Origin of the sequence: Cryobacterium sp. Hh11, assembly GCF_004404045.1 — a bacterium.
In the GTDB taxonomy this organism is placed as follows: domain Bacteria; phylum Actinomycetota; class Actinomycetes; order Actinomycetales; family Microbacteriaceae; genus Cryobacterium; species Cryobacterium levicorallinum.
Genome location: NZ_SOHF01000015.1, coordinates 1 through 112328 on the forward strand (window position 1 = coordinate 1; position 112328 = coordinate 112328).

General features: G+C 62.8%; 114 protein-coding genes and 1 pseudogene (1 of these 115 running past the window's edge). 65 read left to right on the forward strand and 50 right to left on the reverse strand.

Annotation, left to right across the window (positions count from 1 at the left end):
* From E3T46_RS05415 to E3T46_RS05495, 17 genes are all read right to left on the reverse strand, one after another.
* The coding region (locus tag E3T46_RS05415) for a multicopper oxidase domain-containing protein (RefSeq protein ID WP_241980477.1) at positions 1–989 on the reverse strand (989 nt) is incomplete at its 3' end.
* Positions 990–1246: 257 nt separating this feature from the next.
* Positions 1247–1498: an SHOCT domain-containing protein gene (locus tag E3T46_RS05420; RefSeq protein WP_134577752.1), complete on the reverse strand. Its 252-nt coding sequence runs from the start codon at positions 1496–1498 to the stop codon at positions 1247–1249.
* Positions 1499–1617: 119 nt separating this feature from the next.
* Positions 1618–3117: a multicopper oxidase family protein gene (locus E3T46_RS05425; RefSeq protein WP_134577753.1), complete on the reverse strand. Its 1500-nt coding sequence runs from the start codon at positions 3115–3117 to the stop codon at positions 1618–1620.
* Positions 3118–3262: 145 nt separating this feature from the next.
* Entirely contained in the window at positions 3263–3703 is a 441-nt protein-coding gene (locus E3T46_RS05430; RefSeq protein WP_134577754.1) for a hypothetical protein, read from the reverse strand.
* A 123-nt stretch (positions 3704–3826) separates the two neighbouring features.
* Positions 3827–5338: a multicopper oxidase family protein gene (locus E3T46_RS05435; protein ID WP_134577755.1), complete on the reverse strand. Its 1512-nt coding sequence runs from the start codon at positions 5336–5338 to the stop codon at positions 3827–3829.
* On the reverse strand, positions 5335–5718 hold the full coding sequence (locus tag E3T46_RS05440; protein ID WP_134577756.1) for a DUF6804 family protein: 384 nt from the start codon (positions 5716–5718) through the stop codon (positions 5335–5337). The genes E3T46_RS05435 and E3T46_RS05440 overlap by 4 nt, the downstream gene beginning before the upstream one ends.
* An 811-nt stretch (positions 5719–6529) precedes the next feature.
* Entirely contained in the window at positions 6530–7768 is a 1239-nt protein-coding gene (locus E3T46_RS05445; protein ID WP_134577757.1) for an MFS transporter, read from the reverse strand.
* Entirely contained in the window at positions 7761–9731 is a 1971-nt protein-coding gene (locus E3T46_RS05450; protein ID WP_134577758.1) for a heavy metal translocating P-type ATPase, read from the reverse strand. The genes E3T46_RS05445 and E3T46_RS05450 overlap by 8 nt, the downstream gene beginning before the upstream one ends.
* Positions 9728–10114: a metalloregulator ArsR/SmtB family transcription factor gene (locus tag E3T46_RS05455; protein WP_134577759.1), complete on the reverse strand. Its 387-nt coding sequence runs from the start codon at positions 10112–10114 to the stop codon at positions 9728–9730. The genes E3T46_RS05450 and E3T46_RS05455 overlap by 4 nt, the downstream gene beginning before the upstream one ends.
* A gap of 142 nt (positions 10115–10256) precedes the next feature.
* A complete protein-coding gene (locus E3T46_RS05460; protein ID WP_241980478.1) occupies positions 10257–11702 on the reverse strand; it encodes an NADH-quinone oxidoreductase subunit N in 1446 nt (481 codons plus the stop codon).
* Positions 11703–11708: 6 nt separating this feature from the next.
* Positions 11709–13199 carry an NADH-quinone oxidoreductase subunit M gene (locus E3T46_RS05465; RefSeq protein WP_134577760.1) on the reverse strand — a complete coding sequence of 497 codons (1491 nt, stop codon included), beginning with the start codon at positions 13197–13199 and terminating at the stop codon, positions 11709–11711.
* A gap of 3 nt (positions 13200–13202) precedes the next feature.
* A complete protein-coding gene (locus tag E3T46_RS05470) occupies positions 13203–15164 on the reverse strand; it encodes a proton-conducting transporter membrane subunit (RefSeq protein WP_134577761.1) in 1962 nt (653 codons plus the stop codon).
* Positions 15161–15463, reverse strand: coding sequence for an NADH-quinone oxidoreductase subunit NuoK (gene nuoK / locus E3T46_RS05475; RefSeq protein ID WP_104131416.1), 303 nt, complete (start codon positions 15461–15463; stop codon positions 15161–15163). Before nuoK ends, E3T46_RS05470 begins: the two co-directional genes overlap by 4 nt.
* Positions 15460–16023 carry an NADH-quinone oxidoreductase subunit J gene (locus E3T46_RS05480; protein WP_134577762.1) on the reverse strand — a complete coding sequence of 188 codons (564 nt, stop codon included), beginning with the start codon at positions 16021–16023 and terminating at the stop codon, positions 15460–15462. Before E3T46_RS05480 ends, nuoK begins: the two co-directional genes overlap by 4 nt.
* Positions 16024–16025: 2 nt before the next feature.
* Positions 16026–16961 (reverse strand): complex I subunit 1 family protein, encoded by a 936-nt coding sequence (locus E3T46_RS05485; RefSeq protein ID WP_134577763.1) that lies wholly within the window; start codon positions 16959–16961, stop codon positions 16026–16028.
* Between the two features lie 6 nt (positions 16962–16967).
* Positions 16968–17912: a hypothetical protein gene (locus E3T46_RS05490; protein WP_134577764.1), complete on the reverse strand. Its 945-nt coding sequence runs from the start codon at positions 17910–17912 to the stop codon at positions 16968–16970.
* Positions 17913–18148: 236 nt separating this feature from the next.
* Complete coding sequence (locus E3T46_RS05495; protein WP_241980479.1) at positions 18149–18499, reverse strand: NADH-quinone oxidoreductase subunit A; 351 nt, start codon at positions 18497–18499, stop codon at positions 18149–18151.
* 247 nt (positions 18500–18746) lie between these two features.
* Between E3T46_RS05495 and E3T46_RS05500 the strand changes: the two genes are divergently transcribed.
* Complete coding sequence (locus E3T46_RS05500) at positions 18747–19763, forward strand: MMPL family transporter (RefSeq protein WP_277870923.1); 1017 nt, start codon at positions 18747–18749, stop codon at positions 19761–19763.
* A gap of 391 nt (positions 19764–20154) precedes the next feature.
* Here the strand turns inward: E3T46_RS05500 and E3T46_RS05505 are convergent, their stop codons facing one another.
* Together E3T46_RS05505 and E3T46_RS05510 are read right to left on the reverse strand one after the other, a co-directional pair.
* Entirely contained in the window at positions 20155–21342 is a 1188-nt protein-coding gene (locus E3T46_RS05505) for an MFS transporter (protein ID WP_134577985.1), read from the reverse strand.
* An 83-nt stretch (positions 21343–21425) separates the two neighbouring features.
* Positions 21426–22793 carry an MBL fold metallo-hydrolase gene (locus tag E3T46_RS05510; protein ID WP_134577766.1) on the reverse strand — a complete coding sequence of 456 codons (1368 nt, stop codon included), beginning with the start codon at positions 22791–22793 and terminating at the stop codon, positions 21426–21428.
* Between the two features lie 108 nt (positions 22794–22901).
* On the opposite strand from E3T46_RS05510, the gene E3T46_RS05515 reads away from it, so the two are divergent.
* A complete protein-coding gene (locus tag E3T46_RS05515; protein ID WP_134577767.1) occupies positions 22902–23591 on the forward strand; it encodes a metalloregulator ArsR/SmtB family transcription factor in 690 nt (229 codons plus the stop codon).
* Positions 23592–24301: 710 nt separating this feature from the next.
* Here E3T46_RS05515 and E3T46_RS05520 read toward each other — a convergent pair.
* A complete protein-coding gene (locus E3T46_RS05520; RefSeq protein ID WP_134577768.1) occupies positions 24302–25717 on the reverse strand; it encodes an MBL fold metallo-hydrolase in 1416 nt (471 codons plus the stop codon).
* A 316-nt stretch (positions 25718–26033) separates the two neighbouring features.
* Between E3T46_RS05520 and E3T46_RS05525 the strand changes: the two genes are divergently transcribed.
* The 5 genes from E3T46_RS05525 to E3T46_RS05545 all read left to right on the forward strand — a co-directional run bounded on the left by E3T46_RS05525 (position 26034) and on the right by E3T46_RS05545 (position 29750).
* On the forward strand, positions 26034–26588 hold the full coding sequence (locus E3T46_RS05525) for an alpha/beta hydrolase (RefSeq protein WP_166790174.1): 555 nt from the start codon (positions 26034–26036) through the stop codon (positions 26586–26588).
* Positions 26589–27006: 418 nt separating this feature from the next.
* The gene (locus E3T46_RS05530; RefSeq protein WP_134577770.1) at positions 27007–27534 is read left to right on the forward strand and encodes a hypothetical protein; all 528 of its coding nucleotides are present in this window, start codon (positions 27007–27009) and stop codon (positions 27532–27534) included.
* Positions 27535–27592: 58 nt separating this feature from the next.
* Positions 27593–27853: an SHOCT domain-containing protein gene (locus E3T46_RS05535; protein ID WP_134577771.1), complete on the forward strand. Its 261-nt coding sequence runs from the start codon at positions 27593–27595 to the stop codon at positions 27851–27853.
* A gap of 86 nt (positions 27854–27939) precedes the next feature.
* On the forward strand, positions 27940–28632 hold the full coding sequence (locus tag E3T46_RS05540; RefSeq protein ID WP_134577772.1) for a response regulator transcription factor: 693 nt from the start codon (positions 27940–27942) through the stop codon (positions 28630–28632).
* Entirely contained in the window at positions 28629–29750 is a 1122-nt protein-coding gene (locus tag E3T46_RS05545; RefSeq protein WP_134577773.1) for a HAMP domain-containing sensor histidine kinase, read from the forward strand. The genes E3T46_RS05540 and E3T46_RS05545 overlap by 4 nt, the downstream gene beginning before the upstream one ends.
* A 564-nt stretch (positions 29751–30314) precedes the next feature.
* On the opposite strand, the gene E3T46_RS05555 is transcribed toward E3T46_RS05545, so the two are convergent.
* The 3 genes from E3T46_RS05555 to E3T46_RS05565 are packed head-to-tail and all read right to left on the reverse strand — an operon-like array spanning position 30315 to position 31766.
* Positions 30315–30800, reverse strand: coding sequence for a Dps family protein (locus E3T46_RS05555; RefSeq protein ID WP_134577775.1), 486 nt, complete (start codon positions 30798–30800; stop codon positions 30315–30317).
* A complete protein-coding gene (locus E3T46_RS05560; protein ID WP_134577776.1) occupies positions 30784–31395 on the reverse strand; it encodes a DUF4395 domain-containing protein in 612 nt (203 codons plus the stop codon). Before E3T46_RS05560 ends, E3T46_RS05555 begins: the two co-directional genes overlap by 17 nt.
* A gap of 14 nt (positions 31396–31409) precedes the next feature.
* The gene (locus E3T46_RS05565; protein WP_134577777.1) at positions 31410–31766 is read right to left on the reverse strand and encodes a thioredoxin domain-containing protein; all 357 of its coding nucleotides are present in this window, start codon (positions 31764–31766) and stop codon (positions 31410–31412) included.
* Between the two features lie 125 nt (positions 31767–31891).
* Between E3T46_RS05565 and E3T46_RS05570 the strand changes: the two genes are divergently transcribed.
* From E3T46_RS05570 to E3T46_RS05585, 4 genes are read left to right on the forward strand one after another with little or no spacing between them, the layout of a single operon-like run.
* Positions 31892–33271 carry an MBL fold metallo-hydrolase gene (locus E3T46_RS05570; RefSeq protein WP_134577778.1) on the forward strand — a complete coding sequence of 460 codons (1380 nt, stop codon included), beginning with the start codon at positions 31892–31894 and terminating at the stop codon, positions 33269–33271.
* A complete protein-coding gene (locus E3T46_RS05575; protein ID WP_134577779.1) occupies positions 33271–33585 on the forward strand; it encodes a rhodanese-like domain-containing protein in 315 nt (104 codons plus the stop codon). The genes E3T46_RS05570 and E3T46_RS05575 overlap by 1 nt, the downstream gene beginning before the upstream one ends.
* Positions 33586–33639: 54 nt before the next feature.
* Positions 33640–34200 carry a rhodanese-like domain-containing protein gene (locus tag E3T46_RS05580; RefSeq protein ID WP_347232611.1) on the forward strand — a complete coding sequence of 187 codons (561 nt, stop codon included), beginning with the start codon at positions 33640–33642 and terminating at the stop codon, positions 34198–34200.
* On the forward strand, positions 34197–34961 hold the full coding sequence (locus E3T46_RS05585) for a sulfite exporter TauE/SafE family protein (RefSeq protein ID WP_134577781.1): 765 nt from the start codon (positions 34197–34199) through the stop codon (positions 34959–34961). Before E3T46_RS05580 ends, E3T46_RS05585 begins: the two co-directional genes overlap by 4 nt.
* 7 nt (positions 34962–34968) lie before the next feature.
* Here the strand turns inward: E3T46_RS05585 and E3T46_RS05590 are convergent, their stop codons facing one another.
* Together E3T46_RS05590 and E3T46_RS05600 are read right to left on the reverse strand one after the other, a co-directional pair.
* Positions 34969–36246, reverse strand: coding sequence for an MFS transporter (locus E3T46_RS05590; protein ID WP_347232607.1), 1278 nt, complete (start codon positions 36244–36246; stop codon positions 34969–34971).
* Between the two features lie 305 nt (positions 36247–36551).
* Positions 36552–36803 carry a metal-sensitive transcriptional regulator gene (locus E3T46_RS05600; protein WP_134577784.1) on the reverse strand — a complete coding sequence of 84 codons (252 nt, stop codon included), beginning with the start codon at positions 36801–36803 and terminating at the stop codon, positions 36552–36554.
* Between the two features lie 288 nt (positions 36804–37091).
* Here E3T46_RS05600 and E3T46_RS05605 point away from each other — a divergent pair, with 288 nt between their 5' ends.
* The 3 genes from E3T46_RS05605 to E3T46_RS05615 are packed head-to-tail and all read left to right on the forward strand — an operon-like array spanning position 37092 to position 38414.
* Positions 37092–37535, forward strand: a complete 444-nt coding sequence (locus E3T46_RS05605) for a hypothetical protein (RefSeq protein ID WP_241980480.1) — start codon at positions 37092–37094, stop codon at positions 37533–37535.
* A complete protein-coding gene (locus E3T46_RS05610) occupies positions 37519–38046 on the forward strand; it encodes a hypothetical protein (protein ID WP_134577785.1) in 528 nt (175 codons plus the stop codon). The genes E3T46_RS05605 and E3T46_RS05610 overlap by 17 nt, the downstream gene beginning before the upstream one ends.
* The gene (locus E3T46_RS05615; RefSeq protein WP_134577786.1) at positions 38043–38414 is read left to right on the forward strand and encodes a rhodanese-like domain-containing protein; all 372 of its coding nucleotides are present in this window, start codon (positions 38043–38045) and stop codon (positions 38412–38414) included. Before E3T46_RS05610 ends, E3T46_RS05615 begins: the two co-directional genes overlap by 4 nt.
* Positions 38415–39041: 627 nt before the next feature.
* Here E3T46_RS05615 and E3T46_RS05620 read toward each other — a convergent pair.
* Together E3T46_RS05620 and E3T46_RS05625 are read right to left on the reverse strand one after the other, a co-directional pair.
* The gene (locus tag E3T46_RS05620) at positions 39042–39422 is read right to left on the reverse strand and encodes a hypothetical protein (protein WP_134577787.1); all 381 of its coding nucleotides are present in this window, start codon (positions 39420–39422) and stop codon (positions 39042–39044) included.
* The gene (locus E3T46_RS05625) at positions 39419–39697 is read right to left on the reverse strand and encodes a hypothetical protein (RefSeq protein WP_134577788.1); all 279 of its coding nucleotides are present in this window, start codon (positions 39695–39697) and stop codon (positions 39419–39421) included. The genes E3T46_RS05620 and E3T46_RS05625 overlap by 4 nt, the downstream gene beginning before the upstream one ends.
* A gap of 190 nt (positions 39698–39887) precedes the next feature.
* Between E3T46_RS05625 and E3T46_RS05630 the strand changes: the two genes are divergently transcribed.
* Positions 39888–40547 (forward strand): DsbA family protein, encoded by a 660-nt coding sequence (locus E3T46_RS05630; protein ID WP_241980481.1) that lies wholly within the window; start codon positions 39888–39890, stop codon positions 40545–40547.
* Between the two features lie 2 nt (positions 40548–40549).
* The gene (locus E3T46_RS05635; RefSeq protein ID WP_134577790.1) at positions 40550–41389 is read left to right on the forward strand and encodes a cytochrome c biogenesis CcdA family protein; all 840 of its coding nucleotides are present in this window, start codon (positions 40550–40552) and stop codon (positions 41387–41389) included.
* A 527-nt stretch (positions 41390–41916) separates the two neighbouring features.
* On the opposite strand, the gene E3T46_RS05640 is transcribed toward E3T46_RS05635, so the two are convergent.
* Positions 41917–42603 carry a GntR family transcriptional regulator gene (locus tag E3T46_RS05640; protein WP_206751478.1) on the reverse strand — a complete coding sequence of 229 codons (687 nt, stop codon included), beginning with the start codon at positions 42601–42603 and terminating at the stop codon, positions 41917–41919.
* Between the two features lie 145 nt (positions 42604–42748).
* Between E3T46_RS05640 and E3T46_RS05645 the strand changes: the two genes are divergently transcribed.
* Positions 42749–43504, forward strand: coding sequence for a HEPN domain-containing protein (locus tag E3T46_RS05645; protein ID WP_134577792.1), 756 nt, complete (start codon positions 42749–42751; stop codon positions 43502–43504).
* 211 nt (positions 43505–43715) lie between these two features.
* On the opposite strand, the gene E3T46_RS05650 is transcribed toward E3T46_RS05645, so the two are convergent.
* Positions 43716–44339: a recombinase family protein gene (locus E3T46_RS05650; protein WP_241980482.1), complete on the reverse strand. Its 624-nt coding sequence runs from the start codon at positions 44337–44339 to the stop codon at positions 43716–43718.
* Positions 44340–44807: 468 nt separating this feature from the next.
* On the opposite strand from E3T46_RS05650, the gene E3T46_RS05655 reads away from it, so the two are divergent.
* The 5 genes from E3T46_RS05655 to E3T46_RS05675 all read left to right on the forward strand — a co-directional run bounded on the left by E3T46_RS05655 (position 44808) and on the right by E3T46_RS05675 (position 53692).
* Entirely contained in the window at positions 44808–46304 is a 1497-nt protein-coding gene (locus E3T46_RS05655) for a hypothetical protein (protein ID WP_134577793.1), read from the forward strand.
* 137 nt (positions 46305–46441) lie between these two features.
* Positions 46442–47038: a hypothetical protein gene (locus tag E3T46_RS05660; RefSeq protein ID WP_134577794.1), complete on the forward strand. Its 597-nt coding sequence runs from the start codon at positions 46442–46444 to the stop codon at positions 47036–47038.
* Positions 47039–47268: 230 nt separating this feature from the next.
* Positions 47269–50097 carry a DNA methyltransferase gene (locus tag E3T46_RS05665; RefSeq protein ID WP_134577795.1) on the forward strand — a complete coding sequence of 943 codons (2829 nt, stop codon included), beginning with the start codon at positions 47269–47271 and terminating at the stop codon, positions 50095–50097.
* Positions 50098–50131: 34 nt separating this feature from the next.
* Positions 50132–52648 carry a helicase C-terminal domain-containing protein gene (locus E3T46_RS05670; protein WP_166790175.1) on the forward strand — a complete coding sequence of 839 codons (2517 nt, stop codon included), beginning with the start codon at positions 50132–50134 and terminating at the stop codon, positions 52646–52648.
* Between the two features lie 864 nt (positions 52649–53512).
* Positions 53513–53692, forward strand: a complete 180-nt coding sequence (locus E3T46_RS05675) for a DUF262 domain-containing protein (protein ID WP_198419118.1) — start codon at positions 53513–53515, stop codon at positions 53690–53692.
* A 469-nt stretch (positions 53693–54161) separates the two neighbouring features.
* Here E3T46_RS05675 and E3T46_RS05680 read toward each other — a convergent pair whose 3' ends face one another.
* Positions 54162–55100: a hypothetical protein gene (locus E3T46_RS05680; RefSeq protein WP_134577797.1), complete on the reverse strand. Its 939-nt coding sequence runs from the start codon at positions 55098–55100 to the stop codon at positions 54162–54164.
* A gap of 2695 nt (positions 55101–57795) precedes the next feature.
* Here E3T46_RS05680 and E3T46_RS05685 point away from each other — a divergent pair.
* Complete coding sequence (locus tag E3T46_RS05685) at positions 57796–59433, forward strand: competence protein CoiA family protein (RefSeq protein WP_134577798.1); 1638 nt, start codon at positions 57796–57798, stop codon at positions 59431–59433.
* Positions 59434–59732: 299 nt separating this feature from the next.
* Here the strand turns inward: E3T46_RS05685 and E3T46_RS05690 are convergent, their stop codons facing one another.
* Complete coding sequence (locus tag E3T46_RS05690; protein ID WP_134577799.1) at positions 59733–60125, reverse strand: XRE family transcriptional regulator; 393 nt, start codon at positions 60123–60125, stop codon at positions 59733–59735.
* A 666-nt stretch (positions 60126–60791) separates the two neighbouring features.
* Between E3T46_RS05690 and E3T46_RS05695 the strand changes: the two genes are divergently transcribed.
* Positions 60792–62033, forward strand: coding sequence for an IS110 family transposase (locus tag E3T46_RS05695; RefSeq protein ID WP_134577800.1), 1242 nt, complete (start codon positions 60792–60794; stop codon positions 62031–62033).
* 79 nt (positions 62034–62112) lie between these two features.
* Here the strand turns inward: E3T46_RS05695 and E3T46_RS05700 are convergent, their stop codons facing one another.
* From E3T46_RS05700 to E3T46_RS05710, 4 genes are all read right to left on the reverse strand, one after another.
* Positions 62113–62706: a hypothetical protein gene (locus tag E3T46_RS05700; protein ID WP_134577801.1), complete on the reverse strand. Its 594-nt coding sequence runs from the start codon at positions 62704–62706 to the stop codon at positions 62113–62115.
* 16 nt (positions 62707–62722) lie between these two features.
* Complete coding sequence (locus E3T46_RS17770) at positions 62723–62872, reverse strand: hypothetical protein (protein WP_166790176.1); 150 nt, start codon at positions 62870–62872, stop codon at positions 62723–62725.
* 195 nt (positions 62873–63067) lie between these two features.
* Complete coding sequence (locus E3T46_RS05705) at positions 63068–63415, reverse strand: helix-turn-helix domain-containing protein (protein WP_241980483.1); 348 nt, start codon at positions 63413–63415, stop codon at positions 63068–63070.
* 2 nt (positions 63416–63417) lie between these two features.
* A complete protein-coding gene (locus E3T46_RS05710) occupies positions 63418–63807 on the reverse strand; it encodes a hypothetical protein (RefSeq protein ID WP_134577802.1) in 390 nt (129 codons plus the stop codon).
* A gap of 871 nt (positions 63808–64678) precedes the next feature.
* On the opposite strand from E3T46_RS05710, the gene E3T46_RS05715 reads away from it, so the two are divergent.
* The 3 genes from E3T46_RS05715 (at position 64679) to E3T46_RS05725 (ending at position 65745) form a co-directional block, all read left to right on the forward strand.
* Complete coding sequence (locus E3T46_RS05715; protein WP_134577803.1) at positions 64679–64900, forward strand: type II toxin-antitoxin system VapB family antitoxin; 222 nt, start codon at positions 64679–64681, stop codon at positions 64898–64900.
* The gene (locus E3T46_RS05720; protein ID WP_134577804.1) at positions 64897–65301 is read left to right on the forward strand and encodes a PIN domain-containing protein; all 405 of its coding nucleotides are present in this window, start codon (positions 64897–64899) and stop codon (positions 65299–65301) included. The genes E3T46_RS05715 and E3T46_RS05720 overlap by 4 nt, the downstream gene beginning before the upstream one ends.
* Positions 65302–65547: 246 nt before the next feature.
* Positions 65548–65745 carry a hypothetical protein gene (locus E3T46_RS05725; protein WP_134577805.1) on the forward strand — a complete coding sequence of 66 codons (198 nt, stop codon included), beginning with the start codon at positions 65548–65550 and terminating at the stop codon, positions 65743–65745.
* Here E3T46_RS05725 and E3T46_RS05730 read toward each other — a convergent pair.
* The 4 genes from E3T46_RS05730 to E3T46_RS05740 all read right to left on the reverse strand — a co-directional run bounded on the left by E3T46_RS05730 (position 65727) and on the right by E3T46_RS05740 (position 67763).
* Complete coding sequence (locus E3T46_RS05730; RefSeq protein WP_347232608.1) at positions 65727–66350, reverse strand: SRPBCC family protein; 624 nt, start codon at positions 66348–66350, stop codon at positions 65727–65729. The genes E3T46_RS05725 and E3T46_RS05730 overlap by 19 nt on opposite strands.
* 57 nt (positions 66351–66407) lie before the next feature.
* Positions 66408–66863, reverse strand: a complete 456-nt coding sequence (locus E3T46_RS05735) for a hypothetical protein (RefSeq protein WP_134577807.1) — start codon at positions 66861–66863, stop codon at positions 66408–66410.
* Positions 66864–67141: 278 nt separating this feature from the next.
* On the reverse strand, positions 67142–67303 hold the full coding sequence (locus tag E3T46_RS17775; RefSeq protein WP_166790177.1) for a hypothetical protein: 162 nt from the start codon (positions 67301–67303) through the stop codon (positions 67142–67144).
* A gap of 25 nt (positions 67304–67328) precedes the next feature.
* Positions 67329–67763, reverse strand: coding sequence for a hypothetical protein (locus tag E3T46_RS05740; protein WP_134577808.1), 435 nt, complete (start codon positions 67761–67763; stop codon positions 67329–67331).
* A gap of 420 nt (positions 67764–68183) precedes the next feature.
* On the opposite strand from E3T46_RS05740, the gene E3T46_RS05745 reads away from it, so the two are divergent.
* The 10 genes from E3T46_RS05745 to E3T46_RS05790 all read left to right on the forward strand — a co-directional run bounded on the left by E3T46_RS05745 (position 68184) and on the right by E3T46_RS05790 (position 73227).
* On the forward strand, positions 68184–68711 hold the full coding sequence (locus tag E3T46_RS05745) for a nucleotidyltransferase domain-containing protein (RefSeq protein ID WP_166790178.1): 528 nt from the start codon (positions 68184–68186) through the stop codon (positions 68709–68711).
* A 92-nt stretch (positions 68712–68803) separates the two neighbouring features.
* Positions 68804–69133 (forward strand): hypothetical protein, encoded by a 330-nt coding sequence (locus E3T46_RS05750; RefSeq protein WP_198419120.1) that lies wholly within the window; start codon positions 68804–68806, stop codon positions 69131–69133.
* A 125-nt stretch (positions 69134–69258) separates the two neighbouring features.
* Positions 69259–69834, forward strand: coding sequence for a hypothetical protein (locus E3T46_RS05755; protein WP_134577810.1), 576 nt, complete (start codon positions 69259–69261; stop codon positions 69832–69834).
* A complete protein-coding gene (locus tag E3T46_RS05760) occupies positions 69831–70259 on the forward strand; it encodes a hypothetical protein (RefSeq protein WP_134577811.1) in 429 nt (142 codons plus the stop codon). The genes E3T46_RS05755 and E3T46_RS05760 overlap by 4 nt, the downstream gene beginning before the upstream one ends.
* A 158-nt stretch (positions 70260–70417) precedes the next feature.
* Positions 70418–70687 (forward strand): type II toxin-antitoxin system Phd/YefM family antitoxin, encoded by a 270-nt coding sequence (locus E3T46_RS05765; protein WP_134577812.1) that lies wholly within the window; start codon positions 70418–70420, stop codon positions 70685–70687.
* 5 nt (positions 70688–70692) lie between these two features.
* Positions 70693–70959, forward strand: coding sequence for a type II toxin-antitoxin system RelE/ParE family toxin (locus E3T46_RS05770; RefSeq protein WP_134577813.1), 267 nt, complete (start codon positions 70693–70695; stop codon positions 70957–70959).
* A gap of 47 nt (positions 70960–71006) precedes the next feature.
* On the forward strand, positions 71007–71465 hold the full coding sequence (locus tag E3T46_RS05775) for a prevent-host-death protein (RefSeq protein ID WP_134577814.1): 459 nt from the start codon (positions 71007–71009) through the stop codon (positions 71463–71465).
* A gap of 2 nt (positions 71466–71467) precedes the next feature.
* Positions 71468–71809, forward strand: a complete 342-nt coding sequence (locus E3T46_RS05780) for a hypothetical protein (RefSeq protein ID WP_134577815.1) — start codon at positions 71468–71470, stop codon at positions 71807–71809.
* A 178-nt stretch (positions 71810–71987) separates the two neighbouring features.
* Positions 71988–72242 carry a hypothetical protein gene (locus E3T46_RS05785; protein WP_206751479.1) on the forward strand — a complete coding sequence of 85 codons (255 nt, stop codon included), beginning with the start codon at positions 71988–71990 and terminating at the stop codon, positions 72240–72242.
* 328 nt (positions 72243–72570) lie between these two features.
* The gene (locus E3T46_RS05790; RefSeq protein WP_134577817.1) at positions 72571–73227 is read left to right on the forward strand and encodes a hypothetical protein; all 657 of its coding nucleotides are present in this window, start codon (positions 72571–72573) and stop codon (positions 73225–73227) included.
* Positions 73228–73353: 126 nt separating this feature from the next.
* Here the strand turns inward: E3T46_RS05790 and E3T46_RS05795 are convergent, their stop codons facing one another.
* Positions 73354–74331, reverse strand: coding sequence for a hypothetical protein (locus E3T46_RS05795; RefSeq protein ID WP_134577818.1), 978 nt, complete (start codon positions 74329–74331; stop codon positions 73354–73356).
* Between the two features lie 82 nt (positions 74332–74413).
* Positions 74414–74722 carry a hypothetical protein gene (locus E3T46_RS05800; RefSeq protein WP_134577819.1) on the reverse strand — a complete coding sequence of 103 codons (309 nt, stop codon included), beginning with the start codon at positions 74720–74722 and terminating at the stop codon, positions 74414–74416.
* Between the two features lie 250 nt (positions 74723–74972).
* On the opposite strand from E3T46_RS05800, the gene E3T46_RS05805 reads away from it, so the two are divergent.
* Entirely contained in the window at positions 74973–76061 is a 1089-nt protein-coding gene (locus tag E3T46_RS05805; RefSeq protein WP_134577820.1) for a hypothetical protein, read from the forward strand.
* 116 nt (positions 76062–76177) lie between these two features.
* Here E3T46_RS05805 and E3T46_RS05810 read toward each other — a convergent pair whose 3' ends face one another.
* From E3T46_RS05810 to E3T46_RS05825, 4 genes are all read right to left on the reverse strand, one after another.
* Positions 76178–76522 carry a hypothetical protein gene (locus E3T46_RS05810; protein WP_134577821.1) on the reverse strand — a complete coding sequence of 115 codons (345 nt, stop codon included), beginning with the start codon at positions 76520–76522 and terminating at the stop codon, positions 76178–76180.
* Between the two features lie 191 nt (positions 76523–76713).
* Positions 76714–78528, reverse strand: a complete 1815-nt coding sequence (locus E3T46_RS05815; RefSeq protein WP_166790179.1) for a phage/plasmid primase, P4 family — start codon at positions 78526–78528, stop codon at positions 76714–76716.
* Between the two features lie 4 nt (positions 78529–78532).
* Positions 78533–78838 (reverse strand): helix-turn-helix domain-containing protein, encoded by a 306-nt coding sequence (locus tag E3T46_RS05820; RefSeq protein WP_134577823.1) that lies wholly within the window; start codon positions 78836–78838, stop codon positions 78533–78535.
* Between the two features lie 1068 nt (positions 78839–79906).
* Positions 79907–81439 carry a recombinase family protein gene (locus tag E3T46_RS05825; RefSeq protein ID WP_134577824.1) on the reverse strand — a complete coding sequence of 511 codons (1533 nt, stop codon included), beginning with the start codon at positions 81437–81439 and terminating at the stop codon, positions 79907–79909.
* On the opposite strand from E3T46_RS05825, the gene E3T46_RS05830 reads away from it, so the two are divergent.
* Positions 81400–83109: a ComEC/Rec2 family competence protein gene (locus E3T46_RS05830; protein WP_166790180.1), complete on the forward strand. Its 1710-nt coding sequence runs from the start codon at positions 81400–81402 to the stop codon at positions 83107–83109. The two genes, E3T46_RS05825 and E3T46_RS05830, sit on opposite strands and share 40 nt — an antisense overlap.
* Before the next feature lie 39 nt (positions 83110–83148).
* Complete coding sequence (holA, locus tag E3T46_RS05835) at positions 83149–84204, forward strand: DNA polymerase III subunit delta (RefSeq protein WP_241978839.1); 1056 nt, start codon at positions 83149–83151, stop codon at positions 84202–84204.
* 280 nt (positions 84205–84484) lie between these two features.
* Here the strand turns inward: holA and rpsT are convergent, their stop codons facing one another.
* Together rpsT and E3T46_RS05845 are read right to left on the reverse strand one after the other, a co-directional pair.
* A complete protein-coding gene (gene rpsT, locus E3T46_RS05840) occupies positions 84485–84748 on the reverse strand; it encodes a 30S ribosomal protein S20 (protein WP_092448491.1) in 264 nt (87 codons plus the stop codon).
* A gap of 379 nt (positions 84749–85127) precedes the next feature.
* A complete protein-coding gene (locus tag E3T46_RS05845) occupies positions 85128–85865 on the reverse strand; it encodes an alpha/beta fold hydrolase (RefSeq protein WP_134577826.1) in 738 nt (245 codons plus the stop codon).
* 98 nt (positions 85866–85963) lie between these two features.
* Here E3T46_RS05845 and E3T46_RS05850 point away from each other — a divergent pair.
* The 4 genes and pseudogenes from E3T46_RS05850 to hemW all read left to right on the forward strand — a co-directional run.
* A pseudogene (locus E3T46_RS05850) lies at positions 85964–86107 on the forward strand (amidohydrolase); the annotation flags it as partial.
* 100 nt (positions 86108–86207) lie between these two features.
* Positions 86208–88058, forward strand: a complete 1851-nt coding sequence (lepA, locus tag E3T46_RS05855; protein WP_134443084.1) for a translation elongation factor 4 — start codon at positions 86208–86210, stop codon at positions 88056–88058.
* 5 nt (positions 88059–88063) lie between these two features.
* Entirely contained in the window at positions 88064–88714 is a 651-nt protein-coding gene (locus E3T46_RS05860; protein WP_134577827.1) for a DUF1990 domain-containing protein, read from the forward strand.
* A 20-nt stretch (positions 88715–88734) separates the two neighbouring features.
* A complete protein-coding gene (gene hemW / locus E3T46_RS05865; protein ID WP_134577828.1) occupies positions 88735–89958 on the forward strand; it encodes a radical SAM family heme chaperone HemW in 1224 nt (407 codons plus the stop codon).
* A gap of 9 nt (positions 89959–89967) precedes the next feature.
* Here the strand turns inward: hemW and E3T46_RS05870 are convergent, their stop codons facing one another.
* Both E3T46_RS05870 and E3T46_RS05875 read right to left on the reverse strand, forming a co-directional pair.
* Positions 89968–90375: a DUF4870 domain-containing protein gene (locus E3T46_RS05870; protein ID WP_241980484.1), complete on the reverse strand. Its 408-nt coding sequence runs from the start codon at positions 90373–90375 to the stop codon at positions 89968–89970.
* 171 nt (positions 90376–90546) lie between these two features.
* Complete coding sequence (locus E3T46_RS05875) at positions 90547–91020, reverse strand: DUF4870 domain-containing protein (protein WP_134577829.1); 474 nt, start codon at positions 91018–91020, stop codon at positions 90547–90549.
* A 237-nt stretch (positions 91021–91257) separates the two neighbouring features.
* Between E3T46_RS05875 and hrcA the strand changes: the two genes are divergently transcribed.
* The 11 genes from hrcA to leuA all read left to right on the forward strand — a co-directional run bounded on the left by hrcA (position 91258) and on the right by leuA (position 103819).
* Positions 91258–92277 (forward strand): heat-inducible transcriptional repressor HrcA, encoded by a 1020-nt coding sequence (gene hrcA / locus E3T46_RS05880; RefSeq protein ID WP_134469355.1) that lies wholly within the window; start codon positions 91258–91260, stop codon positions 92275–92277.
* 115 nt (positions 92278–92392) lie between these two features.
* The gene (dnaJ, locus tag E3T46_RS05885; protein WP_134443079.1) at positions 92393–93496 is read left to right on the forward strand and encodes a molecular chaperone DnaJ; all 1104 of its coding nucleotides are present in this window, start codon (positions 92393–92395) and stop codon (positions 93494–93496) included.
* 1 nt (position 93497) lies between these two features.
* On the forward strand, positions 93498–94238 hold the full coding sequence (locus E3T46_RS05890) for a 16S rRNA (uracil(1498)-N(3))-methyltransferase (protein WP_134577830.1): 741 nt from the start codon (positions 93498–93500) through the stop codon (positions 94236–94238).
* 51 nt (positions 94239–94289) lie between these two features.
* The gene (locus E3T46_RS05895; protein WP_134577831.1) at positions 94290–94667 is read left to right on the forward strand and encodes an HIT domain-containing protein; all 378 of its coding nucleotides are present in this window, start codon (positions 94290–94292) and stop codon (positions 94665–94667) included.
* A gap of 55 nt (positions 94668–94722) precedes the next feature.
* Complete coding sequence (locus tag E3T46_RS05900) at positions 94723–95739, forward strand: PhoH family protein (protein WP_134577990.1); 1017 nt, start codon at positions 94723–94725, stop codon at positions 95737–95739.
* Entirely contained in the window at positions 95736–96200 is a 465-nt protein-coding gene (ybeY, locus tag E3T46_RS05905; RefSeq protein ID WP_134577832.1) for an rRNA maturation RNase YbeY, read from the forward strand. Before E3T46_RS05900 ends, ybeY begins: the two co-directional genes overlap by 4 nt.
* Entirely contained in the window at positions 96200–97531 is a 1332-nt protein-coding gene (locus E3T46_RS05910; RefSeq protein ID WP_174845378.1) for a hemolysin family protein, read from the forward strand. The genes ybeY and E3T46_RS05910 overlap by 1 nt, the downstream gene beginning before the upstream one ends.
* Positions 97528–98445: a GTPase Era gene (gene era, locus E3T46_RS05915; RefSeq protein WP_092448506.1), complete on the forward strand. Its 918-nt coding sequence runs from the start codon at positions 97528–97530 to the stop codon at positions 98443–98445. The genes E3T46_RS05910 and era overlap by 4 nt, the downstream gene beginning before the upstream one ends.
* A 344-nt stretch (positions 98446–98789) precedes the next feature.
* Positions 98790–99239: a hypothetical protein gene (locus E3T46_RS05920; protein ID WP_134577834.1), complete on the forward strand. Its 450-nt coding sequence runs from the start codon at positions 98790–98792 to the stop codon at positions 99237–99239.
* A 273-nt stretch (positions 99240–99512) separates the two neighbouring features.
* The gene (locus E3T46_RS05925; RefSeq protein ID WP_134577835.1) at positions 99513–101342 is read left to right on the forward strand and encodes an HNH endonuclease signature motif containing protein; all 1830 of its coding nucleotides are present in this window, start codon (positions 99513–99515) and stop codon (positions 101340–101342) included.
* A 710-nt stretch (positions 101343–102052) separates the two neighbouring features.
* Positions 102053–103819: a 2-isopropylmalate synthase gene (gene leuA / locus E3T46_RS05930; protein ID WP_134577836.1), complete on the forward strand. Its 1767-nt coding sequence runs from the start codon at positions 102053–102055 to the stop codon at positions 103817–103819.
* Positions 103820–103925: 106 nt separating this feature from the next.
* Here leuA and E3T46_RS05935 read toward each other — a convergent pair whose 3' ends face one another.
* Positions 103926–104615: a hypothetical protein gene (locus E3T46_RS05935; protein WP_198419122.1), complete on the reverse strand. Its 690-nt coding sequence runs from the start codon at positions 104613–104615 to the stop codon at positions 103926–103928.
* 169 nt (positions 104616–104784) lie between these two features.
* Between E3T46_RS05935 and recO the strand changes: the two genes are divergently transcribed.
* The 10 genes from recO to hisF form a co-directional block, all read left to right on the forward strand.
* Entirely contained in the window at positions 104785–105522 is a 738-nt protein-coding gene (recO, locus tag E3T46_RS05940; RefSeq protein WP_134577837.1) for a DNA repair protein RecO, read from the forward strand.
* Positions 105519–106337 carry an isoprenyl transferase gene (locus E3T46_RS05945; protein WP_241980487.1) on the forward strand — a complete coding sequence of 273 codons (819 nt, stop codon included), beginning with the start codon at positions 105519–105521 and terminating at the stop codon, positions 106335–106337. The genes recO and E3T46_RS05945 overlap by 4 nt, the downstream gene beginning before the upstream one ends.
* Positions 106338–106385: 48 nt before the next feature.
* On the forward strand, positions 106386–107099 hold the full coding sequence (locus E3T46_RS05950) for a DsbA family oxidoreductase (RefSeq protein ID WP_198419123.1): 714 nt from the start codon (positions 106386–106388) through the stop codon (positions 107097–107099).
* A gap of 96 nt (positions 107100–107195) precedes the next feature.
* Positions 107196–107327, forward strand: coding sequence for a hypothetical protein (locus E3T46_RS18675; RefSeq protein ID WP_255452953.1), 132 nt, complete (start codon positions 107196–107198; stop codon positions 107325–107327).
* 135 nt (positions 107328–107462) lie between these two features.
* Complete coding sequence (gene dusB, locus E3T46_RS05955) at positions 107463–108650, forward strand: tRNA dihydrouridine synthase DusB (RefSeq protein ID WP_134577838.1); 1188 nt, start codon at positions 107463–107465, stop codon at positions 108648–108650.
* Positions 108643–109893, forward strand: coding sequence for a deoxyguanosinetriphosphate triphosphohydrolase (locus tag E3T46_RS05960; RefSeq protein WP_134577839.1), 1251 nt, complete (start codon positions 108643–108645; stop codon positions 109891–109893). The genes dusB and E3T46_RS05960 overlap by 8 nt, the downstream gene beginning before the upstream one ends.
* 64 nt (positions 109894–109957) lie before the next feature.
* A complete protein-coding gene (rpe, locus tag E3T46_RS05965) occupies positions 109958–110632 on the forward strand; it encodes a ribulose-phosphate 3-epimerase (protein WP_134442167.1) in 675 nt (224 codons plus the stop codon).
* 4 nt (positions 110633–110636) lie between these two features.
* Positions 110637–110900: a phosphoribosyl-ATP diphosphatase gene (locus tag E3T46_RS05970; RefSeq protein WP_092107778.1), complete on the forward strand. Its 264-nt coding sequence runs from the start codon at positions 110637–110639 to the stop codon at positions 110898–110900.
* 71 nt (positions 110901–110971) lie between these two features.
* Positions 110972–111811 carry an ATP phosphoribosyltransferase gene (gene hisG, locus E3T46_RS05975; protein ID WP_092448520.1) on the forward strand — a complete coding sequence of 280 codons (840 nt, stop codon included), beginning with the start codon at positions 110972–110974 and terminating at the stop codon, positions 111809–111811.
* Positions 111812–111835: 24 nt separating this feature from the next.
* A protein-coding gene (hisF, locus tag E3T46_RS05980; protein ID WP_134577840.1) for an imidazole glycerol phosphate synthase subunit HisF crosses the window boundary here: on the forward strand, positions 111836–112328 show its 5' portion. Its footprint extends 269 nt past the window's final position; only the first 493 of its 762 coding nucleotides appear in the window; its start codon is at positions 111836–111838; its stop codon lies beyond the right edge, outside the window.

A 112328-nucleotide genomic window follows, 5' to 3' on the forward strand; every position in this document is an offset into this window, starting at 1 on the left:
ACCCGGGTGGCATCGAATACCTGGCCGTTGATCGTGGCTGACATCATGCCCCCACCCACTCCTCCGCCCATGCCGCCATCCATGTTTCCACCCATGCCACTGCCCGTGTCCCCGCCCATATCCCCGCCCATTCCCATCGCGAAGATCAACTCGCGTCGAGCGGTTACGGTAGCCGTGCGAAGGTCTCGTGGAACGGGCTGGCCGGGTATAGCGGCGACTGTCGTGACGTCGTCACCGGTCACGATAAAGGAGGCCAGCGCGACGTCGTCGGCTCCAGCGGAGCTTCCGCCTCCCATCATCATTCCGCCGGACATACCTCGGTCATAGGTGTGGGTACGCAGCACGGAGGTGCCGGCCGTGCCGGTGACGAGAAGATCGGCCCGGTTCCCCGGGGCCAGCACGACCTCGTCGACGTCGTGCGCGGCTTCGAACCGTCCGGAGTCAATTCCGAGGAGGGACAGCTGCTGCCCGTCGAGGCGCAGCCGCAGGTAGCGGGACACGCAGGCGTTTACGATGCGCCATCGTTCCCGCTCACCAGGGCGGGAAGTCATACTGGGGGTGAGTTGACCGTTGACCAGGACGAGGTCTCCCTCGCGTCCGGACATTTTCTCCATCGCTGTGGCCGCTGGAATTGTTCCCGCGGAATCGAGGGTGATGTCGGAGATAACGAGGACGCGTTCCCGGCTGGCCGGGATGGGGTCGGGGTCTTCGACAATAATGGCGCCGTAAAGCCCGCCGAATACCTGATCGGCCACGAAACCATGGTGGTGCGGGTGATACCAGTACACGCCCGGCGGGTGATTGGCGGGCAATTCGTACTGGTAATCAAAGGAGTCGCCGGCTGCGACGGTGACGAACATATTGTCGCTGTTGTTCTCGGGCGAAACGTGGAGGCCGTGCACGTGCAGGTTGCTCGGATCTGCCAGCCCATTGCGCAGGCTGACGCTGAGGGTGTCTCCCGCGCGAACGCGCAGTGTGGGGCCGGGCACGCCACCGTTGTAACTCAGCGCACGCACATCACGACCAGCAATGGTCACCTGCTGGGGGGAAGACTCGAGATCAACGGTGAGAGTACCGCTGACGCTTCGTAGCTCCGGGGGCTCGACGAGGTCACTCCCGGACGGTATAGCCGGTGACGTCGTCGAGGAGTTCCGTTGATTGACAAAGAAACCCGTTCCGCCCACAGCCGTGGCCGCAATCCCGACCCCGCCGAGGATCAGGGCGCTACGGCGACTAAGACCGGGCACTACCGGCCCTCCTCGAGCACCCGCAGCTGATCACGCAACTGCTCCGCAGTGAGCTCCCCCCGAGCGAACCGCTCCTCAAGAATCTGCCTGGCACCGGCCGAATTAGCTTGCCTCGGAGCAGATCGCGTGTCATCGCTTCCGGATTTGTTCGACAAAAAACGAACAATGACATAAATAAGCACGGCGACACCGGCAATAGCTAGCAGGCCGAACCCCCAGGACCATCCCATCGTTCCGTTGTCCCACATCATGATGTGATTCCTCTCGTTATTCCTAACCACTCCAGTATACCTCTAGGGGTATCTGTTCTAGCTGGATGTCAGTCGAACACATTCAGATCGAATTGACGACCGGCGTTGGGGTCGCCACGCTAACGCACGTAGGAGAACAGTCCGATCATGCCGCGTTCAGCGTGGTAGGCGTTGTGGCAGTGGGCGATCCACTGTCCGGGGTTGTCGGCGTCAAATTCAAACGTGACGGTCTCTTTTGGACGGACGATCACGGTGTCTTTGCGTGCGCCGTTGTTGCTCAATTGGAAGCTGTGTCCGTGCAGGTGCATGGGGTGCCACATGCCGGTGTCATTCACCATCTTGACCTGAACGCGTTCATCCAGACCGATATCAAAGGCGCCCGCAAACGGCTTCTTCATGTCGAAGCGTCGCCCATTAATGCTCCAGTCATACTTCCCCATACTGCCGGTTAGACGCATGGTGTGGATGCGGTCGGGTTTCGTGGCGGTGAGGAGAACGGATTCGTCTGCGGTGAGACGCCCTCCGTCGGTGACTGTGCCGTCCAGGGTTGACGGAAGTGTGGCGGCGTCTGGGGCGGTGCCGCTGCCGGTGCTGATGAGGCCGTAGGCGCGGCCATCTTTCCCCTCCGGGATGGCCAGAAGTGGTGTGTATCCGTCCTGAACGGTGAGGATCGCATCGATGCGTTCGCCCATGCCGAGCACGACCGCGTCGACATCCTCGTGTTGCACGGGGAATCCGTCCGTGTGCGTCAGGGTTATCCTCTGCCCCGGCACACCCACCCGGTAGGCGGTGTCTCCGGCGGCGTTAATGATCCGCAGACGTATGCGGTTGCCCGGTCGGCTCTGGAATACCTCCGCATCCTGCGTGGCTTTTCCGTTGAAGAGGTGGGCTGGCATGCTCACATCTCCGGCGTCTCCGCCGAGGTAGGAGCTGGTGGCGCCCATCAGCATGTGCGTCATGGGCATATCCATTCCGGACATGTCCATACCCATGGATAGTTCGTCCAGAGCGTCTTCGGGGGTGCCGGTGATGCCGTCGAGCCAGTCGTCGAGCATGATGACCCATTCCTGGTCATACAGCAGAGGCTCTCGCGGGTCCTCGATGATAAGCGCGCCCGAGAGGCCACGTTCGCGTTGCATATCCACGTGCGAGTGATACCAATAGGTGCCGGGGTGGTTAAGTCGAAACGTATACTCAAAGTTGGCGCCAAATTTGATCGCCGGTTGGGTCACAACCGGCACCCCATCGGCGTCATTGCGCAAAGCCAAACCGTGCCAGTGCACACTCGTCGATTCCGCGAGCGCATTGGCGACCTGGGCGTTGAGCGTATCCCCCGTTTTCGCGCGGATAACGGGCCCGTTGACCGCTCCGTTGTATCCCCAGGTGCTCAATGCGATGCCAGCGACGGTCGTGTCGAATACCCCGGCGCTGAGCTTCTGCGTGACCGTTGTTCCGTTCGAGGAGCGAGAATCTTCGTACTGTGAAACCAGCCGATCCGTTGGCAGGATGCGATCGACCGTCTTCGCCGCCGGTGATGGTGAGCAGGATGCCAGTGCTGCTGTGGCCGCTGTGGCCAGGGAAGCGCCGAGAAATGTGCGACGCGTAAGAGATGAGTTCATTATGTTTCCTTCAATCGATAATCGGGACGCCGAAGTCTTGACCAGCTCAGATGAGCGACATGGCGGCATTACGGCGGAGCGGCAATGCGGCCGATGGCGAGGCAAAGTTCCACTGCCAGGTACTGGCTCGGAACTCCATAACGGTCTAAACGCGACTGATCGACAGAAGGGTGAGGCTGGGACGGTGAATCGGTAAGCCAACGCTGCGCCATGATCCCAGAGTGACGCCACCGGTATCGAGCAGACGCCGACGCATGGCCGGAAGCCGAGTCACGAAAAGCATGATGACGAGGGTGAGCAGCAGCATGCACGTCATCACGAACAGCGCGCAATCGAGCGTTCCATCACGGCTACCGGAGGCGATCGCATCAACAACGGATGTGGCGGCGACAGCCGCCACGCCCATAACGTTTGCCTGTTGGCTGGCCGCTGCCGACGCAGCGGGAACCGCTTGCATGGCATGCCCAGTGGCCTCGGAATGGAACGCGAAAACAGCAAAAAGCAGGGCGGCAAGGGCCAGCAGCGAAACGAAAGGCGACAGAGAGACGGGTGCGACTATCCGTCGTACCGCGCGAACCAGCGTCATGTTACCTTCTGCTTTGTTCTCAGCCCAAGAGTGGACTGCCCATGTCAACTCTCACGGTATCGCATGGCCAGCTGGGAATCCTGAATGTAGGTTCAGCGGGACCGATGAATAGTGGATCACGCACTATTTTTCGTAGGCGACCGTCGTCATCATTCCTGATTCGGAGTGATAGACGTTGTGGCAGTGCAGCATCCACTGTCCCGGGTTGTTCGCGTCGAAAATGACGGAGAGTGTTTGCCCGGGAACCACAATGGAGGTGTCCTTGCGGGGACCGCCGCCCAGATGCTGATAGGTGTGTCCGTGTAAATGCATCGGGTGCCACATTGTTGTTGTGTTCACGAAATCGATCCCGACGCGTTCACCGGCACGGATGATTCGAGCGTTGTCGAGTGGCTTGTCCATATTGAATGGGCGTTTGTCGAGCGCCCAGTCGTAGCTTGCCATGCCGCCCGTGAGACGCACGGTCAGTTGTCGGTCGATATCTTTGATGGGCAGCGCGAACTCCGCGTCGGCGACGAGCTGATCGGCTGTTCCGACCTGTCCGGTGAGTTCGGACACCGTGACGTTTGAGGAGGGTGCCGTGGCCAACGACGCGGTTCGAACAACTGCAAACCCACGGGCCCTTTTTCCCTCTGCCTCGGCGACGAAGGGAAAGGCACCGTCGCCGAGCGTGACGAGCACGTCGTAGCGTTCGCCCATTCCGAGCAGGATGCTGTTGACGTCAACGTGCTCGACCGGGTATCCATCGGTGTGAGTGATGGTCATCCGGTGTGACCCGAGGGCAACGCGAAAGGCGGTGTCACCGCCAGCATTTATCAACCGGATGCGAATGCGCGCCCCCGGACGCGAACGGAAAGTCTCCGGATCGGCGGCAGGCCGACCGTTGACGAGGTAGTGCGGATATTTCACATCACCGGCGTGCCCGCGGAGCAGAGAGGATCTCGCATTCTGCATTATGTTGCTCTGGCTGTTCGATGCGCCGCGCATGCCTTGGGAGAGCTCGGCAAGTATTTCGGGAGGTGTGGCGTTCACCCCATCGATCCAGTCATCGAGAATGACGACCCATTCGTCGTCATAGACCAACGGTTCGTGCGGGTCTTCGATGATGAATGCGCCCAAGAGGCCCCGGTCGCGCTGGGTTCCAACGTGCGGGTGAAACCAGTACGTGCCGGCATTGGGCGCCAAAAATTGATAGTTGAACTCGGACTGTGGAGGGATCGGATCTTGGGTGAGATGGGGTGCACCGTCCATGTCGTTTCGTAGTGCGATGCCGTGCCAGTGCACCGTCGTCGCTTCGGGCAGCTCGTTCACGACGCGGGCCGTGATCAGATCACCCTGGGTGGCACGAATCGTTGCGGCCGGAAGTGCGCCGTAACTCCAGGTCGTGGCGAGGGTGCCGGCCAGATCGACGGTGGTCTCGCTGGCTCGAAGCTCGACCTTGACTGAATTCCCCGACGAGAGCCTACGTTTCTCCGCAGCCCGAACGGCAGCGGACTGCGGCGATAGCAATTGTGGCTGCGGGCTGCACGCGGCAAGAGCAAGAAGCGCCGCGGCGGAGAGCCCGGCTCCGACCACCGTTCGCCTGGTTAGTGTGGCCGGTGAGAACAAATTGATAATGGCTGGCACACGGGTCATTCGCGACGAACCGGGACCTTGTTGCGAATGCCGACGACGACGAAAGTCAGGGCTGCGATGAACTGGGCTGCGAGCCAGCCCCTGCCTTCGAGCGGTATCACCACGACCGGGTTCCAGAGCACCGCAATGGGTACCAGAAGCACCAGCCACCACCACGTTTTGGCTTGAATAACAAAGACGCAGAGGATGAGCGCGAGAATACTGACGGCGTATCGGATGATGGTGAAGCCTTCCCCATCGATGAGCACGAACCCGGCCAAGAGCACCAACGCTCCCAACAAGCCCGGTGCAAGCCCAGAGCGCACGAAAGTTGGTGCGGCTGGGGTGCCAGAGGTACGTTTCTTGGTGCTTTTGGTTCTTTTATTGCTCTTGGTGCTCATATTTTTCAGCCTATCGAGAAGGGAAAATGGGAAAATCGAACGGTGATCACCGTTGAAATCACGTGATGGTGACGCGGTGAGATTACGGCGATGCGCCCGGTCGAATCGAACAAGGTGGCAGGAATTTAGCCCAGGGTGACTGCTCGAGCGCTCATGAAGGGTTGAGAATCCACGCGTGCACCTGATTAGAAACCGAGTGGACGGGTCACCGCCAACGCAGGAGCCATTTCATGGCTCGGGCGCAAAATCGGGTCTAGACGCGACTGACTGAAAGCAGAGTGAGGCTAGGGCTGGGAACCGGCGAAGCGATGGCGTGCGCGGTAATGCGAGTTACGACTGCGGCGGGGAAGAGTTGCCGAGTTAGCGTCGATATCGCGGTCCAGAAGACCAATGCAACAAGACCAAGGAGAAGAACGCAGGTTAGGGTGAGCCACGTGCCATCGCTTGTCCCATAGTGGGCGCTCGACGATACCAGAACGGACTCCGGAGCGGCCTCGACGAGACCAATCGTGCCCACTGCGAGGTCACCGGCTGACACCGACCATGCTGATGACAGCAGCGGCGTCGGAAGATCACGACCGGTGGCCGCTGAATGAACGGCGAATAGGCCGGCCACTAGCGCCGCCAACGCGAGGAGCGTTATGAAGAAGGAGAAAGGAACGGCGGGGACGATCGTGCGCGCACTGCGATTCAGCGGCATGCCACCTCCATTCTCGTCATTAGCTCACAGTCGATTGATTGGTTGCACTAGTCGCAGAGTACCTCACCGTGAGTTTGGCAACTTGAATACCCATGTTGGTCGACCGTCGCGTCAGGCTGTCACGGCCGGTGATTTGGTGTCGCGAATGGGTGCTGATGGGGTCCAGACGCGGGCGGCAGTGACCGCTGCTGCCGTTCCCAGCGCGGCCAGCAGAAGGGCTGTTGGGGCGAGGCCGAGCAGGGCGCCGAGTACTCCGGCTAGGGGATAGGTCACGATGAAGCAGGCGTGGGACAGCGAGAACTGTGCGGCAAAGACCGCGGGCCGAGTGGTCTCGTCGGAGGAACGGCGCAGCAAGCGGGCCGATGGGGTGAGGATCAGCGCGGTGGCGGCGCCAAGTGCGAACCAGATCACGAGCAGACCAGACCAAGTCACGGCTGTCGCCGGAGCGAGAACAACGAGGGCCAGGGCGATGAGTCCGATAGGTAGAACGGCGCAGCCGAGCAGCATGACGCGGCGGTCGGTGAAGCGGTCGAGTACCCGTGGTAACGCCAGTGCGACCAGCATCGACCCGAATCCGTAACACGCCAGGGCGATCGCAAAGTCGGACTGGGCGCGACCAAAGTGGCTCTGCACGAGCACGACGGTGTTCACGATGACCATGCCGGTCGAGGCGGCGACGACCATATTCATCGCGAGCAGGGCCCGCAGTTCCGGCGTGCGCCCAAAGACGCGGACGCCTCGGGTGAGGCGCTCCCAAAAGGGCGCCGGAACGGATGCTCGGTGGGCCGGCAATGTGGCCGAGAGCACGAGCAGGGCGGAGCCGACGAATCCGACCACGGTTCCCACGAATAGGGAATGGTAGCTGATCACGGTCAACAGCGCGGCGGCCAGAATCGGGCTCAGCAGCGACTCGAGGTCATATGCCAGTCGGGAGAGCGACAAGGCCCGGGTGTACTCACTTTCCTCCGGCAGAACCTCCGGAATCAGAGCTTGAAATGCCGGGGTGAAGGTTGCCGAGGCAGCCTGAAGCACGAAGATGAGTACATAAATCTGCCAGGCCTCGGTGACGAATGGTAGCGAAAGTGCGACGATCGCGCGGAGCACATCCGCTGAAACGAGCAGGGTCTTTCGCGGGACGTGGGCGGTGAGCGCGGAGATCACCGGGGCGATGCCGACATAGGCGAGCATCTTGATGGTCAGCGCGATGCCGAGCACGATGCCGGCGTCGCCGCCGGCCAGGTCGAACGCGAGCAGGCCCAGGGCCACGGTGAGCAGTCCGGTGCCGATGAGCGCCACGATCTGCGCGCTGAACAGTCGGCGATAGGTTCGGTTGCGCAGGACCTCAAGCATGAGGGGTGTCCTCCGGGGCAGTGACCATCTGTTCCAGCGGGCGGCTTGGAGTCGGAGCTTGGCGCCAGGCTTTTGTGCCAAGGAGTCGCAGACCGTTGAGGGCCACGATCACGGTGGAACCTTCGTGGCCGGCCACGGCTAGGGGGAGGGGCAGCGTCGAGATGAGGTCCCAGGTGACGAGTACGGCTATGAAAGTCCCCGCGATGACGAGGTTGGCCACGACAAACCGGTGCGCCTTCCGCGAGAGTTCGATGACGCTCGGAATCGCAGCGAGTTCGTCACGAATGATTACGGCGTCGGCGGTCTCCAGCGCGAGGTCAGAGCCGTGGCGTCCCATCGCGATGCCTACGCTGGCCGACGCGAGGGCGGGGGCGTCGTTTACGCCGTCACCGATGATCAGCACCGGGATACCATCGCCCTCGAGCCTCCGCACTATGGCCGCTTTGTCTTCGGGGATCAGGCGGGAGCGCACTTCGGTAATGCCAGTGCGAGCCGCGATATCGGCCGCGGTGCGCTGGTTATCGCCGGTGAGTAGGTGAACCGGGTGTTGGGTTATGGCTGCCGTTCGAGCGACCGCTATTGCGGCGTCCGGGCGGAGCGCGTCCTCCAAGGTCAGGGTTCCGGCGAGTTGGCCGTCGACCATTACTTCGACGACCGTACCGATCGTGCCGGTGCGTTCGCCACGCGCTTGCACGACACGCACGACTTGTCCGTCGACACTGCCTTGGACACCTTGTCCGGGAATGGCCCGAAAATCACTCGCCGGGGTCACCGTTGTTTCGGCAGCGCGCACGACTGCGCGACCGAGGGGATGCTCGCTGTGGTGCTCGACCGCAGCGGCGAGATTTAAGACCGCCTGCGCGCTGCGCTCAGTGGCGGGGCTGACCTCGACGAGGATAGGAGCACCTTCGGTGAGGGTTCCGGTCTTGTCGAAGGCCACCAGCTGAGTACGCCCTATCGCCTCCATTACGGTGGCGGACTTGACGAGGATGCCGTGGCGAGCGGCGTTGGCGATCGCAGCCAGCAGCGGAGGCATCGTTGACAGGACAACCGCGCACGGGGACGCAACGATCATAAAAGTAATCGCGCGCAGGAGGGCGCCGCGAAAATCCTCGCCGAACAGCAGCGGCAGCGCAAACACGACGAGGGTCGCGATGACCACGCCGAGGGAGTAGCGCTGCTCGACCTTCTCTACGAAAAGCGCACGGGTCGACTTCGTCTCGGATGCTTCGGCGACGAGGGACACCATGCGGGCAATGACCGACTCGCTTGCCGGGCTCGTGATCTGCACGGTCAGGGCTCCAGTGCCGTTGACAGTGCCGGAGAGCACGTTGTGACCGGGCCCGCGGCGCACGGGAACTGACTCTCCCGTCATGGCGGCCTGGTCGACCTCGCTGATGCCCTCGATGACGATGCCGTCGCCTCCGATCCGCTCGCCGGGACGGACGAGGATGAGGTCCCCGATACGGAGGTCTGCCGTGTCGACGATGACGAGGTCGTTACCGGTCGCCGATCGGGTGAGGCGGCTGGCTTGTTCGGGCGCCAGGGAGAGCAGGCTGCTGACTGAGTCGGCGGTCCTCTGGGTGACGAGGGCTTCGATCGCTCCGCTCGTGGCGAAGATGACGATGAGGAGAGCGCCGTCGAAAACCTGGCCGATGGATGCTGAGGCGATCGCGGCGACGATCATCAGTAGATCCACGTCGAGGACCTTGGCGCGCAGGGCTGAGATCCCGGCCCATGCCGGCTCCCACCCGCCGGCGAGGTAGCACGCGAGATAGATCGTCCACCATACGGGTGCGGGTGCGCCAGCGAGTTGCAGGGGCCAGGCGATGAGAAACAGCAGCAGCGCGAGGCCGGCCCAGCGCACCTCGGGTAGGCAGCTGCCCGTGCGGAAGATCGATGGTGGCTTCGCGAGTACGCGGCCGCCCGTTCGGATTGGCGCGTCCAATAGCGTGTTCGTCATGCGCTGGTAGCCTCTCCGCCTGTCGTTGCGAGGTCGGGGTGGTGGTGGCGAGGCGTGCCTCCGAGGCTATGCTCGGCCTGGAAGATCGCGTCGCGCACCAGCTGCGCGGCATGCTCGTTTTCGAGGCGATAAAAGATGCGCGTGCCCTCTTGACGCGTCGAGACGATGCGCGCCAGGCGCATTTTCGCCAGGTGCTGCGACACCGACGCGGGAGTCTTGTCGACGATATCGGCAAGATGATTCACCGACAGCTCTCCCGCGTCTCGAAGCGCGACAATCATACGTACCCGGGTGGCATCCGCCAGCATCGAGAAGATCTCTACGGCCAGTTCTACGAAGTCACTCTCGGGAAGACGACCACATATCTGCTTATCTGCATCCATACGCAAATAGTAGCAGACACGCATCTTGGCGTTTTGAAACTATGCACCGGGACAGTTTCTGAATCCAGATTCAATGCGCGGGGGCCTCGTCAAGCCTCGCAGGGGGGCCTGGATCTCGCGTGACATGCAGAGACTGTCGCATTCAGTGGGCAAGGGGAGAGCCGGCAATTGAGAGGATGCCGCCGGCGACGATGCCGAGAATGAGTACGGATGCTGCTCCCGTGACGGCGGAGCCAGCTGCCCAGCGGCGTCGCACACGTGCTGTGGCAGCGGCCGGTGACGCAGCCGACGAGGAAAGTGGAAGTGCAACAGCGCGGGAGAACATCGGTGCCAGCCAGCGCAGGTAATAGAACAGGCTCGCCACGCTATTGATCACGGCGATGACCACGAGCCAGACGAGGCCTCCGTCCCAAGCGGCGGCGAGCGTGGTGAGTTTGCCGATGAACACGATGGTCGGGGGTGTTCCGACAAGGCCGAGCAGGCTCACGATGAGGGCGCCGGCAAGCCAGGGGTGGGTCCTGGCTGCCCCGCGATAGTCGGTGAGGGTGCGGCGAGTGGGAAGTGCCGCGACCACCGCGAAGGCGGTGAGGTTGGTGGCGGCGTAGCCTGCGAGATAGAGCAGCAGCGATGGCAGGGCGAGGTCGCTGCGCCCGGCGACCGCGAGCGGCAGCATGAGGTAGCCGACCTGGCTCACGGTTGACCAGCCGAGCAGCCGGCGAACGTCGTCTTGCCAGAATGCGGCAAAGTTTCCGAGCGTCATGCTGGCAGCGGCGAGAAGGCCGACCAACAGCGGCCAGTCGATGCTTCCCGGAATGATATCGAGCAGCCGGTAGGCCGCAATGAGAGCGCCGATCTTCGGAACGGTGGTGAGGAAGGCTGCGACAGCCGTGCCGGACGCCTGCGTCGCGTCCGGAATCCAGAAGTGTCCCGGCACACCGCCAGCCTTGAACATCAGGGCGCCGAGCACCCCGACGACCCCCATGGCCACGGCGGCAGCCGGAGCATCGACCAGAGCAAGCGCCAGCTGACGGTACGAGGTACCTCCGCCGACTCCGAACAGCACGCTGACGCCCAGCATCATCATGATTCCGAGCAAGGCTCCGAGCAGATACGTTTTCATCGCCGCCTCGGCGGCACCAGGAGAACGACTCATTCCGATCAGGGCATATAACGGGATCGAGGTGAGTAGGTATCCGGTCACGAGGATGAGGAGGTCGCTCGCGCCGCACAGGAGCATGGCACCGAGGGCGGCGAGCAGCAGCAGGGCGTAGGTCTCGCTTTCCCGGCGCGCACCACTGAGCTCCTCGATTCCGAGCACGATAACGAAAATCGTTGCTAGGGCAATGATGATTCGACCGAAACCGGAGCCGATGTCCACGGCGAAGCTCGCTTCGAAGATCGTCGTCGACGGCTGCATCATCCCGACTGCCGCCGCGACCACACTCGCCATCAGCGCCAGAATGGCGATCCACCGGGTCGCGACTTGGCGGTTCCGGGGGAGGAACGACCCGGCGAGGAGCGCGACGATCGCCCCGGCGAGAACGAAAACTTCCGGCAAAAGGGCGAGAGTGTCCAGTGCTACGTTCACGGGCAACTAACGGCTGACCAGGTTGACGACGACGGATGCTGCGGGTTCGATGATGTCGAGTAGGAATCGCGGGAACACCCCGATGACTACCGAGAGAACCAGCAGCGAGCCGATGGAGAGTGTCTCGTTTGAGTTCAGGTCGCTAAACCCGGTAGATAACCCGCGCGTTTTGCCCGTGAGCAGGCGCTGCGACGCGAGGAGAAACAGCGCCGCGGTAATCAGGATGCCGGGGAGTGCGAGCAGGCTCAGCGGTACGGTTCCAATACTGCCGGCGAAAATCTGGAATTCGGCGATGAATCCGCTGAAGCCGGGCAGTCCGAGGGACGCGAATGCGGCGACGGCGAAGAATGCCGCGTACCTGGGTGCCGGTGCCGCGAGCCCGCCGAAAGCGTTGAGATCGTAGCTCTTTCGTCGTTCGTACAGCACGCCAGCGAGGAGGAAAAGCGCGCTGGTGATCAGTCCGTGGCTGACCATCTGCACGACAGCACCGGTGACGGCGAGCTGTTGCGCCTCGGCAGAGCTGTCGCTGACGACGCCAGCGGCGCCGACGGCCAGAACGATGTAGCCCATGTGGTTGACCGACGTGTAGGCAATCATCCGTTTAACGTCGGTCTGGGCCAGGGCAACGAGCGCGCCATAGAGCACCGACACGATGCCGACGACGACGATGATCCAGGCCCAGGATCGCCACGCGTCGGGAAGCAGGGGCATGGCGATGCGCACGAAACCGTAGGTGCCCATTTTCAGCAGCACGCCGGCCAGCACGGCAGAGCCGATGGCGGGGGCATCGGTGTGAGCCGGTGGTAGCCAGGTGTGGAACGGAAACGTGGGTGTCTTGATCGCGAGGCCGATGAGGATGGCGGCGAGCACGAAGCCCCCCGCAACGGGGTTGTTCTGGAAGGGGGGAGACTGGGCGAGCTCGACCATATCGAAGGTGTGCGGGTCGGCGCCGAGGTACAAGCCGATGAAACCGAGCAGCAGGGCCAGAGACCCAAGGAACGTGTACAGGAAGAACTTCAGCGCCGAGCGCGCGGCGTTACCATGGCCCCAACCGGCGATGACGAAGTACATGCCGACCAGTGACAGGTCGAAGAAGACGAAGAACAAGATCAGGTCCTGCGCGGCGAACACACCGAGGCAGGCCGACTGGAGAAACAGAAAGAGAGCGGCCTGCGGCCTGGGCCGGTCGCTCTCCCTGAGGGCGTAGACCGCGCAGGCGGCGAAGATCACGGCGGTGAGAGTGAGCAACGGCAGGGACAGGCCGTCCACTCCGAGGTGGTAACTACTGCCAACACTCGGCATCCACTGCAGCCGTTCCTCGTACGCGAGTGCACCCGGTTTCGGGCTGTCAAAGCCGATCCACATTCCCACCAGTAGCGCCAGATCGGCAAGAGCGATTCCCAGCCAGGCCCACCGGGCGGCCCGGTCCGGAACCCGGGGCACGACAACGAGAATCACCGCGGCCAGTACCGGCAGAAAGACGACAAGACTGAGCATGGACTACCTCATAACAGGAAGAAGGAGAACGAGAAGAAGGATGACGGCGGCAGCGAGAACGACGGTGATTTGCGCGTAATACTGATGCAGTTGGCCCGTTTGGGGACGCCGGGCGATCATGCCGAACCGGCGCGCGGTACCGGCGATAGCCTCAACTGCCGCATCCACACCGTCGGTGTCTGCCCAGGCAGCAGCGGAACCGGTGACGATACTGCCGCGCGCCGCCGCAGTCACTGCCGCATCGAGCCCGTGGTCATCGAACCAGCCGAGTCGACGGGCGCCGCGCAGCGCTGTACGCGCCGCTGTGTGGATTCCGCGATCAAGCACTGCGTCATCGAAATGGGCGAGTCGTTGGCTCACAAGAAGCACCGGGTCAACGAACACGACCCGGGTCGCCCGCTCGAGCCCCAACCAGTTCGCGGCCCAGGAAGGCCGAGGCGTCCGCTTCCAGGCCACCAAACCGAGCACGAGAAGTGCCAGTATGGCCGAGCCGACCAGTTCGAACCCGCCGGGCCGCGGATCTGATTCTGCTCCGAGCACACCCCGTACCCAGTCGCCGACCGGCGGCAGGGCGAGCACCCCCAAGAGCGCCGCGCCCGCCGCCAGGACGGTAAGCGGTACCCGTTCCCAGGCGCCGATGTGCCGCGTGCCGCGCTGCTCGGTGTCGTACTCGTCGCGAGCATTCGCCAGCGGGTGGCTCCAGACGATGATGAGAGCCTTGCCAGCATATGCCGCGGCGAGTGCGGCGGCTGCCAAGCCCACGACATACAGGGCCGTACTGGTTTCCAAGGCACCGGCCAGGAGCTGATCCTTCGTCGCCCACAGGGCCAGAGGGGCTATTCCGGCCAGGGACAGGGCGCCGACGGCGAACGTCACTCCGACCAGCGGCCATCGGCGAGCGGCGCCCCGGAGCGCTGGCAGTTGCTTGGTACCGAGCGCCGCGAGCCAGGCGCCCGCCGCGAGGAACAGGAGCGCTTTCGTTGAAGCGTGAGCGATGAGGTGGGTCGTCCCGCCCGCCGCGGAACCGACGCCGGCAGCCAGCACCACGAAACCGAGCTGCGCTGCAGTGGATGCCGCGAGGAGCTGTTTCAGGTCCTGCTGGGCGACGGCGACCGCGCCGAGCAGCAGAGCGGTCAGGGCCCCCACCCACGCTGTGGTCGTCGCAGCCCAGCCGGTGACCTCCAGCAGCGGAGCGAGTCGCAGCAGGAGGTAGCCGCCCATCGCCACCATCGCCGCCGAATGCAGGAGGGCGCTGACCGGGCTTGGGCCTTCCATCGCCCGGGAGAGCCAGAAGCTGAAGGGCAGTTGGGCTGCCTTGCCGAATGCGGCCATCAGAATTCCCGCGGCGATGATGTGACGCCAGGGAGAGGGAGCCGCAGCCAGGTCAGCGAGTCCCAACCCGGCGCCGCCCGCCAAGGCGGCTCCGGCCGCAAGGTAGAGGCCGAGGTCGCCGAACCTGGTCGTGATGAACGCGGTCAGTCCGGCACCGACCCGGTGGTCCTCCCGCCAGCGGAAGCCAATCAGCGCGTAAGACATAGCGCCCATGATCTCCCAAGCGAACAACAGAGCGGGAATCGTGGTGGCGGTCGCCGTCACCGCAACGGCCGCCGCAAAGATGAGCATCAGCCCGTGGAAGCGCGCCGGCGATTCCGTTCCCTCAGCGGCTGCAAAGACCAGAACCATGAGGGTGATAACCGCGACCGTCGGCACAATGCCTGCCGACAGCCCGTCGACGGCGAGTCCGAACCGAGCTCCGGCCACGAATGGGACTTCGACGGACGGGCGGACGGAAGCTACGACGAACGCCATCGCGACGGTGAGACCAGCGGTGCCAAGCGACACCGGAACTGCGGCCAGGTTTGCTCGCCGCCCCGTGACGCAGAGCGCGATTCCCGCCAGAGCGGGCAGACTGACCAGAAGCCACAGCGCCGTAACGCCCAATGCGCTTACTGCTGCGGCGCTCATCCGGCGAGGTCCGTTGCCGAGTCGGTCATGTCTGATCCCCGGGAACGATGCAGGAGAGTGGCAACGGCGAACCCCATCGCCATTTCCACGGTCATCGCCGCGATCACCACGAGCAGGAGAACCTGCCCGTCCGGGACCGGTGTCAAAAACCACCAGAATGCGGCGACCGCGAGGATAACGCCGTTGAGCATGAGTTCCAACCCCATCATCACCATGACAACGACTTGCTGGGAGAGCGCGCCGTAGAGCCCGACGCAGAACAGTGCCGCGGCAGCGATAAGGACGAGCTGCAGGGTCATCGCCCCAACCCGCCCTGCTGTGGGTCGTCAGGAGTGGGAAGATCCAGATTGTCGCCCCACCGGTCGTAGCGGCCCCTAGGGCTTGCGAGCACGAGGGCAGCGACGATCGTGGCGAACAGAATCGGACTCACGGTAAGCATCACGAGCATCTTGGATCCCATGATTGCCTCGCCGAGGGATGCGGTCAGGTCGGCGGCCGGCGAACCGTTGTGTGCCGGCCAAGGTATGAGCAGTGCGCCACCGGCCAGCAGGAGGAAGGTGCCAACGGCGAGGATCGCCGACCACCGTTTGTTATGCACCATGCTCATGGGCATGAGAGCAGGGTTCATCCCCATGAACATGATCATGTAGATCGCCATGATGGCCATCTCCATCACCATCATGAGAATCGTGATGACGCCGATGTAGTCGAGATCAAACATCAGCAACATCACGCCGACGGCGACGAAGGACACAGCCAGGGCGTAGGTTGCCCGCGCCATGGAGTCGACGCGGAAGACGGCGATTCCCGAGGCGAGCGCGATGACCGCCAGTGCCGAGAAAACAATGATCGACAGCATGCTCAGCCTCTTACCGCGACGATGACGGAGACAATGAGCGTCTGCAGCAGAACGGCCGGCAGCACGATTATCCAGGCGACTTCAGCGAGGCGCTCGGGACGCACAGCTGGCATACGATGCCGCAGGGTGACGAACGCTGCAAGCAACAGCAGGGTTTTCACCAGCGTCCACAGCCAGCCGGGCAATAGCGGTCCGGCCCCACCGCCGAGAAAGAGGGCAACGGCGAAAGCCGCGCCTGTCGTGAGCAGGGTGTAGCGTCCGGCGAGAATCAGCAGGCGGTCCACGCCGGATACCTCGGTCAGGATCCCGCCAGCGATGTCTCCGCTCGCGGATGTCGCAAAGGGCCCCCAGTTGGAAAAGGCGACGACGCTTAGGCAGAAGACGACGAAGGCGATGGGCATCCAGACGATGAACCACAGATTCTGTTGCGCGGCAACTACATCGCTCACGCGCAGGCTATGCGCTGCGACGGCGGGGGTCACCAGTGCGAACATCAGTGGCAACTCATAGGAGACGGCTTGAGCGAGAAATCGGTAGCCGCCCACCAGCGCGTGGGCGCTGTTGGCACCCCAGCCGATCAGCCACATGAGTGCCCACACGAAGACGTCCATCGTGTTGAACCAGACGACCCCGACCGGTATATCGGCCAAAACCCACGGACCCACCGGGATCACCGCCGTCTTCAGCACCGCGATCACCACGAGGCCGGCGCAACCAATGCGCCAGAGCAGAACATCAGCCGCGACGGTCGTGCGACGTCGCTGCCGCATCAGACGGGCGATCTCGAACACCGGGATGGCCACTCCAGAACGGAAAGACCGGCCCTCGGCCCGGGCAACGAGGATCCCATTGAGCGCGGCTCCAGCCAGGGCAAGCAGGCCGAGCACGACCGGAGCAAGCAGCGCCCAGGCAGGATTCACCTCGACGATGTCACTCATGTTGCGTCACTCATGTGCGCGGCTTCGGAATCTAGGTGACGGGTCCGTCTCGATTGCCAGAGCGGCAATGATGAGCCGCGCGGTTGCGACATCCGCGCCGTTGAGCAGTCGCGGAATCTCGCTCAGCAGGCTGCGCTGCAACGCCAGGGCGTCCTGCAGCTCGTACGCTCCTTCAGCCGTGTCGTCTCGGGCAATGCGTCGCGCCTCGTCGAGCCAGCCGACAAGGCGGCCGCGCACCGTCTCGGATCCGCTCTGCCCCATCCCGTCATCCGCGTGGGCGAGTGCGTCGCCGACGCGGATACCTTTCAGCGTCCAGCGCAGAGTCCAGGAACGACCAACGCTCTGCGCCAGCTTGTCGAGGTCGGCTGCAGCGTCGACCAGTGCTGTGCCCGACGCCACGGCGTCGCGAATCCTTCGTGCGCGGTCTGCCGCGAACGACCATCCGGCCAGAGCGAGCACCTGCACCGCGGCATCAGAACGACGGATGACCGCCAGCCGTCGCTCGTCGTCCGCCAACCGGCGGCTATCGTCCGGGACAAGGCCGTCACCGCTCGGTTGCGCCGCGGGAAGGATTTCTGCCTGGGTGCTGACGATCACATCACCTTGGAGCACGCAGCGCACAACGAGACCGGCTGGCCAGTGGGGGAGTACCGGGCCAAGGGGAACGTGAAGCACGTCCATTTCGAGGCCGTCGCGATCGGGTGCGCCATTGGCCAGAGGAATCCCTCCCGGCATCGGCATGTCCATGTCCATGTCCATGTCCATGTCCATGTCAGGCTCGGTCGATTCGCCGCTGCTACCGTGCGCTGCGTGCTCGGTGTGCGCGATCTCGTCACGTGGTTCTGCCGGCCGGCGCGAGCGGGCTCGCGCATCGCTTTGTTGACTGGCCTCATCGAGGAGCTCATCCACGGCACGGTCTAGAGTCGCGGCGATATCGCTTGCGGTGATCACCGCCGCGCGTACCCGTGGACCGGGAAGCTGTGACCAAAGGCGGGCGCACACGGACTCGAGTTCCTGTCCAGGTTCCCCGCAGACCAGCAGAACGTCGGCATCCGCTGGCGATATCGCCGGCGCCCAGCCCCGACGGGCTAGTTCCGCCTCAACGCGCATTCGAGTCTCACCCCAGCCGGGAACTTCCAGCACCAGCACGTGCACTCTGCGAGTGGCGCGTCCCGCCACGCTGCTTCTTAGACCCACCGCAACGCACCCTCTCGCCAGGCCCAGACGACACCGACCATGAGCACACCGAGAAAGACGAACATCTCCACGACGGCGCCGATTCCATCCTTCGAGACGACCAGTGCCCAGGGATACATAAAGAGCATCTCCACGTCAAAGGCCAAAAAAAGCAGGGTCAACGGGTACCACCTGGCGTGGTAGCGGGACAGAGCATGTTCCTCCGGCTCCCAGCCGGAAAGGAACGGCAACCGCTCAAGTGGGTCGCGGGCCACCGCGGTATACCGCGCCACCAGGTAGAGGCCGCCCACTGTCAGCAGCGCGACTGCGAGAAGGACGGCAATGCTGATGTAGGTGGACACGCGCCTTCCTCTCACCACTCCTGGGCCTCATAGCCTTTTTAGATCGATGTGTTCTCAACCTAGTCCGAGTGAGCTGAAGCGGATATTTCGGACAGTAATCCATCCAAAAATACGAAGGGTGAAGCATGGAGCCCGTTATCGGGACTTCGATGCTCTGTACCTTCCACAATGCCGAAAGCGGGTTGCTGTTCATTATTGAACCGGCCGCCACGGAAGAGCGCTGTTAGTCGTAGGGGCTGCAGGAGGAGTGGCCGCCGTCGAAAGCACCGTTCTTGTCGAACAGGCCGATCGTGGAGCCGAGGACGTCGAGGAAGGCTTACGACCTCATCGTCGATGGTTTCGGTGCCGTCTGGGCTGGCCCGCTCTTGGTCACGGTCGACTTCGGCGCAGACTCTACCCTGGCCGAGAACCAGGTCGCGAGCACGGCAGTTCACACGCAATTGGCGGCAACGGACGGCGTCAGCGCTGTCACACCCCACGGCTGGCCGAGAATGGGACGACCGTGCTGTACACGGTGATCCCAACCAGCTCGCCGGATGACGCCGCCACCGAAACGCTGGTGCACGACCTGCGCGAGACCGTGCTGCCGGACGCGGTCTCCCACGTAGGCGGGGCAACAGCCACGAGCATAGACCTGGCCGACACGCTTCTGGCCCAGATCGGCTGGTTCGTCCTGATCGTGGTCGTGCTGGCCTTCATCGTTCTTTTGATCGAGTTCCGGGCGCCGTTCATCGCGGCCATGGCTGTCATCATGAACCTGTTCGCTGTCGGCGCCGCCTACGGACCCGTCGTCGCTGTGTTCCAATGGGGGTGGTGGCCCGCCGGCCTGCTCGGGGTGTCCTCCGGCCCGGTGGAATCGTTCGTGCCGGTGATGCTCTTCGCTGTGCTGTTCGGGCTGTCCACCGATTACACAGTGTTCCTACTTAGCCGCGTCAAGGAGGAGCTCGCCCGCACGGGAGATCCCGACCGGGCAGTCCAAAACGGCCTGGCAGCGACGGCCAGGGTCATCCTGGCTGCGGCATCCGTCATGGTCGTCGTCTTCGGGAGCTTCATTCTCAACGACCAGCGCACCGTGACGATGTTCGGCTTCGGCCTGGCGATGTCCGTCGCCGTGTACGCCCTCGTAGTGATGCTGGTGCTCGTGCCCGCGCTGCTCGCAATCGCGGGCCGCGGTGCATGGGGGCGCACCAAACGTCATCTGTCAGCCGAGTCCGAGTCCAGCCCCGATCTCGAACCCCTCCTTGCAACGCTCGGACGGGGTTGAGGAAGCGTTGAACTGCCCCTGGAGGACAGCTTCCAGCTTGAGGCGGGGCGAGAGAGATTCCGGCGATCCGTATCGGCAAAAAATGGGAGATGTGAGACTGCTCATATCCCCAGGGTTATAGACAGCTTCCCTGCGTCCGTTTGCCGCCCCGCCTTCACCGCGGTATTTCTCGGGAGGTCCTAGGCCGATGTCGGGATAACGGGTCTTACGGGAATACCACTATAGAGAGCTCGCCAAGTCGTTGGCGCCGGTGCTTTGAGTCTTGTCTCTCGCTGATCGTCCGCTCTTTGCACCATCTTGGGCCGGGCTGGTTGGTGGTGACCGGAATCTGATTTGACCGTGTGATACGCGCTGCGCACGAGCGTCACGCTCGTGCGCAGGTGATGCCTATTCAGGGGTGGTCGTCTCCGCGCATCCGCACGGCCACGACGATTCCGGATGCGGCAGTCAGGGCCGCAACCACGGCGACGGCGAACGGAATGCCGAAGGCGTCCGCGATCAGTCCGGACAGCAGCGCGCCGACCGCGAAGCCGCCGTCACGCCACAGGCGGTAGGCGCCCACCGAGCGGGCCCGCCATTCGGGGTGGGCGACGTCGCCGATCGCGGCGAGCAGTGTCGGGTAGACCATGGCGGTGCCTGCCCCGAGCAGCACGGCGGCTGCCAGCCAGACGCTGAAGCTGTCCCCGACGGCGACCATGCCTAAGGCGACCGCCTGCACGATCATTCCGCCGACGATCAGCCATTTGCGGCCGATCCGGTCGGAGAGCCCGCCGGTGATCAGCTGGCCGGCTCCCCAGACGGCCGGGTAGACGGCGGCCAGGATGCCGATGCGTTCGATGCTGAGTCCGGCGGCGGCGAACAGGATGGGGAACAGTCCCCAGGCCAGACCGTCGTTGAGGTTGTTGACCATCCCGGCCTGGCTGATCGACGACAGGGAGCGATCCCGGAAGCTCGTGAGGGTGAAGACCTGCCGGTCGCTGAGGGAGCCGGCATGGGCGTGCACGGACACATGGTTGGCCGCCTCGGCCTTCGCGTAGTGACGTGTTTCGCGCACGAAGAGCACGGAGAGTCCGAGCCCCAGGGCGATGAAAGCTGCCCCGAGCAGGAACGGGCCTGGGCGCAGCCCGTACTCGGCGGCGATGTATCCGGTGGCCAGGGCCGTGGCTGCGACACCGAGATAGCCGGCCGCCTCGTTGAAGCCCATGGCCAGGCCGCGCTGCTTCGGGCCGACGAGGTCCATTTTCATCATCACGGTGGTCGACCAGGTCAGTCCCTGGCTGATACCGAGGATCACATTGGCCGCAACAATCCAGCCCCAGGTCGGGCCGAGGATCAGAATAAGCGGCACAGGAATGGCGATCAGCCAGCCGGCGATCAGCACGGGCTTTCGGCCGTACTTGTCGGAGAGGGTGCCGGCGAAGTAGTTGGTGCCGGCCTTGGCCAGGCCGAAGGCCAGGATGTACGTCAGCGCGCCCGTGTACCGATCGACGTGGAAGACCTCGTCCGCCAGCAGAGGCAGCACGGTGCGCTCCTGGCCGAGGGTGCCGCCGACCAGTGCGTTGACGGCGACGAGCAGCATGAACTGGGGGAAGTTCTGCCGCAGACCCAGCGTGATCACGCGGCCGACGCCCTTCCGTTGGTCCACACGGCCTGGCGTCCGGCTCATCGTCCGGTCTCCAGCGAGCGACCAGCTTCACGGGCCCAGTCCGCGGCGCCGCCGTTGAGCACGGCGACGGCGGTTCGACCGCCGCTCTCGAGGATGCTCGCCGCGCTCATGGCGCGTTCGCTGTGGCCGCACATGACGACGAGGGGTCCGGTGGGGACCTCGCCGAGGCGCCCGGCGAGGTCGCCCAGTTCGATGTTCCAGGCGGCGGCGACGTGACCTGCCGCGTACTCCGAGGCCTGGCGGACGTCGAGCACGGTGGCTGAGGCTTCAGCACCGGAGACCATGCTCCGGGCATCGATCAGCGATCCCGTGGCGCCGGAGTTCTTCCACGCAGGGAATCCGCCGTCGAGTTCGCCGGCGAGGGTGTCGAAGCCGACCTGCGCGGCCGCCCAGACGATGTCCTCGGGATCCTGAGCCGGATTCCGCACGATAATGACCAGCCGATCTGGCTCGGCCAGCCAGCCGAGCCAGGTCGCGAACACCGGGCGCAGCGCGATGGACAGGGAACCGGGGATGTGCCCGGCCGCGAAGTCCGCAGGCTGCCTAGCATCCACGATCTGGGCACCCTGCGCGCGCAACGACATCACGCGGTCGACGGACAGGGCCGGCAGCGGCGGAGTGGTTCCGAGAACGACTGGGCCCCGCCGGTTGACCTCGCCCAGGCGCAGGAAGTAGTCAGGGAAAGTGCCGAGGGAACCGAGCAGCGCATCAACGAAGGCGTCCTCACCAGCGACCTGGAGCAACGGGTTGGTGGCCCGTTCGCGGCCGATCGTGGTCATCCGTTCGCCACCGGCCGCGGCCGAGCAGAACGACCCGGCGCCGTGGGTAGGCCAGACCGGGGTGTCGTTGGGCAGTTCCATCAGCCGGTGCAGCGAGTGGTACTGGGCTCGGGCCAGCGGAACGGTCATTTCCGGGCTGACCAGGTCTGTGCGCCCGGCGGTTCCGACCATCAGCGACCCGCCGGTGAAAACGCCGGCGATGCGCCCGTGGTCGAGCAGCAGGTAGGAGAGATGTTCGGGTGAGTGGCCGGGTGTCGCCAGCGCCTGCAGGGTGAAATTACCCAGGTCCAGGGTATCGCCGTCGTTGAGCACGGTGTGGGCGAATCCGCGCGGGCCCACGTCTGGTGCAAGTACCGTGGCGCGTTCGGTTTCTTCCAGTTCGCGCACGCCGGCGATGAAGTCCGCGTGCAGGTGTGTTTCCGCGGCGTACACGATGGACAGTCCCAGGCGCAGCGCCTCCGCACGGACCTGGCGCAGGTCCCGTTCCGGGTCCACCACCAGAGCCCTCCCCCGGCCAATGTCCAGGAGGTAAGTGGAGTTACCCAGCCCCTCGTCGATAACGGGCACAAGATGCAGCATTTCCATGTGGCGCTCCTCAGGTCGCACGACCCGCCAGAAACGGGAAAGATCAATATTCCATAAAACCATGGATTACTAGAAGATACTAGTATGAAAGGAACCGGGAGGAAGCGCATGGGTGATCGTGAGAAGAAGTCCGCGCTGTTCGAGCAGTTCGCGCGCGTTGGCAAGGCGCTCGGCAGCGGCAAGCGCCTCGAACTGATCGACCTGCTGGCTCAGGGCGAACGCACAGTGGAATCGCTGGCGAACGCGGCCGGCCTAGGCCTGACCACCGCATCCGCTCACCTGCAAACCCTCAAGCACGCCGGTTTGGTCACCACCCGCCGGGAGGGCACCCGGATTCATTACCAACTTGCCGGGGATGACGTCGCCCGGCTCTACGACCTAGTTCGCGCGGTCGCCCAGAACCACTTGTCAGATGTTGAAGCGAAGCGCATCGCCTACCTCGGACTCGATGAACCTGGCTCAGGCGACGACGCGCAGGAGGAGATCACGCGGGAGGAACTTCTCGCGCGCGTGACGGCGGGGGCCGTCACAGTGCTGGATGTCCGGCCACGGCAGGAATACCAGGCCGCGCATATCCCCGGAGCCCTCTCCATCCCGCTCGAGGAGCTCAGCGGCAGGCTCAGTGAGTTGCCGCTCGGCCGCGAGATTGTCGCCTACTGCCGTGGCGCGTATTGCGTGCTCGCCTACGAGGCCGTCGGCATGCTGCGCCAGGGCGGCCACCGGGCAACCCGGTTGCACGAGGGGATGCTGGAATGGCGACTGGCGAGCCTGCCGGTGTCCGCCGAGGCGGCCGCCTGATGAACATCCTCATCATCATCAACGGCGCCGCCTACGGGCGTTGTCCAGGCGGGACGCGGCCGCCACACAGGTCTTCCTGATGGGCGCTGGCGTCACGGCAGCGATTGCCGGGCGGAAAGCTCCGGACGCTTACGACGGTGGTATCGAGGTGGGCGCTGTGCAGCGCCGCGGATCAGGGGCTCGTGCTGGCGGAGGAATTGCGGGTGCCGCGTTCGGGTGGGATATTCGCGTTCACGAGCACGTGCGTGCCGGCGGTCGGCTGTTGGGTCGTGTGGAGGAGGTGCTGACGCCGCTGTGGGGCGTGGCAGCGGGCCGCTGCCAATCGAACGGGGAAACGGTTGCATCGATCACGAATGATGGATTCGATGTGGAGACAGTAATGCGTCCGATGGTCTCGCCTTTGGCAGGCTCTCGAAACCGTCAGCAGATGAGGCGATCGAGTGAAGCTCTCATGGTTCAATTCGTCGGATTTTTCCTCACGGAGTTCGGCGGTGTCGAGCGTCGGCAAGACGATCAGCCGGGACCGTGCGGTTCCACTTGGGCCGCCCTTGAGCAGGGCTTCCCTCGAAACCGCTGACCCCGGCCGGCCCAACTCAGCGGCGTTTGCCGTCAGCGACAGATGCGTGATAATTCCGCGCGAGATGCTTTCGCGCTCCTGGAGCGACAGCCGTGAGTGAGGGACTCGATCGTGAAAGCGTTGTCCGTGCGGATCAACTCGCGGAAGTCGATTCGCGTGATTCCTGCTGGGCAATCCAGCCGAGGTAGCTGCCGTCGAGTTCCACTACGTTGTATCCCTCGTGGCGCAGCGCGCTGGCCGCAACGGAGCTCCGGACCCCGCTCTGGCAGTAGGTCACGATGGTGCCCTCAGTTGGCAGCTGGTCGAGGCTCCAGAGCAGGCGCCCGCCGTGCAGCTGCAGCTGCGGAGAGCCGGGGATGTGACCGGCCGCGTGCTCGCTCTTAGCGCGAACGTCCAGCAGCAGTGCGAACTCGTACTTGTCCAGGTCAGCGGGCTCGACTAGCAGGGGGGTGGTGGTAGGCAGGCCTTCGAGCCCCGTGACGTAGCCGCTCACGGCGTCGATGCCGACGCGCACGAGGTGGTCCGAGAACTCCTGGGCCTGGTCCTGGTCGGCGGCCAGGAGCACGACTGGACGGGAATCCTTCTCCGGATCCACGGCCCAGGCGGCGTAGGTGGCCACGCTCTTGCCGGCCGGGATATTGAGGGAGCCGAGTACGGTCTCTGCGTGTACCTCGGTGTTGTGGCGAGTGTCCACGAAGGTCGCCGTATTGTCTGCGAGATGCTGGGCGACGGACTCCGCGGCCAGCTCCTGTAGCGGCGCACGCTCGCCCATGATTGCCGGACCCTGCCGGTTCTGGCGCTTCATTCGCCCGAAGTAGGCGGGAGCATCGGGCTGTCCGTCCAGGAGCTCGTTAATGAATCCCTCTTCGTCGCCAGCGACGAGGTATGGGCCCCACCAGGCGTAGAGCCGCTCGTAGCCGACTGTCGATGACGGGACTGCGCCGAGGGCTTTTCCGCAGGCGCTGCCTGCGCCGTGGGCGGGGTGCACCTGCACATAGTCGGGCAGGGTGAGGAACTTGTCTCGGAGGCTGGCGAACATCTGCTTCGCCCCGGCGAAGCGGGTGTCGACTCCGCCGGCCGCCTCGTCGAGCAGGTCCGGTCGTCCGAGGTCGCCGGAGAAGACGAAGTCGCCGGAGAGGAGGTAGCCGGGCTGGTCGGTGACCGCGCCGTCGGTGACGAGGAAGGACAGATGCTCTGGCGTGTGGCCCGGGGTGTGCAGCGCCCGGACAGTGATGTTGCCGATGGTGATCGCGTCACCGTCGTGCAGCCGCTTGCCCGCGAACCGATACTGCCAATCGGCTCCGCCCTCGCCGGACAGGTAGATAGCCGCGCCGGTAGCAGCGGCCAGTTCACGCGTACCGGAGAGGTAGTCGGCGTGGATGTGGGTCTCAGTGACGGCGACGATCTTCATCCCGTTCGCCGCGGCGACCGATTGGTAGACGGCGATGTCGCGGCGGGGGTCGACGACGACTGCCTCACCGTTCTTTTGGCAGCCGATCAAAAAGCTGGCCTGGGCGAGGTCTTCGTCGTAGATGCGCTCGATAAGCATGTGGGGTCTCCTTCGTGGACGTCACTCTCGGCGCCCGGAGGGCTCCGGGTCACCTGTCCCCGATAATACACCCGGGGGTATCGCAGCGGGCGCTGATTGCGGAATTCAGCGGTAAATCTTACCGAGCACCGGTCCGCGAGACTCTTGAGTTTTCCAAAGTCGCCACAGTGCCGGCGATTCTCGGGGTTGACTGACTGCAACCGACACCACGCACATCGGGCCGTCAAAACGGCGGCTGGGTTCGGCTGTCGAGCGGAGTCGACGATCGCGGGCCGCGTCTCGTTGGCCGCGAGGTCGTGGGGAGTCGGAACCAGGCGTGGTTGCCGGCCAGCGAGCATTCTGGAGCGGCACCTACTTCCAAACTCAAGCCGATGTCGACCTCCAAGCAATAGACGTCGAGACACAAACGGATGTCGGCGCCACGCCCGCCTGGCTTCTACCGCCCCAAGGTCAGCCGTCGACTGCATGGGTCATCCATATCCACGGATTCGGGAGCACCCGTGCCGGAACCCTTCGTGGCGTACAGCTCGCCTCCGAGTCTGCTTTGACGTCGCTCGTGGTGACCGACCGAAACGACGGTGAAGGTCCCAAAGTTGGGAAGTGCCGATCTGAGCTCGGTGTGGCCGAAGTCGATGACGTACGCGCGGCCGTGGACTACGCCCGCGAGCACGGCAGCAGCACCGTCATTCTTTTGGGTTGGTCGATGGGAGCGGCCATCGCACGGCAGTTCGCCGCCGACCCCAAGCTTCGCGCCATCATTACCGGGCTCGTGCTCGAGTCGCCAATCCTCGGCTGGTTCGCGGCCATCAAAGCGCCCGGGCGGGTCTGCCCCGTTACCTCATTCGTGACCTCAGACGGTGTGAATATCTGAGGTGCTGCTCATCGCCGAGATGATCGGTCAGTTCGCCCTCGAGCGCTGACTCCAGCACCAGCTTCGTCAACTGGCCCAGCAGGCCGCTCTCGCCGGTCAGGGCGACGCCCTGCTCGTGGGCGCGGCCCACCATCTACTCCACGAGCCGCCCATCAACTACGTCATCCATCCTCTCCGTCGCCACGGCGTCTATCGCCATCAGGTCGGCACGTGCATCTATCATCTGAGTGCCTCCATTCCAGGATTACACCCAAACGTTTTCAGTCTCACTCCCGTCAGCAGGGTGGTCCCATATCGCTGGCTGACGACAGCGTTTCATCAAACCTTCACATTCTCGGAGGCTGGAGCTTCATGCGCGGTCTGCATGCTGGTGTGTAGACACCAACTTGGTGGCTGAACGTGAAAGGTGCTGAGACTAATGAAATTCAATCGGAAGAACATGACCGCTGGTATTGCGGGGCTCGGGCTTGTCGGAGCGCTTGTCACTGGCGGTGTTGCTGCCGCGCAGGCCTCCACCGGTGATGGGACGATTCCCCAGCCATCATCGACGACCTCGCCAACTGTCGGCGACCATCAGTCCGGCCACACGGCCGGCATGTCATTCGGACAGAGTTCTCCCATGATCGCGGTCGCGAGCTACCTCGGCCTGAGCCAGACGGAGCTGCAGGACCGGCTGCAGTCGGGCGAGACCCTCGCGGCTGTAGCTGAAGCTGAGGACAAATCGGTTTCTGAACTCAAGGATGCAATGGTCTCGGAGCTCAAGGCCAATCTCGACTCCAACAGCACTCTGTCCTCTGATGACAGGGAGGAAGTCACCGAACAGATGACGAGCCGCATCGACACGATGCTGGACGCGACCCACACCCCAGGTGAGGGGAGGGGCACAGGTTTGGGAATGAGTATGCACTCGGGAGCCGGAATGGGCTCTGGAATGGCGACGACCTGACCGCCGCGGACTTCCTCAGTGTCAAAAAAGGTGAACAAGAACTGAAGGAGCAGAAGAAATGATGTGGGGAAATGGTTACAACATGGCGTGGGGGTGGCCGGTAGGGCTGCTCATGCTCGTCGCAGTTATCCTTCTCGTTATCTGGATCGTGCGGGCTTTGGCGGGAGGAACGGATCGAGGTGTTTCACGCGGAGGTTCTTCAGCAGGCCGAGGGCAAAGCGGGCGGAGTCAAGCGCGTCAAATCCTCGATGATCGCTTCGCGAAGGGTGAATTGAATGAATCGGAATATCGAGAACGGTTGAAGGTGCTCGACAGGTAAGGTCTGAGGGGCCTCTCGCCGAGATTCTGGGCGTAATGCAGAGTATGTGTCTGTGGGCGGCGATAATCAGAGAAAAGAGGTGAGCGATGCAGAAAGTCCTGGTTGTTGATGACGAGGCACAAATCAGGACAGTGTTGCGCGGCTACCTGGAAGCGGAAGGGTATGAGGTAGCGGAGGCTGCGGATGGCGCAGAGGCCCTTGCAGCACTGCGCAAAGACCCTCCCCTTCTCGTGCTCCTGGACGTGATGCTGCCGGGGATCGACGGGCTGGAGGTGCTCCGGCAGTTGCGCGGCTTCAGCGACGCGTACGTGATCCTCGTCACGGCCAGGGCGGAGGAGGTCGACAAGCTCGTGGGGCTCGGCGTTGGCGCCGACGACTATGTGACCAAGCCGTTCAGCCCGCGCGAGGTGACGGCCCGAGTGAAGGCAATGCTGCGTCGTGACAATCGAGGGGACCGGACCGACGGAGATGCTCTGCTTCGTTTTAACGGGTTGTCCATCAAGCCGGCGCACCGAGAGGTCGAGGTGAGTGGAGCCTTAGTGGGGCTGTCAAGCTTGGAGTTTGACCTTCTCTCCGCACTCGCCACCGAGCCCGGGCGGGTGTTTTCCCGGGCACAACTGCTCGAAAAAGTCTGGGGCTACGATTTTTACGGCGACGAACGGGTCGTCGATGTCCACATCCGCAGTTTGCGCGCGCGACTCGGCGACGATGCTGGCGATCCGCACTTGATCGCCACAGTGCGGGGCGTAGGCTACAAGTTCGTGGCTGGGCCCAAATGAAGCTGCGTCTCTCGCTGCGCCTGTTCATCTCCTATGCCGCTGTTGCCGTGGTTGGCGGCATAGTTGCCTATCTGACGATCTCCCTGCTCGCTCCTCGACTGTTCGAGGAGCGGCTGGGCATGATGATGGAGGAGGGTGAGGGCACCGGTATGTCGATGGGGGCCATGGACGCGACAAGTGTGCGCTCAGCCTTCCTGTCCGCGCTCACGACCTCGTTGATCGTCGGCGTGCTGGCGAGCGTCATTGCAGCAGGTTTCGTGGCCGCGGCCGTCACGGGGCGACTACTGCGCCCCCTCAACGCCGTGCGTGCCGCGACAAAGCTGATCGCTGCAGGAAAGTATGGGGGCAGGGTTCCAGTCCCGTCCGAGCCGGAACTGGCAGCCCTGGCCACCGACGTCAACACGTTGGCCCAGGCCCTGGCCGATACGGAGTCGCGGCGAACCCGGCTGCTCGGTGAGGTTGCGCATGAGATGCGAACCCCGCTGACCGTCCTGGACGGCTACGTCGAGGGGCTGATCGATGGCGTGTTCATCGCCAGCCCCGATACATTCGCCTCCCTCAGTGAGGAACTGCGCCGATTGCACCGCCTTTCCGATGACCTGTCCAGCTTGTCGCGCGCCCAAGAACAGCGGCTCGATCTGCATCCAGTCGATGCGGACCTAGCTGATCTTGCTCGCCGCACAGCGAACCGGCTCGCTCCGCAATTTGAAGATTCGGGCGTGGCGTTGACACTCAATGTCGATACGCGGCTGCCCGTCCGCGTGGACGCAGACCGGATCACCCAGGTTCTGACCAACCTTTTCGGCAACGCCCTCCTCGCCACCCCGGCAGGCGGTGCAGTCACGATCACGGCTCACGGCGCCGACGGCCGTGGTGAGGTCGTCGTGATCGACACCGGAGTGGGTCTGACCGAGGAAGACACCGAGCGTGTCTTCGAGCGGTTCTATCGTGTGCCGGGACAGGCCCGCCGCTCAGCCGGATCGGGGATTGGTCTCACGATCGCTCGCGAAATCGCGCGTGCGCATGACGGGGACGTGACGGCCTCGTCGGTCGGGCCGGGGCGGGGAGCCCGCTTCACGGTCGTGATACCCCTGCGCGCCGCCGACAGATCAGGCTGAAACGGCGAAACGTTGGATCGTCCGAGCCCTGATCTGCGATAGACGGGGTAGGTATAACGAACATCGCACCCCGTCCAGCAGACCACTCCCTGGAGAGCCGATAACGGTACATTCGATCTTTCGAGAGTTAGGCGTGCTTATCGACTGCGGTCACGGTGGGGCCGCAACCGCAGTCAAGTCATCCAACTAGGTTCCATCCGAAATTAAAAAACCATCAGAAGCCGACGTTGGCGGGGTCAAGCTCAGCAACCGTCGCACATAGATTGCGCTTCACGCCGCGGGTCTCTCCAGAGATCCAGGAGCTGGTGATGAATGATCACCGCCCCGCGGTTAGCGCCCGAACAGTCGGGACCAGAACGATCCTGTTGACTTTTCCTTGACGTGACCACCCGGGCATTGCTGGCTGCGAGGTACGCCGCGCATGACCTGGTCGACGTGCTGACCACAGCCAGCCCATGTTGTCTTCTGGCAAACTTTGCAAGTTACGGCACGGCACATAAGAAATCTCCAGTCAGTGAGTTGAACTACTAATACTATACCCTAGGGGGTATATAGGGTGGTGATCTATTGCTCCGTGCCCACGATCATGCTCCGCAGCATCCACGCAGTCTTCTCGTGAGCGTCAAGACGACGCACCAGTAGATCGGTGGACACCTGGTCGGGTGCGCTCTCGGCTACGGGGAGAACGCCGCGGATGGTGCGGGCTGCGGCTTCATGAGCGGAGACGAGGCGACGGATCATCTCCGGCGCATCGGGATGATCGGTGTCTTCGCTGATGATCGAGAGCTCGACGAATTCTCGGTACGTTCCCGGCGCCGGTGCGCCCAGCGCTCGGATACGTTCGGCGATGTCGTCGACGGCGAGGGCGAGCTCGGTGTACTGGTCCATGAACATGGTGTGGAGGGAGTGGAACATGGGCCCGACGACGTTCCAGTGGTAGTTGTGTGTCTTGAGGTACACGGTGTATGAATCGGCCAGAACGCGGGAGAGCCCGTTGACGATCTTCTGCAGCTCCGCTTCGGGAATGCCGGTATCAATGCGTGTGGTCATGGGCTTCATCCTTCGTATTGGGTGACGTCGTGAGTGATTGGCGGCGCTTGGCCGCACGGGTGGGTGGTACGTAATTGCAGGTGTCGCCAGGGCAGAGCTGCGGCTTTTCTTTGGCGAAGATTCGATAGAGGCCGCAGCCGACGCAGATGCCGAAGGCCGTCTCGAGGAACAGGATACTGAGGCAGACGCCGCAGAGTACGAGTGTGACGGTGTCGCTGATACCGAAGAACCCCATCACGATGCAGGAGGTGAAGGCCATGCCCAGTCCGAGCTGCCAGGCGAGCTTCTTCTGGTCGGCGCCAACCCATTCCGGGCGTTGCTGGCGCACCATCAGCCCACCCAGCAGCAGGCTCGGCGTGTAGCGGGCGCTGACGAACAGGCGCAGCATCATGTCCACCATGAAGAGGAACGCGAACGCCCGCAGCGGGTCGAAATGGTCGATTAGGGCTGCGATCATGAACGCGACGATGCCCACCAGGAAGAGCAGACCAGCGGATGCCCGCACCGCGCGTTCGTTGAAAACGGGAATGTCGATACCGTCGACCAGTTCGCCAAATTCTGGTGCGGGGGCGGGGCTCGTGGGCGGTGCAGTCATGGGCGCTGCCGGCGTTAACGGGCGGCGATGCTGGCGCGCACGTCGTCCATGTTGAGGTTCTCGACGCCGGTGATGAGTTCTTCCAGGCTGGCCGCGTTCAGCGCCCCCGGCTGGGAGAAGACGAGCACTGAATCGCGAAAGGCCATCAGGGTGGGGATGGAGCGGATGCCAGCGGCTGCGGCAAGGCCTTGCTCAGCTTCGGTGTCGACTTTGCCGAAGGTGATCGAGGGGTGCTTATCCGACGCGGCGGTGAACGTCGGCGCGAAACTGCGGCACGGGGCGCACCAGGCGGCCCAGAAATCGACCAGCACGATCGGGCTCTCGGCGATGGTCGTGTCAAAGGTGGTCTCGGTGAGATCAATGGTAGCCATGCATCCACTGTATACCTGCCGGGGTATCTTGTATACTAAGGGGGGTATATGCGAGACTAGCGCACGTACCCATTGCACGCCTCAATTCGTGTTGGCGTGGTGGGCCCTGATTCTTGGAGGCCACGATGATTTTGACCCAGTACTACCTCGGCTGCCTGTCGCACGGTTCTTACCTCGTCGGCGACGAGACCACCGGACAGGCCATCGTCGTCGACCCGCGCCGCGACATCGACGAGTACCTCGCCGATGCAGCAGCGAACCATCTCACCATCGTTGGCGTGATCAACACCCACTTCCACGCCGATTTCGTCGCCGGCCACCTCGAGCTTGCCGCCGCCACCGGTGCCTGGATCGGCTACGGAGCACGTGCCGAAGCGGCGTACGAGATCCGTCATCTGGCCAACGGAGAGAAGATCTCCCTCGGCGAGGTCGAACTGGAAATTCTTGACACTCCCGGTCACACCTGGGAATCCGTCAGCGTCATCGTTCGGGAACACGCCGGCGACGTCGTTCCCCACGCTGTGCTCACCGGTGACACCCTCTTTATTGGCGACGTCGGACGGCCCGACCTGGCAGCCTCTGTCGGGGCGGACCCCGAGGAGCTCGCGCGCGCCTTGTACGTGTCGATCCACGAGGCCCTGCTGGCTCTGCCCGACCCGGTGCGTGTGCTCCCCGCCCACGGCGCGGGATCTGCCTGCGGCAAGAACCTCTCCGACGAGCTCGAATCCACTATCGGTGACCAGCGCCGCAACAACGCGTCGGTGCAGCCGATGAGTGAAATCGACTTCGTGACCATGATCCGCAGCGGCCAGCCCGCTATTCCCGGTTACTTCGCCGTCGACGCCATGATCAATCGCAGTGATCACGAAATTATCGGGGCCACGCGCGAACTGGCACCGCTGACCCTGACGGATGTGCGTGCATCCGTTGAACGCGGTGCGCACGTTCTCGACACCCGCACCCCCGAATTTTTCGCCCTCGGACACCTGGTCGGATCCGTCAATGTGGGACTCGACGGCCGTTTCTCCGAAACCGCTGGAATGGTCATCAAGCACGACGACACCATCGTGATCATCGCTGAGGCTGGTCGGGAGGACGAAGCCGGAATGCGGCTTGCCCGCATCGGTTTCGATCGGGTGGCCGGCTATCTGGTCGACCCGGTGCAGGCGTTCAGCGAGCTGGGCGCCGTGGCTCAGACGGGTGCACGGGTCGAGGTCGAGGAGTTCGACACTCTGCGAAGCTCCGACGCGGCAACCATCCTCGACGTGCGCAACCCCGGTGAGGTTGAGCAGGGAGCGATTCCGGGTTCCCTGCGCATTCCTTTGGCCGAACTCAGCGCACGCCACGCCGAAATCCCCGACGGCCCCGTGCTGATCCACTGTGCCGGCGGATGGCGCTCCAGCGTCGCAGCGAGCGCGCTGCGCGGCCTAGGCCATGCCGAGGTCACCGATCTCATCGGCGGCTACAACGCCTGGGCCGCCCAGCACGCCTCGGTCGGTGCCTGATGGAACTCACGCCGCGTCAGGTGTTCGACCGGATAGATTCGGTGCAGCTCGTTGACGTGCGGGAAGCTGAAGAGCTGTCCGATGGGATGATTCCCGGCGCGCAGCACATCGCGCTCGGGTTCGTGCCTTATCGGTACGAGGAGCTGGATCGTTCCCGTCCGGTCGTCGTGGTGTGCCGCAGCGGCCGGCGCAGCGCTGCCGCGGCCGATCATTTAGTGCATGCTGGATTCATGGCCGACACGATGGCCGGAGGCATGATTGAGTGGCAGGCCACCGGCTTGCCCGTCGTCGCACCGCTCCCTCACCAGAACTGAAACGGATCCACAATCTCTAGCACCACGAGTATCGCCAGTCCTTCTTCATCCCCGATCGCGGCCGGCGAATTCCATACCTGGGTACACCGCCACGACGACCTCATGATTATCGACGTGCGGGATAGCGCCGAATTTGAAACGCGGCACATCCAGAGTTCCTACCACGTGCCACTGCACCTGCTCCGAGCACATGCCGACGAATTCGCGGCCCAGATGGGGACCCGGGTGGTTTTAGTGTGCCAGTCGGGTCGGCGTGCCGAGGAAGCCCGCAAGACTCTCGACGCAGCTGGCCTGACTAGTGCTCGGGTGCTGACGGGTGGTGTAGCGAGCTATGTCGCCGTCGGCGGTCAAATCGTCACTGGCCGCACCACCTGGGCCATGGATCGGCAGGTGCGAATATCAGCTGGCTCGCTCGTGCTGGCGAGCGTGCTGGCTGGCCGGTTCATCGCTCCGCAATTTCGACTCATCGCCGGAGTGATCGGTGCGGGGCTGACCATCTCGGCCGCCACCAATAGTTGCACTCTGGGCCGAATCCTTTCGTGGATGCCGTGGAACCGTCCGGTTTCCGAACCCACGGCCGCTGAGGCCCTCGCACAGTTGGCGCCGCGCGCATGATTCTGATGGCGCTGCTTCTCGGCGTGATCGTCGGAGCACTGCTCGGCCTGGTCGGCGGGGGCGGATCGATCCTCGCTGTCCCGGCATTGGTCTATGGCGTCGGCCTGCCGCTCGAGGAAGCGATCCCGACCTCGCTGATCGTGGTGGGTGCAGCTTCCGCGGTCGCCGTGATTCCTCGACTGCGCACCGGTGTGAACTGGCGCCTGGCGGGTATCATAGGCGCGGCCGGAATTCCGACGGCCTACCTCGGAACCCTCGTGAACAGGATGGTCGACCCTCAGATCCTGCTCGTCGCCTTCAGCGCGATCATGGTCATCGCTGGCGTGCGGATGTTTATGGCCACTCCCGCGGCATCCGGACCGTGCGCCCTGCCCGGTGGCGGAACGCGGTGGCGCAGCTGCCTGCCGCGCGCACTGGCGACCGGCGCCGTGGTCGGATTCTTGACTGGACTGCTTGGGGTTGGCGGCGGATTCCTCATCGTTCCCGCACTTGCCCTCGTGCTCGGACTCCCGATGGCTGTCACAATCGGGACGTCGCTGGTGATCATCGTCATCAATTCAATCGCCGGCTTCACCGCACATCTCAGCGACGTGCAGATCGATTGGGCGGTCACGGGCGCCTTCGCCGGGACCGCCATGCTGGCGTCCCTCATCGCCGGACGACTTGGCCGGAGGCTGTCTGACCGCGTCCTGAAACGCGGCTTTGCGGTGCTCGTGCTCGCCGTCGCGGTCTGTGTTGTCGTGCGGGCATTCGTCGGTTAGCGGGCCGTCAGCTCTGGTCACGCGCCAGGCGCCGCGCCGACCACGCCACAACGATGAAGACCAACAGCATGGCGGCGAGGCCGAGACCGGAGTAGCCGGCCAGGGCGAGGATTGGTCCGGCCACAGCTCCACCGAGCGCGCCGGCCGCGTTCATGGACAGGTCTGAGAAGCCTTGCAGTGAGGAACGATCCGTCACCTCCACTGCTTCAGAGACCAGGGCGGACCCAGCCACAACGGATGCTGACCAGCCGAGACCGAGAAGGATCAGGCTGACCGTCATTGGGGTTTGTGAGCCGTCGCCGAGCCAATTAATCGTCAACGCGGCCAGAAGCATCGCCTGCCCGCCCAGAATGACCGGGATCCGGCCGACCCGGTCGGACAGCGCGCCGAAAACAGGAGAGAGCGCGTACATGCCCGCGACGTGCAGGCTGATGGTCAACCCGACAATGCTCAATGAGGCGCCGTGGTCGCGCAGGTGAACCGGAGCCATCGACATGAGCGCCACCATGGTGGCGTGGCTGAGGGCGATGGCAGTGACTGCGAAGCGTGCCTTCGGGGTATTGCGCAGAATCGCGAGGCCGCCCCGGGCGGCTCGGCCCGCGTCTGGCCCGGCGCTGCGGGCTGACAGCGCTGTCAGCAGCGGGTCCGGGCGCAGCCCCCAGGCGTAGACGACAGCGGCGGTGAGCGTCGCCAGCAGGGAGAAGACGAAAGCACCGGTCATCGGCGGAAGTCCAAGTGCTGACCCGACAACCTCGCCCGGACCGAAAAGATTAGGTCCGAGAACGGCGCCGATGGTCGTAGACCAGACCACCACAGACAAGTCCCGGCCGCGGAACTTCGGCACCGCGAGGTCGGTGGCAGCGAATCGCGCCTGCAGATTGGTGGCCGAACCCGCGCCGAGGAGCATCAAGGCCAACAGCAGCAGCGGAAAGATATTGATTGACACCGCCGTGATCGCCAGGGTGGCGCCAACCCCGGCGGTCAGGGAACCGGTAGCAAGGGAGATACGCCGCCCGCGAGCTTGCGCCATTCGGGCCAAGGGAACCGCCACGACGGCGGCGCCCAAGGTGCTCATCGTGGCGGCCATACCCGACCAGGCGCTGGATCCCGAGAGCTCGGCCGCGAGCAACGCGCCGAGGGACAGCGTGGCTCCCATACCGACTCCGCCGAGGATCTGCCCCGCGACGAGAACGCGGACGACTCTCTTTTGAAGCTTTTCGTGCGGCTCTGCCTCACTCGGCGCGTTGCCAGCCGTTGCCGGCAACGCGGTTGAGGTCGGGTTCAAGATCTGAACGACGCGCGAAACGCGGAGCCCCGAAGAGGCTTACCGGCCAACGGGGCAAGAAGGCAAAAGTCTAAGGTGCCTGCAGCTAAGAATACGAGTCCGAGGGCAGCCAGCAACGCCCACCATCCGCCGAGCACGAGTCCGACAATCACGAGGACTGCGCCGGCGGTGGCGCGCGCCCACCGGCCCTTGGTTGAGCTGAGGAAGACGAGAAGAGTCATTGTGTACTCCAGTGTTGATGTGTGTAGCTGTGGGACGCCCCCTGAAAAATTCGGGGCTGGGGGTTGCGAGGAGTTCGGCGCGCGTTAGGCGAGGGAGAGGAAGAGCTTCTCGAGTTCGTTCACGCTGAGCTGATTGGGTCCCCCGCCCGATCCGTCATCGATGAGACATTCCTTCATCGCTGACGAAATGATCGTGAAACCTGCCCGGTCGATGGCGCTGGAAACGGCGGCCAACTGGGTGACGACGGCACGACAGTCGGCGCCGGCTTCGACTGCGGTGATCACAGCACCCAGCTGCCCCTGTGCACGCCTGAGACGATTGAGTGTCTTGCGCAGGTCGTCGCCGACCTGCGCAGTGGGGCGGTCAGTCCCATTGTGTGCTCCTGATTGTAGGCGGATGCGTGGCGGGTTTGCCAGAATGGATTATACCCCATAGGGTATCATAAGACCACGGTCTGGCACCAAGCGTCCCACGATGAAACAGCAAATGAGGCTATTCGAATGCGTGACCAGCGATCCACTGCCGACGATGACTCCCCATCGATGCTTGCCGCGTGGCGGCTCACGCTTACAGGCCTCGGCCGCGACTTGCGGCGCTGGCCCGCGCGCCGGTGGTGGGTTGCCGTGGCAACAGCACTTTTCACGGTGGTATTTATCGCCGTACCGACGGACTTGATCGATACTCCAGTATTTGCCCGAGAAGTGCCGCCGACCGTGTGGTCATGGCCGGTACTCGTCCTGAGCGCGGTCCTGGCCGGCCTGGTGACCGCAACGTATGTTGCGCACCCGGCAGGCGCGGCGCCTGAACGGGCAGCTGGACGTTTGGGGATGGCGGGGTGGTTGGTGACGTTTTTCGCGGTGGGATGCCCCGTGTGCAACAAGCTTGTCCTCCTGGCGCTGGGAACGACCGGGGCCATGCAATTCTTCGAGCCGATCCAGCCGTACCTGGCCGCTGCATCCATAGTGCTGCTCGGCTGGGCGCTGTATGCCCGCATGACACGCGAGTACTCGTGTCGTCTCCCTGCTCCGACGGACGTACCGGTGGAGTCTCATGACCGTGCTCACTGACCTGGCATCCTGGAACGCTCGCCGTTGGATGATCGCAGCAGCCGTTGCCACCGCGGCGTTCATTGCCCTCGCTTCCGGTTTTGCACCAGCGCTGGGCGGTTCCGGCACCACGCCGTGGTGGACGCTTGCCGTCACCGCCGTCGGATCCGGCTTGATCGGGCTGATCGTGTCCAGCTATATCGGCACGCCCATCGGTGCCGACGCCACACTCTGCGATACACGGTGGCCCGGATTGGGGCTGATTGCGCTGTATCTGACCACCGAAGTGCGCTCGCTCGACCCGGTCATCACCGGGGCCGCACGCCCTATCCTTGCAGCCGCGGCCGTCGGCCTGCTGGTGTGGGCGCTGAGCGAACGGCTGGCCAGCGAACACCGGGCCACCGCCAGGCTGGGATCGTCAGAATCCGGCGATGGCGACGTCTGCACCACCTGCACACCCCTGTTCCCACGCGCACGCACAACCACCCCAAACGACTACGCCCAGCCCTCACGTCAGGACACCCAGCCATGAAGAAAACCCTCACCATCCTCAGCCTCGCCGTGCTGGCCCTAGTAGGCCTGAGCGCGTGTGCCACCCCGGCCGCAGCACCCTCCATCAGCGTCGCGCCCGATACCGTCATCGTCGACGTTCGAACCGCCGCCGAATACACCGGCGGACACCTCCAGGACGCGATCAACATCGACGTGCAGTCTGCAGACTTCGACACGCTCATCTCAGCGCTGCCCACTGAGGGGGACTACATCATCTACTGCGCCAGCGGCAACCGGTCCGCCGTCGCCGTGCAGCGCATGACCGACCTCGGCTTCACCTCCCTGACCGACGCCGGCGGGGTCACCGACGCCGCCACCGCCACCGGACTGGCCGTCGTTGTCGACTAGAAATCTCCCCGGTGGATAGCCTTGAAGATACCCTAGGGGGTATACTGAGAACTTCAGTTCACACAACAAGGAGTCACTATGTGCAGTCCCATGCGATGCGACAACTGCGGAAAGATAACCTGGACCGGCTGCGGCATGCATGTCGACGAGGTTATGGCCGATGTCCCGACGAGCCAGCAGTGCACCTGCGCCACCGGCTCGAACTCCTAGCCATCATCGCGGCCGCCGGACACGCGACCCGCAGCTGATGGACCTGCACGGTCTGGAGCTGCGGGAACGCGACGCCCGACTGCGGCTGGCCGGCGCCACTAATGGTTCTTCCCTCTGTCGTCCGCAGTCGCTTTCTGGCATCGGACCGCAATCGGTCAAGTATCTCGAAGGCGCCGCCGCGGCGCTGACCGAGGTGCGCCGTGCTGTGCGGTGCAACGCCCACACTGTTCCGTCCAATTGCAGTGTGTCCGCAGTTGTCCACTCTGCGCTCGAGCGATGGGTCGCGCAGACACTGTTGCCAGCTCGGTCGGGAGCGAAGTGGTCAGAGTACCTCGCGGGTGGAATCGGTGCACTCCGCGACATTCACCCTCCTGGGCGGACCTGACCCGGCGTGCAGCCGGTGACCTGGAGCAGGGCTCAGATGCGAATGTAGGCCCAGCCGTCGAGTTGTCGCTGGGTCAGGAACACCACCGCAGCGGGCACGTGGTGGACGCCCGAAGCGAGATTGGTCGGTTCCACATCAACCGAGCGCAGGCTGTTTCCACAAGCCACGACGGAGACACCCGGCAAGGTCACCACGGTGCCAATGTCATCATTGAGCCCGGCGGCGGCTGCGACAAACTGAACGGCTCGCCCCTGAATTACCAGGACAATCGTGCTCGGAGAGCCAAACCCGTGATGCGCGTTGCGAGCGACCTGCAGACCGGTCGTGACCGACGCCTCATCCGAGCCGAACACGTGGAGGAGAAGTCGGGGGCGGCGGTTCGGGGCGGTGTTCTCGTCCGAGGCGGCGGTCACGCGTTGACCTGGTTCAGCAGGGGGATAATCAGCACCGTCGCGGCGACGGCGCGGTATACCGCCGCGATGACAACCGCGCGCCGGTAAAAGCGTCGATGCGAGGAGCGGGGCGGTGAGCCCCAGAGCTCTGCGTGGAGGCAGAGCCGTCGCGCCTCATTGACGATCCGGGCAACTTCGGCATCGTCCAGATCGAGGTGCCCTTCGTCGGTGTGGGCAATGATCTGCTTGGCCTCGACAAGAGTCAGCGGAGAAGCGACGACAGCGTGAAGCATCATGAACTCATTTCAATCAGTCGGCCGGGAATGCATCCGGACCCGGAGGGTGAGACGCGGGAGTTTCCCTTTCCATCCTAATGTGCGTACATTTGATGGGGTGCCGACACAACAGAACGCTCCAAAAATTAGTCCGGTTCGACCCAAGGGGCGGCGCCGACGCACGGTCCTGCTGATTCTGGGGGCGTTGGCGGTGGTCGCGGTCGTCATCGTTGGAGTGGTTGCTCAACAACCATCCGGGGACTCCTCGTCCGCTATCGCCGACGAACAATCAGGGGAGAACAATGGCGAACAGACGCTTGATCTCGCCCGACGGATCGACGGCGAGGTCACCGCTGTGGGAGAGGTTGATGCCCCTGTCGTCCTCGTCGAGTACGCGGACTTCCGGTGCCCGTTCTGTGGCGTGTTCGCGCGCGACACCCTCCCCGTTCTCATCGAGGAATACGTCGACAGCGGCCAGATGCGAATCGAATGGCGAGATCTCCCGGTATTCGGAGACGAATCTGTCGCGGCAGCCGTTGCTGCCCGCGCGGCCGGCGAACAGGGCTACTTTTGGGAGTTCGCCGAGGTCGTGTTCGCGGGCGCCCCGGAACGCGGTCACGTAGCTTTGCCGCCGGAGCGTCTCTTGGAGATCGCGACGGAAATCGGCGTCCCCGACCTCGACAAGTTCGTTGCTGATCTCGACAGTGCCGAGATCCTCGCCGCTGTGCAGATTGACGCGTCTGAGGCGCAGTACCTCGGCATCGCCAGCACGCCGCTCTTTGTGGTGAATGAAACTCCCATTTCCGGCGCCATGCCGGTGCAGGTCTTCCGGGACACGATCGATAGCGAGCTGGCAAAGGTCGGACACTAAGCATGGATATCGGTTATGCCGGGGCCCTGATCGGGGGGATGCTGACACTGCTCAGCCCCTGCTCGGTCATGCTCCTGCCAGCATTCTTTGCCTACGCGTTCGCCAAGCCGTCCGAATTGCTTGCGCGGACCGGATTGTTCTATCTGGGGCTCATCACCACCCTGGTGCCCCTGGGCGTTCTCGCCGGAACGGTGGGCGTTTTCGTGACTCAGAATCGCACGGTCTTCGTCGGAATTGCCTCACTGCTCGTGGTGATAATGGGTATCATTCAGATCTCGGGGCTGCGCTTCCCCGCCTTCACCCGTGGCAGTGCAGCGGAAGGCACCTCGGCCGTGTCGGTCTATCTTCTCGGGGCTGTCTACGGAGTCGCCGGAGTGTGTGCGGGGCCCATCCTCGGGTCGGTGCTCACTGTGGCCGCTCTTGGCAGCAACGCCGTGTACGGGGGAGTCCTGCTGGCGATCTACGCGCTCGGCATGGCAGCGCCCCTGATCGTGCTCGCCCTGTTGTGGGACCGATTGTCACTGGGCAAGAGTCGTTGGCTGCGCCCGCGGATGCTCACTATCGGTCGATGGGAGAATTCGTGGTTGATGATCGTTTCGGGGATCCTGTCAATCCTGATCGGAATCTTCCTGTCCCTCACCGACGGTACCGCGAGCCTCGGCGGAGTTTTAACTATCGGAGATCAGTTCGCCACCGAGGCCTGGGTACTCGATATGTCCTCGCTCGTGACCAATCTTGGATTCGGGATCGCCGCGATCGTCGTGCTGGGCCTCATCGCGCTCGCCTACGCGGCTCGGAACCGTCGCACACGCCGGGAGCGAGTACCTCAACGGGAAGAATGAGGCGCTGCCGGCGCCGCATCCGCCACGCTCGCTAGCGTTGTGCCGACGACGTGTCGCAGGGAGATGTCGTTTTTCTTGACTGGGTCGATAGCGCGGGTGACACTGTCGTGAGCGCACACAACGTCAGAACGGACGCTAGGCTCGCGGAGTTTTTCGGGCACCTGACCGGACCGTCCATCGTTGACGAGTCATCAGAAAACCTCGCCGTGTCCTCATTCCGTCCAACGGATGGGGCCACGATGCCCACCGCGATTAATCCGGGCTCCGGAACGCTGTGGAAGCAGGTTCTGGAGAGCGACACGACCCGGTATCGGCCTCTGACAGAGTTATCTACCTTCGTGGCGGGTAGGAAACGTTACGATCAGCTGGTCCGACGGCCACCAGCAGCAGCGCGGTCAGGAACGAATTCCGATGGCTGTTCTCCCTAACGGAACCGGACTCTTTTCCACCGGAAAACCCTACGAGTACGTCCTGGCCAGCCTTCAGCTCAACGGACTTAGGGCTGAGTGCTGTTAACGACTAAACCATCAACGGGGTGAGAAAGATGTGGTGACTGCGAAACGGTCGCCGCGCACGACAGTCTCCCGCCATTCCACTGGACGCCCCGCAGCGCGACCACACCGTTCAATGAAGAAAGCGGCAGCGCCGACCGGGCATTCAAGAACTCGCGCCTGTTCGGCGTTGACGGCAATCGCTGTCAGTGTTTCCTGTCCGCCGTCGAGAGTAATGCCACACCGGAGCGTCAGCTCCTGGTATAGGGCAGTGTTGCTGAAATCGACGTTGAGAAGACCTGCCGCGCGATCGGCAGGCAGCCAGGCGCTGTCAACCGCAATAATGTCGTCATCAGCGAAACGACGGCGCTCAATATTGACTAATGAGGCGTCGCCGGGAAGATCGAGCCGGTCAGCAATCCGCGCGTCGACACGGATCTCGCATCGGATCAACTCACTACGCTGCCTCATCCCAGAAGCCTCAACTGCCGCAAACAAGCTATACACGGGACCAAAGCGATGCTCCCCGCCATGGTTGACGTGCACCATCGGGCGCTTGCCCCGACTCGATGACACCAGCCCCTCTCGACGCAGAGGGTTCAGCGCAAGTCGAACGGTGCTGCGGCTCACCTGATATTCCGTGGTTAGTTGAATTTCCCCGGGGAACGTGTCCGCGAATTCGCCCGAGGCTATCCGGTTGAGAATGTCGTCACGGACGCTCAACCAGAGTGACTGACCAGGTACTCTGGCCAGTCGTGCCCGGTCTGCTTCAGCTGCAGTTGACATGTGAGTCACGCTTCTCCTCGGGCAATATGGTGCGCCCAAATGCAATTATCCCTCGCACACACGCGGCTCCACTCAGTCGGTCATGGAGAAGACCGGCGAGCCAACACCGGGGGAGCTCCGACTCTACGCCCAGAGCGTGTCACGGCCAGAAGGACCGCTTCTGGAATGGGGTTTGCTACATCGCCGTGGGCACTGGGATCTGGAGGCACAGCTGCCTGTGCTATTCACCTTCGTTCGTACCCACCGTTCGGCAGTCGACCAATACGTCAGCTACAAAAACGTCCCGGGATGCACGTGGCAAATGCGATTCGCGGTTCTCTACCAGATCATCGAGACGCTCGACCGGGCGCTGAATCCTGATCCGCCGAAGACCGAGGCTCAACAAGCAGCCGCAGCCGCGATTCAAAAAGTCGTTGCGCAGGAACCAATGCTCATGCCGTTTACCGAGGAATTACAATCCGCAATCCAACATGTCCAAGTGAAAAGCCTCGCTCAACGCCTGAGTCGACTTGACCAGCAGGCAAACGGTTTTCTCTCCGCCGAGCTTTCCGACAAGTCCTGGAAGAACGATCTCGCGGCACTACGGAACATTGTTGCGCACGGACTCGAAGCGTCGCAAGAACTGGTCACAGATCGCGGCCCATTGTGGACGGGCCCGCAGTTCATCGAGTTGCTATTCGAAGTCCGTATCTTGATGGAACTCGGCTTCGCGCCACAGCGTGTCGCGAAGGTACTTCGGGAAACCGCGCGATGGTATGGGCGAATCACCGCGCTCAAGGAGAACCTTTCGGCGATCAACGCGATGATCCAACGATCGCGCGAGAGGCAGCAATCATAATAACAACCGATTCATGGAACAACTTTGGCCACGTTCACCGTCGTCGCGCTTTACCGTTCTTCCTCCAAGGGGTCCCGCTCCGGTGCGCGGCCCGTGCAGCGGACAGATGAACGAGGGGCGCATGCCCGCCGGTCTCGAACGGCGCAGGTTCTCAGTCGCGGCCGCACTCTGTACGCGAGCGGTACGCATCGTCGGCAGGCTCGACCACCGCTCAGGAGCAGCCCTGCTCGGCATACTTCCCTGAGCCGTTAAGCGCGGCGTAGAGCGTCTGGCGCGACACCCCGAGGTCCCGGGCCACCAACGCTTTCGGCACTCCAGCGTCGATCCGCTCGCGTGCCACTGCGATCTGTTGCCGTGCGAGCTTCGGAGCTTTCTCGTAGGTGCCGTTCCGCTTGGCGATGGCAATACCCTCTGCCTGCCGCTCGCGGATGGTCTTGCGCTCCAACTGAGCGATTGCGGCGAGAACCGTGAGCATGAATTCACCTTGAGGGGTGTCCGAATTCAAGGCGGGGTTGTCAACGAACTCCAGAGCGACGCCCTTCGCCTTGAGCTGTTCGACGAGTGCGAGAAGGTCGGTCGTCGAACGCGCCAGGCGGTCTGGCGACTTCACGCGCACCTTGTCGCCATCGCGCACGTACGTGAGCATCTCCTGGAGCTGCGCTCTGTCGTGGGCATTCTTGCCCGAAACCTTCTCGGAGAACATCTTGTCCACCGCGCCGAGCGCTTCGACCTGGCGTGCTTCGTTCTGGTCGGCGGCGCTAACGCGCACGTAGCCGACTACCTGCCCCTTGTGTCCAGTCATGCTTTGTATCCCGCGTCGCTTCTGTCCAATCATATCGGCAGCCCACCCTGATTGACGGGATTTTGATGCATTCTTGAAATGCTCAATTGGGTACACCTTGATGGACAGACGAGGAGGCGATCCTCGCGCCACCCAGTGGGGAGTCGCAAAAAAGCAACGGCTAGCTGCCTTGTCACCAAAGAACACGGGGAACAAAGTTCCTGCGCCAGATCGCGGCCTAGCAGGTGCACGGCTCACGTGTTCCGGGACTGGCCAAGGGTGAGACGCACCACACACCGTGGTGTCGCGGGTTCAATTCCCGCTCCCGCTACAGGCCCTTTGATCAGGAATTCTCTTGGTGGCAAGGCCTTTTTCTTCTATCGGATTTCACTCAGCTCCGTTCTAGACTCCGGGCTAGGTCTGAGTTTCGGGCAAAGCTCCATTGCGCGAGCCCTCGCCCCCTGCCTCGAGCACCCGTTTGACGATCCCACATGCCCGCGTGAGTAGGGGCGCAGAAATGCGATGCTCGAAGAGAGAACGGCGGACGGTATTGAGGTGCAGGATTGCCAAATGATTCCTATGAGGGTGTCCAAGTCTGATACCAATTCGACCCGTGCCTTATATGAAGGAGACCGGGTAAAACGCGACCTGCTCATCATCATCGACGCCGACACAGTGCGGGGCGATCCCGAGGGCACGAAGGCAAACGATCTTCTCCTTGGTCTCGCAACGTATGAGCACGTCAAAATGTATCGGTACGCTGACGATGGTCCGCCTCCCGGTACACCAACTCTCGAACCTGAATTCTGGGAGCCATCGGCAATCGGCTGGCTGGTCTCCAAGGAAAGTGATCCGGAGGGGCTAACGTCCCACACCGTCACTTATTCAGACGGACATCACATAACGAACTCCGCCATCGTCGGCGGACTGGTGCCGCGCTTTGCCCAAAAGGTAGGAAGTGCGAGCGCGGGGGTTTTAGCCGAGCAACTTGAGCGGGATTCGTTGATGTTGATGGCAGCGAGTGAAATCGGTGCAGACATTTTGGTTACTGCCCGGCCCACGCTCCTCTCCGCGCGCCCTTTCGAAACGCCAGAAACGATCACCGTTGCCTCGCCCGCTGAGGCGATTCCAATGCTCGGCCTGTACGTCCGATCTAGGGGTGATTATGTCGCCACTAAGACTGCTCGGGTCGCGATTACCTTCAACAAGGGGCTGTACTGGCAGCGGTCGTCTGAGCTTTACATTCCCAACCTCCTGAACGTGACGGCGCGAACTGAGCAACTGGCTCAGGCAACGGGAACTCCCACTTTGGGACTGCTTGCATTTGCCGTTCAGCGCAGGCTCGCACGCGTGTTTGAAAGGCGAGATGGGATTTGGCGTCTCATCGATCAGAAGCAGGACCGTGACATAGCGGAAGACACGCTCACGGCTGTTGATGCGCTGCTGACGTTCCTCATGAGCGCGTCTGATGCACTCGCGAAGGTAGCTGATGGGGTCCTCGTCACGAACATTGCGCCCAAGCTTGTCGCTTGGCAGAGGGGGGACTGGCTAAGAGCCATCACAAAGAAGGATGCCGAACTTGGTGCACTCTTCGACGCTTCAGCTCAACCCGCGCAAGCACTTAAGGTTCTCCGCCTTCTCAGGAACTGCATCCACGACGAGGGCCTAGATGCGGTCGCAGTCCAAGCATCGAGTCGCACACGGGAAACGTGGATCGTCCTGCCCGCCTCGCAGGCCGCGGATATCACGGACGCGATGATCAAGCTCGAACCACTCGAGACATGGGGTGTCCACGACGGACTAGATGGCTCGCGCTATGCAGAAGTCGGCCCACTGATCGAAACGCTATTAGTTGGAACGCTGGCCGCGCTCAGCTCAGCAATAGATCGCTTGGCTGAGATTTTGGAAACCAGGACAACCACTCCCAACTTTGGCCCAGAGTCACAATTCAATGAAGCTCTCCTGTCCCTGCACATGCAATGGCAGGTCGGCCTTGGAGAGCCTTGGCCCGACCTCTAGCGAACGGTTCCGCATTAATCTTGGGAGATGATCCGGGGCCGATCGGGCTGAGCATCAGCATCTCGCCTAGTCATGCGACGCCGCACGTCGAGACGGCCGGCCCTGTCAGCTTCGGAACATCAGGCAAGATATTGGGTATGACTGGATCCCTCGGAGCGAACACCAAGGAACAGCTGCAGGGAATCGCTGATGCTGTCGCTGTCGCTATCGGCGGGCAGTCGCAGTGCATCACGGGCGTTGCCCTCCTATGCGAGGTTGCCAAGCACTTCGGTTACGACTTGAGGCCACGCGCCGTGTCGATGGCCGGCGCCTCCAAGGTGACGGGGGCTTCCGTTGTGACAGGGTCGATCGCCCAAAAGTTCCTACGTGAGCACGGCGGAGCGGCGGAGGTTTTCGACTGCGTCGGAGCGCCGCCCGACGGTTCGGAGTTCGAACGGGCTGGGCACCTCGTCGCTATGCTTGAGTGGCCGACCATGCTCATCGACCCAACATTTCAGCAGTTCATGGCTGCCGGATTGCCCAATGCCACCCCTGTCGTGGAGATAGCGCCGGGGGAGGGAGAGATCTTACTTGAGGATGACCGCTTCCAGGCGGTGTACCTCTTCGATGACGAGAACCGAGGTTGGCAGGCCGACTTCGAGAAGGTGCGGGCGGTTTCGAGAGAGGTGGGGCTCGACATTGCGAACCACCTCAAGGCAGGAAACGCGCCTCACACCCACGACGTGCGCCTTTGAGCGCCGGCCCGCGACTCGGGAGCACGTCAATGATGCCAACGCATACAGCTTTCAGTGGAGCCGACCCGCACACAGTGCAACGAATTCCGCATCACGAATGAAGGCAAGTGGGAGGCTGCACCAACGCCGCCCGCTCCCGAGTTGCCCGCAGGCATGATCCCTGGGCAATGAGCGGCGCCAAATGCTTGGCACCAATTATGAGGACCCGCAAACCCTAGACTGAGCCCACCATGACTGCCGAAACAACAGCCCACATGAAGCTCTCGCGTCGGAACGCTTGGCAGTTCGCGGCGAAGTGGTCGAAGATCACGAACGAGAAGCAGTTCGCGCAGTCGTTCTGGACTGACTTCTTCCGCAGCGTCATCGGAATTGACGACCTTCTCGGAACGGGCATCGACTTCGAATACCCGATCAAGAACGTCACCACAGGCACAACGAACTTCATTGACGTTCTCTGGAAGAACGTGGTCCTAGTCGAGCACAAGAGTGCGGGCAAAAACCTCGATATTGCAGAAAAGCAAGCGCGTGACTACATGGTCAGCCTGCCTTCAGTGCATCGTCCACCCGTGCTCTTCATCTCGGATTTCGCGCGCCTTCGCATCATCGACGTGCTACTCAACCAGACAATCCAGTTCGACATCACAGAGCTGCCCAAACACCTCGATCAGCTCGACGCCGTATTCGGGAAATACAGCAAGAAGGCCACGGAGCAGGAGACCACAGCGGATGAGAAAGCCGCCACGCTCATGTCCGAGCTGTACGTGGAGTTCGAGGCGAACAACTACGAAGGTCACTCGGTCAGCATCCTGCTAATCCGTCTCCTCTTTCTGATGTTCGCGGACGACACACGCATGCTGAAAAAGGGCGTGTTCACGGACTTGCTCGACGCAAGCAACGAAGACGGCTCTGGTCTCGGCGGAACGCTGCAAGAACTCTTTCAGGTGCTCGATACCCCGAAGGAGAAGCGTCCCCAAAAGCTGCCCGCAGTTCTCGAAGACTTCCCTTACATGAACGGCGGTCTCTTCGCTGAGACTATTCCCGTGTTCTCCTTCACCACCCCCATGCGGAAAGCGTTGCTGCGTGCAGCCGCCTACGATTGGTCGACCATCAGTCCCGCCATCTTTGGCGCGATGTTCCAGACGATCAAATCGAAGGAAGAGCGGCGTGCATTAGGGGAGCACTACACCTCTATCACCAATATCCTCAAAGTCATCCGTCCACTGTTCCTGGACGACTACATGGAGCGGCTCAGGAAGGTGTGGGACGACAGAAACGGTCTCCGCAAGCTCAGGGCTGACCTCGGATCCAAGCGCTACCTCGACCCCGCAGCAGGCTCAGGCAACTTCCTCGTGGTCACTTATCAGCGGCTCCGTCAACTCGAACACAAGATCATCGCTCGCCTCATTGAGCTTGAGGGCAAGGCAACCACAGGTCTCGACGGCAAAGAGTTGCAGATTGGACTTGATGGCACGGGAACCATTGGGCTTTCCGTCACGCTCGAACAGTTCAACGCCATCGAGTTCAACGAGTGGTCTTCGCAGATCGCGGGTGTGGCTATGTACCTCACAGACCATCAGCTCAACTTGCAGCTCGATGAGTTGACGGGTTCAGCGCCGGCCATCTTCCCTCTTACTCACTCCGCGAATGTGGTGCAGGGCAACGCGCTGCGAACGGATTGGGCTGAGGTCTGTCCAATTGACGACGACACGATCATCATGGGTAACCCGCCCTTCTACGGCTCGACGTGGCTCAGCACAGAGCAGAAGCTCGACCAGGAGCATGTGTGGGGCGACACGAAAAGCTCAGGCATTCTGGACTATGTAGCGTCTTGGTATCTGGTCGCCGCTCGTCACATGGAAGGCACCAAAGCGCGCGCTGCATTCGTCTCGACGAACTCCATCACGCAAGGACAGCAGCCCCCTGTCATCTGGGGTCAGCTCTACGCACATGACATGCGGATCGACTTCGCTCACCGAACATTTGCATGGCGTAACGAGGGTGGGAAGAACGCCGCAGTCCACTGCGTCATCGTGGGGTTCTCCGCGAACGCCAAGCCCACGTTCCGTCCCCTCTGGTCGTATCAGGCCGTCAACAGTGAGCCTGAGCTCGTCATGGTTCGCACCATCAACGCCTACCTGCTCGACGCTGCGGAAGTTCTCATCAGAAGTCGCAGCACGCCTTTACAGGACGGAGTGCAGCAGATTACGAACGGCTGCAAGCCTGTCGACGGAGGCTTCTTGTCAAAAATTCCAGAAGAAGAAGCGCAGAAGATCCGCGACTCTGACCCCATCGCGGCGAAGTACCTTCATCCTGTTGTCGGCTCAGAAGAGTTCATCAACAGCATCCCGCGTTACGGGCTCTGGCTCGTCGGGGCTGACCCGACCGACCTCATCAAGTCACCCGTGCTGAAAGCTCGTGTTGAAGCGGTGCAGCAGATGCGTCTCGCATCCACCAAAGCCGACACCGTGAAGTCAGCAAACCGTCCGTCCGAGTGGCAGCAGGCTCTTCGACAGCCGACCACTGACTACCTCGCGGTTCCTGCTGTTTCATCCTACGACCGCGCCTATGTCCCCATCGGCTACATGACGGTTGACGTCATAGCCAACAACCTTTTGTCGCTCATCCCAAGCGCCTCCATGTTTACGTTCGGAGTGCTCACCTCACGAGTGTTCAACATCTGGGCGATGGCGGTAAGCGGGCGTATGAAATCCGACCCGCGCATCTCGAACGAAATCACTTACAACAACTTCCCTTTCGCGGTTGGAATCCCGGAGGAAGCTCACGCGAAGGTGGAGAAGGCAGCGAACTCTGTGCTTGCTGCTCGTGGTGCTTTCCCAACGACTTCACTCGCTGTTCTATACAGCCGAACTGCAATGCCACCTGCTCTTCGTCAGGCTCATGATGCGCTCGACAAGGCCGTTCTCAATGCTTACGGATTGAAGTCGAACGCTTCTGACATCGGCATCCTGGAAATGCTGTTCACGGAGTACGCCTCAATCACGAATGGTCTCCTTGCGGAGGCTCCCGTCAAACCGAAGCGCGCAGCACAGTCCGTATAGTCCACCTTCGACTTCGCAGTTACAAAGGGGTTTCATGAGCGGCATATTTTCAGACTTAGGTAGTCCGAGCCTGGCGTCATCCGTCATTGACCCTAAGCGCCTGTTCCGGGCCCTTACGAAGCCGGCGGGATCGAAATTCAAGTTCCCGCACGATATCCAAACTGAGGTGTGGGACAAGTGGTTTGAACGGCGCAATGAGCCTGACCTCGTTGTCAAAATGAACACTGGTTCAGGCAAGACCGTCATAGGGCTGCTCATAGCGAAGAGTTCTCTGAACGAGGGGAAAGGTCCCGCCGTTTACCTTGTTCCTGACTTGCAGCTTAAAGGCCAGGTAGGTGCAACGGCTGACCAACTCGGTATCGCCTGGACGGACAACCCGCGCGACTCGATTTTTCGTCGCGGTGAAGCGGTGCTCGTCGTAACCGTCCACACAATGTATAACGGCATCTCGAAGTTCGGAGTAAGAGGCGTCTCAAACAGCCCTCTCGATGTCGGAACCATCATCATCGACGACGCTCATGCCTGTATCCCAATCATTGAGCAGCAGTTCTCTCTCCGACTTTCAAGCACAACACCCGCCTACAAATCGCTATTCGCATCGTTCAGTGACGTGCTCAAAGAGCAGTCGTTATCGGGATGGACGGATCTCGTGGCAGGCAGAGGCACGCAAGCTGTTCCCGTCCCGTATTGGGCGTGGAAACAGAACCTGCAGTCGAGCTTTGCCGCCATCAATTCAGTGACCGACGAAGAAGATGAAGACCACAAATTCAAGTGGCCGCTGTTCCGCAATCAGCTCGAGCTCTGCGATGTCGCATTCACGCCGCGTGAAGTCGAAATACGTTTGCCGTATCCCGACCTCTCGGTGCTTCCTTCCTTCGTCAATGCGAAGCGTCGAGTGTTCATGACGGCAACGCTTGCTAATGATGCTGAGTTGGTCACGAAGATGGGCGTCGATGAGGAGTGCGTTACTAAGCCCATTACTCCCGCGTCAGCGAGCGACTTGGGCGACCGCATCATTTTGACGCCCATGGAAACGAGCCGCCTAGTCTCCCAAAATGATGTGAAGGGAAGCGCAGTTCGATGGGCGAAGACCCACAATGTCGTCGTCATCGTGCCCTCGAAACCGAAGTCGGATGTGTGGAAAGACGTAACGAAAGAAATCCACGACAAGAAGACCATCGAAGACGCTGTGAAGCGACTTCAGGATGGTCACGTCGGATTAGTCGTCCTCATCGCTCGCTACGACGGTCTCGATCTCCCGAACGAAGCCTGCCGTGTCCTCGTCCTTGATGGTTTGCCCGAACGCTACTCACCGCAGGAACTTGTAGAAGCCGTTGCAATTGGCGGCACTGAGGCGATGAAAGTTCGGCAAACGCAACGCATCGAACAGGGGATGGGGCGAGGCGTCCGCTCCACTGACGACTACTGCGCAATCATTCTGCTCGATAGCCGACTCGTCGAGCGGCTGTACACCTCCGCTGACCTTGACCAACTGTCTCCCGCCACACGAGCGCAATACGACCTCTCCGTGCAGTTCTCAGCAGGCGGTCGCAGCAAGCCGATGCGCTTCTTCGATGATGCAGTTGAAGCCTTTCTTAGCCGAGACCCTGGTTGGACGAACGCGAGCAAGACCGCGCTCGAGGAAGTCGTTTACGCGTCATCGCAAGAAGTAGACCCACTTCTCAAAGCAGAGCGGGCTGCATTTGAACACGCCATTTCTGGCAGATACACCGAGGCGTTTCAGTCACTTGCATCCGTCTACGGTGACATCGCAGATGCTCACACTCGCGGCTGGATTAAGCAGAGGGCTGCGTCCTATCTGAACCACATCAACCCCGCGAAGGCGCGAGAGATACAGAGTTCTGCCCGCATCGACAACAATTACATTTTGAAGTTCGGGCAGCATGTTGCCGCTCCTCGCATCACCGCCCTCACTGACCAGGCAGCGGCAAGTAGTGATTTCCTGGTGGCGAAATATCCGTCTGGTCGATTGCTAGAAGTGGCAGTGGGCGCAATGCTCCTCGACCTGACGCCGAGTACAGACAAGAACAGTCACAAGCGATTCGAAGCGGCTCTCGAACTGACAGGACACATGCTTGGGCTCAGCTCCTCCCGCCCCGACCAGGAGACGGGCATCGGTCCCGACAATCTTTGGGCGGTAGGCATCGGAAAGTATTGGGTAATTGAGGACAAGAGTGAAGCCGTAGCGGATGAGGTTGCGCAGGACTACCTCGAACAGCTTTCAGGTTCATTCGATTGGTTCGAGAGCGTCTACGGTGACGCCCAATTTAGCGGGGTTCCTGTTCTTGTTCACCCATCACGACAGCCGATGTGGGACGCCACCCCGCGCCAGGGAGCAAGGGTGATGACGTTCGAACGGCTCGCTTCATTCCGGGAGGCAATCAAAGAGTTCACCACCGCGATCCGCGTCGACAACGGTTTTCTTGACTCGAAGGTTGTCGGTATCAATCTCACGCACTTCGGCCTCGAAGCATCACAGCTCGAACAACGGTGGACCCAGAAGTTCAAAGCGCCGTCGGCTCGGCCGTAGCCACGGCCGAGCGCTCCCGCTCCGAGGTTTACAAAGAGTGGCGCACCGCCGCGAGGTCTACAAGCCGTAGCGGCCGCCGTCGGCACGCCCATCGAGCACTCGGCACATGGCGCACGGGTACGTCTGCTGAAACCCTTGTGCCATACGAGCGGCGCCTCTCGCGGACCTGCGTGGTGCACCCAATATGTCGCGCCGAGCAAACGGCGACACTTTACGTGGTCAGTTCAAAAACGTCCCAGACCCCTTTTCCTCTCGGCCACATCTCACTTCAAGGGTCTAAATTTTTTACCCCCGATAATCGCACTTATCCCTACAATGGGGCACGATGAGTTTTACACGCATGAGCACAATCTGATCGCGGGTCCGCGCCAGCAGGCGCCCAGGAAAAAAGCAGCCAACGCTCTCTGCGCTGTGGCTATGCATTCAGGGGTGCCGTGTCTATCCCCGGTCAAGTCTTCATAGATGGCTCGCATGCTCGACCATAGGGGAGTGACGCTTCCGAACGTCCCGGGCGCAGTAGCCAGAGTGGGACAGTCTCCCGCGTTACCGTCGCTCGCGACTTGGTCGATCAGATCGAGAATCGGGCTCTGCACGTCCACCACTGCTCTGCCCATAGAGTCGACTGTAAGAGCCGAATAGCCGATGACCTCCGCCATGCCCTCGACATCGCTGACGCCAGGCTAATGGGTGGCGATCCGCGCAGCCTTTCCCGCCGGGTCGAGGAGTCTCGTGAGATTCTTGCTTGCAATTTTCGCGCTCGACGCACGCCTCGATGCTGCCCCGCACACGTCGACCGGCACATTCCGGAGGCGTCTCCGCCCGCCCAATAAGCTGACGACGAGGACCTCGGCGTCAGTGCTTACGATGGCTCGATGTGCCTCCCCGTACGAGCGTGAATTTGTCTATAAGGACAAGCAGCGCGACGCGGTCATGGAGACCCTTGGGAAGGGCTTCCCGTTGAACGCCATGTATTGGGCGGTGCAGGGCGACGGTACCTTCGAAGTGATCGACGGCCAGCAGCGCGCGATTTCGATCTGGCAGTAAGTCGAGGGCGGCTTCTCCATCCAGATCGAAAGCGGAAAGAAATCAGGGGCGGTTTACGCCCTTTCACACTGATCTCAGCCCTCCCACCATTCGGCGAGAATGCGCCGGATGGGCGATGTTGATAGCCCTAATGCAAGTTAATAGGGATTCATGAGCGGGTCTCTGACCCGTTCCGAACTGCGCCTCGCAAGAATCAGAGTGATTGATAAAGTTATCAGCCACCACGCGAACTGATTACTTTATCTACCAGCCGCGCAAGGCTGACTATAGCTCGTTCGGTCCCGGATCCGACACCATCCCAGATGCTTGGGCGGGCCACACTGACCATCTGTGCCACTGCCCAACGTCGCCTAACCGCGACTCTGCTGCGACGGGCCGAGGGTCTGTATAGGGGCCAGCGAGATCAGTCGAGTGTTCATCTTGCGAGCGTTGCATGGACGGAGGCGAGCCAGCGCTGACGTGGTCTTGGTCAGACCCCAGGTTCCTGTTCGACCGGATTTCTCAGATATCCCACAATCCAGTGATCGGCGTCCCGGTCAGTCCGAGTCGACGGCAGGCTTGTCAACGTTGCGAGCGTCTTCATAGTGCTCCCGGGCGCGAGATAGACGCCGGTCCACGCTCCGGACTCCGCAGTGAGCGCAGCCAGCTGCCGCCCAAAATGCCCTTGCGTGCGGAGGGGGAGCTGTAGGCCCTCGGGTCCTTGCGCGCGAACCCATTGCTCGTACTGCTCGTAGACGAAACTGAAGGTTACGATGGGCCCGGGGTAACGATGCGCGTGGCTCAGCCAGGACCATCGGATGCTGAAGTCAATGTTTACCCTGTAGGGCGGCGACCAATGCGACGCCGGAGCTGCCGAATTTTTTCGTTGAGCCGGGGACCTCGTCTCGGCGCGCGAGGCTTCCACGTCCTGATCATCACGACAGCACGGGATGAGGCTGACGGCGTCGGACTCGACGTAGCGGAACGCCGTGATCGAGTACCCTTCATCCTTGAGCTCCAGGATGCTGCGGGCGGTTTGACCGGGGAAAGACGCGGCGATGATCACGAGTACCTGAGATTCGTTCACCGTCTCTGGAAGCGGGTGGCCAAAGTGCCGCTGGAAGGCATCCGTCAAATCGACCTTCCAGGGACCATCAGCGACCCTGCGAATAGTCTCCTCCCTGTTCAACTGCTTGATCTCGCGCCGGTAGCCGAGCACCTGGGCGATGACGCCAGGGGAGGCCGCGCTCAGCTTCAGTTCGATGATGTAGATAACGCCCGCCGCGTCGATCGCGAGCAGATCGATGCACCGGCGGACGACAGTGTTCACCTGTCTCCCAATGATCAGCAGGTCCAGTCCCAGACGCGACAGGAGAAGTGATAGATGAACCTCCAGGTAGTCCTCTAGTTCCTTCTCGGCCAGGAACACGAGCCGCCTTCTCCGGGCGGTCACCACCGGACGTCCGACTTTACGATCAGCCTGTCGCTGTCGCTGCTCCAAGCAGGGTCGCCATCCGGCACTGCTGGTGCATCGCCGAGTTTCCGGAGGGTGTGATCCGGGTCGCTGGCTCCTTGCATGTGTCGGGGCGCAGGGCCGGGGTCAGGGTTGGAAGCACGTCTAGACGGGTTCATAATTAGCGAGCGTAGGAGCAATCGGGGCCTTGTCCCAGTAGCGATGCTGCCTCTGATCTACCGGCTCTGGTAGACGAGCAGAAACGCATTTCTTGCGGCGTGGCGCGCACCGTGGCAGCGGCGCTGGCCTCCTCGGCAGCAGCAGCAGCAGCGCTAACGACCTCCTGGCGAACTCCTCGTCTCTTGTATGAGACCTCTCTGGCATCGCTGAGGGATGGTTGGTTGTTCAAAAGACTGTTGCGCTGAATCTTTCTTGTGAATCATTAAGAGAATCATTTAGCGAGGTTGCCGATCAGTGCTGCGTCCGCCGGCGGCTCACCACAACCTACGTGGATGTCCTGCTGAGGGAGCCAAACTCGTTTGGCCATGCTTGGACGGCGGACCGAAGACCTCAACACGACGGCGTTGAGACACGAGTTCGATCCCGGCATCGGCAAGTTGGTCGCACCTTGCGCATTGGTGTCCTTGGGGTGTTTCCGCCTGACTTGGTGGTCGAACAACCTGGCGCATCGCGCGCTGCCGATGCTCTCGAACGGCCTTGGCAGTTGCTGGTGGAGCGGATTCGCAGAGTTGGCATTTGTTAGCGCGCCGGGGCCTTCTCGCGCGACTTGCTGTCAGTTCCCCAACGATCCCAGAGGTCACCGAAGGCGACGAATTTATGGGCCAACAGCTTAACTTTGCGCATTGAGAAGTTTTCGGAATTGGGTGTCGGGCTCGTACTGCCACACTCGACGCGCCAGCGTCGCGATCGCCGCGCACCATCAGCTTTCCTTCGGCTCAGAAAAGCACCCTCACCGCTTCACGGTCACAGGCTGGAAGACGGTGGTTTACTGGCGGCGCCCGTGGGAGAGCGAAGCGGAGGAGAGGCGTCGGCAGCTGGGCACCCGACAACACCCCAGCAGGGGTGTTGAGAGGGCAAGACATTACCCAGGTGAGCGTCAGCGAACAGAGGGGTAATGGCGCAGTAAGGACCCGAGGAGCGCAGCGACGAAGGGCAAGACCGGAGCGCAGCGGAGGGCGCAGCGACTGTCGGCTATGCCGACCACCAAAGCGAGATTTTCATGTAGCGCAGCGGAATGAAAAACGACGCGTGGTGTCAGTCGACCTTATGCCCTTTCCCTTCTCCTCACGCATTCGGAGCTTCAGCGGAGAATCGTGGTCATTTCTGCACGTGTATCAGCGTAAAACGATAATTCAACTCATCTGTTGACAACCCCGTTGACGCAGTCAACAGCATTAGGGGTTGTTAACAGTGGCATCGTTTTCCGTTGGAAAGGCGGGGTTGGGCTGTTGACGGCTTTTCCGGGGCCTTGGCACCGGGTCAACAGCCTAGAGCGTAGCGATGCAGAGCGCGGTTACCCCTTTGACTCAATGCTCGTTTCACCCTGCCGTGGCCGCGGGCACGCGGCTACCTATGCCTCACACCGGCGCAGCTTGGAGCGCAGCGGAGAGCTATCTGCTTGGCTCCTTTGGCCCGTCTCCGAGCTCGTCTCGGGCTTCCTGATGCTTGTTTTGTCCCTGGCTCAATCTGGCCGCGTAGAGGCGCTGCTGCCGCTTCTCAGTTGCTACATCTGCATCGACCTGGTCACCACATCAGAGACTCTCGAGAGACTCAGCAGCTCGCTCCTGGGGCGGCCCCTGTGGCCTATCAGGCTCGTCTCTGCCTGGTCTCTGAAGTAGTCACTCCTCTGGTCACAGAGCCCCAGCGCGAGCGCAGCCACCTGTGCCCCATGCGCTGAGTAAAAGGAGAGCTGCCCCGCAGCTACATCGCTGTAGCGGATTCCTCGGCAGGAGCAGACGGACTGGGCATTGGCGTAATTCTTGCCCACGGGCCGTGACGGACGGGCAGTAGCGGTAGCTACACGGCCGTGAGATCCCCGATCGCGTAAATACGCACCTTGCTCCCGCCCGCTGTTACATCTCTGCTTGGGGGCGTGATCCGGCTGGTTGCAGCCGGGAATCTGAAGCTAATATGCCCGTGATCTGTGGGCGCGCTGTGGCCAAATACTGGCCAGTCAATGACCAATTAGTGTCCATTTGCTGCCCACTTTCTGCCCCAGCTGGTCAGGTGTGATTTCTCAGCAGGCGCGGAGTGGCCAGTTTCTGACCAGTTTTAGACCGCTATCGGGCCATTTCCCGCCCACGCGCGTTCTAATGACCTTCAGGTCGAGTTTTCGACACCTCTGCTCGAGCACATTCTCATCTGTGGGCAGGAACTGACCAGCTCCTGCCCATATTCCGGCCAGTTGCTGGCCAGGCTCGAGCTCGAGACAGGGCTCTAAAATCTGTGGGCACAAAGTGACTAGATATTGGCCAGTCTCTGACCAAATCATGGCCGGAGTAGCTAGATGATGATTTCGGGTCTGCAACCGTGGGCGTGTAGTGGCCAGTTACTGACCAGTTACCGACCAGATACTGGTCAGTGTCTGGCCCGATGCATTTGTGGCTGAGAGCGCAGCCGTGACGTCGGTGGTTGTCGGTAGCCTGCACGTATGAGCCATGTACCAGGCGTTCTTGCGGATTTTCAAAACGGTGAGACCCGTCTGGTCTATGGGCGCCGGCTCGCTGTTGACGAGCTCTTTCTGCTCCCTGATGGGGAAGCGAAAGAGTTGCGGGCCTGGACGAAGAGGGAACTTCGTTGCCCTGTTCGCGATTGCCCCAGCCCAGCTATTACCACAGTCAGCCGGACCCGGGGTCGAGATGGCTTCATGCACTACGGCGCCGGTGACGACGTCGGCGGCCATGCGCCCGAGAGTTTGTTCCACATGCAAGCGTGTGAGCGCATCGCTGTCTGGTTACGTGCGCTGTATCCAAGCTTCACGGTGCAGAAAGAAGAGATAGCCGGCGATCGCCGAGCTGACGTGATGATCACGGCGCCGGAGGGTAGCCGTATGGCTTTTGAGATTCAGTACTCGGCGCTTACTCCTGCCCAGTGGCAGGAGCGACACGACTCGTATCAGTCCATGGGCATCGTTGATGTGTGGCTGTTCGGTCACCACGGCGCGCAGCTTCGACAGGCGCACGCGGCGAGCGCGCGAGACAACCTGGGTGGCAACGCGCGTGGCAACGTGGACGACAACGTTGTGATCATCAACCCGACTCACGCCGCTGTCATCGCTGCCGGTCTGCCGCTGCTCTGGTTTAACCCTGTAACAGCGCAGATCGGAACAGCTGTTGATCAGGTGGTTCTGGGTCAGCGTCAGTTCGAGATACCCGCCGCGGGAACACGTGGTCAGTTCACCGTCGAGGATCTTGCGTGCCTGCGGTTGTGTCTCGCGGGCGTGACCAGTGATCGGTTTCAACTGCTGGAGAAGAATGGCGCCGAGATGGAAGCGATGAGGCTGGAACTAGAAGGAGCGCAGAAACTGTCCCGAGCCGAACAGGAAGCCTCTCGAGCTGCGGCGCAGCGAGTGATGATGGCTGCGGATGCGGTCATCGCAGCGGATAAGCAGGAGGCCATAGATCGGGTGCTGGCTCGTCGAGCGGCCATGGACGCACGGGCACTCCTACTCGAGCCGGCCTGGTTGACTTCGGATCTACATTTGCGGATCCTCGACGAGTTCGATGGTCGATGGCCGGGCGTCCTGGACGTGGCTACGACAGGAGAGCCGGGGCTCCCGTTCCCGAGTCAGCAGTGGCAAGCGACATTGTTTGCGCAATTCATCGAGGGTCGGCCAATTTTCTCGCAGCTATCTTCTGGTCAGAGCGCTGCGCATTTGACAGCTCAGGGTCTGCGCGACGTTGAATCTACAGCCATCATTCGTGAGTGGTTTGATGTTCTCGTGGCTGAGGGGTATCTGCTCTGTGTGCCCGTCAAGAAGAAGCGCTACTCCATCGGTCCATCCCGGGTGCGCTACACAACTGCTATTAAGCGAACGCCGAAGGCTCAGCGTGCTACTGATGCCAAATCCAAGACGCTTGCGGCGCTGCCATCGCCAGGGCGGTCCGCACCGCTTCCGCACCTGGACACTGTGCATCATCATGAGCAGCGGTCGTATGCTCCTGCGTCGCCACTTGTCGTCGATCCGGTTCGCCTAGGTGTCGCACTTTGTCGCGATTGTGCCCGCCCTTTGGCTGCCATGTTCGTTGCACGGGGCTATCACTTGATTTGCGGACCGGGTAGGCGATAGTGGTGAAAGATTCCGGCGCATCACTCGGCCCTACGCTGCCACGTCACTCGACTTGTGCCCGTTGTTTTCAGCGTTCTTGCCCCGCCGGCCGCCGGGGCGACCTTTCCGCACGAGCCAGCGCAACTTCAGTGGATAGCGCAGCCTGGTCAGTCAGTGACGGCTCGTACCGAGACAAAGCGATCGGCGGCGTTGCGCCCGCCAGCGTGCTTGACGACGCTCTCGTTCATATCGGACTCGGGCAGCATGCCGATGGTCGGCTGGTGCCAAAGATGGCGTCGCCGGTGTGCAAGTCCAGGTTGCTAGCTAGCGCTAATAAAGACCCGCGCTGCTGCGATGACATCCCGTGCGCGGCCAGTAGACAATACCTCTGCAGGAGACGCATCATCCAGTTGTGGATTCATCCCCATTAACCATCCTCGAGCAACTTCAGGCGATCCCGCCGATGAAAGCAGCTCCACTACTTGAAACGTATCTCGGAGTAGCTGTTCGATCGCCTGCGGCACGCGTACAGTCTTGTTGGCCCATCGTTTGATGGTTCGGGGGCTCTTCGTGACGATCACTGCGAGAAGGGCCTGCCCAAGTTGAGCTTGCAGCGCAACAATAATATCGATGATTCCGAGTTCCACGGCGCGTGCGTGTGCTTGGCGCACAATGTGCGCACGAGGCCCCCTTGGCTGAGCAACTTCAGACATACTTTCCACCTCAAAGCTTCCTCGCGGCAGCTTATCGTCTCCTCATAGGTGCAAGGGTCTGATGAGTCGACAGGCACACGGTTCCGTGATTGCGCACACGGAATGTATGTCCCCGCGCACTACGTGAGGTAACGCAGCCGTTCTATGCGTTGGACCTACCCAGTCTCTAGAGAGAAAAAGTTCCTGGACCGTCGTGTAAGGGGTCCGCTGCCTCCCGCGCCGCGGGTAGGCGGGCCGTATGCGCGTTGAACCCAACGCGCCCGTCCAATTCTTCATCACAAGGAGGGCGACCAAGCTAGCCGGCGGGAGCGTCACCTTGGAAGATCAATTCATCCCACCTCGGCGGCCAGTTGCCCTGCGCGTATGCCTCGTGTTAACGCCGACCGAAAATAGTCAGCATGGGGCTGCTTCGCGGCCGCACCTGGGCGGATGAGAATCGGGAGATGGTCACCTCTTGCCCAGTCCGGTGTGGGGGTGGATTCTGGTTACGTGTTTGTCGGGCTAGACGTCGATGGCCCTTGGTGCCCATGAGCTCGAAAAATAGTGTGGCGTGGAGAGCTGTGGTACCCGGTCGTGCTGCCTTGAGCGCGAACTTCAGAGTCCTTGACTGACGGCCCTCCTCCGGCAGGCACCTCAGTTGGTAATTCTCAATGGAGGAGGGTGGCGATGGAGGACGTCGTCGAATTTTGTGTCGGGCTGGATGTGCACCGCGACACGGTCGTAGCGGCGGTCAGGCGTCCCGGCCGGCGGGGGAAGCGTGACGTAGAGACACGCACGTTTCTTACCGATTCCTCGGGCTTGCTAGCCTTGGGCGATTGGCTCATCGACGAGCATGTCACGCGGGCTGGTATGGAATCGACCGGTGTGTATTGGAAGCCGGTCTTCTATTTGTTAGAAGACCGCATCCCGGAGGTGTGGCTCCTCAATGCGGCCCATTTGAAGAACGTTCCGGGGCGCAAGACTGACGTGGGCGATGCGGCTTGGATCGCTCAGTTGGTCGAACACGGATTAGTGCGGCCGTCGTTCGTGCCGCCGTCACCGATCCGAGAGTTGCGCGATTTCACCCGGCATCGTCGGACCTTGATCGAGGAACGCACGCGCGCAATTCCACGATTGGAGAAAGTCCTTCAAGATGCCGACGTCAAACTCTCCAGCGTCGCGTCGACCATTCTGACCAAATCGGGCCGAGCGATCCTGAACGCGATGCTCGCCGGCGAAGCCGACCCCGTCGTCCTGGCTGACCTCTCTTTGGGTCGAATGCGGTCGAAGATTCCGCAGCTCCAAGACGCACTCCACGGAACGTTTCGCGTATCGCATCATGGTGTTCTCGTGAAGCAGATGTTGGCGCACATCGATTTCCTCGACGAACAGATCGAACAAATCGACGCGGAGATCGGCGCCCGGGTGATGGAGTATGAACCCGTTCTGGAACAAGTTCAAACAATTCCCGGGGTTGGTCGCAAGATCGCGATCAGTTTGGTCGCTGAGATCGGCGTGGACATGAGCGTGTTTCCCACACCGGCGCACTTAGCTTCCTGGGCGGGTATCTGTCCGGGGAACAATGCCTCCGGCGGCAAAGCGAGATCAGGCCGCACTCGCCACGGTTCGATCGCTCTGCGCACCGTACTCACCGAGGCTGCCCAATCGGCGGCGCGCACGAAAGGAACTTACCTAGCCGCTCATTTCCATTCGATCCGAAGTCGCCGCGGCACCTTCAAAGCCATTGGTGCAACCAGCCACGACATCCTCGTCGCCTACTGGTACATCGTCCATGACGACGTTGACTACATCGACCTCGGGCCAGATTGGGCCGTCCGCCGCCAAGGCCCCGAGCAACAAATCGCCCGGCTGGTCCACCAGATAGAAAAACTCGGCAGAGAGGTCACCGTCACCATGCCAGCCGCGTAGACACCACAGTTTCCCAAGCACCTCGGGAGATTCACACTTCAGGGCCAATATCGCCTATTGGCCCTGTTTTGGCCCGGCGTTAACAGCCTCGAGGACTTTCAGCAAACGTCGGTGCAGCGCTTGGACCGGGCAGATCGTCTGTCTTCTTGCTCACCAGCAGCAGCGTGCACACCGTCGGCTCAGTGAGGAAGTTCAGGCGCACGCGGTGGCCGTCGATAGACCCGAAGACGACCGCACTGAACGGCCCGGTCGACTTGACCATGGCGGTGACGAATTCAGCGCCGATGAGAGCCAGCTCCGCGTTGACGAGCTGGACCAGGGGTTCCGTGCCGAGCGCTGTGATCTCGGTCGTCCGAGACTGCTCGGTGTGAGTGCTTCCAGCAGAATCACCCTGGTCAGCACGAGCGTGCTCAACAGCAGATGCCCACACCCACGCCCGATGGGTGCCGCGGTCCTCCCAATCGATGTACACAGCGCGCTGTGTCCAAGCCAGAGCAACACCCTGCACACGGGTAGCGATGGCCGGATACCTCACCCAAGCACGCACCGGAGTGGGTGCTTTTGCCATGGTCACCGGGAGATCACCCAGCTCGCCCGCTGTGAGACTGAACGGTGTCGGTACAAAGTCCCGGCCGTAGTCCGGTTCAACCGGATCTAGCTTCTCGGAAGACACTGGACTTTTCGGCTAGCTAGCTGATTCGCCCGACGTACAGCACCAGGTGATCTTCGGGAATCTCGCTTTGCAGCTTCTGGACTGCGGACCAACTGGTCGACGCCTCAATGCTGGCCCGTGTCGATTCGGCCGAGTCACGGGTGCGGTGTGCGAGTTCCCAAAGCATGTGTCTATTATCCGGCTTTCCGTTTGCGTCGCTCGCTAAACCACAACATCTATCTGGAAGGGGGCTGTAAACCTGATTCAGCGCGACTTCATGCGATTCACCGCGGCATCAGGTTTACAGCCCCCTCGGAGGATGTAATGAGCCGCGGAATACCCGGAATGGAGTCAAGTCAAGTCGAACAGACCACGCATCTCGCTAGCGTCGAGTGACTGCGGACAGCTCCAGCTCGACGTCTTTGCCCGCGACTGAGACCACGAGGCGAAGGTTCTTGGCCCCGGCCGCCTCAAGGTAGTTCTGCAAAGTCGACAGAAGAGTGTCATCTCGCTTCTCGAGCCGAGACACAGCGCCCTGAGTGACGTCCAGGCGATGGGCCAGCTCTACCTGCGTGAGGTTTCCGGCTTCGCGGATCATCGCCAGACTCATCGCGTAAGCGCGGTCTTCCTTATCTGCACGATCGTGGATCTCAGCTACTCTCTCGGCCATTCCGGGCTTCGCCAGAAGGGTGTCCAGACGATTGTTTCCCTCTACGAATGTTTTAGCCATGCCTATTCCTCCTGTTGTTCTCTCAGCCATTGGTCGATTATTTGGTCAGCACGGCTGCCGACCGAATCATAAAAAACGTCACCCATAGATGCTTTGTCGCCCGAAAACAGAGCGACTACAACGGTGTTGCTGTCCTCGGGAAACCAACAGATCAAGCGCAGGGCAATTCCGGTTTCGTACGGGTGCGACTGTCGCCAGACCAAATGTCGACCCGACTGACTAACCCGCTTGAGCATCGCAGTGTCTGAGACAGGTGCCACATCGAGCTCCCGCACCCGTGAAAGCATCGCTGCCAGCAAGTCAAAGAGCTTCTGGTCACGGTCTGACTTAGACGCCAGCTCCTCATACCGGGTGAGTTGACGATCGAACTCGTCAGACCAGAACAACCTCATAAAGGTATATTACTTCGATGTAATATGCAGCGCAAGTCATGTCGGCGTAGAAGTGCGTGCTCTCATGACGAATCATGCGCGTGCGTTGAACCGGTAAGTTCTCGCTACCTGGAAAGAGGAGCGAACGTCTGAATCGCGAGCGAGGAGGCAAGCGGCCATGTCACGATTACTAGTGCTGCCCAACCGAGGACAAACCCGAGCACGCTTAGGCGCGCGCCCGCGAGACTAGGATCCTCGCGAAGGGATTGGCGCGACATGCACGCGACAACGACTGCCGCGACCGCTGCCGCGACCGCTGGCGCGATCGCGACTAGAGGGAAAGCAATTAGGAAAAGTGCGGCGACACCGAGAACTAGACTAATGATCGCCTTGCCATCGTACGAAACCCGCTGCGATGTCACCATTACTTCCTCCCTCGGCTGTTTGGCGACGGAGATGCTCCGCCGCCAAATAGCAACTTGGTTGATCCTAGTACTGGGTCGTCTAGGCCTGTGCGCTGTTCACTCGCAATGAGACCTCGCTGATGAATGGTCCGTCGTCATGTGGCTCAACGCCCCTGTCGACGACCGCGCCCGGCCCGAACGCCTGGGTCATCTTCGGCGAGCACGGCGCACACAGCCTCGCCGGACGTACAGCACCAGATGATGAGCCGGGATCTCGCTGCGCAGCTGCTCGATGGCTGCCAGGCTGCTCGCTGCTTCCACGCGGGCCGGCGTTGCTTCAACCGCGTCCCGAGTGCGGTGTGCGAGGTCCCAGAGCATCTATCTATTATCCGCCGCCGCCGGATATCAGCGACATCCCCGCCCTCACCCGCTGGACGGCTTCGCGCTGTTCTTATATACTGGCTTATATAAAGCAAGAAGGAGGCTCCATGGCCATCACATCAATCGACATAAACCCGGCCGAGCTCAAGCAGGCCAAGCTGCTGGCCGGAACCACCTCCAATCGCGAGACGGTTGATCTTGCCCTCCGAACCCTGATCGCCGTGCGCCGGCAGCCCGCTGCCGTCGAGCGCATCATTGGCCGTCGCTTCGAGCCGGACCAGATTGACGCCCCCACCATCACGCCGCTGGCTGTCAGCGACGAGCTGTGACGACGTACCTGGTCGATAACAGCATCTGGCAGAAGGCCGGTCGCAGCACCGCCATTGCGCAGCGACTCAGAGAGATTACGCCGAATCATCTGATTATCACCTGCCCGCCGCAGGTCCTGGAGTACTGCCATTCCGCGCGGTCGCGCGATGAGTACGCCGAGCTGCGAGAAGACATGGAGACGCTGCTCGCGGCGTGGGAGCACCCGACTGAGAAAGACGCGCTCGATATTCAGCAAGCCATGTGGGAAAGCGGGCTGATGCGCGCCGCGGGAGCCTTCGACTGTCTCATCGCTGCATACGCCGTTGCCAACGATGCCGTGGTCTTGAACTCCGACCGCGATTTCAGGCACATCGAACTCGCCACAGACGGATTCGTTCGCCAGGAATATGTCGCGGAGTAAGAGCTGCCCTTGGGCGAGCTACCGGCTGTTGTCACCGAACACCGTTCCACCAGAGCAGCACCCGTGCCGAGTCGGCTCCCATACGGACCAGCGTTGCTTCGGCAGCGTAACGGGGCCTGAGTAGTAATGGAACGAAAACGTCCGCTAAGGGTTGTGCTCATCGCAGATCACGGAGCGCTGCGGGCGAGCGTCGGCTCTCGGCAAGCGGATTGTTAACGCCGACCGAAAATAGGGCCAGTATCACTATTGGCCCTATTTTGGCTCGGCGTTAACACGGATGTCGACGTCCTACTGACCGCTCTCGCCTCGGTCCTCGCCGATGGCGCGAGCGACGAGTACGAACTCGAGTCCGGCCACTGGCAGGTCGTGAACGACACCCGCTCGCGCTCAGCCTGGACGCCGGAGCTCGCCCCCGCCGCCGCCTACTACGGCTGTACCGGCTGACCGGCCCGGCGCGCAGCGTCATCTTCTACCCGGTCCTGCAATCGATCGATTCTGAGCCCAGGGACGCTCTGAAAAGCGCCGGTAAGAGCGCGAAAAATAGCTCCGGTGTGAGTGATCGTATGGGTGACCTCCGTGATCTGTCCGCTGACCGGTACAAGTGTCCATTTTCCAGTTTCATGGGCTTGAAAACCATCCAGTCGCCAGATGATTCGGCCGGGGGAGATGTCCTCGTAGGTGATCGTGGGAGAACCGGGAAGTTTGGCGCGTACGGAGTACGCCTTCCCAGCAATGGCCGTCGAATCCTGCGTTGCCACCGAGAACACTGCGGGATTCCACTCCGGGAGTCGCCGAATGTCGGTGAGGACGTCCTCGAGCGCCGAGGGCGTGGCAGTGATCATGCGACTACCTGAGTATTCCAATGTTGCTCCCTGTCTTTTCGGTGAAAATATGGTTTCTGGGACAGATCTCCGGTCTCCGGCTGCGCTCAGCACGAAGTCCGCAAGGCGGGCGAGCTCGCTGCGATTGGAATTTCGTGCGGGTGCGCCGCTGCGGTAGACAGCGATCTTAACCGGATACCGCGGGCTCAGATAGGCGCTGACATCCACCCTTGGGCGCAGTTCGTCCGGCAGTCGATCCCTGCTCGCCGCGCTTGGCGCGGGCCATCAAACGCGCTGGTCCAACGGCTCGTTGATGCCCCCTGAGAGCGCGGCTGCCAGATCAGGGTCGGACCAGATCTCTGCGGTGTTACGCCAGTCCTCCATGAGTTCAGCGAAGGCCGTGTAGCGACCGATGGAGGCACACGCCCGCAGCGTTTCGGCAGTCTCGACGGCGAACCGCTTCCGGTCGCGCGCGGGAAGAAACGCGACCCACGGCTGTGCCGTCGCGAAGGATGAAGCAAACCGATCGACCAGGGACTCATCGTGCACGAGCGCCGCAAGAGCAGCGGCAACGTACTCGGTAGCCTCAGCGGTGGCGCGGACCCGATGCTCGGATTCTAGAACCCAGGCGGGGCGGCCGGCGCGCTGTTCGAGAATAAGCACCGCGTCAGTCTGCTCAGCCAAGGTCAGGTGCTGATTGTAGTTCTGGATGAATCGGCTCATCGGCAGGGTCGTGGTCATGACACCAGTCTACGCAACTACTTGCGTAAATGCTGGGCGAAGTCCGGATTACCCTCTTCCGCTCATGCACAACACATGCCGCCGCCCTCACTTCCTCGTGATCCAGCGGATCAGCGCGGATGAACGGCCGCGGAAAGTGTCGCCGGCACCCCAGCGCTCGAGCGGGCTGCCAAATAAAGTGTCGCCGTCGTTGTCCAAATAACTTGTCGCCCCGAGCACGTCCGGGTCAGAGCAGCATGAAACCGGTTACGAGCGCGCTGTCCTGGCGAGAAAAGAAACTACTTCGCGGCAGGTGTCTGCGAAAGCTTGACGATCCACTGTGGCGTCTTGTCGTTGCCGGCGCGGCGGTCTGCATTTACGCGAACGCGCGCGGCTACGGCCTGAGCTTTCGGGCTAGGCCGGCTGTCGCTCTGACGGTGCTGAATCTCGTTGATCGTCATGGTGTGCCTCCTGATCCTCTACTCATTATGCGCGAGGGAGCCTGAAAATACCACGTATGGCACTGAAGATTCGAGCGCGGCAGCCTGTTGGCACAGGCGCGTCGTCGGCAGGCGCTTCGCTCTGAGGACCAGCGGATGCCCCCGTGGGCTCCTTGACGAGGAACCACTGCGTTGCCGCTTCGATAAACGCTCGTTCTGGCTCGGTCTTCGATTCGAGCGCGTCGAGCATTTCGAGGCCGGTTATCTGCGTGGTCTCCTCCGCCGCCAGGGTCAGGTTCAATGCGTACTCGGCGCGCTTCCACCACTGCTCCTTGCGGGCGTTCTTCGTCGTCGCGATGTAAGCGATCACGGCAGCGACAACGGCCAGGCACCCTGCGAATCCGGGAGACTGTGCGAAATCCGGGAACCAAAAGAGGTACGTGCCGCAGAAGTCGCGCAGATTGTCGAGTACCGGGCCCATCCGCCCAGCATGCCAGAGACACCAGCATGCCAAAGACAGAGAACGGGCCGGACGTAAATCCGCAATGACGCATCTTGTGTTTGCCAGGACAACCACCACTAGTCCCGGTCTCGTTTGTGTTTAGCAACGGTAAACACGAATTACAGCGGGCCCAGTGTGCCACTGAGTAACAGGAAGCGGTGTAGAACGGCGCTTTGATGTCCAAGCCTCTATCCGAGCGTTAGCTGAATACTTGAGCCATTTAGGTATCACGTGTAACCTGTAGGTATCAGGTTCACAGCATACTTGGAGGATATAATGAATCTCGGGATGCCGCTTGTCACTGTCTTCGGTCGAACCGAGGGCGCAGTCCTGACTGCCCTCGCGCGCGGGTCGGCGTCGGTAAACGGTCGCCAGATCCAACGTGTCTTGGGCGGAACTGTGAGCATCAGGGGCGTCCAGGGCGCCCTGGAGCGTCTTACTCGGGTAGGCCTCGTGCTGGCAGCGTCCCGACAGGCCGAGACGCTCTACCGTGTGAATCGGGAGCACCTGCTCTGGTCGACCGTGGAGACTGCGATCAACTCTTTAACTGAGTTCCGCCAGCGCATACGTGCTCTTGCCAACGAGAGCGCCCCGAACGGAACCGCTGTCGTGCTGTATGGGTCGGTCGAACGAGGTGAAGCCACGGCCGACTCCGACGTCGACCTGCTGGTCGTGTACCCGGATGAGGTGCCCGCGAGCCTCCGTGAGGACTTCGTCGACGAATTGGGGCGACGCGTGGAGCTGTGGACTGGCAACCCGGCACAGGTGATCCAGATTACCGTGGGTGGCCTCGTGGAATCCGCCGAACGCAGCCAGCACGAGCCCGACGCGCTTGTCGATCTGTGGCTGAACGACAGCGAAGTCCTGATCGGTGAACTCCCGAAGATTATTCCGGAGGCACTCTCGATGACAGTCCAGCACCAGTAACGGCACGCCAGACGGCCAAGCGCCAGAACATCGACCGGCCTGCGATCGAAGCTCGGCTCGCAGACGCACGGAAGTTCCTCGAGGCAGCGCAGATGTTCGTCGAAGACGACACTGTGTCCGCCTGGACGGTGGCCGGCTCGAACGCGGTGAACGCGGTGAACGCGGGAATCGCGGCCTCAGACGTTATCTGCGGCGTCGTCCTTGGAGATTGCTCCCGCAGCGGAAGCCACAGCGACGCCGTTGCACTTCTCGTGGAAGCGACTCAGCCAGACGCTGCGCCACGCAAGCATCTCAACGCGTTGCTAGCTGATAAAAGCAGCTACCAATATGGATCAGCTGATGTTCGACAAGATGCGGCCAGGGCGCTCGTCGAGCACGCCGCGAAACTGGTGGCGGAGTCAGAGCGTCGCGCGAGTCGATAACCCGCGAGTCGCCGTGCCGGATTGAGGTTGCCTTTGAATACCACCCACAAACCGTTCCTAAACCGACTGCTTTCAACGCGGACTCACCACCTGCGCGCAACGGGCCATGCATTATCCTTCACAGCATGAGCGCGACAATCCAGGTGCGGGTAGACGCCGACATCTTTGAGGCGGCAAAATCAGCGGGCGCCATTGCCGGCCGCAGCGCCGCGCAACAGGTCGGACACTGGGTCCGGATCGGGCGCGAGTTCGAGATGGCCGATCTCGAGCGCGGTAAGCCCGAGCCCACGCTGCGTGCCGACCCGGCCACCGCGCTCGACGCCGCCGTCGGACCGTTCTACGACACCGCCGGCCTATCCCGATGGCTTGGCGTCTCCCGGCAAGCCATTCACAAACGGATCGGGAAGAGCCTCCTCGCCGTGCACGCCGAAAAGAACGACATTCTCTACCCGGCATTTCAGTTCACCGAGCACGGGGGCACTGTCCCGCACCTCATGGACGCCGCCCGCACACTCTCCACCGGCCTCGCTGATGAATGGTCCGTCGCCCTGTGGCTCAACACCCCGGTCGACGACCTCGCCGGTCGCTCCATTGTGGAGTGCCTCAGAGCTGCTAACGGGGATGCCACCGATGGGGGTGTCGCCGATGTGGACGCCGCCCTGGCGCTTGCGCGCGCTGAAGCGTCACGGCTCGCCGTGTGATGGGCACCGCACCCGTCGACCCCGCTACGGCACGCGCGGTCCAAGCCAGAGAGAACATGTGGCGGCGTATCGAATCCGAGTTCGGGCTATTGTCGTCGTCTGAGGTCAGCGACCTTCTGGGGGCCAGCAACGGGAATAGAACGTTCACGGCGGAGCTTCGCAAGCGCGGCGCGCTGCTGGCCGCGCACCGGAAGAATGGCTACGTCTTCCCAGGTTTCCAGTTCGACCACGAAGCCGGCGAAGTACGTCCCTGGGTTGTGCCACTGCTCGAGACCGCACGACGCCACGATTGGTCCGCCGCGGACGTGATCATGTGGATGATGTCGCCGACGACGTATTTCGACAGCGATCGACCCGCCGACCACGTTGACGATGCACAGCGTTTGCTCGACGTCGCCGAAAGGGCGTGGGGTGTCGAGTGGTGACGGGCGCAGCGAGCACCCCTCAGCTTCACGGATCAGCTGTGACACCTCGCGTCACCAGCGCCCCGTTCGGATTGAGCGTGCGGGGCGCGGGTGCCAGGCGGAACTTTGTACACATGTGCCTCTATTGATCATGTGTACACAAGAGCTAGAATCACGGCGTGGACACGATCACCTCATCCGTCACGATTCGGGCGCTTCGCGGGGGTCTCGCCGATGCTGTTGGCCGGGCTAACTATGGTCACGAGCGTGTGCAGATCACCAAGAATGGCAAGCCGGCGGCCGTGCTCATCGGGCCCGAAGATTTTGAGCTCCTCGAACAGCTCGAAATGCACAGGGACGTCGCCGAGTACCGAGCGGCCAAGGCCGCCGATGCCGGTGAGCGCGTCAGTCTGGACGAACTGCTCTCTGAACTCACGGGTTCTGAGTAACCCGAGTGAGTTCCTACCGCGTCGAGTTCACCACCGCGGCCGCCAAGGAAATCAGAAAGCTTGACCTGGGAATTCGGCGCCGCATCCTGGCAGGCATTGCCGCGCTGGAGCAAGATCCCCGCCCCGCCGGGCGCAAGAAGCTGACCGGCGAAAGCAATGCCTGGCGAATTCGGGTGGGCGATTACCGGGTGCTGTACGAGCTTCTCGACGAGGGCGTGCTCCTGGTTGCGGTCGTAACGCTCGGCCATCGCAGCGACGTCTACGACCTATAGCCAGCTGGCATCTCGACTTCCGAATACATTCCGAATACTATGGTCACATGACACTGATCAACGAACTTCGCACCACGACCCGGCGCTCATCAGACCTGAGCAAGCACTCGGCCGACGTGTTCGCCGAGGCAGAGGATCACACTGTCCAGATCACTCGCCGCGACGGTGAGCCGCTGGTGCTGATGTCGCAGCGCGAGGCGGATGCACGCGATGCACTGCTGCAATTCGCGGCAGACCTCATCACGGTCACCCTCGACGACGAGGGCACTCTCGCATCGAGAATGGCTGACCGGTTCCCGTGGATGCTCGCGTTGTCGCCGGAGGATCAGGCAAAGTGCGCGCAGGATCTCGTCAACGCTGCTCGAGCATCGTTCGCTACCAAGCAGCCACACCTCGCCATCGCCGAGCTCACCGCCTGGCGCGAGACTGCCACCGCGATCGCCGCTGGCCTCACCGGCCAACTGGTCGAGTGGCTCGACGACGCTGAGCTGGTCGAGCGTCCCTGACTGTGGCGAATGACGATCCGGTCACCAGGCCCACGAAGAAGTCCGAGTACACGATTCGATTCGCGTCCGCCGGCGCGCGCAAGGGATGGCGCGACTTGGTCGCGACGATCCGGAACCCGATGGTAGACGCGTGGGACTTCCTCACGAAGACACCCATTGCGAAGACGCCGATGAACTACCCGCTCCGCGGAGAGTTGCAGTTCATCCAGCGTGCGGGCAAGAGCCATGAGCGCTGGCAGCACAAGCCCACCGTCCAAGGTGACGCGAGGATCTGGTTCTACGTTGACGGGCAGGATGTGTTTCTCGAACAGGTCCACACCCATCATCCGAACGCGACGAAGTAAATGCAGGCGAGTCGATTCACGACTTGACCAAGATCCTGCCTATTTTCTGAGGCGCCCGCACCTGCCGACAAGTGAGAGCGTCGTTGTCGACCCCGCCGAACCGCTTCCGGCCGAGGTCGTTGCATCAATCCAGGCCGTCATGGCGCCCTGGGCAGAAAAGCTGCTGGCGGCTGAGGGTATGGACTACAACGTCGCGTTGGACGCACTGCAGGCGCAGGCAACTGTGGATGGAGCTGCCACGGAAAAAAAGCTTGCCTTTGTCTTTCGATCCATAAATACAACCCTCGATGCGCAAACGACGGTCTGGGCGGCCGCCGCGTCCGGAACACGCTTAATGGGGATAGGTATTTTTGACGACCGCGATACCATCGTCGCCGAAGCCACCAAGTGGGCCCCTCGCTGGGATAACTACGAGGTGATCGTTCTGGAATAGCACCGGCTGCCTCACGTGTCAGGCACAAACACGTGCCACGTGCCAACGCCTGTCAGGGGCTACCGAACAATATTTAGCACGGGGGCTGCATGCTTGCTATTGTTCGCCGACGAGCGCGCAGCCTCAGGAGAGACAGGATAAAGAAACTAAATCGCCCTAAAGGGGGGAGGTAATGTTAATAGCGTTAATACAAGTTCATTGAGATTCATAGGCGAGCCCCGGTTTGTGCCGGTGGATTCGTCGCTTACGGAGGGTCACCGCCGGCTGTTGATAAAGTTATCAGCGCGCGGTTCGGCTGATAACTTTATCAACCAACAAAAGTGACACAATGACTGTCAGGCATGCCGCGCGCGTAGAGACTCTGCTCCCGGCCGACACTTTTCCTGGCACCGGCATCCTGCTCGCCCTCGACGTCGACGGCGTGCTGAACACCATCGACGTCGACCTGTGGGAGAGAAATCGCAGGGACGGGCAATCGTACGAGAAGGCGATGCCGCCCATCGCTAATGGATTCGAACGTCGTCACGTGCGTACTGCTCACGGTCACAAGTACTGGGTCGACATCGATCCCGCGGTTGTCCAGGCACTCGACACGTTCATCCAAACCAACAACGTCGAGCTCGGTTGGCTCACATCTTGGGGTCCAAACGTACGAGCTTTCATCGAGCAAGCACTCGACGGGAAGCTATCAGGCGGCTTCGTGTTGGCCAGTAGGCCGCCGCGATACCGCGGAGCTGTGCCTGCCGCGTGGAAACGAACCGCCTTACGTGCACGAGTCGAGTCCACCCAGCAGCCCTGGATCTGGGCAGATGATGAAGAGATCGCACTCGCTCGCGCCTCGCGTGATTTTGACAACGATCGATCTTTGCTGTGCCACACCTCCTGTTTGAGCCGGCGCCCACTGTCGGGCTCACCGTGGACGACGTCGCAGCAATGGAGCGGTTCGCACTGGCACTCGGCATCGGTGTACGCCCCGGCTCGGTGACCGTCTCTGCCCGCGTTCCAGTCCTGGATGAGTAGCCAGACCCTGGGCGTGTGTCCAGAGCACGGCACGGCCGTCTACCGCGCTGATCTAGAGAGCTTCTTCACCGGGCAACGCCCCCGGTTTCGCTTAGCGGAAGAGCGGATTACGCAGGTATCCCACGATCCGGTGTTCGGCATCACGTTGTGCTCGCATCGACGGCAGCGTTCCCAGCGCCGCAAGCGACTCCATAGTGCTACCGGCAGGCGTATAAACACGGTCCCACTCTCGCGAATCGTTCACAATCGCCCTCAGCTGCCGGCTGAATAGCCCCACGGCGAGGCGATCCATTTTCACGCCATCGACCACTTGCTCGCCGACCCAGGTGAGGTACAGCTCATATATGAATTTGTGGAGCACGAGTGGCATGGTGAATTTCCGGCTCAGCCAAAAATCGCGCGTGCTCTCGTCGATATGTATGTGAAAGCCGGTTACCCGCTGAGCACCGTGATCTGGACGCAGCGCCGGCTGCCTCGCTACGCGTCGTGTTGCTTCTAAATCCGGCCCATCGAGGCAGCACGGGAGCAGGCTAACGGCGCCGTCCTTGACGACGTAGCGGAACATCGTGGTGGAGAGACCGGGGTGCCGGATTGCCATCATGGCGCGTTGAGTGCGCAAGTCGATCGCCGCTGCAATGATCGTCAGGACTTGTGCTTGGTTGATCACTTCGGGCAGAGGGCGATTAAAATGCTCAAGGAAAGCAAATTCCAAATCGATGCTGTGCGGCTCGCGAGCAGCGATGTCGATGATCTCAGACCGGCTGAGGTGTTGGAAACCATAAAGGTAATCGGCAGCCTGGCCGACTATTTTTGGCGAAGTACGGCCCAGCTTCAGCTCGTTGCCGTGGATGATTCCAGTCGCAGCGATAGCGAGGAGATCACTGCGACCACCGAAAGCATCCACCGTCTGCTTGCCGAAGATGAGCAGATCCTGGCCCATAACTGAGGGATGGGCCACCAAATAGTTCTCGAGCTCCACCTCCAAACTGAACCCGTGCAGAGTGCTCGTGGCGGTGCGTGCTTTACGGCGAGGCGATTTGGCGCTAGCGATGGCAGGAGTGTGGGTCATAAACAGCAGGCTAGAGGGGAATCCCGCATGGCGGCTCGACTAGCTCACAAAACGACGCCCCGCTTGATCAGGTTGCCATTGCCTACTGCGCGGTGCCAGTGCCCGTGCCAGGTGGGACTTCTTCCAGAATGCGTCCCATGGTCTTGAGCTGACTAGGAGTCAGCATATCCGTACTGAAAGCGTCCACAGAGATCGCCCACCACACGGTGCCCGCCATCGGGCATTTTGGGCAGGTGCGCGGTGAGATCACGCCAAAGGTGCCAATCTTTGGCGGGAAGTCCCACCCTGCGTTGAAGGCGTCTTCCGTGATGAGCAGCTCTTCGCGGCCGCACACCTCGCACCAGTGCATGAACGGCTCAGCTGGGGAGTCGGTCGTGCCCGAAGCGCTCATGCCACCGACTCTAGTCGTGCCGAGCTGCGCGCAGGAATGCGGTCTGGGCAACACCTGTCCGCAGGCCCAGGCTCCCGTTGCGGATGTCGACCCGGTCCACGCCCCCGGGGGTGCGGATTAGCTCGAATCAAGCCAACTCATGCTTCGAGTCATCGCGCTAAATCGAAGTATGAAAGTTTAGTTACGTATTGTGTGTTTAGTTTCGTGTTTCGGCTTTCGTATCAAGTCCTGCACTGCTACTGTCGCACGCATGAGCACTCAGCTACCCCAGACCGAGCAACGCACGTGTGCATTCCCCGGATGCGTGCGCCCGGTCGCCAGCCCCGACTCGGCGACCGGAAGGCCACCGCAGTACTGCGACGATTCAGCGCACAACAAGGGCGCTGCCTGGCGGGCCCGCCAGAAGCTCGGCACTGACGCAAACCGAAGCATCGAGGCCGAGAAGCGCCCTGTCGACGCCGCGCGCCAACGTGCGGGAGCGTTCCACGGCCAGGTAATAGGGACGGTCGAGCACCTGAGCGTGCAGTTGGCCGCAGTCGTCGACGAGCTACGTACGATGGCCGACCCGGATGCTGCCGAGGCTCAGATCGAGTCGGTCACGACCGAGGCTGCCGAGCAGGTCGCTGCCGCCTCTGCCCGGGCCAGTCGTGCCGAGCAGGCCCAGCGTCAGGCCGAGGCTGAGCGTGGCGAGGCTGACGTCGCAGCATCCGAAGCGTCTGATCTGTCTGAGCAGCTGGAGGCCACTCTCACCGCGACCCGGCAGGAGCTCAGCGATCGAGCATCTGCTCTCGACGAGGTGACCGAGAAGCTGGCCGCGACCGTTGCTGCGGCAGAGGCTCAGCACACCCAGGCACAGGCTGATCTGGCACACCAGGCAGAGCAACTGACCGCCGTGCTAACACAGCTGAGCGACACAGTGCGCGGCCGCGACGCTGCAATCACACGAGCTGACGCCGCGTCGACCGCCAGCGTGCAAGCTGAGGAACGTGCTCGCGGAGCGGTTGCTCGTGCGGACGAAACTTTGGCCCGGGCCGTGCGAGCAGAGGCTGACCTAGTGACGGTTCGCGAGCAGCTCGAGGAGACCCGCGGTGCGCGTGATGTGGTCCGTCAAGAAGGCGCCTCCGTACGCGCGAACCTGACCGCCATGACGGTCGAACGAGATGCTGCCCGTGCCGAGGCTGAGCGTGAGCGAGTTCATTCTGAGCAGCGCGTCAGCGACCTTCATAGGGCTCACGAGCAGCAGCTCACGCAGCTCCGCGACGAGCTGTCCGAGCTGCGTACAGAGGCCCGTCAGCAGCGCAGCCGAGCGGATCGAGCAGTGGCTGAAGCTGGCATCTGAGAAAACACGGCAGCCGCCGAGGATTGGGATGGCTGCGGCAGCCGACCAGATCGATCGACCGCAAGCGCATCCATCCCAGGGCCTAGATGTCGACGAGCGCAGTCGACTAAACGCCCTCAGACTGGTTTCGAATTATTTACGATCATCAGCAAATCGCAGACGTTCATGATGCGGTGCACTTCTTCGATGGCCAAAGTACGAGTGTGCTTGCCGTTGGCATCTCCGAGCACAGGGGGTGTTCCGTGCACGAGCCGGTTAATGACGCCGGCCCGGTCGAGGAAAGTACCACGCAGAAACGGTTCGACGGCGTTCGCAATAGACCGAGCTGCCTGCGGACCGGCCTCGACAAATTCCCCGTTGGGTCCGCTCAGTACAGGTGCGTGGGTGAAGACGCGCGCATAGCTGTCGGCCGGGCTTTCCTCCCGATCAGCATCATCATCGCCAGTATTTGGGTGTGGCATGTGTGTTCCTTCCACGATGGATGGTCCCATTCTTAGCAAATGCTGTCCTCGTGACGGGTGAACCGTGTGGCCGCGGTTCCCGCACTGGCGATGTGCGGGGCGTGGCTCTGCCCGAGGAGCCCGCCGGGGACCTCAGCAACGCACACTTTCTGAAGTGTGTGCTGGAATGAAATCCCCGGTGGCTGTACCGATTAGTCGGTCGAGTCTTCTTCTTCTTCGGTAGCAGCAGATCCAGGAAGGGCGATCTGATGCCGGCGCACGAGGCCCTTGTAGTTGACCTTCAACGGGGAGAGGGTCGACTTCTTGAGCGGGTCTGTGCCTGTATAGCTGCTGTTCATCCAGTCCACCAGGCCGTACTCCACGCTCAGCACCTCAGGACAGTTCATAAGTTGCTTGGGGCGTACGTCATCCGAGCCCTTGTGCTCCCATTCCGCCGAGCCGGCGAGGTGCTCACGCAAGAAGGCGACGAGCGCGTTGCGGCTCTCCGGCTTCCCGCTCGGATTGGTCCGGCGGAACCACTCGGAATAGAGGGCGTGCAAAAAACCGAAGGGCACGAGACCCCAAGCTAGCTGTTGCTCAAACTCCTCCCAAAAGCTCAGAAGCAAGTTGTTGTTTCCCCGGTAGTCGTCCATCGCCTCCTGGCAAGCCTTCGGGTTCGACAGCTTGGTGTGTTGCATCTCAAGTGCGCGCTTCAGGACGTACTCCAGCACCTCCGGGCGACCTAAGTAGTCACGCTTGATGTACCGGCGCTCGGCCCCACCGAACCACTTGTTGAACTTCACGATGAGCAGCCGACGGTAGAAGGAATCGGACTTGTCTTTCGTGCGCGGAGTGCTGGAGTTGAAACATTGGATGTCGATCCCGAGGAAGCGCACCGCCACAGGCGTTTTGTACTTGCGGTTCAACGTAAATACGTCGCCGGTGATCGCGGCTTTCCAATCCGCGATGTGGTCGAAGAATTCGCCAACGTCGTTTTCGTCAACGAGGTTTACGCGTGCGTGGACCAGAGCCTCCATTTTGAACTCGTGGCCGAAGTCCGCAAACTTCACCGCGGAGCACGCCTTCGAACCCAGGAGGTTCCGCAGCATCTGCACGAGGGTGCCCTTGCCGTTGTTGCCTCGCTCAGCAGCGAACCAGATAGCCGTGTCCCACGGCGCATACGAACGTACAGCGGCGCTGATAACCTCCCAGAGAAGTTCCGGCACGCCGTCATCGTCGCTGAGGCTCGCAATCCAGGAATCAAAAGTCCATAGTTTCTTGTCGGGCATGGTGATGACGGGATCCTTAGCATCTGCTTTGTAAGGAGTAGGGATCTTGGATAGGAACACCCAGTCTCGAGAGAACGGCAGTAGGATTTGCTGGTCGTGATCAAATACGCCGTTCGCTACGGGAATGAGGTGTGGTTCGGTCGTGCGCGAGACCTGAGGGGCGTGAATCCTCAGGCGCCCGTAGAGCGAATCGATCGCATTCTTCGTCATCGACGGCTTCAGCTCGCTCGCGAGGGCTTTAATCCGGGCCTCTGACGTCGTGTATGTGCCCATGCCCTCGCCATATTGGACGTACATTGCCAGCAGCGTCATGTCATCCGCTTGGCCTTCTGACAGGTCGACGGCAACGATGCAATTACGGGACAGTAACACCTGGGCAACGGTTACTTCATCGAGTGATTGGCTCTTGACAAGAGGTGGGGACGACGAGAACGAGTCTTTCCGCCCTGTATTCTCCAAAGCGATCACTCCGTTGATGCGTCGGAGGAGCGCGTCACGGATCCCACCGAGTTGCATCGTCGTGTCGTCGACGATGCTCGTCAGGTATTTGCTCACGACCTGCTCGACGAGGGTTTCCTTCGAGGTGGGAATGAATGGAGCCATCGGGGCCGGAGAGCTGGAATTACTCTTCAGGCTCGGGTGCGTGGGGGGAGTGGTGGGAGTAACATTAGCGTCAGAGCCGCGAAACTCTTCTGAGACCGTCTCACCGTGGGTGAGGCGGTTTTCTGTTTCTTGCATCGGTCTATGCACCTCGCAGAGTGGAGGCGAATGCAGCCACGATGACATCGCGCTGCTCGGGCCGGAATGCTGGTGCTTTGGCGGCCATGCGGGTAGCCCAGTCCGTCAGCGTGGCGTCTGCAACCACAATCGGCTGGGGGGCAAGGAACGCATCGAGGTCCTCGGGGTTGACGAAGACCCGGCCTTTAACCTTCACGGCGGGAAGACGTCCAGAGCTGATGTGCCGCCGGAGGGTGGAAAGACCGAGACCGTTCGGGCTGCGCTTAACCGCGGCATTGAGGTCGATGAGGTTGGATGGTGCAGTAGCCATTGAATGCTCCTAGTACGAAGGAGCACAACGTCAAATCTCTTATTTACGGGGCTCATCTACTCTGGATAACGCATCAGCCAAACGCTGTCATCCGCACCCCCGAGGGGGTCTTTCGTTTACGGGGCTCTATATATCTGGGTCCTGCACCAGCCAAATGCTGGGACCCGCACCCCCGAAGGGGTCTTTAGTTTTAGGGGCTCTAATTATCTGGGTCCTGCACCAGCCAAATGCTGGGACCCGCAACCTCCCGAGAGAGGTTCGTACTTGTTTTTCGTCGCGACGCCTACCGACGATCGCGATATAGATATTCAGTTGTGCACTCGGATCGTTCCGAGTCATGTCACAATAGCAGACATCTATGACCAATGGTGATCATTCTTAAGCGGTTTTGACCCGTCTAGAGAAAACTCTATAGTCCGAGACAGAACACATGGATGCTCGCATCCGCTGATGATTCGGCAGCACACCGTAGCGTTCCTAGAACGCCCGTAGTGCTGCATTTAGATCGACTGCTACACGTTTTCATCGACATCTCAACGGTGTTGGGAGTGCGTAGCGTTGTAGCGATGTAGCAGTGGCGAAACGGGTTGTATTGGATAAGGAAGATAACGGCTGCAGAAGCAGCTCACATTAACTATTTTCTATTACGTCGCTACAACGCTGCAACGCTACATTATAGAAAGTACCCTGATATTCAGGCTTTCTTAGGGAAAAAAGCGTAGCTATTGACGGAATAGGAACGCTACGGCCCGCTACGTTGAGCAACCCGAGCGGCGCAACAGAACTCTTGCACGAACGCAGGAAGCACCACAACACTTCCAGACGAGCGGATCGGCTTGGCCACGCTGCACCCCCGGCACCGAGCTATGTCGGAGATTCCAAAGAGTGCGGGGATGCAAGCTCTGAACTCGTCCTCTACACGTTCTAGCGGTGTTGCAGTACGCGTGCCGCAACCACTGCTCACCGATGCCTGCACGTGCTCGCCGTGCCAATCGATGAACGCTCTCACGACGCGTGTCTGGCTGGCGCTTTCCGACTGAACGCAGGCTAGCCGCCGGCGTCGCGGACTTATCGCCAGCCAGGCTCGATCCGCTCGTAGTTTATCCCTTTGTGCCCAGCCCATCCTTTACCGATCCGGTTGATCCTGGGCGCCATCACGGCACGGATAAGTCGTCGCTTCTTGGCGAGCTCCATATCTGTCCACTCCAGGCGAATGGCCCCGCCGGCTAACAGCGTCAGCACGAAGGGGTCGATCTCCGAAAGCTTCTCCAAGCGCGCCTGAGCAGCCTTGATCATTGGCTCGATCCGGGCTTCTTGATCGAGCAGCAGGTTGAACCGCAGCTTCGCCGCTGCGTCTGCGCGCACCTCGTTGAGATACGCATGGTAGCCGGCGATCTCTTCGAGGACTTCACGGCGTTCGGTGTCGTTGCCCTCGCCCCGCTCGCCGACCATAGCCAGGAAGTCCGGCCGCTCGAGCCGCGTAAGCACCAGTTCGGTCACTGCCACGTCAAGGTGCGTCTCGCGCATCGCGACGTGGAACCCCTTCTTCCCGTCGGGGCCTGGCCGCCCCGGCACTCCTGAGCAGACGTAGGTGTTGTACGTTGCCCGCGGCAGTGGGCTTCCTTCGTCGTCTATTTTCTTGACGCCGGCGTTCTGCTTCCCAACGCGCATCGGTGCCTCGCAGACGCCGCAGAGAGCTATTCCTGTGAGAAGGTGCTTGGCTGGCCAATCGTTCGTTCGCTTGCGGTCTGGCGGCGACATGACGATTTGAAGTTTCTCCCAAGTTGGCAAATCGATTAGCGCGGGCCACACGGCTTCGGCGACGATCTCGCCTCGATGCTGGCGTTGACCAGCGTATGCCGGCATGGAAAGCATTTGCTTCACTGCCGGGGGAGTCCAGCCGTAGTTCTCGCGGTGTGCTTTGCGCGTCGGTCGCCGTGAGGCGATCCCGCGCTCATTGAAGTCCCTCGCGATGGCATAGAACGTATCGCCGTCTAATATCCGGCGTGCGGCTTCCTGGACGATCGGCGCCTGCTCAGGATGTGCCTCAACCCGCAGGAGTTCCCGAGTCTGCTCGTCGTACACGCGCTGATACCCGAATAGGTTCTTCCCATGGGGCTTCCCCTTTTCGGCCGCAGCACGAACGTCGCGTCGGATGCGTTCGGACGTTTTTTCGGACTCGTATTCAGCATCCACTGCATCTTCCAGGAGGCTGCGTCGATCACGGGCGTTCGCAGGATCGTAGAGGCGGCCGTGCGTCGTCACCCAGATTCGCACGCCGCGCGCTTTGCAGAGATCGACTAGGTCAACCCACTCGCCGACCCGACGCGATCCACGGCTCGACTCCCAAATCGCCAGCACGTCGGCACCGAACGCGCTGCTTTCTAAGTCGTCGATTAGCCGCTTGAAGTCTTCTCGAGCCTTCGTGGCATACCGACTGGCGCTGCGATCAGTGTCGCGGTACGGCGGATCTGGGTGCAGAGTCCAGCCCTGGCGTTCGATCGAAGTGACGTTCTCATCATGCTGCTGATCAGGGCTTTTACCCGTTTGCTTGCGGTCTTTTGAGACTCTCAAGTACTCGCGGACGCTCAGTTCTGACATACGCACCTCCAAGAACAAGTATATCCGGGGCCAATTGTGCCATCGTCATCGCCGCGATCATGCTGCTCGGCGGCTACCTGCGGCTCGGTCGCAGCTGGCGCATTCTGCTGTCACTGGCGACGCTGCTCGGCTTTACCGTGCTGGTCACACCCGAGCCGAGCGTGCTGCGCTCGGCGGTCATGGCCACCCTCACTCTCGCGTCGATCGGCGCCGGCCGGCCCGGGCGAGGCGTGCCCACCCTGCTCATCGTGGTGATCGGACTGCTCGCGAGCGACCCGTGGCTGGCCCGCAACTACGGCTTTGCGCTGTCCGTGCTCGCGACCGCGGGGCTCCTCATTCTGGCCGGTCCGCTCAGCCGACTGCTCAGCCAGTGGATGCCGCTGGCCCTGGCCGCCGTCATCGCCATTCCCCTGGCCGCCCAACTGGCCTGCCAGCCCGTGCTCATTCTGTTGAGCCCCAGCCTGCCGCTGTACGGGGTGCCGGCCAACATTCTCGCTGGTCCCGCCGCGCCGGTCGCCACGGTGGTCGGGCTGATCGCCTGCCTGACCCTGCCGGTGCTCCCGGGCGTAGCGTCGGGCCTGCTCGCCCTGGCCTGGCTGCCATCGGCGTGGATCGCCGCCGTGGCCCAGACCACGTCGATGTTGCCGGGCACCCGCCTGCCGTGGCCCGGCGGAGTGCCCGGCGTATTGCTGCTCTCAGTCGTCACCTTGCTCACGCTCGTGGTCGTCCTGCGCGGCCCGGCAGCTCGCCCCGCCCGCTGGCCGGCGGCGGTCCTCGCCGTGCTGCTGGTCGGCTTCGGAGGTTACGCCGGGTCGCTGATCGGCACCGGAATCGGCCGGGCCGCCTCCTTGCCGGCGAACTGGCAGATTGCGGCCTGCGATATTGGGCAGGGCGACGCCGTCGTCGTGCGCGACGGTGATCGGTACGGCCTGGTTGACGTCGGTCCCGACCCGAAACTGCTCGCGAACTGCCTGGCGACCCTTGGTATCAGTCGTATCAATTTGCTCGTACTTACCCACTACGACCTCGACCATATCGGCGGGGTGGATGCTGTCATCGGCAAGGTCGATACCGCCCTGGTCGGGCAGCCGGAGAAGGCGCAGGACGAACGCCTGCGCGAGCGTCTCGCCGCCGGTGGAGCCGTCGTGCGTCAGACGGCTCGGGGTGATGCCGGCACGCTGGGCGGACTGCGCTGGAACATACTCTGGCCCGTCCGTGGAGCCACGACGATGCAGGCGGGCAACCCGGGAAGCATCACCATTGTGTTCGAAGGGCGGGGCATCCGTTCGATTTTTCTCGGGGATCTCGGCGAGGAATCGCAGAATGCCTTGCGGCGGGTCTCGCCGCCCGGCCGGGTCGACGTAGTGAAGGTCGCCCACCATGGCTCGGCCGATCAGAGCCCCGAGCTGTACGCCGAGTTGCGGGCCCGGGTGGGGCTGATCTCGGTCGGCGCGACAAACACCTACGGGCATCCCACCGACGCGCTGCTCAACGTTCTCGCCTCGGTGAAAACCGTGTCCGTGCGCACCGACCGGGAGGGGATGGCGGTGGTTGCGCCAGGGGACAACGGCACCCTCGTGCTCTGGACGGAGAAGATCACCGACCGCGGGCCGCCCGCGCCGCCGACGGCTGCCTCGGATGCTGCCGGGAGGGTCAGTCGTGCGCGTTAGGCTTGATCGACCACCTGCATGACACCCAAGGAGAGCGCTTTGGCCGCACGACCCGCCACGACCGGCTCCCGCTCCGGCAAGGCAGCCCCCGCCCGCGCGGCCAAGGGCACCGTCATTCCCCAGCTCGGCTGGCACCAGGTGCGGCCGGCACCGATCGTGCTCGTCTCGGGGACCGAAACGTTTCTCGCGGAACGCGCCATCCGTCAGCTCCGCGACTTTCTCAAACTTGAAGATCCCAGCCTTGAAATCAGCGACGTGCAGGCCGACAGCTACGCCCCCGGTGAGCTGCTCACCCTGGCGAGCCCGTCCCTGTTCGGCGAGCCGCGGCTGATTCGGGTCAGCAACGTCGAGAAGTGCAGCGACACCTTTCTCGCCGAGGCGCTCGACTACCTCGAGAACCCGGCCGACGACACCTACGTCGTGCTGCGACACGGCGGGGGAGTACGGGGCAAGAAGCTGCTCGACACCATTCGCAGCGGACTCGGTGGCGCCATCGAGGTGGTCTGTACCGAGCTCAAGAAAGACACCGAGAAGTACGAATTCGCGTCGAACGAGTTCAAGGCGGCCGGCAAACGCGTCACCGCGAGTGCGCTGCGGCAGCTTGTCGCCGCGTTTTCCGACGATCTGGCCGAACTCTCCGCCGCCTGCCAGCAGCTCATCGCAGACGCGACGAGCGAGGTCACCGAAACCACGGTCGACCGTTACTACGGCGGTCGGGTTGAAACCAACGCCTTCAAGGTTGCAGACTGGGCCATCGCCGGCCGCAATGGCGAGGCCCTCGTCACCCTGCGGCACGCCCTCACCTCCGGGGCCGATCCGGTGCCGATCGTCGCGGCCTTCGCTATGAAGATCCGCACCATGGCGAAGGTCTTCGGAGCCCGCGGCGGCTCTGCCCAGCTCGGTGCTCAGTTCGGTCTGGCCCCCTGGCAGGTGGAACGTGCCCAGAAGGACCTGCGCGGCTGGAGCGACGAGGGCCTTGCCCGTTGCATCCTCGTGCTCGCCGAAACGGATGCCGCGGTGAAGGGTGCGGGTCGCGACCCGGTCTACGCTCTCGAGCGACTCATCGGCGTGATCGCCCGCCGCGGCGAGGGCTAGCGCCACCGGCAACGAGCGGGTCTCGGGGCTGCTGAGCCTGGGTCAACCTGCGCGGTTGACCGCAATACACGCCGAGTAACGGACCACCGCGTCACAGAGTGTGTGGTCAATTCGAGACCCAGGGACAGCGCCACTGCTGCCCGAACGGGTTGCCAGGGACACAAAAAACCCCCGCCGAGGGGCGGGGGCTTATGTGCCACGAGGTGCAGCATCCGCTCTAAAGAGCCGACGCTGACACCAGGTGCGGGTGGATCCAGCGTCGATTAGACGAGTGCGACGATTAGACGAGTGCGCCGACAGCCTTCGCGATGGCGGACTTCTTGTTCGCAGCCTGGTTCTGGTGGATTACACCCTTGCTGACGGCCTTGTCGAGCTTCTTGGAAGCAAAGGCGAGACCGACGACGGCCTTGTCTTTATCGCCAGCGGCAATTGCGGTGCGAGTCGCGCGGATCGCGGACTTGAACTCGCTCTTGACGGCCTTGTTACGCTCCTGGGCCTTCTTGTTGGTGCCAATTCGCTTGATCTGCGACTTGATATTTGCCACGTTTTTTACGCTTTCGTTAGGTTCTAGTACGGACAGCCGCTCAGCGGTAGAGGGCGCTTCTGCGGCGAAAATCGTGCGGGGTGGGACCCAACACGCAAGCCAACCACTAACGCTACCAGCAATTCGCCCCGCCCCAAAACCCGCCTGGTCGGTGGGAACCCCTCTTCGCTCGCGCGAGCGGATGCCGCTGCACCCTCCGTGCGCATGACCGCGCTCACTGCAGCTTCTGCAGCAGTCGCGGTTCTCAAAGTTCGCGCGCGCCCAAAACTGCCATCCGCGGACGGCGCATGACCGCGCCCATATGGGTGGCCGCTACGCCAGTTACCGGAGCGCGCATCGGTATCGGGCGCGGTCCCGGGGATGCCGACGCTGTACGCCCTCAGTGCGCCGGGAGGTCGGCCGACACCTGTCCGGCGACCCCCAACAGGATCGCCGTGAAGCGCTCCGGCTGGGCCAGGCTCGACAGATGCGTTGCTCCCGGCACCACGACCACCGTCCCGTTGCGGCAGGCGGAGAGAAAGCGCCGCTCGTTCAGCCGAAAGTGATCGAGCGCACCGTTGACCAACCAGATCGGGCCGGGATACGCCGCGAGGCTGGCCAGGGGAGTCAGCGTCGAGGTCGCCTGCAAGCCGGAATCCATCACGTCGAGCGCGGCGCCGCCCGCGAGTACATCGCGCGCCCCGGCCGCAGGTAGAAGGAGGCGCGCCAGACCCTCGTGCAGCCACAAGCCCCGATCGGGCAGGCGGTGAATCATTCGGGCCAGCAGCCGATACCCCTCGAGCAAAGCGCCCCTGGGAACTGCACTACAGCCGGCAGCGATCAGCCCGGCTACCCGATCGGGGTGCTCCGCGGCATAGGCGACGGCGTAGTAGCCGCCGAGCGAGAGCCCGACCAACAGCACCCTGCCACCGAGCGCCGCCACCCCGTCGTCGATGGCGGCGAGCGCGGCCGGCACCGTGAACGGCTCCTGCATCCGCTGTCCGTGGCCGGGTAGATCAATCGCGAGAACCCGGTGCCCGGCGGCACGCAGCTTCGCCTCCTGATACCGCCACATCGTGGCCGAGGCACGGATACCGTGAACGAGCAAAATTGGTACGCGTGCCTCGGGAATCTCCATGCCCGCGAGCCTAGTCAGCCCCGATCACAGCGCAGGCCGAGGCTGGAGCGATGACATCTGCACCCACGACCACGTTGACCACCATCATCAATGCTCGCGTCGTTCCGGTGAACTTTCTGGTGCACCAGGCCTCCCTGGCCGTGCAGGAAGGGCTGCCGGTGCAGACGACGCTCGAAGCGCTCACGGTCAACCCGGCCGCGATTCTCGGACTCGACTCCCGGGTCGGACCTCTCACCGTTGGACAGTCCCGCTGGCAGATAGCCGGCAGCCGGGGCCGCCGGTACCAGCGCTTGCGGCTCGGGGAGAACGCCAACCGCCGGAGCATGGGAGAATAGACGAACTATGTCACCGAGAGCCCTTCACGCGCTGGAACCGGCCGCCACGGCCCCCGAGTTCATCCGCAACTTCTGCATCATTGCCCACATCGACCACGGTAAGTCGACGCTCGCCGACCGGATGCTGCAGATCACCGGCGTCGTCGACGAGCGTTCCATGCGGGCCCAGTACCTGGACCGCATGGACATCGAGCGGGAACGCGGCATCACCATCAAGAGCCAGGCCGTGCGCATGCCGTGGGAAATGGACGGCGTCACCTACGCCCTCAACATGATCGACACCCCCGGCCACGTCGACTTCACCTACGAGGTCTCCCGCAGCCTCGCCGCCTGCGAGGGCGCCATCCTGCTGGTCGACGCGGCCCAGGGCATCGAAGCCCAGACCCTCGCCAACCTCTACCTCGCCCTCGAGAACGACCTCACGATCATTCCGGTGCTCAACAAGATCGACCTGCCGGCCGCCGATCCGGAGAAGTACGCCCGCGAACTCGCGAGCCTCATCGGCGGACGCCCCGAAGACGTGCTGCGTGTCTCCGGCAAGACCGGCGCCGGTGTTGAAGAGCTGCTGAACCTCGCCACGACGATGATTCCGGCGCCGAAGGGCAACCCGGATGCCGCCGCTCGCGCCATGATCTTCGACTCGGTCTACGACAGCTACCGCGGCGTCGTCACCTACGTGCGCATGATCGACGGCCATCTAAAGGCCCACGAAAAAATTCAGATGATGTCGACCAAGGCGACGCACGAGATCCTCGAGATCGGCGTCATCTCGCCCGAACCGGTGGAGAGCAAGGGCCTCAGGGTCGGCGAGGTCGGCTACCTGATCACCGGTGTGAAAGACGTGCGCCAGTCCAAGGTCGGCGACACCATCACGACCGCAGTGCGCCCGGCGACCGACGCCCTGCCCGGCTACGACGAACCGCAGCCCATGGTGTTCTCCGGCCTGTACCCGATCGACGGCAGCGATTATCCGGCGCTGCGCGAGGCACTGGACAAACTCAAGCTGTCTGACGCCAGCCTCGGCTACGAGCCGGAGACATCCGTCGCCCTCGGTTTCGGATTTCGCTGCGGGTTTCTCGGCCTGCTGCACCTCGAGATCATCACCGAACGCCTCGAACGTGAATTCAACATCGACCTCATCACCACGGCGCCGAGCGTGCCCTACGAGGTCACCACCGACGACAAGCGCACCGTCACGGTCACCAACCCGAGCGAATACCCCACCGGAAAAATCGCCAAGGTGCTCGAACCCATGGTCAAGGCCGCGATTCTCGCCCCGAAAGACTACGTCGGCGTCATTATGGAGCTCTGCCAGAGTCGCCGTGGCACCCTGCTCGGCATGGAATACCTCGGCGAAGACCGCGTCGAGATTCGCTATTCGATGCCGCTCGGTGAGATCGTGTTCGACTTCTTCGACATGCTCAAGGGCCGCACCGCCGGCTACGCCTCGCTCGACTACGAACCCTCCGGCGAGCAGGAAGCCGACCTGGTCAAGGTCGACATTCTGCTGCAGGGCGAACAGGTCGACGCGTTTTCTGCCATCGTGCACCGCGACAAGGCCTACGCCTACGGCGCGCTAATGACCGGGCGCCTGCGCAAACTGATTCCGCGCCAGCAGTTTGAGGTGCCCATCCAGGCCGCGATCGGTGCGCACATCATCGCCCGCGAGAGCATCTCGGCGATGCGCAAAGACGTGCTGGCCAAATGCTACGGCGGTGACATCTCGCGCAAGCGCAAGCTGCTGGAGAAGCAGAAAGAGGGCAAGAAACGCATGAAGATGGTCGGCCGGGTCGAAGTTCCCCAGGAAGCCTTCATCGCCGCGCTCAGCGGCGACATCGAGACCAAAGACAAGAAGTAAAGCGGATGCGCAGGGCCACCTTCACCGACGCCGCCGTCAGCTACGCTGCCATCGGCGGTACGCTGGCGCCCGACCTGATGAGCTATCCGCCCAAGGGCTACCGGCCGATGGAGCAGAGCGTCAGGCTCGGCAGTTCGCCGGAACGCTTTGAAGCCGCGACGAAGTTGCTGATGACGTGGGGAATCCAGCGCGGCAGCGGCATGGAGGTGACCGACCTCGAAAATGGAACCGGCGTGCAGTACACCCCGGTGACCTTTGGGCCTGACGGCGCGCCGGCGGGCGGGCAGCAGCATCCGGTCAATGAAGCGACCTTCGCTGAGGACGGCACCCCGTATATTGCGAACGGTATGACGGCCACACTCAAGATGCGGGTTGGACCGATCGGCGTGACCGCGCCGGTGCGGGTCGTCTACGTGATCGACGAGGCCGCCCGCATCGGGTTCGCCTACGGCACCCTGGCCGGTCACCCGGAGAGTGGTGAGGAATCCTTCATCGTCGAGCACCGCGAGGACGACTCGGTTTGGTTGACGATCCGCTCCTTTTCGCGGCCGAGCACCTGGTATTACCGACTGGCCTGGCCGGTGCTGCGCTTTCAGCAGGCCAAATTCACCAAGTTGTATCTGCGGGCTTTGCACCCCGCGGGTGCGATCAAATAGAACGTACTGGAGCACCACCCATGGCCGGACCCCACCCCATCGGCGACCCGGCACCCGACGACGGCCTTCTGCCGGCCTCGGCAGCCGTCAACGCCGCTGAACGCGATTTCGGCGTCTACCTGCACGTGCCGTTCTGCCGGGTGCGCTGCGGCTACTGCGATTTCAACACCTATACCGCGACCGAACTGCGCGGCGTCAAGCAGAGCGACTACGCCAGCCAAGCCGTGCTCGAGGTCGAGGCCGCCAGCCGCATCCTCACCGCATCGGGCGTGCCCGAACGCCCGGTGGCAACGGTGTTCTTCGGGGGAGGCACACCCACGCTGCTGCCGGTCACCGACCTGGCGAAAATGCTCGGTGCCGTGCGCGACCAGTGGGGCTTGACCGACGACGCCGAAGTGACCACCGAGGCGAACCCCGACTCGGTCGATGCCGCCTACCTCGGCGCCCTCGCCGAGGCCGGATTCACCCGGGTGTCCTTCGGTATGCAGTCCGCCGTGCCGCAGGTGCTGGCGACCCTGGAACGCACCCACGACCCGGAGCGGGTGCCCCTCGTGGTGGAATGGGCCCGTGCCGCCGGCCTCGACGTGAGCCTCGACCTCATCTACGGCACGCCGGGAGAGTCGCTCGCCGACTGGCGCACCAGCCTCGAACAGGCGCTCAGCCTGCACCCAGACCACCTCAGCGCCTATTCGCTCATCGTCGAAGACGGCACCAAACTCGCGCGGCAGATTCGCCGCGGCGAGATCGCCCCGACCGACGACGACCAACAGGCCGACTTCTATGAACTCGCCGACGAACTGCTCGCCGCCGCCGGCTATGACTGGTACGAGGTCAGCAACTGGGCTACGAGCGACGCGCACCGCTCCCGCCACAACCTCGCCTACTGGACCGGCCAGGACTGGTGGGGCATCGGCCCCGGCGCCCACAGCCACATCGGCGGGGTGCGCTGGTGGAACGTCAAACATCCCGCAGCCTATTCAGAGCGGATGCTCGGCGGCCTGTCCCCGGCCGCCGGTCGAGAAACGCTCGATGCGCCCACCCGCGAACTCGAGCGCATCCTGTTGCAGAGCCGCATCCGCACCGGTATCCCGATCGCATCGCTGTCAGCGGACGGACGCCGAGAGGTGGCAGGACTGATCGCCGATGAGCTCGTCAACGCCAAAGCCGCCCTCGCTGGGACCATTGAACTGACCCTGCGCGGACGGCTTCTGGCCGACGCCGTGGTGCGGCGGCTAAGCGACTAAGAGCGTGCGCTAGCTGAAAAATCTGATGGTCAGCGGGTAGGAATACCCCTGGCCGCGGTTGGCCGCGAGTGCGGCGAGGATCGAGAAGATGATGCCGAGCACCCAGGCCACCGGCACAATCAGGTAGCCGATCAGGATCGCCGTCAACGCGGTGCCCACCACATAAACGATCATCAGGGTGATCTGAAAGTTCAAAGCCGTCGCACTGTGGGCACGAATGAACGGCCCACGATCGCGCAGCACGAGATAGCCGATGAGTGCGGGAACAAAGGCGAAGAGGATACCGCCGACGTGAATCAGGGTCGCCCACATCTTCTCGTCGGCCGGACTCATCGGCGTCGGCGGGACGCTCTGCGCGTACGGGTTTTGCGGCGGGGTGGATTCATACGGATTTGTGCGTGAATCGTTCTCGGACATACGGTCTCCTGTTCGAGCGTGGTCGGTCTGGACGCGGTGGATCTGGCGATGGGTTGCCGACGACATCCAGGGAAGAACCACTGCGTGCACTAGCACTGTGTGGGGTCGGACAAGCCAGGCCAGACCCCTCCAGACTAACCGTCCGAGATGAGTATTGGACCGGGCCGCGCGCTACTGGATCAGGCGAATCGCGACCGGATACCGGTAGTTCTGGCCGTCCTTGGCCTTCAGAAACCCAATGATCGAAAAGATGACTCCGGCCACCCAGAGCAGCCAGGTCAGGCCGATGAGCAGGCCGCCGATTCCGAAGGTGACGATCGCCAGGATGAACGAGACGACATTTATCACGACGTATCCGATCACGAGGGTGATCTGAAAGTTGAGCGCCTCCTTCGCCTCGGTATTGGTGAGGCGGCCGCGGTCCTTGAAGACCAGCCAAATGATCAGCGACGGAAGAAAGCTCAGGATGCCGCCGAGGTGCGCAAACGAGGCCCATTGTCGGTCGTCGGCCTCCGAGAGTGGGGCTGCGGCTATAGGGGTGCCGTATGGGCTGCCCGTCCCGGGCTGCTGGCCATACGGCGGCTGCCCAGCATTAGGGTCACGGTAGTTAGAATCACCGGGAGGTTGTGCCTGTGGATCGCTCATGATCGTGCCTTTCACTGAACTCCGGGGGAGCGTCTAGCGGTAATTAAACGCTCGGTTCGCGATACTGGCAATGGGTGCGCTCAGCCGGAACACGGCCGGTCGCGATAGTATTGGCAGTCAGTGGATGCGAGTGCCAACGACGTGCCGGCAAACCTGCGTTCCGGTGCGCTCGAGGCGCGCCGACCCGGGGCATCCGCTCAACTGAAGTTGGACCGGAAAAAGAGGAAGGCGGGCGAAATGGTTTCCGACCGTGGGCTCGATGTGCTGCGCGTCATCGTGCAGGACTACGTCGCGTCCCGCGAACCCGTCGGCTCCAAATCCATCGTCGACCGGCATTCCTTCGGTGTTTCCGCCGCGACCATTCGCAACGACATGGCCCTGCTCGAAGAAGAAGAGCTCATCGCGGCGCCGCACACCTCCTCGGGGCGCATCCCGACGGATAAGGGCTACCGGGTCTTCGTCGACCACCTGGCCGACCTGCGTCCGCTGACCCCGGCCCAGCGTCAGGCCATTGAAACTTTCCTGGGTCACTCCGCCGACCTCGACGAGGTGCTCGTGCGCAGCGTGCGTTTGCTCTCGCAGCTCACCCACCAGGTCGCGCTCGTGCAATACCCCTCGCTGTCCCGCGCCAGGGTTCGGCACATCGAGTTCGTGCCGCTGACCGAGACGCGCATCCTGTCGGTGCTGATCACCGATTCCGGCGGGGTCGAGCAGCGGGTTATCGACCTGCCGCGAGCATTCGACGAGCAGACGCTCGGCGAACTGCGCGCCCGACTGAACGTCACGGTCGTTGGACTGGGCATGGCCGAGGCGAGCGTTGCCCTCGCCGCGAGCGTCTGGCCGGGATCGCCGGCGCTGCAGCCGATCGTCGACCTGATCACGCGCACCGTCGCCGACCAGGTTGGAGCCAACCGTCAGGAGAAGCTCGTCATGGCCGGGGCCGCAAACCTGGTGCGCACCGAAGACGACTTCTCCGGCAGCATCTATCCGGTACTCGAAGCCATCGAAGAACAGGTCGTGCTGCTGCGGCTGTTCGGCGAGATGGAGACCGACCAGCACGGCGTTTCGGTGAGTATCGGCCGGGAGAATGCGGCCTTCGGCCTGCCGGAAGCGAGCGTGCTGACCAGCGGCTATACCGCAGGCGGCAACCTGGCCCGGCTGGGCGTGCTCGGGCCGACCCGCATGGACTATTCCAACAATATGGCGGCCGTACGCGCCGTCGCCCGGTACCTCTCCCGCTTGCTCGGCGAGACCTGAACTCTGTCCCAATCAGGCTCTGTGCCAATTCGACTCTGTGCCAATTCGACTCTGTGCCATTTAGGCTCTGTGCCATTTCGAACAACCAACATCAAAAAATCAAGGAGAGCCACCTTTGGCTGACCATTACGAAGCGCTGGGCGTTGACCGCGACGCGACCACCGACCAAATCAAGAAGGCCTACCGTCGCCTCGCCCGCGAGCTGCACCCCGACGTGAACCCCGGCGCCGAAGCATCCGAACGGTTCAAGAGCATCACCCACGCCTATGACGTGCTGAGCGACGCCAAGCAGCGCCAGAAGTACGACCAGGGCGGCGGCCAGAACGGCGGCTTCGACGGGCAGAACTTCGGCAACTTCGGCGACATCTTCGAGACCTTCTTCGGCGGCGGCGGGAGCAGCCGTGGTCCGCGCTCGCGCCGCGAACGCGGCCAGGACGCCCTGATTCGAGTCGACCTCGACCTCGACGAGGTCATCTTCGGCACGCACCGCGACCTGGAGGTCGACACGGCGATCGTCTGTGAGACCTGCAAGGGCTCCTGTTGCGCGCCCGGCACCTCGCCGATCACCTGCGACATCTGCCACGGCACGGGTAGCATCCAGCGCGCTGTGCGCTCCCTGCTCGGGAACGTGATGACGTCAAGCCCGTGCGGTTCCTGCCGCGGTTACGGCACCATCATCGCCACCCCGTGCATGACCTGCTCCGGTCAGGGCCGCATTCGCGCCCGCCGCACCGTTCCGGTCGACATTCCGGCGGGCGTCGACACCGGCCTGCGCCTGCAGATGCCCGGCAGCGGCGAAGCCGGCCCGGCAGCTGGCCCCAATGGTGACCTGTACCTCGAGATGAAGGTGCGCCATCACGACGTGTTCAGCCGTGATGGCGACGACCTGATGTGCTCGCTCGACGTGCCGATGACCAGTGCGATTCTCGGGACCACCGTGACCGTCAAGGCTCTCGACGGTGACATCGAGGTGGAGATTCGCCCCGGATCGCAGAGCTCCGAGGTACTCACGATCAAGGACCGCGGCATCACCAAGCTGCGCGGCAGTGGCCGCGGCGACCTCAAGGTCGGCATCCACGTGCTCACCCCGACCAAGCTCGACCACAAGGAACGCGACCTGATCGAACAGTTCGCAGCCCGCTACGCGGCTCCGGCGCCGACCCTGAGCCAGTACCAGCAGGGCTTGTTCGCGAAGCTGCGCGACCGGTTCCTCGGCTGACGTGGCACATTTCTACCTGCAGGAAACGCTCCGGGCGGCGCAGTGCCGCCCGGGGCAGGTGGTCACCGTGGACGGCGCCGAGGCGCGGCACGCGGTCACGGTGAGCCGGGTGCGCCCCGGGGACCGGCTCCGCCTGGGTAATGGGGCCGGGTTGCTGCTGGAGGGAGCCGTGCTGACGGCGGACGCTGTGCAGTTGACCCTGCGCGTCGATGACGCGAGCGAGACTGCGGCGGCGACGCCGCGCATCCGCTTGGTGCAGGCCCTCGCCAAGGGGGACCGGGACGAACTGGCCATTCAGGCCGCCACCGAACTCGGCGTCGACGGCGTCATCCCGTGGTCCGCAGCCCGCTCCATCACCAGGTGGGAGGGCGCGAAGATCGCCAAAGGCCACGAACGCTGGAGCAGCATCGTGCGTGAGGCCAGCAAACAGTCGATCCGGGCTTGGCTGCCCGATGTCGCCCAGCTGACCAGCACCAAGCAGCTGGCCGTTTTGGCCGCCACGACACGGATGCTGCTGCTCGACCCGACCGCGACCGGTCGCCTCACCGAGGTGGCCGTCCCCACCGACGACCGCGACATTCTGCTCGTCGTCGGCCCCGAGGGCGGAATATCGCCGGCCGAACTGCTCCTGCTCGAGCAGGCCGGCGCGAGCCAGATACGCCTCGGCGACACCGTGCTGCGCACATCGACCGCGGGGCCAGCCGCCCTCGCAATCCTCAATGCAACTTTGGGTCGCTGGTAGAGCGTGCCGTTGGTAGTGCGTGCCGCTGATAGCGCCGCTTAAGATAGAGGTATGTCTTCTTCCGTCGCCCAACCGACCATTTTCAGCCGCATCATCGCGCGTGAGATTCCGGCGACGATCGTGGCCGAAACCGAGCACATTATCGCGTTCCTCGACATTGCACCCAAAGCCCCGCTGCACGTTGTCGTCACCACGAAAGACCCTCAGTATCACAACGTGGTCGAGCTCGCCGCCGGCAATCCCCCCCTGCTCGCCGAACTTGTCGCCGTGGCCGAGCAGATCGCGGCCGAACGCACCAACGGACAGTTCCGTCTGGTGTTCAACACCGGGGCGGCCGCCGGCCAGACCGTCTTCCACGTGCACGCGCACGTGCTCGGCAGCCCCGAAGCGTCTGATCAGCTGGGGGAGGACTCGCTTGGCGCCCTCTGATTCTTATAAAGCTGACTCCAACAGGGAGCTGCGCTTCACCGTTGACGGCGTCGCCATGGTGCGCCTGCTCGGCCCCGAAGACCGCTACCTGAACACCATCGAGGCCGCCTACCCGAAGGTCGACGTGCACGTGCGCGGCAACGACGTGACGCTCGGCGGCTCGGCCAACGACGTCGAGGCAGTGCGTCGCCTGATCGAGGAGCTGCAGCTGGCCCTGCGCACCGGCCACGACCTCGGCGAAACCGAAGTGGCCACCGCGGCACGGATGCTGGCCGCCGACAGTTCCGTGAGCCCATCCGCTCAGCTCGGCGCCCCAATTCTGACCGCCCGTGGCAAGAGTATTCGGGCCAAATCGATCGGCCAGAAAGAGTACATCGACGCGATCGACGACAACACGATCGTGTTCGGCATCGGACCGGCCGGAACCGGCAAGACCTACCTCGCCATGGCGAAGGCGGTGCGTGCCCTGCAGAACAAAGAGGTAGAGCGCATCATCCTGACCCGCCCGGCCGTGGAGGCCGGAGAACGGCTCGGCTTTCTGCCCGGCACGCTCACCGACAAGATCGATCCCTACCTGCGGCCGCTCTACGACGCGCTCGGCGAAATGCTTGACCCCGAACTGATCCCCAAATTGCTCGCGGCCGGCACGATCGAGGTCGCCCCGCTCGCCTACATGCGCGGTCGCACCCTGAACGCAAGCTTCGTCGTGCTCGACGAAGCCCAGAACACGACGCCCGAGCAGATGAAGATGTTCCTGACCCGCCTTGGCTTCGGCTCCAAGATGGTCATCACCGGCGATGTCACCCAAATCGACCTGCCGGCCGGCAGCAGCGGCTTGAAACTCGTGACCCGTGTGCTTGACGGTATCGACGACATCCACTTTTCCTATCTGACCAGTGCCGACGTTGTGCGGCACTCGCTGGTCGGGCGCATCGTCGACGCGTATACCGAGTACGACGCGCAGAAACAGGCCCTCCGCCAGGAGAGCGCCGAAGCGCGCGCATTTGCTACTCAAGGCCCCCAGCGCACCGGCAATGCGCCCGGCCGCAACCCGAAACGGAGTTCCAGTTGAGCATCGAAATCAACAACGAGTCGACCATCCCGGTCGATGAGGCCGCCATTCAGCGCCTCGCTGCCTTCGCGCTCGACACCATGCACGTGCACGCCGACGCCGAACTCGCCATTGTGCTGGTCGACGAGGGCGCCATGGAGCAGCTGCACGTGCAGTGGATGGATGAGCCGGGCCCCACCGACGTTCTGAGCTTTCCGATGGACGAACTACGCCCCGGTACCGAGGAGCAGGAGACCCCGCCCGGATTGCTCGGCGATATCGTGCTCTGCCCGAAGGTCGCCAAGGAGCAGGCTGAAACCGCCGGGCACAGCACCCTCGATGAGCTACTGCTACTGACCACGCACGGCGTGCTGCACCTGCTCGGCTTCGACCACGCCGAACCGGCCGAGGAGAAGGAAATGTTCGGCATTCAGCGCGACATTCTCATCGGTTTCGCCATGCAGGAACGACAACGCCCCTGATGCACATCGTGTGGTTTATTTACGCGGCCGTGGTTCTGGTCGTGTTTGCCGGTCTGATGGCCGCCGTCGACGCGGCGATCACGACCCAATCCCGGGCCGATATTGTCGGCCTGGTCCCGACGCGGCGGGCGAAACGGTCGCTCCGCGCGATCGCCGAGGACACCGGCGCACACCTGAATGCGATCAACTTCATTCGCATTACCGCCGAGACCACGGCGGCGGTCCTGGTGACCCTCGTTTTTGCGACCACCATCGAGGCCCTGTGGCTCGCGCTGTTGCTGTCGGCGCTGATCATGACCTCGGTTTCGTTTGTGCTGGTCGGTGCCAGTCCGCGCAGTGTCGGGCGAGCGCATCCGGTCGCCCTGCTGACGGCCACCGCGCTGCTCGTGCATGTTGCGCGCGTTCTGCTCGGACCGATCGCGAACGCCCTGGTCGCCCTCGGAAACCGCGTCACCCCCGGCCGCACCAAGCTGGCGACCTTCACCTCCGAAGACCAGCTGCTTAGCATGGTCGACGAGGCCACCGAACTCGACGTAATCGAGGAGGACGACCGCGAGCTCATCCACTCAATTTTTGAGTTCAGCGACACGGTCGTGCGGGAGCTCATGATTCCCCGCACCGACATGATCACCATCGACGCCGACGCGAGCATTGACGCGGCCATGGGCCTGTTCCTGAGCAGCGGTACATCGCGCGTGCCCGTTCGGGGCGGCGAGGTCGACGACGTCGCCGGCATCCTTTACCTGCGCGACGTCGCCCGGCTGGTCTTTGAACGCCCGATCAATGCCCTGCAACTGACGGTCGCCGAACTCGCACGTCCGGCCGTGTTCGTGCCGGAATCCAAGAAAGCCGACGATATGCTGCGGCAGATGCAGCTTGAGTCCAACCACCTGGCCATGGTCGTTGACGAGTACGGCGGCATCGCCGGACTGGTCACCCTCGAGGATCTGATCGAGGAGCTCGTCGGCGATATCTCGGATGAGTACGACCGCGATGTGGTCGAGTTCGAAGACCTTGGCGATGGGCGTTTTCGGGTCAGCGCCCGACTGCCGGTCGACGAGCTCGGCGAACTCTTTGACCTTGAGCTCGACGACGATGATGTCGACTCGGTCGGTGGCCTTCTGGCCAAGGCACTCGGGCGACTGCCCGTCGCCGGGTCGGTCGCCTCGGTGAGCGGATTGAACCTCACCGCCGAACGCACCGAAGGTCGTCGTAAGCGCATCAGCACCGTGCTGGTGGAGCGCGACGAAGCGCTGATTGATGCGCAGACCGCATTTCTCACGGGAACGAACCGTAGCACAGTGTCTGATGATGAAGGAGAACGGTCATGACCGCAGCAACACCGGCGCACCCCGCCGATTACCGAGCGGGATTCGTCTCCTTCGTGGGACGCCCCAACGTGGGAAAATCCACGCTGACAAACGCGCTCGTGGGGGAGAAGGTCGCGATCACCTCGTCGAAGCCGCAGACCACCCGCCGCGCCATTCGGGGCATCGTGCACCAGAAGAACGGCCAGCTCATTCTGGTCGACACCCCCGGAATCCACCGCCCGCGCACCCTCCTCGGTGAGCGCCTGAACAGCCTGGTCACGGCGACCCTGGCCGGCGTCGATGTGATCGGGCTGTGCATCCCGGCCAACGAGCCGATCGGCCCGGGAGACAAGTTCATCAATGAGCAACTGGATGCCTTCCCGCGGGCCAAAAAGGTCGCCATCGTCACCAAGATTGATGCGTCCTCCAAGACCAACGTCGCCAATCAGCTGCTCGCCGTCTCCCAGCTGCGGGATTGGGAGGCCATTGTTCCGATCTCCTCGACCAGCCGAATCCAGCTCGACACCCTGGCGACCCAACTCCTGCGCCTGCTGCCGCATGCGGATGCCCCGCTCTACCCGGCCGACACCGTCACCGACGAGACCCTCGAGTCGCGCATCTCGGAGTTCATTCGCGAGGCAGCCCTTGAGGGCGTCACCGACGAGCTGCCGCACTCGATCGCCGTGACCATCGACGACATCATCGAGCGTGATGACCAGGAACTGGTTGAGATTTACGCCAACCTGTTCGTCGAACGGGACAGCCAGAAGGGCATCATCATCGGCAAGTCGGGCAGCCGGCTGAAGGATGTCGGTACCCGCGCGCGTAAACAGATCGAACCGCTCGTCGGCAAGCGCGTCTTTCTGTCGCTGCGGGTGAAGATCGCCAAGGAATGGCAGCGCGACCCAAAGCAGCTCGGGCGCCTCGGCTTCTAACGCCTCGGCTTCTAACGCCTCGGCCAATCGTTCAGTTCAGGTCATTTGCGGTCTGAATCTCACGCGTGGGCGCGTTCGTATGTTTCCACTGCTTCACGGATCACGTGTGATTTCGTGACACGCCGTTGGCTGGCGACCCTGGTGGAGCGGGCTCGGTGAACGCGTCCAGAGCCTGAACCGCTCGTCGACCATGTTCATCCGGGCTTTGCGTTGTTCGAGGCGATCCCGTTACGGTCGAATGGATGTTGCAGTGAATCTGCAGAGTTTCGAGTTCTACGGGGGTAGTCATCCGCTACGCAAGAATTGCACTTTCGACCGGATTCGCGCTGGTCTATCTAGTGGCGGTGGGATTCATCGCCCTGCGGGCAGAGGCGGTGACGTCAGGGGCAGTTCTCGGTTGGGACAACACGGTGATCTCGGCTACCAACGTCGGTTCGCCGTGGTTGCAAAATCTCTTCGTGGCCGGGCTGAGCGGCTTGCTGATCTTCTGGTGCGTGCGCGACAGCAGCGGTGATGAGCCCAACCGTGTTTACCCCGCTCTGTGCGCGTTCGGTGTGTTGATCCTCGGCACTGTCTGGTTTTCAGTCACGAAGGATTATTCCTTCGTCCCCTACACTCTCGGGGGTCCGCTCGAGGCCCAAGCCAATCCCGTCTGCATGTGGGCCGAAGCCGGTGCGCTGAGTCCTGCCGTGCATGCTGTTTGCGCCGTTCTTGCCGTAATAGTCCTGGTTGCTCTCCAGAAGCACAGAGCAGATATTCGACGGCGCGCTGTTCAGGAGTCGATGCCCGGTTAGTGGCGCGGGCCGGCTCGCTGCCCCTCCCGAGATCGTTCCGCGCTGGCCCGAACTGCATGAAATAGCGACAGAACTTCGATGTTTACTTCGATGCGTCACTCGCCCCCACCGCAATGCTCCCGATGCACGAACTCTTCAACCGGGCACCAGCTAGGGCCTAGCGCTGCGTGGATGACCACCAGCTTGCTGTGGCACCGAAAATTCTTATTGGAAGATATCTGAGTTTCTCTCGCTTTCATGTTCGATTCGGGGTAGAATCATGGGGAGGAGGCAATGGCGCCCATGTTCATGGAAAACCTGAGCGAGTCCAGTTTGAACCCTGTGATTGTGGCGGTGGAGCAGGCGCGGGAGGCGTTGTTGGCGGCGTTGGGTGGGCTGTCCTTCGGGTCGCTCGGTGATGACGAATCCTTGAGCATGCTGCTCGCGCTGGAGGGTGTGGGTCGGGTCGTTGATGGGGCCCGCGTGCTGTCGACGACGGATGTGCTGCGTCGTTCCGAGTATTTTGATGCGTCCGTGGCGAAGAAGGCCGCCGCGAAAACGGTCGATCAGACCGAGGTGGAAGCGGCGGGCGCGGTGTCTCTGGCGCGTCGGCTGGGCTGCCGTAGCGGCCTCGTGTTGGTCTCGTCCCTGGCCCGGATCTCGCGCAGTGAGGTGCGGCAGCGTGCGTCGCTGGGTAAGGCTGCGGGTGAGCGGATGCTGCTCGGTCGGCCCCTGACGCCCACCTATCCCGTCGTCGGGGAAGCTTTGCAGGGCGGGGCGCTCGGCGTCGAGCAGGCCCGCGTGATCGTGTCCGTCCTCGACGGCCTACGCCCCTCGGTTCTGGTCGATGACCTCGACCGGGTCGAACGCTCTCTCGTGGCGAGTGGGTCCGGTGCGATCACCCCGGAGACCGAGGGGCTTCCGGGTGCGGGGATTGCGTTTGCGCCGGAGTTGCTGCGCCAGCAGGGCATTGCGTGGCAGGCGCGCCTTGCGCCCGATGGGTCCGCGCCTGGTGAGGCGGCGGTGGAACGGCAAAGCTGGCTCTCCTTTGGTGGGCTGGCGAACGGGGGCTACAGCCTGAATGGCTGGCTGAGCACCCTCGACCGCGCCATCATCAGCACCGTTTTCGACGCCTACCTCTCCTCCGCCGCTGCCAGCCCCGTTCCCGGCGCTGCTTCGCGCGCCACGGTCGCGTTCCGCGCGAGCGAACCGTCTGCTGAAGACGGCACGGACAGCACCAGCATCGATGGCAGCGACCGCATGGACGGCATCAGCACCGAAAGCGACGAGAGCACCGACAGCACCGACAGCAGCGACAGCAGCGAGAGCACGGACAGCAGCGACGGCCTCGCAGCTGCCGCCGACGCTGACGGTGGCGACCAGGCCGAGAACCACGCACCGGCAGAGCACTGCGAAGCCGACGAGCAGACCGCCAGCCAGCACGGCCAGAACGCCGGCCGCGACGAGCAGACTGGAGCAAGCGACGGCCAGGTGCTCAGTCCCTGCCCGCAGGAACCCGGCGACATCCGCTCGATCCGTGAGAAGCAGGCTGGGATCCTCCGCGCCGTGTTCGAAGCGGCCGCCCGTCAGCCGGGAACCCCGACGATGGGCGGCGCGGCACCGACGGTGCTGGTGCACATCCACATCAACGACCTGCTCGCTGGGCGCGGAGCTGGCTGGATCGACGGCATTGACGGTCCCCTCAGTGTCAAACAAGTCGACGAGCTTGTCTGCGCCGGCGGCTATCAACCCGTGTTGTTCGGCCACCAGGGTCAGGTTGTGCACCTCGGCACCACCAACCGATTCTTCACCGCCACCCAACGCCGAGCATTAGCGGCCCGTGATGGTGGCTGTGTTATCCCCGGCTGCACCGTGCCGCCGCACCTGACGCAGGCTCACCACGTTATTCCCTGGAATAAGGGCGGTCTGACAAATATCGATAACGCCGTTCTCATCTGTAATGCCGGGCATGCCAGCATCGAAACGTCCGGCTGGGACATCGAGATGCGACACGGACGCCCCTGGGTGCGTGGCCCCCTCATCTTCGACCCCACCCAAACCTGGCGCCCCGCCGGCCAAAACCGCGCCGCCACCCCCGCCGAGAAACCACACTGGGAGAAGTAGGCCTACCGCTGATCGAGATCCCTGACGTGGGGCTCGATCACTCGTTCCTCGCGCCTCGACCAGCGTGTGCGCATTCCACCAGCGGCACGGTGACGTTTTTCAGGCCGGCAACCATCGGGCTCACGGTCCGATCGGCGGGGGTGCGCGACGCCAGGTGGATCCTCGGGAACGTTAGCAGCATGTCGGAACCACCCCATCGTTGGTCGAGCCCGTCGAGACCGCCATCTCCTGAGCGACCGCGACCTGCGGTGTCGGCCACGGTCCTACCGGTCGGACCGGGAGGTGCCGCCCGGCACGACTGCGCTACCCGGTGAAAGACTGGGCGCAGGAATCGTCCTGGGCTGTGTGGCCGGTGAGCCCGTCCAGAGCCGGAGCGGTTGGTTCCTGGGTAGCGACGGCGGTTTCGATCCGCGTCGGCGCTGACGTTTCGACGGTAACCGGGGCATCCGTTATCGGGGCACGCCCGGACGAGGTTTCCGCGTCGGGCTTCGTGCTCGTTCAAACTGACCTCGGTCTCGGGACTCGGGCAGGCGCAGCCGTTCGCCGACGCCAGCGTTGCCACGTGGTCGAAACCAGGGCAAACGGTGCTAGCCTGAAAATGTGTTGAACGGTGCGCTCCTCCTTAGCTGCCGCGACGGGTCCTAATCTAAAGGCCTCCCTCGTCGCGGCGTTCGTCGTTGGCTGTGCGACACCCACGAGGAAACAGGATCATGAAGAACAATCAGACCGCGTCCACCCTGCCGATTCACCGCTACCGCCCGTACCACGAGCAGTTCGCCGTCGAGCTGCCCGACCGTACCTGGCCGAGTAAGCGCATCACGGTTGCACCGCGTTGGTGCGCGGTCGACCTGCGGGACGGCAACCAGTCGCTCATCGACCCGATGAGCCCCGAGCGCAAGCGCATCATGTTCGACCTGCTCGTGCGCATGGGCTACAAGGAGATCGAGGTGGGCTTTCCCTCGGCGAGCCAGACCGACTTCGACTTCGTGCGCAGCCTCATCGACGAGAACGCCATCCCCGACGACGTCACGATCCAGGTGCTGACCCAGGCTCGCGAACATTTGATCAAGCGCACCTACGAGTCGATCACTGGCGCCAAACAGGCCATCGTGCACTTCTACAACTCCACCAGCATTTTGCAGCGCGAGGTGGTGTTTCGCGAGCAGAAGCAGGGCATCGTCGATCTGGCCCTGTTCGGGGCCCGCCTGTGCAAGCAGATGGAAGCGACCATTCCCGGCACGACCATCTACTACGAGTACTCGCCCGAGAGCTTCACCGGCACCGAACTCGACTTCGCCGTCGACATCTCCAACCAGGTCATCGAGATTTTGCAGCCGACCCCGGAGCGCAAGGTCATTATCAACCTGCCGGCGACCGTCGAAATGGCCACGCCCAATGTGTATGCCGATTCCATTGAGTGGATGAGCCGTCACCTGACCCAGCGCGAGAACGTGTTGATCTCACTGCACCCACACAATGACCGCGGCACCGCGATTGCCGCCGCCGAACTGGGCTACCTGGCCGGTGCCGACCGCATCGAAGGCTGCCTGTTCGGCAACGGTGAGCGCACCGGAAACGTCGACCTCGTCGCCCTCGGCGTGAACCTGTTCACACAGGGAATCGACCCACAGATCGACTTCAGCAACATCGACGAGATCAAGCGCACCGCGGAATACTGCAACCAGCTGCCCGTGCCAGAGCGCAACCCGTGGGCTGGCGACCTCGTCTTCACCGCGTTCAGCGGTTCGCACCAGGACGCCATCAAAAAGGGCTTCGAAGCGATGGATGCCGATGCCGCCAAACAGGGCTGCACGGTCAACGACCTGGTCTGGGCCGTTCCTTATCTGCCGATCGACCCCAAGGACCTCGGCCGCAGCTATGAGGCTGTGATTCGGGTCAACTCGCAGTCCGGCAAGGGCGGCGTCGCATACCTGCTCAAAACCGACCACGCCCTCGACCTGCCACGCAGGCTGCAGATCGAGTTCTCTGGCGTCGTGCAGGCCAAAACGGATGCCGAGGGTGGCGAGGTCACCAGCGAGCAGATCTGGGACATCTTCAACGACGAGTACCTGCCGGCCACGGTCAAGAACCCGGAAGCCCAGTGGGGCCGGTTCGAACTGCACTCCACCCGCACCTCGAGCGACCTGTCCGGCACCGTCGACCTCGCGGTCGAACTTCGTGACGGCGACACCGTGGCGCAGGCCACCGGCTCCGGCAACGGACCGATCAACGCGTTCCTCGGCGTCATGGCCGAGCGCGGCATCGCGATCACGCTCTACGACTACGTCGAGCACGCGCTCTCGGCCGGGGGCGACGCCCAGGCTGCCGCCTATGTCGAGCTCGACGTGAACGGCAAGCGTTACTGGGGCGTCGGCATCGACGCCGATATCTCCACCGCTTCGCTCAAGTCGGTTGTCTCCGCAGTCAACCGCGGCATTCGCGCCGAGGTCGGCGACCGGGAGCTGTCCGCCGTCTAAGCTGACAGCATCCGCTCAAACGCAACACACGAAAGCCCAGACTCTGCAGTCTGGGCTTTCGTTGCACCATCCGGGTGCGGTCGGGGGCCTGGCTGTGTGCTGGGTGCTAAGCCAGGGCTGGCAGTTGCGCCGTTCGGTCTGGTGTACGGGCGCCGAGGAGGACGCGACAATCGTTGATTGCATGGTCCAGCAGGACATACAGCCGGGCGTCCGGGTCGGAAATGCACGCCTCGCTGATGCCCTGCACGGCGACGCGAATGATCGTGTCGGCGGTGCGCGGCGTGAACTTGGTGTGCGACCAGGAATGCACGCTGCCAAGGAAGTCACGCGCCCACCGTTCGGCGTCTGGCGCTTCCTGTAGAGCAGTCCGAATGAGCGGGCCGACCCGCTCGGCGAACTGCGGGTCAAGAACGGATGCGTTCCGCTCGCAGGTCAGTACGCCCACGGCGAGCGCGCGCTGGCGTTCCAGACTCGCTGTCGGAAGGGCTTCGCAGCCAGCGCGCAGGGCGACCACGATTTCGATTCGCTTGTCGACGCGCTGATCGGAACTGGTCAGGCCGATGACCGACGGAATCAGCAGGGCGAGTCGTGACCTGGCATCGTCGGAACTGCAATCGTTGACCATCCGGGCGAGCGAGGCCAGCACCGGGTGGGTGCAGGCCGGGTGGTCGCTCCAGGACTCGCCGGCGAGGTAGGAGGCGAACTCCATGAAGCAGCCGCCACTTTTCGGAGTGCGGTGCTTGCCTCGTGACAGCACGGGCATAATGTCGGGCAGGCTGCCCTGGACTGGTTTCATGAAAAAACCTCCATACCACGGGGACTACGTGCTCTAAGTTTCCCCCCATCTGCCCGGAAAGACCAGAGCCTGCTGCGACTCGTGACACATTTTCGGCGACCGGAGGCATCCGTTTGGCAGGTACTTGAGCCGTGACCGAAGTCTGCGCGACAGAGTGGGATAATTACCTGTGCCTGTCTACCGAGATGAAGCCGTCGTGCTGCGCACCCACAAGCTGGGTGAAGCGGACCGCATCGTCACCATGCTCACTCGAGCGCACGGCAAGGTGCGCGCCGTGGCCAAGGGCGTGCGCCGCACCGGCTCCAAGTTCGGCGCCCGGCTGGAGCCGTTCATGGTCGCCGATGTGCAGCTGTACGAGGGCCGCAGCCTCGACATCATCACGCAGGCCGAGTCCCTCGGTTCCTACGGCGCCCTGATCACGGCCGACTACGGCAGCTACACCGCGGCGAGCGTCATGGTCGAAACGGCCGACAAACTCACCGAATCCGAGGGGTCGCTGCAGCAATACCTGCTGCTCGTCGGTGCGCTGCGGTCGCTGTCCCGGCAGGAGCACGGCTCCCACCTCACCCTCAACTCCTATTTATTACGTGCCGTATCGATGGCCGGCTGGGCGCCGAGCTTTCAGGACTGCGCCCGCTGCGGCGCCACGCAGTCAAGTGATGGCGGGCAACACTCGGCCATGGTCGTGCAGCTCGGTGGCATCGTCTGCGACTCTTGCGCCCCACCCGGGGCGCCGCGGCTCGACGCAGCGACGATCGGCCTACTCAGCGCCCTGCTCACCGGAGACTGGGAGCACGCCGCGGCGAGCCCAGATCGCACGCAAAACCAGGCCGCCGGAGTCGTCGCCGCCTACACCCAGTGGCACCTGGGCCGCGGGCTTCGCTCGCTGGAACACGTCGCCCGATGATGGCCAGCCTGTTCGGCCATAAACCGTTCACCCACAAGGACGCCGTCGCGTTCAAACCGCTCGACTGGACCGGCCTGTACCCGCCCGATCTGCCCCGCAAGGTCGTACCGGAGCATGTCGCCGTTGTCATGGACGGCAACGGCCGCTGGGCCAACGGCCGGGGCCTCACCCGGGTCGAAGGGCACAAGGCCGGGGAGGCAGCCCTGCTCGACGTCGTCGCCGGAGCCATTCAGATCGGCGTCAAACACCTCAGCGTGTATGCCTTCTCCACCGAAAACTGGAAGCGTTCGCCCGACGAGGTACGTTTTCTGATGGGCTTCAACCGGGACGTGCTGCACCGCCGCCGCGATCAGCTCAACGAGTGGGGCGTACGGGTCAGGTGGGCCGGGCGTAAGCCGAAGCTGTGGGCATCCGTTATTAACGAGCTGCAGTTTGCCGAGAAACTCACCGCGGGCAATGACGTGCTCACCCTCACGATGTGCGTGAACTATGGCGGGCGCACCGAGATAGCGGATGCCGTGCGCGCGCTGGCCGAGGATGTCGCCGCCGGCAGGCTGAAGCCGTCGGGAATCACCGAGAAGACCATCGCCAAGCAGTTGTACGTGCCCGAGCTGCCCGACGTCGACCTGTTCGTGCGCAGCTCGGGGGAGCAGCGCACCAGCAACTTCATGCTCTGGCAGAGCGCCTATGCCGAGATGGTTTTTCTCGACACCCTGTGGCCGGACTTCACCCGAGTCGACCTGTGGCACGCGGTCGGGCTGTATGCCGCCCGCAACCGTCGTTATGGCGGAGCGGTCGACACCCCGACGGCCTGAATATTTTGGTTGGGGAATACCGGGGCCCTGCGCCCCGTTGGCCCGAGTGTGACTGATACAACTAGTACCGAAGCGACCGCATCCGTGAGCACCGACACCATCAAGGTGGACATCTGGTCCGATGTGCAATGCCCCTGGTGCTACATCGGTAAACGCAAGTTTGAGGCCGGTGCCGCCCAGTTCGACGGCACCGTCGAGGTCGAGTATCACAGCTTTGAACTGTCACCCGATACCCCGGTCGATTACGCCGGAACGCCTGTGCAGTACCTCAGTGAGAAGAAGGGTATGCCCCTCGCCGAGGTGGAGCAGATGCTCGAGCGTGTCACCGGCATCGCCGAGAGCGTCGGCCTGCACTACGACTACGACTCCGTGCACCAGACCAACACCGTCATTTCGCACGAACTGCTGCACTACGCCAAGGCGCACGGCCGTCAGCTCGAGATGAAGGAGCGCCTACTCAAGGCCTACTTCATCGATGGCCGCCACGTTGGCCGGATCGAAGACCTCGCCGACCTCGCCGCCGAGATCGGACTCGACCGAGCCGACGTCGTGCGGTCACTCACCGCCCACGAGCACCTCGCCGCGGTCAAGGCCGACGTGGCACAGGCCGGCGCCTACGGCATCCAGGGCGTTCCGTTCTTCGTGATCGACGGCCGCTACGGCATTTCCGGCGCGCAGGATCCGACGGCGTTCACTCAGGCGCTCGACCAGGCCCGCGCCGACCGCTCGGCCAAGGCCGGGGCCGACGACGTCCCCGCGTAACCCGATACCCACCGAACTCGCGTAGCCTGACGGGTAAGCAACCAGCTGTACCCGCAGACTTCACCGTTTCACCCAATTGATTCAAGGAGATAACTCATGACTGACACCATCACTACCCCGCCCGTCTTCACCGACGCGGCCGGCCGGCCCACCATTGAGCTCTTGGGTGCACCCGCCGCAACCGACGAAGCCGCTGGCTCCTGCTGCGGTGGCGGCTGCTGCAGCTGATCTGAGCCCATTTCGTCAACAGCGCAGCTGCCGTCGCCCCTTTCCGGGCCCGGCAGCTGCGTTTCTGTGTGCACCCGGCATCCGCTCTGCAGAGGATTCGGAGCACCACGCGCTTTCTGGGAGAATTGATCCACCATGACTTCACCTACTTCCGCCGACGACCAGCGGGCGTCGATCGGCCAGTTGGCCGTTGGTCCGCTCAGTATCGGCCCGCTCACGCTTGACGTGCCCGTGGTGCTCGCGCCGATGGCCGGCATCACCAATACCGCATTTCGCCGGCTGTGCCGCGAATACGGCGCCGGACTGTTCGTGAGCGAGATGATCACCTCGCGCGCGCTCGTCGAACGCAACACCGAGACCATGCGCTTGATCACCCATCATGAGAGCGAAACCACCCGCTCCATTCAGCTCTACGGTGTCGACCCGAAAACGGTGTCCGAGGCCGTGACCATGCTCGTCGCTGAGGACCGTGCCGATCACATCGACCTCAACTTCGGTTGCCCGGTTCCCAAGGTCACCCGCAAGGGCGGGGGAGCTGCCCTGCCGTGGAAGATCGGCCTGTTCCGTCAGATCGTGGAGGCCGCAGTGACTGCGGCCGGGCCGATTCCGCTGACCGTGAAGATGCGCAAGGGTATCGACGCCGACCACCTCACCTACATTGAGGCTGGCAAGGCCGCCGCCGGAGCCGGCGTCGCCTCCATCGCCCTGCACGGCCGAACGGCCGCCGAGTTCTACTCCGGCCACGCCGACTGGTCGGCAATTGAGAAGCTCAAGAACGCCATCAGTGACGTGCCGGTGCTCGGCAACGGCGACATCTGGTCGGCCGACGACGCCCTGCGCATGGTCAGTGAAACCGGATGCGACGGCGTCGTCGTCGGGCGCGGCTGCCTCGGCCGTCCGTGGCTGTTCGGCGACCTCGCCGCTGCATTTCGCGGTCAGGAACTCAAAGCCGAACCGGGGCTCGGCCAGGTCATCAACGCCTTCCGCCGCCACGCCGAACTGCTCACCGAATACTTCGACAGCGAAGACCGGGCCTGCCGCGATATTCGCAAGCACGTCGCCTGGTACTTCAAGGGCTACCCGGTCGGTGGCGATCTGCGCGCGAGCCTGGCGATGGTGCAGTCTCTCGCGCAGCTCGACGACCTGCTCGGCACCCTCGACGCCTCGCTGCCTTACCCGGGCTCAGACGTTGAGGGCCCGCGCGGGCGCGCGGGAACACCGAAGAAACCGTCGCTGCCCGAGCACTGGCTCGAGTCTCAGGATCTTTTCGGGGCGGAGCGACTGAATTTGACCGAGGGCGAAGGGGATACCAGCGGTGGCTAACAAAACCGGATACAGCGAGACCGACGAGGCCCGCTGGTTTCCCGAAGAGCACTACTCGCGGCGGAGCGACTTTGCCCGCGACCGCGCCCGACTGCTGCACTCGAGCGCTCTGCGGCGCCTCGCGGCCAAGACGCAGGTCCTCAGTCCCACGGCGGGGCTCGACTTTGCCCGCAACCGACTGACCCACTCGCTCGAGGTCGCCCAGGTCGGGCGGGAGATCGCCTCCCGCCTCAACGTCGACCCCGACATCGTCGATACCGCCTGCCTCGCGCACGACATCGGGCATCCTCCCTTCGGACACAACGGCGAGAAGGCGCTCAGCCTGTGGTCGGAAGACATCGGCGGCTTCGAGGGGAACGCGCAGACCCTGCGATTGCTCACCCGGCTCGAGCCGAAGGTGTTTGGGCCCGACGGGCGAAGCTACGGACTCAACCTGACCCGGGCGAGCCTCGACGCAAGCTGCAAGTATCCCTGGCCAGAAGGATCCTCGGTCTATGACCCGAGCGGGCGGGCCAAGTTCGGGTTCTACCAGGACGACCTGGCCGCGTTCGAGTGGCTGCGCGAGGGAGCGCCCGACCGGCAACTCTGCATCGAAGCCCAGGTGATGGACCTCTCCGACGACATCGCGTACAGCGTGCACGACTTCGAAGACGCCATCGTCAACGGCTACGTCGACGTGGCAGCCTTGAGCAGCCGCGCAGATCACGACGAACTCCTCGCCACCATGTCGGAGTGGATCGGCGACCAGACCAGCGCCGAGGACTTGGCGACCGCGTTCAACCGGCTCGACTCCCTCGATGTCTGGATGGATTCCTGGACCGCCGGGCGACGCGACCAGGGCCACCTCAAGAACCTCACCAGCCAGCTCATCGGCCGGTTCAGCAGTGCTGCCGTACACGCCACCAAAGAAGCCCACCCCGGTGCGAACATGCTGCGGTTCGGGGCGAATGTGATCGTGCCGCGCGAGATCCAGGCCGAAATCTCGGTGCTCAAGGGCATTGTCGCGGCCTTCGTCATGACCCGCAATACCCGCAAGCCCATCTACGTGCAGCAGCGCCAGGTACTCACCCTGCTCGCCGAAACCCTGCACCAGTCCGGCGACGAACACCTCGACCCCGGCTTTCGTGAAGACTGGCACGCCGCCGACGACGATGCCGCCCGCAAGCGCGTCATCGTCGACCAGGTCGCGAGCCTCACCGACCAGTCCGCCCTGGCCTGGTACGAGCGCCTGGTGCAGGGCTAGCGCTCTGCCCGGTTTGAAGGCTCGACGCGCCGAGCGGCTCCTTCAAGCTCGATAAGCTGAACGGATGGCTACCCGCATTAATCCGAGCATCCTCGCCGCCGATTTCGCCAACTTTGAGAGCGAGCTTTCCCGCATCCGCTCCGCCGACCTCGTTCACGTCGACATTATGGACAACCACTTCGTGCCGAACCTCACCTTCGGGCTCGGCATGGTCGAGCGGCTGCAGCAGGTGTCGCCGCTGCCGCTGGACATCCACTTGATGATCGACGACCCGGAACGGTGGGCGCCCGGCTACGCCGAGGCCGGAGCCTACTCGGTCACCTTTCACGCCGAGGCGACGACCGAGCCGGTGGCGCTGGCCCGGCGGCTGCGGCAGATCGGCGCCCGCGCCGGCATCGCGCTCAAACCCGGTACCGACGTCACGCCGTACCTCGACCTGCTCGACGAGTTCGACCAGGTGCTCGTGATGACCGTCGAGCCCGGTTTTGGAGGCCAGAGCTTCATGGAAGAGACCATGCCGAAGCTTTCCCAGCTGCGATCACAGGTGGAGAAGACCGGACTCGACGTCTGGCTGCAGGTCGACGGCGGCATCACCGCGCAGACCATCGAGATCGCAGCCCGAGCCGGTGCCGACACTTTCGTGGCCGGGTCCAGTGTGTTCGGGGCCGCGAATCCGGCCGCACAGATCGGCCTGCTGCGCGAACGCGCGGCGAGTCACCGTCACGGGCGGGTAACCTAGAGTCGTGAAAACTTTCGATGACCTGTTCGTAGAACTCAGCGACAAGGCCCGCACCCGCCCGGAAGGCTCCGGCACCGTTCGTGAACTCGACGCCGGCGTGCACGCCATTGGCAAGAAGATCGTCGAAGAAGCGGCCGAAGTGTGGATGGCCGCCGAGTTTCAGAGCGATGATGAAACATCTGCGGAAATCTCCCAGCTGCTTTATCACCTGCAGGTCATGATGATCGCGAAGGGCCTCTCTCCGGCGGACATCTACCGACATCTGTGACCCGCGCCAGCTCATCCGCTGGTATCCGTCATAAATTTGTCTGGCACGAAAAACCGAGAGAGTACCCCCCCATGCTGAGAATTGCCGTGCCCAACAAGGGCTCGTTGTCTGAAACCGCCGCGCAGATGCTCGCCGAGGCCGGCTACACCGGTCGTCGCGACCCGCGCGACCTCGTCACCGCCGATCCGCGCAACGGGGTGGAATTCTTCTACCTGCGTCCGCGCGACATCGCCACCTATGTCGGCTCCGGCGCCCTCGACGTCGGAATCACCGGGCGCGACCTGCTGCTGGACTCTCACTCCAAGGCGCAGGAAATCGCCAGCCTCGACTTCGGCGACTCTACCTTTCGCTTTGCCGGACCGGCCGGGCGCTTCACCGAGCTGAAAGACCTTGACGGCCTGCGCGTCGCCACGAGCTATCCCGGCCTGGTCGAACGCTTTCTCGCCACCCACTCGGTGACCGTCGACCTGGTCGAACTCGACGGGGCCGTTGAATCGGCGGTTCAGCTCGGGGTAGCGGATGCCGTCGCCGACGTTGTCTCCACCGGCACCACACTGCGCAAGGCCGGCCTCGAAATCTTCGGACCGGTCATCCTCGAATCCACCGCCGTGCTGATCAGCTCCACCAACGACAAGGCCGGAATCGCGACGCTGCTGCGCCGCCTGCAGGGCGTGCTCGTGGCCCGCCAATACGTGCTGCTCGACTATGACATTCCGGTCGCGCTGCTCGACACGGCCGCCGCGCTTGCCCCCGGAATCGAATCGCCGACCGTGTCCTCGCTGCACGACCCTGAGTGGGCCGCCGTGCGCGTTATGATCGCCCGACTGGACATGAACAACGTGATGGACGAGCTCTACGCCATCGGTGCCAGAGCCATTCTGGTCACCACCATTCACAACGCCCGCCTCTAAGCACACGAAAGAGGACAACCAGCCATGAGCCTGAGTGTGCGCGTCATTCCCTGCCTCGACGTGGCCAACGGTCGTGTCGTCAAGGGCGTTAATTTTCAGAACCTGCGCGACGCCGGCGATCCGGTCGAACTCGCCCGTCGCTACTACGAGCAGGGCGCTGACGAGCTGACCTTTCTCGATGTGACGGCGACCGTCGATAACCGTTCGACGACCTACGACGTCGTGAGCGCGACCGCCGAGCAGGTCTTCATTCCGCTCACCGTCGGCGGCGGCATCCGCAGTGTCGAAGACGTCTCCCGGCTGCAGGCTAGCGGCGCCGACAAGGTCGGATTGAACAGCGCGGCCATCGCCCGTCCGGCGCTGATCGCCGAGATCGCCGATCGCTTCGGCGCCCAGGTGATTGTCCTCAGCCTCGATGTGAAGCGATCCGCTCGCACGGAGAGCGGCTTCGTCGTCACGACCCACGGCGGTCGCACCGAAACCGACCTGGATGCTGTGGCCTGGGCCCGGCAAGCGA

What these genes read in the sequence shown, in the direction of transcription:
- E3T46_RS05420 (WP_134577752.1), bottom strand. Translation starts at nt 1,498, where the DNA reads ATGATGTGGGACAACGGAACGATGGGATGGTCCTGGGGGTTCGGCCTG.
- E3T46_RS05425 (WP_134577753.1), bottom strand. Translation starts at nt 3,117, where the DNA reads ATGAACTCATCTCTTACGCGTCGCACATTTCTCGGCGCTTCCCTGGCC.
- E3T46_RS05430 (WP_134577754.1), bottom strand. Translation starts at nt 3,703, where the DNA reads ATGACGCTGGTTCGCGCGGTACGACGGATAGTCGCACCCGTCTCTCTG.
- E3T46_RS05435 (WP_134577755.1), bottom strand. Translation starts at nt 5,338, where the DNA reads ATGACCCGTGTGCCAGCCATTATCAATTTGTTCTCACCGGCCACACTA.
- E3T46_RS05440 (WP_134577756.1), bottom strand. Translation starts at nt 5,718, where the DNA reads ATGAGCACCAAGAGCAATAAAAGAACCAAAAGCACCAAGAAACGTACC.
- E3T46_RS05445 (WP_134577757.1), bottom strand. Translation starts at nt 7,768, where the DNA reads ATGCTTGAGGTCCTGCGCAACCGAACCTATCGCCGACTGTTCAGCGCG.
- E3T46_RS05450 (WP_134577758.1), bottom strand. Translation starts at nt 9,731, where the DNA reads ATGACGAACACGCTATTGGACGCGCCAATCCGAACGGGCGGCCGCGTA.
- E3T46_RS05455 (WP_134577759.1), bottom strand. Translation starts at nt 10,114, where the DNA reads ATGGATGCAGATAAGCAGATATGTGGTCGTCTTCCCGAGAGTGACTTC.
- E3T46_RS05465 (WP_134577760.1), bottom strand. Translation starts at nt 13,199, where the DNA reads ATGCTCAGTCTTGTCGTCTTTCTGCCGGTACTGGCCGCGGTGATTCTC.
- E3T46_RS05470 (WP_134577761.1), bottom strand. Translation starts at nt 15,164, where the DNA reads ATGAGCGCCGCAGCAGTAAGCGCATTGGGCGTTACGGCGCTGTGGCTT.
- nuoK (WP_104131416.1), bottom strand. Translation starts at nt 15,463, where the DNA reads ATGACCCTGCAGCTCGTCCTTATCGCTGCCGCGGCACTGTTCTGCGTC.
- E3T46_RS05480 (WP_134577762.1), bottom strand. Translation starts at nt 16,023, where the DNA reads ATGCTGTCGATCATTGTTTTCTCGGCACTGGCGGTCATCGCGCTCGCC.
- E3T46_RS05485 (WP_134577763.1), bottom strand. Translation starts at nt 16,961, where the DNA reads ATGAGTGACATCGTCGAGGTGAATCCTGCCTGGGCGCTGCTTGCTCCG.
- E3T46_RS05505 (WP_134577985.1), bottom strand. Translation starts at nt 21,342, where the DNA reads ATGCTGCTCGTCGCCGTCAACGCACTGGTCGGCGGCACCCTCGGCCAG.
- E3T46_RS05510 (WP_134577766.1), bottom strand. Translation starts at nt 22,793, where the DNA reads ATGGAAATGCTGCATCTTGTGCCCGTTATCGACGAGGGGCTGGGTAAC.
- E3T46_RS05515 (WP_134577767.1), top strand. Translation starts at nt 22,902, where the DNA reads ATGGGTGATCGTGAGAAGAAGTCCGCGCTGTTCGAGCAGTTCGCGCGC.
- E3T46_RS05520 (WP_134577768.1), bottom strand. Translation starts at nt 25,717, where the DNA reads ATGCTTATCGAGCGCATCTACGACGAAGACCTCGCCCAGGCCAGCTTT.
- E3T46_RS05530 (WP_134577770.1), top strand. Translation starts at nt 27,007, where the DNA reads ATGAAATTCAATCGGAAGAACATGACCGCTGGTATTGCGGGGCTCGGG.
- E3T46_RS05535 (WP_134577771.1), top strand. Translation starts at nt 27,593, where the DNA reads ATGATGTGGGGAAATGGTTACAACATGGCGTGGGGGTGGCCGGTAGGG.
- E3T46_RS05540 (WP_134577772.1), top strand. Translation starts at nt 27,940, where the DNA reads ATGCAGAAAGTCCTGGTTGTTGATGACGAGGCACAAATCAGGACAGTG.
- E3T46_RS05545 (WP_134577773.1), top strand. Translation starts at nt 28,629, where the DNA reads ATGAAGCTGCGTCTCTCGCTGCGCCTGTTCATCTCCTATGCCGCTGTT.
- E3T46_RS05555 (WP_134577775.1), bottom strand. Translation starts at nt 30,800, where the DNA reads ATGACCACACGCATTGATACCGGCATTCCCGAAGCGGAGCTGCAGAAG.
- E3T46_RS05560 (WP_134577776.1), bottom strand. Translation starts at nt 31,395, where the DNA reads ATGACTGCACCGCCCACGAGCCCCGCCCCCGCACCAGAATTTGGCGAA.
- E3T46_RS05565 (WP_134577777.1), bottom strand. Translation starts at nt 31,766, where the DNA reads ATGGCTACCATTGATCTCACCGAGACCACCTTTGACACGACCATCGCC.
- E3T46_RS05570 (WP_134577778.1), top strand. Translation starts at nt 31,892, where the DNA reads ATGATTTTGACCCAGTACTACCTCGGCTGCCTGTCGCACGGTTCTTAC.
- E3T46_RS05575 (WP_134577779.1), top strand. Translation starts at nt 33,271, where the DNA reads ATGGAACTCACGCCGCGTCAGGTGTTCGACCGGATAGATTCGGTGCAG.
- E3T46_RS05585 (WP_134577781.1), top strand. Translation starts at nt 34,197, where the DNA reads ATGATTCTGATGGCGCTGCTTCTCGGCGTGATCGTCGGAGCACTGCTC.
- E3T46_RS05610 (WP_134577785.1), top strand. Translation starts at nt 37,519, where the DNA reads ATGACCGTGCTCACTGACCTGGCATCCTGGAACGCTCGCCGTTGGATG.
- E3T46_RS05615 (WP_134577786.1), top strand. Translation starts at nt 38,043, where the DNA reads ATGAAGAAAACCCTCACCATCCTCAGCCTCGCCGTGCTGGCCCTAGTA.
- E3T46_RS05625 (WP_134577788.1), bottom strand. Translation starts at nt 39,697, where the DNA reads ATGATGCTTCACGCTGTCGTCGCTTCTCCGCTGACTCTTGTCGAGGCC.
- E3T46_RS05635 (WP_134577790.1), top strand. Translation starts at nt 40,550, where the DNA reads ATGGATATCGGTTATGCCGGGGCCCTGATCGGGGGGATGCTGACACTG.
- E3T46_RS05645 (WP_134577792.1), top strand. Translation starts at nt 42,749, where the DNA reads ATGGAGAAGACCGGCGAGCCAACACCGGGGGAGCTCCGACTCTACGCC.
- E3T46_RS05650 (WP_241980482.1), bottom strand. Translation starts at nt 44,339, where the DNA reads ATGATTGGACAGAAGCGACGCGGGATACAAAGCATGACTGGACACAAG.
- E3T46_RS05655 (WP_134577793.1), top strand. Translation starts at nt 44,808, where the DNA reads ATGCTCGAAGAGAGAACGGCGGACGGTATTGAGGTGCAGGATTGCCAA.
- E3T46_RS05660 (WP_134577794.1), top strand. Translation starts at nt 46,442, where the DNA reads ATGACTGGATCCCTCGGAGCGAACACCAAGGAACAGCTGCAGGGAATC.
- E3T46_RS05665 (WP_134577795.1), top strand. Translation starts at nt 47,269, where the DNA reads ATGACTGCCGAAACAACAGCCCACATGAAGCTCTCGCGTCGGAACGCT.
- E3T46_RS05670 (WP_166790175.1), top strand. Translation starts at nt 50,132, where the DNA reads ATGAGCGGCATATTTTCAGACTTAGGTAGTCCGAGCCTGGCGTCATCC.
- E3T46_RS05675 (WP_198419118.1), top strand. Translation starts at nt 53,513, where the DNA reads ATGGCTCGATGTGCCTCCCCGTACGAGCGTGAATTTGTCTATAAGGAC.
- E3T46_RS05685 (WP_134577798.1), top strand. Translation starts at nt 57,796, where the DNA reads ATGAGCCATGTACCAGGCGTTCTTGCGGATTTTCAAAACGGTGAGACC.
- E3T46_RS05690 (WP_134577799.1), bottom strand. Translation starts at nt 60,125, where the DNA reads ATGTCTGAAGTTGCTCAGCCAAGGGGGCCTCGTGCGCACATTGTGCGC.
- E3T46_RS05695 (WP_134577800.1), top strand. Translation starts at nt 60,792, where the DNA reads ATGGAGGACGTCGTCGAATTTTGTGTCGGGCTGGATGTGCACCGCGAC.
- E3T46_RS17770 (WP_166790176.1), bottom strand. Translation starts at nt 62,872, where the DNA reads ATGCTTTGGGAACTCGCACACCGCACCCGTGACTCGGCCGAATCGACA.
- E3T46_RS05705 (WP_241980483.1), bottom strand. Translation starts at nt 63,415, where the DNA reads ATGGCTAAAACATTCGTAGAGGGAAACAATCGTCTGGACACCCTTCTG.
- E3T46_RS05710 (WP_134577802.1), bottom strand. Translation starts at nt 63,807, where the DNA reads ATGAGGTTGTTCTGGTCTGACGAGTTCGATCGTCAACTCACCCGGTAT.
- E3T46_RS05715 (WP_134577803.1), top strand. Translation starts at nt 64,679, where the DNA reads ATGGCCATCACATCAATCGACATAAACCCGGCCGAGCTCAAGCAGGCC.
- E3T46_RS05735 (WP_134577807.1), bottom strand. Translation starts at nt 66,863, where the DNA reads ATGACCACGACCCTGCCGATGAGCCGATTCATCCAGAACTACAATCAG.
- E3T46_RS17775 (WP_166790177.1), bottom strand. Translation starts at nt 67,303, where the DNA reads ATGACGATCAACGAGATTCAGCACCGTCAGAGCGACAGCCGGCCTAGC.
- E3T46_RS05740 (WP_134577808.1), bottom strand. Translation starts at nt 67,763, where the DNA reads ATGGGCCCGGTACTCGACAATCTGCGCGACTTCTGCGGCACGTACCTC.
- E3T46_RS05750 (WP_198419120.1), top strand. Translation starts at nt 68,804, where the DNA reads ATGTTCGTCGAAGACGACACTGTGTCCGCCTGGACGGTGGCCGGCTCG.
- E3T46_RS05755 (WP_134577810.1), top strand. Translation starts at nt 69,259, where the DNA reads ATGAGCGCGACAATCCAGGTGCGGGTAGACGCCGACATCTTTGAGGCG.
- E3T46_RS05775 (WP_134577814.1), top strand. Translation starts at nt 71,007, where the DNA reads ATGACACTGATCAACGAACTTCGCACCACGACCCGGCGCTCATCAGAC.
- E3T46_RS05785 (WP_206751479.1), top strand. Translation starts at nt 71,988, where the DNA reads ATGGACTACAACGTCGCGTTGGACGCACTGCAGGCGCAGGCAACTGTG.
- E3T46_RS05790 (WP_134577817.1), top strand. Translation starts at nt 72,571, where the DNA reads ATGACTGTCAGGCATGCCGCGCGCGTAGAGACTCTGCTCCCGGCCGAC.
- E3T46_RS05795 (WP_134577818.1), bottom strand. Translation starts at nt 74,331, where the DNA reads ATGACCCACACTCCTGCCATCGCTAGCGCCAAATCGCCTCGCCGTAAA.
- E3T46_RS05800 (WP_134577819.1), bottom strand. Translation starts at nt 74,722, where the DNA reads ATGAGCGCTTCGGGCACGACCGACTCCCCAGCTGAGCCGTTCATGCAC.
- E3T46_RS05805 (WP_134577820.1), top strand. Translation starts at nt 74,973, where the DNA reads ATGAGCACTCAGCTACCCCAGACCGAGCAACGCACGTGTGCATTCCCC.
- E3T46_RS05810 (WP_134577821.1), bottom strand. Translation starts at nt 76,522, where the DNA reads ATGCCACACCCAAATACTGGCGATGATGATGCTGATCGGGAGGAAAGC.
- E3T46_RS05815 (WP_166790179.1), bottom strand. Translation starts at nt 78,528, where the DNA reads ATGCAAGAAACAGAAAACCGCCTCACCCACGGTGAGACGGTCTCAGAA.
- E3T46_RS05820 (WP_134577823.1), bottom strand. Translation starts at nt 78,838, where the DNA reads ATGGCTACTGCACCATCCAACCTCATCGACCTCAATGCCGCGGTTAAG.
- E3T46_RS05825 (WP_134577824.1), bottom strand. Translation starts at nt 81,439, where the DNA reads ATGTCAGAACTGAGCGTCCGCGAGTACTTGAGAGTCTCAAAAGACCGC.
- E3T46_RS05845 (WP_134577826.1), bottom strand. Translation starts at nt 85,865, where the DNA reads ATGGAGATTCCCGAGGCACGCGTACCAATTTTGCTCGTTCACGGTATC.
- lepA (WP_134443084.1), top strand. Translation starts at nt 86,208, where the DNA reads ATGTCACCGAGAGCCCTTCACGCGCTGGAACCGGCCGCCACGGCCCCC.
- E3T46_RS05860 (WP_134577827.1), top strand. Translation starts at nt 88,064, where the DNA reads ATGCGCAGGGCCACCTTCACCGACGCCGCCGTCAGCTACGCTGCCATC.
- hemW (WP_134577828.1), top strand. Translation starts at nt 88,735, where the DNA reads ATGGCCGGACCCCACCCCATCGGCGACCCGGCACCCGACGACGGCCTT.
- E3T46_RS05870 (WP_241980484.1), bottom strand. Translation starts at nt 90,375, where the DNA reads ATGTCCGAGAACGATTCACGCACAAATCCGTATGAATCCACCCCGCCG.
- E3T46_RS05875 (WP_134577829.1), bottom strand. Translation starts at nt 91,020, where the DNA reads ATGAGCGATCCACAGGCACAACCTCCCGGTGATTCTAACTACCGTGAC.
- hrcA (WP_134469355.1), top strand. Translation starts at nt 91,258, where the DNA reads ATGGTTTCCGACCGTGGGCTCGATGTGCTGCGCGTCATCGTGCAGGAC.
- E3T46_RS05895 (WP_134577831.1), top strand. Translation starts at nt 94,290, where the DNA reads ATGTCTTCTTCCGTCGCCCAACCGACCATTTTCAGCCGCATCATCGCG.
- E3T46_RS05900 (WP_134577990.1), top strand. Translation starts at nt 94,723, where the DNA reads ATGGTGCGCCTGCTCGGCCCCGAAGACCGCTACCTGAACACCATCGAG.
- E3T46_RS05910 (WP_174845378.1), top strand. Translation starts at nt 96,200, where the DNA reads ATGCACATCGTGTGGTTTATTTACGCGGCCGTGGTTCTGGTCGTGTTT.
- era (WP_092448506.1), top strand. Translation starts at nt 97,528, where the DNA reads ATGACCGCAGCAACACCGGCGCACCCCGCCGATTACCGAGCGGGATTC.
- E3T46_RS05925 (WP_134577835.1), top strand. Translation starts at nt 99,513, where the DNA reads ATGGCGCCCATGTTCATGGAAAACCTGAGCGAGTCCAGTTTGAACCCT.
- leuA (WP_134577836.1), top strand. Translation starts at nt 102,053, where the DNA reads ATGAAGAACAATCAGACCGCGTCCACCCTGCCGATTCACCGCTACCGC.
- E3T46_RS05935 (WP_198419122.1), bottom strand. Translation starts at nt 104,615, where the DNA reads ATGAAACCAGTCCAGGGCAGCCTGCCCGACATTATGCCCGTGCTGTCA.
- E3T46_RS05945 (WP_241980487.1), top strand. Translation starts at nt 105,519, where the DNA reads ATGATGGCCAGCCTGTTCGGCCATAAACCGTTCACCCACAAGGACGCC.
- E3T46_RS18675 (WP_255452953.1), top strand. Translation starts at nt 107,196, where the DNA reads ATGACTGACACCATCACTACCCCGCCCGTCTTCACCGACGCGGCCGGC.
- dusB (WP_134577838.1), top strand. Translation starts at nt 107,463, where the DNA reads ATGACTTCACCTACTTCCGCCGACGACCAGCGGGCGTCGATCGGCCAG.
- rpe (WP_134442167.1), top strand. Translation starts at nt 109,958, where the DNA reads ATGGCTACCCGCATTAATCCGAGCATCCTCGCCGCCGATTTCGCCAAC.
- hisG (WP_092448520.1), top strand. Translation starts at nt 110,972, where the DNA reads ATGCTGAGAATTGCCGTGCCCAACAAGGGCTCGTTGTCTGAAACCGCC.